This is a genomic window from Nocardioides pinisoli (assembly GCF_024199985.1).
GTDB lineage: Bacteria > Actinomycetota > Actinomycetes > Propionibacteriales > Nocardioidaceae > Nocardioides > Nocardioides pinisoli.
Genome location: NZ_JANARS010000001.1, coordinates 283,441 through 393,601, shown reverse-complemented (window position 1 = coordinate 393,601; position 110,161 = coordinate 283,441). Strand labels below are relative to the sequence as shown.

Below are 110,161 nucleotides of genomic sequence, written 5' to 3'. Positions count from 1 at the left end.
CAGGACGTGGTCGACGGCCGAGAAGACGGGCGGCAGCACCCACGGCAGGTTGCGCGCCTCGTTGCGGACCCGGAAGACGCACGTCAGGCCGGGGACCAGCGCCTCGCCGGACGTCCAGGGCCACGTGACGTCGTAGGCCGGGTCCCCCTCGAGGGAGGCGATGTCGGGCATCAGGCCCGATCCTGCTGGGGCTGATCCTGCTGGGGCGAGCGCTCCCGGCCGATCGCCTTGCGCAGCTTCCGGCGGGCGCCGGGCGGCACCATCGCCCGTACGGCGTGGGGCACGCGGTCGGCGCCGCTGCGGGCGGGCTGCCCGGCCTCGCGACGCGCCTCCGCGGCCGCGGCGCGCCGCTGGGCGACGACGGTCGAGTGGGCGAACGCCTCCGCCTCGGCGTACTGCTCGGCGTAGGCGGCGCGGAGCTGGTCGCAGCGCTCCTGCTGGGCGGGCGAGTCGTCGCGGGCGATCGCGTCGAGCGCCTGCCACGTCTCGTCGGCGAGCTCGCGCAGTCGGTCGGGCACGCCGATGTCGTCCCAGGTCATCGTGACCCGCCGCAGCGACGGGTCGATGAAGCGGTGCACCTCGGCGATGTCGACGGCCATCGCGGTCTTGACCGCCGCGAGGTCGAAGGCCTCCCCGAGCGCGAAGACCGGCCGCGTCCAGTCGTCGAGCAGGTCGCCGTAGTGCACGAACGCCCGCTGCTGGCCGCGCGTGGCCCGCTCGGTGTGGAGCATCATGTTGACCCACGCGGCGGTGCGGGTCACCGCGCCCTGGTCGGAGCCGGCGCCCATCCGGCCGTAGTAGGTCTGCTTGGAGCCGACCACCTCGGTGACCGGCCGCAGCATCGTGACGTACGACGGCGTGGCGCCGCAGCGGTCGGCCGCGGCCCGCCACAGCCCGAGGAACCAGGCCGCGCGGGGGTCCTTGACGACGAGCTCGTCGCCGACGGCGAGCTGCTCCTCGAGCCAGTCGGTCACCCGGGCGCGGGTGGCGTGGTCACCGCTGGTGGTGCCGGTGTCGAGCCACGCACGCGGGCGGGCGTCGGAGACCTGCACGTTGCTGCGGGCGAGGAGCTCGGTGTGGAGGTCGACGACCCAGCGCGGCTCGCCGAACCCCTTGGGGTTGCTGGCGTCGGCGACCACCTCTGGCTGGGGGACGTGCAGGCCGAGCGTGCGCAGGGTGCCGGCCATCGTGCTCGTGCCGCTGCGGCCCGAGCCGACGACGAACACGACGCGGCGGCTGGTGGGCTCGGTCATGCTCGGAGCCTATCGGGGCCGCCCGGCCGCTCCGCCCGCCACCTGACGCGGAACCAGCCGGCGATCAGCACGAGGAGGGCGACCATCCCGAGGGCCCACCCGAGCGTCGATCCCCACGCCCGCTCCGACGTCGTACGCCACTCGCCGCCCTGCTCGTAGACGGTGATCTCGTCGCCCTTCTCGACGTCGCCGAGGGAGCGCAGCTCGTAGAGGGCGGAGGCCTGCTCGCCGTCGGGCAGCTCGAAGACGACCGACGTGAACTCCGTCGACCTCTGGCCGGCCCGGCTGGTGCCGAGCTCCTCGAAGCCGACGACCGTCGCCTGCTGCGTCTCGACGCCCGACGGTGGCTGGCGGCTGTCCCAGGAGTCGAAGAGCCGCCATCCGACCACCACGACCATCACGAGCAGCAGCACGAGCGAGATCCACGTCATCCCGTGGCTGCTCGACGAGCCGCCCGAGAAGCCCCCACCCGCGCCGGATGACCCGGGACGGTCCGGGACCGGCCGGTCGGGGACGGGTCGGTCGTCAGCCATGCGGGCAGTCAACCACCCACCCGGTGCTGCCGGGCTACAGGTGCTGGGGCTGGGCCTTGATCAGGTCGGCGTACCAGTGGAACGACTTCTTGCGGGTCCGCTGGAGCGTCTCGTAGTCGACGTGCACGAGCCCGAAGCGCTGGGTGTAGCCCTCGGCCCACTCGAAGTTGTCCATCAGCGACCAGCAGTAGTAGCCGCGGACGTCGACGCCGCGCTGGACGGCCTCGGAGACGGCGTTGACGTGGGCGCGGAGGTAGTCGATGCGGGCCTGGTCGTCCACGACGCCGTTCTCGTCCGGGCCGACGTTGTAGCTGCAGCCGGACTCGGTGATGACGATCGGCGGGAGGGCGGCGCGGAAGCGGGCGCGGAACATGACGAGCCACTCGCGCAGTGCGTCGGGCACGATCGGCCAGCCGAAGTCGGTGGTCGGGTAGCCGACGACCTCGCGCAGGTCGAAGGGGATGGCGGAGTCCTCGTCGGCGGCGGCGACCTTCATCGGCTGGTAGTAGTTCACGCCGTAGAAGTCGAGCGGCTGCCGGATGGTGGCCAGGTCGCCCTCGGCCATCACGCCCTCGAAGAGCGGCATGAGGTCGACGGGGTAGCGGCCGAGGAGCATCGGCTCGAGGAACGAGCCGTTCCACAGCGCGTCGAAGATCTTGCTCATCCCGACGTCGGCGTCGTCGTCGCTCGCCGGCCAGATGGGCGCGTGGTTGTTGGCGCAGCCGATCGACGTCGCCCCGGCCCGGCGCAGCTCGATGGCCGCGCGGCCGTGGGCCAGGAGCAGGTGGTGGGCGGCAGGCAGGCAGTCGAAGAGCAGCGCCTTGCCCGGTGCGTGCGTGCCGAGCCCGTAGCCCAGGATCGAGGCGACGTTGGGCTCGTTGACCGGGATCCAGTGCGCCACGCGGTCGGCGAACCGCTCCCCCACGATCGCGGCGTAGTCGGCGAACCGCTCGACCGTGTCGCGGTTGAGCCAGCCACCGTCGTCCTCCAGGGCCTCAGGGAGGTCCCAGTGGTAGAGCGTGACCATCGGCTCCTGGCCGTTGGCGAGCAGCGTGTCGATGAGCCGGTCGTAGAACGCCAGGCCCTTCTCGTTGGCCGGTCCGCGACCGGTCGGCTGGATGCGGGGCCACGCGATCGAGAAGCGGTAGCCCCCCGTGCCGAGCTCCTTCATCAGCGCGACGTCCTCGTCGACCCGGTGGTAGTGGTCGCAGGCGACCTCGCCGCTGCTGGCGTCGGCGATGTGCCCGGGCTCGGCGGTGAAGGTGTCCCAGATGCTCGGGCCGCGGCCGTCCTCGGCCACCGCCCCCTCGATCTGGTAGCTCGCCGTGCTGGTGCCGAAGCGGAAGCCGGGAGGGAGCAGGGGGAAGTCGTGCGGGGCAGCTGCATGCGGGGGTGGCACATCCGCGAAGATATCGGGATGGGCATGGCCGTGTACGCCGGTTCAGACAGGTCGTCGGAGACTGTCAAGGGGCGCTTGACCAGGCATTCCTTCTCCTTCGGGCCCCACTACGACCCCGCCAACCTCGGTTTCGGACCGCTCGTGTGCCACAACGACGACCTGCTCGAGCCGCCGGCCGGGGAGGTCGCCGGCTACCCGGAGCACCCGCACACCGAGCTCGAGATCGTCACGTGGGTGCTCGAGGGCGCGCTCGTGCACACCGACGCCGCCGGCGGCCGCCACGTCGTGGAGGCCGGCCGCGCCCAGGTCCTCTCCGCCGGCACGGGTGTGCGGCACAGCGAGGTCGCCGACGCGTCGTCGGGGCGCTGCCGCTTCATCCAGGCCTGGCTCACCCCGTCCGTGGCGGGCACCGCCCCGTCGTACGTCCTGGGCGAGGCGCCGCCGACGTCGTCCGGGCTGGTGGACGTGGCCGGCGGCGACGGCCTGCCCATCGGCACGAGCGGGGCGCGGCTCCTGGTGGCCCGGCTCTCCCCCGGCGAGTCGGTGGTCCTGCCCGACGGCCCGCGCCAGCACGTCTTCGCCGCCACCGGGGCCGTCTCGCTCGAGGGTCTCGACCTGCGCGCCGGGGACGCCGTGCGCCTCACCGACGAGCCCGGGCGCCGGGTCACGGCCACCGGACCGACCGAGCTCCTGGTCTGGTCCTTCGCCTGACCGGGCCCCGACCAGCCGTCAGGGGATGAGCACGCCGGGGTTGAGGATCCCCGCCGGGTCGAGCTCGGCCTTGACCGCGCGGAGCACCCGCACCCCGACGTCGCCGATCTCCTGGGCCAGCCACGGCGCGTGGTCGGTGCCGATCGCGTGGTGGTGGGTGATCGTCGCGCCCGCGGCGACGATGGCGTCGCTGGCCGCGGCCTTGGCCGCCTGCCACTGGGCGATGGCGTCGTCGGCCTGCCGGGCGGCGACGGTGAAGTAGAGCGAGCACCCGGTCTCGTAGACGTGCGACACGTGGCAGAGCACCAGCGATCCCTCGCCGAGCGTCGAGGTGAGCGCGGCCTTCACGTCGGCGTACAACCGCTCCCGGTCGGACCAGAACGTCGCCGTCTCGAGCGTCTCGACGAGCACGCCGTGGTCGAGGAGCGCGTCGCGCAGGTGGGGGCCGTCGAAGCGCCCGTGCGCCCACCTCTCGCCGGGCTCGGTGCCGAGGGGCGTGCCGCCGAGGTCGGCCAGGACGGCACCCACGGCGGCGCGCCGGGCGTCGACGAAGGACGCGGTGCCCTCGTAGCCGGTGATCATCAGGCAGCCGGGGTCGTCGGCGCCGCCGATCGACGAGGGGTCGGCGAGGTTGATCGCCGTCTCGGACTCGTCCGACAGCCGCAGCACGGTCGGCAGCAGCCCGGCCTGCGCCAGGGTGCGCATCGCGTCGGTACCGGCGCCGAAGGACGGCCACCGCCAGCCCTCGTACGACGTCACGTCGGGGGCGCGACGGACCCGCACCGTGACGGAGGTGATCACGCCGAAGGCGCCCTCGGAGCCGAGCAGCAGCTGGCGCAGGTCGGGCCCGGCGGCGCTGGCCGGTGCGGAGCCGAGGCGCAGCGTGCCGGTCGGCGTGGCCGCGGTGAGGCCGACCACCATCGCGTCGAAGCGGCCGTAGCCGGCGCTGGACTGCCCGCTCGAGCGCGTGGCCGCGAAGCCACCGATCGACGCGTGCCGGAAGGACTGCGGGTAGTGGCCGAGCGTCAGTCCGTGCTCGGCGAGCAGCGCCTCGGCCTCGGGCCCGCGCAGGCCCGGTTCGAGGGTCGCGGTCATCGAGACCGCGTCGACGGCGAGCAGCCGTCGCATCCGCACCAGGTCGAGGCTGACGAGGCCGGCGAAGCCGTCGCGGCGCGCGGCCAGCCCGCCGGTGACCGACGTGCCGCCGCCGAACGGCACGACCGCCACCCGGTGCTCCACCGCCCACGCCAGCACCGCCGCGACCTCCTCGTGCCCGTCGGGCCGGACGACGGCGTCCGGGGCGTCGTCGAGGTCGCCGGCGCGGGCGCGCAGCAGGTCGGGCGTGGACTTGCCCCGGGTGCGCAGGGTCCGCGTCGCGTCGTCGGTGAGGACGTGGTCGGCGCCGACGACCGCGCGGAGACCGTCGAGCAGGACGTCGTCCAGCCGCGAGGGCGGCGGCGTCGCACCCTCGACCGGCGGGCGGTCCTGCAGGCCGAAGACGATCTCGACGAGGCCGAGCGCCGAGTCGGGCAGGGCCGGACGAGGGGCCTCGGACGGGGTCCCCCAGCGCTGCGGGTGCATCTCGACGGGGGTCGGCTCGATCGGCATGCGTTACAGTGTGACACATGTCGTCACTTCGTCACACCGAGCCGTCGACGGGCGACCCGCGGCTGGACGGCTACCTCGACGCCGCCCGCGACTGCATCCTCGACGTCGGCTGGCGGCGTACGACGCTCACCGAGGTCGCGAGGCGGGCCGGCGTCTCCCGGATGACGATCTACCGCGCCTGGCCCGACATGGGCTCCCTGCTGGGCGACCTGATGACCCGCGAGTGGGTCGGCATCGCATCCGCGACCCAGGTGGCTGCGGCCGACACGACGACGCCCGACGGCATCGCCGCCGCCGCGCTGGCGACGGTCCGCGCGCTGCGCGACAACGAGCTCTTCGTCCGCATCGTCGAGCTCGACCCCGACCTCATGCTGCCCTACCTCCTGCACCGCCGCGGGCGCTCGCAGGAGGCGCTGGTCGAGATCCTCGCCGCCGAGATCGAGTCGGGCCAGGCCGCCGGCACGATCCGGCCCGGCGACGCGGTCCTGATCGCGCGGTCGCTGACGCTGGCCGGTCACGGCTTCGTCTTCTCGGCCCTGACGATGACCGACGCGAAGGTCGACCTGGCCGACCTCGACGGGGAGTACGCCCGCCTGATCACCCGGACCCTGGAGCCCTGATGGGCCCCGGGCGCCGCATCACGCCCGGCCTGGGCGGGGTCCCCGACGAGGTCGACGTCGTGGTCGTCGGCCTCGGCATCACCGGCGCCGGTGTCGCGCTCGATGCCGCCACCCGGGGCCTGTCCGTCCTCGCCGTCGACGCCCACGACCTCGCCTTCGGCACGTCGCGCTGGTCGTCCAAGCTCGTGCACGGCGGCCTGCGCTACCTCGCGCAGGGCCGGCTCGCCATCGCCCACGAGAGCGCGATCGAGCGCGGCATCCTGATGGGCGTCACCGCACCGCACCTCGTCCACCCCCTGCCGATGCTGACGCCGGTCGACGACGCGATGTCGCCTGGCCGGACCGCCCTCACGTGGGGCGGGCTCCAGGCCGGCGACGTGCTCCGTCGCAGCGCGCACACCAGAGCGCGGACGCTCCCGCGCCCCCGCCGGCTCAACGCCACCGAGACCCTCGCCCTCGCCCCCGCGCTGCGCGCCGACACCCTTCGCGGTGGGCTGCTCGCCTGGGACGGGCAGCTCGAGGACGACGCCCGCCTCGTGGTCACCGTGGCGCGCACCGCGGCGTCCCACGGCGCCCACGTGCGCACGCGGGCCCGCGTCACCTCGGCTACCGGCACGTCCGTCACGCTGCGCGACGAGCTCACCGGGGCGTCGTACGACGTCCGCGCGCGGGCGGTCGTCAACGCCACCGGCGTCTGGGCCGGCGACCTCGACGCCCAGGTGCGCCTGCGGCCGAGCCGCGGCACCCACCTCGTCCTGCGCGGGTCGGCGCTGCCGCACACGCGGGTGGCGGTGATGGTGCCGATCCCGGGCACGAGCGCACGCTTCGCGATGGTCCTCCCCCAGCCCGACGGGGCGATCTACGTCGGCCTCACCGACGAGCCGGTGACCGGCCCGGTGCCCGACGTGCCGCAGCCGAGCGACGACGAGATCGACTTCCTGCTCGGGGTCGTGGCCTCGGCCTTCGCGGCGGCACCGACGAGGGCCGACGTCGTGGGCGCCTTCGCCGGCCTGCGGCCGCTGCTCGAGGTGGCGGGCACCGACGCCACCGCCGACCTGTCGCGCCGGCACGCCGTCCTCACCTCGCCGACCGGCATGACGACCGTCGTCGGCGGCAAGCTCACCACCTACCGCCGGATGGCGCAGGACACCCTCGACAGCATCGTCGGCGACGGGCGGCTCGAGGCCGGTCCGTGCCGCACCGCGTCGCTCCCCCTGCTCGGCGCGGCCCCACCCGACGTGCTGCGCCGCTGGAGCGCGCCCGCCCGGCTCGTACGACGCTTCGGCACCGACGCCGACCTCGTGCTCGCCACCGCCCGCGAGGTCACCGGCCTCGCCGACGACGAGCTGCTCGCCCCGGTGTCCGACGACGTCCCCGTGACGCTGGCCGAGCTGGTCTTCGCGGTCACCCACGAGGGCGCGCACGACGTCGACGACCTGCTCGACCGGCGTACCCGGGTGGGCCTCGTCGCCGCGGACCGCGCAGCCGCCGAACCCCTCGCCCGGCGGGCGCTGGCCCTCGCCTCGCAACCATCCGCGCGGCGGTAGCGTCTCCCTGTCGTGCGCAACGGTGCGCCGACCTGATCGGGGGATCCCATGCTTCGTCGTCTCGGGGGCTGTGCCGTCGCGCTCGCCCTGGTCCTGCCTGCCCAGGCACTCACAGCGCAGGCCGCGCCCGCTGCGGACCAGCGCGCGGCCGCCACCACCAAGACGCGGGTGGTGAAGCTGGGCCACGAGCCCGTCCGCGCCACGACCGCGCACAAGGTGCGGCTGACCTTCACCGGCCGCAAGGGCCAGCTGGTCAACCTCGCCCGCGTCGACGCGACCGAGCAGTGCGGCGGCCGCGTCCTGCGCAGCGGCGGGAAGACCGTGAAGCCATGGGCGCAGGGCTACTGGCGGCTGCCCCGCACCGGCGCGTACACCGCGATCAACAAGCCCTGCCGCACGCAGGAGAAGACCAAGGTCCGGCTCCAGGTGCGCAAGGTCGTGCGGCAGGACCGGGCCTTGCCCGGCGAGCGGTCACGCGCGGGACGGAGCACGAAGGTCACCCACCTGGTCCCGTTCCGCGTCCTGGCCCACCAGGTCGCCCACGTCACCGCAGGGACCTTCGACCTCATCCGGCCCGACCGGAGCATCGCTCGCGGCCTCGGTGGTGAGGACACGTCCTACCTCGTGAGCGACCAGCCCGGTCCGATGCGGTACGACCGACCGAGCCCCGTCGGGCGCTACTTCGCCGAGGTCGCGCCGGGAACAGAAGCACGTCTCTCCATCACCCAGCTGCAGCCCGTCGCCGTCGACGGGCCTGCCGTCACCGTCACCCGGGGCGCGGCGGACAACGTGTCGGCCACGCTCGTCTTCACGGGCGAGGCCGGCCAGTGGATCTACCCCGAGCTGACCAGCGGCACCAGCGATCCCACCGAGACGCGGTGGTGGACCGCGCAGACGCTCGACGTCCTCGGCGAGTTCCCGGCCAGGGTCGGTGGCGTGTGCCCCGGCGGCGACCAGACCTCGTTCTGCCCGATCATCCAGCTCCCCGCGAGCGGGACCTACGTCATGAACGTGCTCAACGCTCCGGGCTACGGCACCGCGGTCCAGGTGCGCGTCCGGAGCGCCGCCCTCGCCGCTCCCGCCGCCGTCGACGGCGGGACCGTCACCTACACCGTGCCCACGCCCGGCCAGTGGGTCGTCGGCGAGCTCCCCGAGCTCCCGCGCCAGGAGTCGGGTGGCTCGGGCGCCACCGTCACCCTGAGCAACGCCACTGGCCCGCTCGGCGACTGGCGGGTCAGGACGGTGAGCGGCTACGGCCCGTGCAACCCCTCGGTCGACATGGTCAGGTGCTTCGGCATCCACGAGCCGCCCAACGCCTTCACGATGAGCCCGTCGGCGCTCACGTCACCGGCGCCCTGGGACGCCTTCGCGAACCCGGCTGTCGCCGTCCTGGCGGTCCCGCCCGGCGCCACCGGCAGCCTCGACCTGACGGTCACGTCGGCGGCCGAGCAGCTCTGAGCCACCGCACGTGATGCAGCCGACAGCAAAAACAGTCGGCACTTCCCTCGATCCACGGACAGGACGTGGACCGGGTGCGAAGGTTCTCCACGGCGCGCCCCTTGCCGACCCCATGCGGCAAGGGGCGGCCTCCCATTTCAGGCCGTCCTGAAGGCTTTCGCCGTCACTCGACGGTGACCGACTTGGCCAGGTTGCGCGGCTTGTCGATGTCGTGGCCGAGGTGCTGGGCGGCGTGGTAGGCCAGCAGCTGGAGCGGGACGTTGAGCAGGATCGGGTCGAGCTCCGGCTCGTTGCGCGGTACGACGATGCGGCGGGCGCTGACCTCGCCGAGGTCGACGTCCTCGTGGGTGATGACCACGAGCGGGCCCTTGCGTGCCTCGATCTCGTGGAGCGCACCGACGTTGCGCTCGGCCAGCTCGTCGTGCGGCACGAGCGCGACGGTCGGAACCTCGGGGTCGATGAGCGCCAGCGGGCCGTGCTTGAGCTCGGAGGTCTGGTAGGCCTCGGCGTGCCGGTAGCTGATCTCCTTGAACTTCTGCGCGCCCTCGCGGGCCACCGGGAAGCCCCGCACGCGACCGATGAAGAACAGGCTGCGCGCCTCGGCCAGGTCCTTGGCCACCTCGACCAGGTCGGCCTCACCGGCGAGGACCTCCTCGATCTGCCCGGGCAGCCGCTCCAGCCCGGCGACGAGGCGCTTGCCGTCGGCGATGGACAGGTCGCGCACGCGGCCGAGCTGCAGGGCGAGCAGCGCGAAGGCGAGGAACATGTTGGTCAGCGCCTTGGTGCTGGCCACGGCGACCTCAGGCCCGGCGTGCAGGTAGATCCCGCCGTCGCACTCGCGGGCGATCGCCGACCCGACGACGTTGACCAGGCCGACGCAGCGCCCGCCCTTGCGGCGTACCTCCTGGACAGCCAGCAGGGTGTCGATGGTCTCGCCGGACTGGCTCACCGCGACGTAGAGGGTGTCGGGCTCGATCACCGGGTTGCGGTAGCGGAACTCGCTCGCCGCCTCGGCGTCGGCCGGGATCCGCGCCAGCTCCTCGATCAGCGCGGCGCCCATCTGCCCGACGTAGTAGGCCGAGCCGCAGCCCAGGATCTTCACCCGCCGCACCGCGCGCAGGTCGCGGGCGTCCATGTCGAGGCCGCCGAGGTGGGCGGTGCCGAAGCGCTCGTCGAGCCGGCCCCGCAGCACGGCCTGCGCGGTGGTCGGCTGCTCGAGGATCTCCTTGCGCATGAACGACTCGTGCTCGCCGGCCTCGTAGGAGGCAGCGTCGACGTCGAGCTGCGCGGCGGTCTTGCCGGTGGCGACGAGGTCGCGGTGGCGCATCGTGCTGAACCCGGCGGCGGTGACGGTGGCCATCTCGCCGTCGTCGAGGACCGCGACGGTCGTGGTGTGGCGGACGATCGCGGCCAGGTCGGAGGCGACGTACATCTCCTTGTCCCCCACGCCCACGACGAGCGGGCTGCCGTTGCGGGCGACGACGATGCGGTCGGGGAAGTCGGCGTGGAGCACGGCGAGGCCGTAGGTCCCGACGACCGCGCCGAGGGCGTCGCGGACCTTGCCCTCGAGCGTGTCGGCGTCGCTGCGCGCGACGAGGTGGGCGAGCACCTCGGTGTCGGTGTCGCTGGCGAGCGTGACGCCCGCGTCGGCCAGCTCGGCGCGCAGGGCGGCGGAGTTGTCGATGATCCCGTTGTGGACGACGGCGACGCGGCCCGCCTCGTCGGTGTGGGGGTGGGCATTGGCGTCGGTCGCGGGGCCGTGGGTGGCCCAGCGGGTGTGCCCGATGCCCGTGGCGCCCGCGAAGCGCTTGGGCAGCACGCCGGCGAGGTCGCGCACCCGGCCGGCCTGCTTCACCACCCGGACCCCCCGGTTGCCGAGGACGGCGACCCCCGCCGAGTCGTAGCCGCGGTGCTCGAGGCGGGTCAGCCCCTCGAGGACGACCGGGGCCGCCTCCTGACGACCGATGTAGCCGACGATTCCACACATGTTGGTTGGTTCCTTTCGATGACTTCTGAGACGGGGGGTCTCGGCACGGCGCGGTCCCGACCACAGTCGTGGGGTCCGCTACGCGCCCCTCACCCGTAGACGATGCGTCGCAGCTGCCGTTCCGAGAGCTCGGGGGCGGCCACGACGCGCTGGGCGAGCTCCTCGGCGATGCGCGCGAAGATCTCGGGGTTCTTGGCGCCGTACGTCTTGAGGCTCGCGTGGCGGGCCCGGACGTAGTCCTCCACCGGCTGGGCGTGGAAGGCGATCACGTCGTCGATCACCCGGGCAGCCTCCCCCGGCGACAACGACGTGGTCGCGACGACGTGGGCGACGAGGGCGGGGTCTGGCACCGGATGATGATGGGCCTCCCGCTCGCCTTCGGGCAACTTCCTGCCCGAAATCGGGCAAGAACGTCACAGTTCGTTTGCGATGGAGGTCTCGTGGCCCGCCACATGCATCCCAAGTGGGGCATCGACCCGGCAATAAGCCGTTCGAGCCGGGGTCCAGTGGGGGAAGTCCGCCGATCTTCAGCGATCCGATGGTGCGCGGGTGGGGACGTGCTACGCTAGGTGAACACAAGGTGAACGGGAGGTGTCACATGAGCAAGCAGTCGATGACCGGTGCGCCGGTCTGCACCTGGGTCGCCGTCACGGACGCGTCGGGTCGCACCCGCATGGAGGCACGCTGGACGACCGTCGAGGCGGTCGCCACCCAGGCCGCCTGACCCCAGGTCACCCACACGAGCCGCGCCCCCTCGGGGCGTGGCTCGTCGCCATTTCGCGCGCGAGCGACAACTCGTGGCCGCGGTCGGGAATGAACGCTGGGGGCGGTCCGTTAGGGTGGTTGAAAGTTCTACCAAAGCCACCAGCACCCCAGGAGATCCCCATGAGCAGCACGTTCGACACCCCCACCACCGCGATCGACGACACCACCGGCGACTACACCCTCGACGTCAGCCACAGCCGCCTGGGCTTCGTGGCCCGCCACGCGATGGTCACCAAGGTCCGCGGCCAGTTCGGCGCCTTCGAGGGCACCGCCCACATCGACGAGAAGGACCCCTCCGCGTCCAAGGTCGACCTCTCCATCCAGGTCGCCTCCGTCGACACCGGCAGCGCGGACCGCGACGGCCACCTCAAGTCCGGCGACTTCTTCGACGTCGAGACCTACCCGACCATGACCTTCAGCTCCACCGACGTGAAGCGCGACGGCAGCGACTGGACCATCACCGGCGACCTGACCATCAAGGACGTCACCAAGCCGGTCACCATCGAGTTCGAGCAGACCGGCTCGGCCCGTGACCCCTTCGGCAACCTGCGCGTCGGCTTCGAGGGCGAGACCACCATCAACCGCAAGGACTGGGGCCTCACCTGGAACGCCGCGCTCGAGACCGGCGGCGTCCTCGTCTCGGACAAGATCAAGCTCGAGTTCGACGTCTCGGCGATCCGCAACGCCTGACCCACGTCGAGCCGGCGCGTCCTGACGCGCCACCGCGATCGAGTCGGCGCATCCTCACGCAGCACGCGTGCAGGATGCGCCGACTCGTCGCATGTGCGGGGCGACCGGGCACTTCCTCGCGCTGGAATGCGCCGACCGGGCATCTCCTCGCGCTACAGCGCGAGGAGATGCCCGGTCAGTCGTGTCCAGCGCGAGGAAGTGCCCGGTCAGCGGGGGTTCTTGCCCTTGTAGCCGCCGCCGCTGCTGCGGTGGCCGCCACCGGGACGGCCGCGGAACGGACCGTTGTCGGGCTTGATCTCGATGAGCTTGCCGGAGATCCGGGTGCCCGATAGCCGGTCGAGGGTGCCGGGCGGCAGGTCCGCGGGCAGCTCGACGACCGAGAAGTCCGGCTTGATGGAGATGTAGCCGAAGTCGCCGCGCGACAGGCCGCCCTCGTTGGCCAGGGCGCCGACGATCTGGCGCGGCTCGACCTTGTGCCGCTTGCCGACCTCGATGCGGTACGCCGCCATCGGCGCGCCGCTGCGCGACTCCCGCGGTGCCCGGTCGGCCTTGCCGCCGTGGCTGGCGCGCTCCTCGAAGGAGCGCTGGCGCTGCTCGGGCTCCGGCTCGAGCAGCAGCGGCTGCTCACCGTGCATCACCGCGGCGAGGGCCGCGGCGACGTCGACCTCGGACACGTCGTGCTCGCTGACGTAGTGCGAGACGACGTCGCGGAAGAAGTCGATGCGCTCGGGCTGGGTGAGGGCCTGGGTGATCTGGTCGTCGAAGCGCGAGAGGCGCGTGGCGTTGACGTCGTCGACGGTCGGCAGCTGCATCTGGGTGAGCGGCTGGCGCGTCGCCTTCTCGATCGCGCGGAGCAGGTGGCGCTCGCGCGGGGTCACAAAGGCGATCGAGTCGCCGCTGCGGCCCGCGCGACCGGTGCGGCCGATGCGGTGGACGTAGGACTCGGTGTCGGTGGGGATGTCGTAATTGACGACGTGGCTGATCCGCTCGACGTCGAGGCCGCGCGCCGCGACGTCGGTGGCGACGAGGATGTCGAGCTTGCCCGCCTTGAGCTGGTTGACGGTCCGCTCGCGCTGCACCTGCGCGACGTCACCGTTGATCGCCATCGCCGAGTAGCCGCGAGCACGCAGCTTCTCGGCCAGCGTCTCGGTCTCGTTCTTGGTGCGGACGAAGACGATCATGCCCTCGAAGTTCTCCACCTCGAGGATGCGCGTGAGCGCGTCGACCTTCTGCGGGTAGGACACGATCAGGTAGCGCTGGGTGATCGTGGAGGAGGTCGTCGTCTTGTTCTTGACGGTGATCTCGACCGGGTCCGCGAGGTACTTCTTCGAGATGCGGCGGATCTGTGCGGGCATCGTCGCGGAGAACAGCGCGACGTGCTTGTCGTCGGGGGTGTCGGCCAGGATCGTCTCGACGTCCTCGGCGAAGCCCATCTTGAGCATCTCGTCGGCCTCGTCGAGGACCAGGAAGCGCAGCTCGGAGAGGTCGAGCGTGCCCTTGTCGAGGTGGTCCATTATCCGGCCCGGCGTGCCGACGACGACGTGCACGCCGCGGCGCAGCGCGGAGAGCTGGACGCCGTAGCCCTGGCCGCCGTAGATCGGCAGGACGCGGACGCCCTTCATGTGCGCGGCGTACTTCTCGAAGGCCTCCGAGACCTGCAGCGCGAGCTCGCGGGTCGGGGCCAGCACGAGGGCCTGCGGGGTCTTCTGGCTCATGTCGAGCTGGGAGAGGATCGGCAGCGCGAAGGCGGCGGTCTTGCCGGTGCCGGTCTGCGCGAGGCCGACCACGTGGCGGCCCTCGAGCAGCGGGGGGATGGTCAGCGCCTGGATCTGCGAGGGGGTCTCGTAGCCCACGTCGGCCAGCGCCTTGAGGACCTCGGGCGCGAGGCCGAGGTCGGAGAAGGTCTGGTCCGGTGCTACAAGTCGGTCATCACTCACACCCTCAAAGGTAGGGCCTCACGGGGGAATCGGGGATTCCGCGAGGGTCGAAAACCCCGCGACAGGCCCGGACGTGAGGCAGCACACTCCCGTCATGCGAGATGTGACGCCGGCGCTCCCCGAGGGCCTCACCACCCGCCCCCTGGCGAGGAGCGACTCCCGCGCGGTCTCCGACGTGATCGCGGCCCAGGAGCTCGAGGACATCGGGCAGGTCGCGATCGAGGAGGCCGACATCGTCAGCGACTGGGCCAAGCCCAGCCACGACGTCACCTCGCGCTCGGTCGGTGTCTTCGACGGCGACGCCCTGGTCGCGTACGCCGAGCTGATGGGCGTCGACCGCGCCGACACCGCCGTGCTGCCCTCCCACCGCGGTCGCGGCATCGGCACGTGGCTGGCCCACTGGCTCCTCGACCTCGGCCGCAGCATCGGCTCGCCCGTCGTCGGGATGCCCGTCCCGCAGGGCTCGCCCGGCGACCGGCTGCTGGAGCAGCTCGGCTTCCGCGTCCGGTGGACGAGCTGGGTGCTCCGGCTGCCCGAGGGCGCCGCCATCCCGGAGCGCGCGCTGCCGGAGGGCTACGTCGTACGCACTGCCGGGCCCGAGGACCTGCGGCCCGCCCACGACGTCCTCGAGGACGCCTTCCTGGAGTGGTCGGTGCGCGACCGCGAGCCGTTCGAGGACTTCCTGGCCGCGACGAGCGGGCGACCCGGCTTCGAGCCGTGGAACCTGCGCGTGGCCGTCGACCCCGACGGCGCGGTGGTCGGCGTCTCGCTGGTGCTGGTCTCCGACGACGGCGCCACCGGCTTCGTCCAGCGGCTCGCGGTGCGGCGCGACCAGCGCAACCGCGGGATTGCCCAGGCGCTGCTGGTCGACTCGTTCGCCCGGGCCCGCGAGCACGGCACGCGCACGTCCGAGCTGAGCACCGACTCGCGCACGGGGGCCCTGCCGATGTACGAGCGGGTCGGGATGGTCGTCGACCACGTCTGGGTCAATCGCGCGATGGACCTGACCTGACCCGCGGAAAGCGTGAGAGGCGTCCGTCGGGCACCGCAGATTCCGTCAAAACGCCGCGGTCTAGACAGCCCGTTCATCCCTCAGACCTCTCCTAGTTCTGTGCCGTTGATGGCATTAGCATCGAGCGACACCGTTCGGGCGGTGACACGGCGAGGGCGTGGGGCCCTTGTCTCGCATCTGTGGGGGTTTGACGTGCAAGAACTACGTGCATTGGTCGTCGAGGACGATCCGGACATCTCGTCAGCGCTGGTGGAGACACTGGAGGGGGCCGGCTTCCGGGTCACGACGGCACTCGACGGACGGCAGGCCGTGAGCGCTGCGGCCGCCGACCCGCCCGACCTGGTCACGCTCGACCTGACGCTGCCGCACATGGACGGCATCGAGGTGTGCCGCCGCATCCGTGAGACCAGCGACTGCTACATCGTCATCGTGTCGGCGCGGTCCGACGAGGTCGACAAGCTCATCGGCCTCGAGGTCGGGGCGGACGACTTCGTCCTCAAGCCGTTCTCGCCGCGCGAGCTGCGCGCCCGCGTGGCCGCGCTGTTCAGGCGGCCGCGGACCGCGACGGGGGCCGAGGAGTCGCCCAGCGGCCGCGGCCCGCAGGTCCCGAGCCCGGCCCAGCCGGTCGACGAGCCGACCACCATCTCCGCGGGGGCGGGGCTGGTGATCAACTCCGCGCGGCGCGAGGTGCAGGTCGACGGCACGATCGTGGAGCTGACGCGCATCGAGTACGACGTCCTGGAGTACCTCGCGACCCACCTGTCGCGGGTCTGCACCCGCGAGGAGATGGTGCTCGCGATCTGGAGCAGCGCGCTCACCCACGACCACCACCTGGTGGACGTGCACGTGGCCAACCTGCGCGGCAAGCTGCGCCGGCACTCCGACGCCACCTGGATCCACACGATCCGCGGCATCGGCTACCGGATGGACCGCGAGGGCGAGGACCAGCAGGACCGTCGTGCCGGCGGAGGGCCCTACCTCGTCGCCCGGATCGACTCGGAGGACTGGGCGCGAGGCCTGGACTTCTGACCGGCTCCTGAGCGCTCCGACCGGCTCCTGTCCCCCTCATCGGGGGGTGCTTCGGCCGGAACGACCGCCATCCCCACCTGCGGCCGCCTAGCATCGGCGGCAGGTGGGGAGATCGACCGTGCCAGCCCGGTTTCAGGCCGGACCCGGCAGGGTAGGCGAACGGTCAACTGGGGAGCAGACGGATGATGAACGCACGGACAGCCGTGGTCGTCGAGGACGACCACGACGTCGGCGACGCCATCTCCAAGCTGCTCGACCAGGCCGGCTTCGACGTGACCGTGGCGCGGACCGGGACCGAGGCGCTCACGGTCGTCGCCGACGTACGACCCGACCTGGTCACGCTCGACCTCACCCTGCCCGACATCGACGGCGTGGAGGTCTGCCGGCAGATCCGCACGGTCAGCGACTGCTACGTGATGGTCGTCAGCGGTCGCACCGGTGAGGTCGACCGGCTCATCGGGCTCGAGGTCGGCGCCGACGACTACCTCGTCAAGCCGTTCTCGATGCGCGAGCTGCAGGCGCGGGTGGCCGCCCTGTTCCGGCGCCCGCGCAGCAGCGAGCCCGCTCCCTCGGCGGCCGCCGCGCTCGCGGCCGACCCCGTCCCCGTCCCCGCCGCGGACCCGACCAGCTCGGAGGGCTGCAGCGACCTGACCCTCAACCGCGGGTCGCGCGAGGTGCTGGTGTCGGGCCGGGAGATCGACCTGACGCGCACCGAGTTCGACCTGCTGGCCCACCTGGTCGGCCGCCCCGGCGTCGTCGTCCCGCGCCACGAGCTGATGCGGGCGGTGTGGGCGAGCGACTTCGTCCCCGACAGCACCCACGTCGTCGACGTCCACCTGGCCAACCTGCGCCGCAAGCTGCGCGCCGCCGCCGACGGCAACCAGTGGATCCGCACCATCCGGGGCGTCGGCTTCCGGTTCGACCCCTGCTGCCCCTGACCCGCGCGCGTTCGGGGCCGCGATCTCTCCTGAGAGTTGACCCTGACTCTGGTGAACCGAGGCCTCAACTTCGGCAAACCGCAGTACCTTGAGCGCATGGTCATTCGAGTCGCGCTGGTCAACGACGACGAGGTCGTCGTCCGCGGCCTCGACGCGATGATGCGCAGCTACGGCCACCGCGTCGAGGTGGTCGAGCTGGTCGCGGGCAAGCCGGTCGCCCAACCGGTCGACGTCGCCCTCTACGACACCTTCGGGATGGGTCAGGGCAACGGGCCCGCCGTGCGCCACCTCGTCGAGAGCCCGCAGGTGCGCTCCGTCGCCGTCTACACGTGGAACTTCCAGCCGTGGCTGACCCGCGACACCCTCAGCCAGGGCGTCCGCGGCTATCTCTCCAAGAGCCTGCCGGCCTCGCGCCTCGTCGACGCCGTCACCGCGATCTCGTCGGGCCAGCTCGTGGTCTCGCCGTCGCGAGGACGCTCGCCGCTCGTCGGTGGCGACTGGCCCGGGCGCGAGGAGGGCCTGACCGCGCGCGAGGCAGAGGTGCTGTCGCTGATCACGATGGGCCTGAGCAACCAGGAGATCGCCGAGCGCACCCTGCTGTCGCTCAACTCGATCAAGTCCTACATCCGCTCCGCCTACCGCAAGATCGGCGTCGACTCCCGCTCGCGCGCGGTGCTGTGGGGTGTGGAGCACGGCATGCGCGCCGACCGGGTGCGCATCAACGGCTCGCCCGCGCGCGACGCCTGAGCCGTACGCCGTCCTCCCCGGGCCGGCTGCGCGCTTTGGGGACCGGGCGCCCGAGCGCCGTACCCTCCTCCCCGTGACACAGCAGCAACGCCCCGTCGTCGACGGCATCGACCCCGACGACCTCGCCACGACCGTGCGGGTGCTGCAGCAGCTCCACCACCTGCCCGGCGACCACCCCGACCACGTGCGGGTGAAGCGCGCCGCGTCGCACATGTACAAGTCGATCAAGGCCGAGCGCAAGCTGCAGAAGCGGGCCGCGGAGCTGGCGCACGACCGTGCCGTCACCGAGCTCACCGCCACCGGCTCGCCGGCGCGCATCGACGACGAGACGTCCGGCATCCCCCTCGTCTCGAGCGCGCCCGGGGCCTTCGCGGGCGAGCTGATCAACGCGCGCGGCTGCTACATCTGCAAGCAGGACTTCACGCTCGTCGACGCGTTCTACCACTGGCTCTGCCCGTCGTGCGCGGCGATGAGCCACGCCAAGCGCGACCAGCGCACCGACCTCACCGGCAAGCGGGCGCTGCTGACCGGCGGGCGCGCGAAGATCGGGATGTACATCGCGCTGCGCCTGCTCCGCGACGGCGCGCACACCACGATCACCACGCGCTTCCCCAAGGACGCGGTGCGCCGCTTCAGCTCGTTGCCCGACAGCGACCAGTGGATCGACCGGCTTAAGGTCGTCGGCATCGACCTGCGCGACCCCACGCAGGTCATCTCGCTCGCCGACGACGTCGCGGCGGCCGGCCCGCTCGACATCCTCATCAACAACGCGTGCCAGACCGTGCGTCGTACGCCCGGGGCCTACGCGCCGCTCGTGGAGGCCGAGTCGCTCCCCCTCCCGGCCGACTCGGTGCCCGAGCTGGTGACCTTCGACCGGATCTCCGAGGCCCACCCGGCCGCGATCGCCGGCGCCCTGGCCCCGACTCCCGTCGCCCACCACGAGGGTGAGTCGATCGAGCACGCGATGGCGGTGCACAACGCCGCCACCCTCACCGCGCTCGCCCTCAAGGCCGGGCACGCCTCCCTCGACGCCCACCTCGCCGGCACCGCCGTCGACGCCGGCGGCCTGCTGCCCGACGTCCAGGCGACCAACTCGTGGACCCAGACCGTCGGCGAGGTCGACCCGCTGGAGCTGCTCGAGGTGCAGCTGTGCAACTCGATCGCGCCGTTCCTGCTGGTCTCGCGGCTGCGCCCGGCCCTCGCGGCCGCGGCGTCGGCAGCGACCTCGGGGCGGGCGTACGTCGTCAACGTCTCGGCGATGGAGGGCCAGTTCTCCCGTCGCTACAAGGGCCCCGGCCACCCGCACACCAACATGGCCAAGGCCGCGCTCAACATGATGACGCGCACCTCGTCGGGCGAGATGTTCGAGACCGACGGCATCCTGATGACCGCCGTCGACACCGGCTGGATCACCGACGAGCGCCCCCACCACGAGAAGCTGCGGATCGCCGCAGAGGGCTGGCACGCCCCGCTCGACCTCGTGGACGGGGCCGCCCGCGTCTACGACCCCATCGTGCTCGGCGAGGGCGGCACCGACCTCTTCGGCTGCTTCGTGAAGGACTACCAGCCCTCTCCCTGGTGATGCGCGGCGGTCAGCCTGACGTGAGGCGCACCCGCGGGCCGATGAGCTGCATGCCGCTCTGCAGCCCGCGCGCGTAGGTCAGCTCGACGCCCTTGGTGGCGGCCACGCCCGGCTCGTCCATCCGCACCAGCATCACCAGCTGCTGGGCCGGGGTCCCGCCGGTGCGGAGCCGCGTCCCCTCCCGGACTGGCTCGGCGTCCGGGCAAGACTGCTCGAAGCTGCGCTGCCCGGAGAGCATCCCCAGCTGCGGCTCCGGCTGTCCCGGTCGCTGGGTGCAGACGAAGAACTCATAGCTCGCCCCCGCGGTGTCGTTGCGCACCCTGGGCGCGACCGACTCGATGACGACGGACTCTCCAGCGCCCGTCCCGCTGTACGTGATGCCGATCGCCATGAAGTCCCTCCCCTCGCGCAGCGGACCGGACCACGCGTTGCCGGCATCGGGGAAGACGCTGGGGTGCGTGTGCCAGTGCCAGGCGTAGGCCCCGCCGCCCACCAGCAGCGCGGCGGCTGCCAGCGCGCCGGCCACTCGTGCCGCGTCATGCCTGCCGCGCCGCCGTGCCCCCATGTCGTACCCCCGTGTCCCGAGCCGGTGTCGAGGCCATCGTGGCACCAGCGCCGCACGCGCGGCGCCGATCGGGCGTGGACGCGCGGACAGAAGTGCCGTCCGGTCGGCCCGGCCACGCTCAGCCCGACCGCGCCGGGCGAGTTGTGTCCGCGCGCCTGCGGTCCCCTAATGGTTGACTCGGCGCCATGAGCCAGCTCGAGACCGCCGAAGAGTTCCACGCCCGGGTCGCGGCCGCGACCGACGCCGAGGGCCGGCTGCCCGTGTCCATCGAGGCGATGCCGGGGTGGGACATCTTCCCGTTCGAGCTCGACGGCCTGCGGATCAAGCAGCTCGAGCCGCTGCAGGACGCCGAGCCGCCCCGCGCGGGCGAGGACCCCGCGGACTGCTTCTGCCGGCAGCCGATGCCGCCCGAGCAGGCCGCCCGGGTCGCATGGCGCAACGACCGCTGGCTGCTCGCTGCGCTCGACATGAAGCTGCCCGTGTCCCTGATCCTGCGGCCGGTCGAGCACTTCGACATCGCCGACCTGCCCGACGACATGGCCGCCGAGATGGGTGTGCTGATGGTGCGGGTCGCCGCCGCGGTCGAGGAGCTGCCGAGCGTCGGTCGCTGCCACATCGGTCGCTACGGCGACGGCGGCGCCCACGCCCACCCGTTCTTCTTCGGCCGCCCCGCCCGGATGGGGCAGCTCCGCGGGTCCTGCCTGCTCGACTGGGAGGAGAACCTCCCCGCTGTGCCCGACGACGTACGCCTCGCCAACGCCGGCCACGTCGGGCGCCGCCTCGTCGAGCGGGCGGGCGGGCACGGACCGGCCTGGGAGGCGTGATCCCGCGTCCGCCGCACGGATCCGGCGCCAGCTCGGGCAGGCGTCAGGACGCCGCGTCGCCGGCGATGTTGACCATCCAGCTGATGCCGTAGCGGTCCTTGAAGGACCCGAAGACGTCGCCCCACGGCTGCTTGTCGAGCGGGGTCGTGACGGCCTGGGCGCCCTCGCTGAGCGCATCGAACCACCGCCTCATCTTCTCCTCGTCGTCGCCGGCGATGCTGACCGAGACGTTGTCGCCGAAGGTGACCTGGACGAACTCGGGTGGCGCGTCGGCGCCCATCAGCGTGAAGCCGTCGGGCGTCTCGAGCTGGCCGTGCATGACCTGGTCGCCGAGGGGTCCCTCGGTGCCCATGTCGCCGAAGGTCATGAAGGTGGGCTCGCCGCCGAGCACCGAGGCGTAGAACTCCAGCGCCTCACGGGCCTGGCCGTCGGCGAAGTTGAGGTAGGGGTTGAGCAGGACGGACATCGCGGGCTCCTCCCGGCGAAGCGTGGTCGATGGACCATCCAACCTAGTGACGAGTCGAGGTCCCGGGAAGGGACGAGCAGACACACGACGCCCCGGACGAGCGTGTCGTCCGGGGCGCCGGTGCGGGGGTGCGCGGGGTCAGCAGGGTCAGCGGCTGGAGTAGGGCGTGTAGTAGTCCGTGTGACGACCGCGGGAGTCGTCGTTCCAGTCGTCCTTGTCGTAGTCCGGGGCGGACTTGATCTCGTCCTTGCTGAGGTTGACCATCACCGTCCTGCCGTCGTGGTCGATCCCGGTGACGGTGCCGGCGGGGATCAGGCGCTTCTTGCCGAAGATCCAGAAGCCGGTGTCCACGACGAGCCACTGGCCCGTGGCCTCGCTGCTGGCCTCGTCGATCTTCCCGATCGATCCGTCGCTCGCCTCGACGTCGTAGCCGACGAGGTCACTGTCCTGGCTCCACGTGGTGTCGCGGTAGCTCCACACGGTGTCACTCATGGTTCCTCCCAGGGTTCGGTGAGTACCTGGTGATCGACGTAACCACCGCGCCGACGGACCGGGCACACCCATGGGGCGGTGTGACACGCGGTTACCGCCTCTCGGGTGCGTCCGCAGGGGTACGCCGACCGCGTCCGTCAGTCCTGCACCGGCCGCTCCCAGTGGCGCAGGGCCGCGCACTGCGCGAGGAAGCCGGCCACGGTGCCCGCAGTGAGCTCGGGGCACCCGTCATCCGGCGTGACCCCGGCCGCGTCGAGCAGCGGCTGGGCGTCGGCCGACCAGGCGAGGAACTTCTGGTGGGCGAAGGCGTCGTCGACGAAGTCGCGGGCCGTCTTGCGCCCGGCGAGCTCCTGCGCCCCCTCGGCGGACGGCACGACCGCCACGGCGTCGAACAGCACCGAGGGCGCGCCGACGACCGCGTGGTCGGGCACCAGCTTGCGCCCGCCCTTGAGCTTGAGCGGCCCGGCGGCAGGGGCGACGTACTCGACGAGGGCGCCGGCACCGGTGAACGCGTCCTCGATCGCCTTGACGAGCGCACCGTCGGACCCGGCGGTGACCAGCACGCCGAGCTTGCGGCCGGCGAAGGAGTCCGGGCCGTTGCGCAGGATGCTGAGGGCGGCCGACTCGGGCAGGTCGGTGCGCGGCTCGATCGCGGCGGGGTTGGCCTCCGGCAGCGGCATGCCGAGCTCGTCGGCGACGCCCTGCGCGAGGTCCTCGTGGACGTTTCGGAGGTTGCCGAGCATCCGGGTGCGGATGGCCGGATCCTCGCACTTGCCGAGCTCGAAGCCGTACGCCGCCACGATGTGCTGCTGCTCGACGTCGGTCTGGCTGATCCAGAACTGGCGGGCTTGGCTGTAGTGGTCGGCGAAGGTCTCCGAGCGGACGCGGCGCACCTGCCCGGCCTCCTCGCGCGGCACGCTCGTGTAGCCGTTGTCGACGTCGGCGCGCGGGCCGCGCTCGTCGCCGCCGAGGGAGTTGGGCTCGTAGTTGGCGCGTCCCTCCTGCCGCGACATCTGCATGTGGCCGTCGCGCTGGAAGTGCGCGACCGGGCAGCGCGGCGCGTTGATCGGGATCTGCGTGAAGTTGGTGCTGCCGAGCCGCTTGAGCTGGGTGTCGAGGTAGGAGAAGTTGCGCCCCTGCAGCAGCGGGTCGTCGCTGAAGTCGATGCCGGGCACGACGTTCTGCGTCATGAAGGCGACCTGCTCGGTCTCGGCGAAGACGTTGCTCGCCACCCGGTCCAGGGTCAGCCGGGCGATGACCCGCACCGGCACCTGCTCCTCGGGGATGAGCTTGGTCGCGTCGAGCACGTCGAACTCGAACTCCTCGGCGAACGCCTCGTCGAAGACCTGCACGCCGAGGTCCCACTGCGGGAAGTCGCCGGCCTCGATGGCGGCGTAGAGGTCGCGGCGGTGGAAGTCGGGGTCGGCGCCGTTGATCTTCACCGCCTCGTTCCACACCACCGACTGCATGCCCTGGCGCGGCTTCCAGTGGAACTTCACGAAGGTCGACTCGCCGTCGGCGTTGACGAAGCGGAACGTGTGGACACCGAAGCCCTCCATGAAGCGGAACGAGCGCGGAATGGTGCGGTCCGACATCTGCCACAGGGTCATGTGGGTCGACTCGGGCATCAGCGAGATGAAGTCCCAGAAGGTGTCGTGGGCGCTCTGCGCCTGCGGCCAGCCGCGGTCCTGCTCCTCCTTGACCGCGTGGACGAGGTCGGGGAACTTCATCGCGTCCTGGATGAAGAAGACCGGGATGTTGTTGCCGACGAGGTCCCAGTTGCCCTCCTCGGTGTAGAGCTTCACCGCGAAGCCGCGCACGTCGCGGGCGAGGTCGGGGGAGCCGAGGTTGCCGGCGACGGTCGAGAACCGGACGAAGGCCTCCGTGCGCTTGCCCTTGCGCGCGAACGGCGCCGCGCGGGTGAGGTCGGTGACCGGGTCGACGCACTCGAGGTAGCCGTGGGCGCCGTAGCCACGGGCGTGGACCACGCGCTCGGGGATCCGCTCGTGGTCGAAGTGGAAGATCTTCTCCCGCATCGCGAAGTCCTCGAGCAGGGTCGGGCCCCGCTCGCCGGCCCGCAGCGAGTTCTGGTCGTCGCTCATCGGCACGCCCTGGGCGGTGGTCATCACCTCACCCTTGGCGGGCGCCTGGTGGAGCTCGCCACCCTCGCCGATCCGGTCGTTCGAGGTGGTCGTCCTGCGCGCCATGGGCACGTCCTTCCGAGGGGTCGTCGCGGTCCCCTCGACGCTAGGCGCGACGACCGCCGACCGGCTCACCCCGCAGGACCCCCGACCTCCGTAGGCGCCCGGACGGGTGGTCCCGGCAGGGCGTCAGTCCGTGCCGCTGTGCCCGCGCAGCAGGTCGCCGAAGGGCGTCACGTCGGCCTCGACCTGGGTCCCGGACGTACGACGCGGGCGCGCGGCGAGGTCGGGCGCGAACCCGCCGACGCCGTAGCCGCCCTGGCTCAGGACCAGCGCGGCGAGCTCAGCCGCGGCGCGGGTGATCCGGTCCGACAGCCCGTGGCTGCCGAAGTCCTCGGTCGCGGCGAAGATCGAGGTCGGTACGACGACCGCGCGGAGGTAGGCGAAGAGCGGCCGCAGCGCGTGGTCGAGCACGAGCGAGTGCCGGGCGCTGCCGGCGGCCGCGGCGATCAGAACGGGCGTACCGGCCAGCGCGTCCTTGTCGAGGGCGTCGAAGAACATCTTGAACAGCCCGCTGTAGCTGCCGTTGAAGACCGGGGTCACCACGATGAGACCGTCGGCCGCCGCGACCTGCTCGCGCAGCTCGGTCAGCCGCGGGGTCGGGATGCCGCCGGTGACCATGAAGGTCGCCAGCTCGCCGGCGACCTCGCGCAGCTCGATGAAGTCGATCTCCGCGGCCTCGCCGCGGGCGGTGACCTGCGCGGTGGTCGCCTCGGCGAGCTGGTCGGCCAGCAGCCGGGTGGACGACGGGACGGTCAGTCCCGCCGTCACCACGACGATGCGACGACTCATGCGCGTACTCGCTTCGCTCCGTGCGCGCATGAGGCACAGGGGACGCTGTGTCTGATGATTCGCTCGCTCCGCTCGCTCATGCGCCCACCTGCGCGGCCTGCTCGGCCTGGAGCTCCTCGACGCGCGCCCGGGCGGGCTCGACGAGGTGGTGCGGGGCGTCGGGACCGGCCGCCACGAGGGAGGCGTGGGTGGGCGGGTCGCTCGGCACGTGGGCCGGCCGACGGCGCTCGAACTCCGTGCGCAGCACCGGCACGACCTCGGTGCCGAGCATCTCGATCTGCTCGAGCACCAGCGACGTCGGCAGGCCGGCGTGGTCCATCAGGAACATCTGGCGCTGGTAGTCACCGACGTAGTCGGCGAAGCCGAGGGTGCGCTCGATGACCTGCTCGGGGGTGCCGACGGTCAGCGGCGTCATCTGCGAGAAGTCCTCCAGCGACGGGCCGTGGCCGTAGACCGGGGCGTTGTCGAAGTAGGGCCGGAAGACGCGCTTGGCCTCGGCCTCCGTGGAGGCCATGAAGGCCTGCCCGCCCAGGCCGACGTAGGCCTGGTCGGCCGCGCCGTGGCCGTAGAACTCGAAGCGCTGGCGGTAGAGGCGCACCATCTGCTCGGTGTGCTCCTTGTTCCAGAAGATGTGGTTGTGGAAGAAGCCGTCACCGTAGTAGGCCGCCTGCTCGGCGATCTCGGTGCTGCGGATCGACCCGTGCCAGACGAAGGGCGGCGTGCCGTCGAGCGGCGCCGGCGTCGAGGTGTAGCCCTGCAGCGGCGTGCGGAACTGGCCCTGCCAGTTGACGACCGGCTCGCGCCAGAGCTTGCGCAGCAGGTGGTAGTTCTCGACCGCGAGCTTGATGCCGTCGCGGATGTCCTTGCCGAACCAGGGGTAGACCGGACCGGTGTTGCCGCGGCCCATCATCAGGTCGACGCGACCGCCGGAGAGGTGCTGCAGGAACGCGTAGTCCTCGGCGATCTTGACCGGGTCGTTGGTGGTGATCAGCGTGGTGCTGGTCGACAGCAGCAGCTTCTCGGTCTGCGCGGCGATGAAGCCGAGGTGGGTCGTCGGCGAGGACACGACGAACGGCGGGTTGTGGTGCTCGCCGGTCGCGAAGACGTCGAGACCGACCTCCTCGGCCTTGAGGGCGTACTGCGTCATCGCCGAGATGCGCTCGGCCTCGGACGGGGTGCGTCCGGTGGTCGGGTCCGTCGTGACGTCTCCGACGCTGAAGATGCCGAACTGCATGAGCTCCTCCTGGACTAGGTCCAACCGGGTGGTTGAAGTTTGTATCATCTCCAACGGGGCTGCCGGGCCCAGTATTCCGCGCATCCGCCGGACACCGAGCACCGTCCCGCCCTAGTCTCCGCTGCCATGCGTGCCGCGACCCTCGGATCCCTGACCGCCGCCACCAGCCTGGCGCTCCTCGCCCCGTTCGCCCCCGCCACCGCGGGTGCCGCCGCACCGGCCGACTTCCGGGCCGACGCCTGCCGGGACGCGGACCACGCCGGCCTCGCGTCCGACTCCGCCACCCGGACGACCGTGCTGAGCGAGCGGGTCGAGGGACTCCGGACGATCACCGTCACCGCCGAGCGGCTCAGCTATGCCAACGGGGCCCGCTGCGACCTGGTCTGGGTGGACGGCCGCCTGGCGTTCGGGCAGGACCTGAAGGGCTACCAGGCGAGCGTGGGCGACATGGGCGACCTGGTCGTCGCGGGCACCGCGCAGGGCGAGGTCGAGCACCGCGGGATCTCGACCGCGGTCGGCGGGACCCCGCCGTCGCACGAGCTGGACCGGGAGGTCCTGGGCGCGATCGTCTACACCCCCACCGACTCCGGCACCCTGCCCGAGCTCCCCGGGCTGCCGGCCGAGTGGCAGGGCCAGCCCTACACGTTCACCCACACCCGCACCACCGCCGAGGCGACCTTCCGGGCGCGGGTGGGCCGGCGGGAGTCGTTCACGGTCACGCCGGCCACCCGGGCCGCCGCGGCACGGCGGCTCGAGCGCGACCTGCGGATCGCCACGTCCGCGGCCGACCGTCGTGACGCGCGCCGGACCCACCGGCTCGCGCTGCGCGGCGTACGCCTGGTGATGAAGCCGTTCACCGCACGCTGGAGCGGCGAGCTCCCGGGCTGAGGGACGCCGGGTCGCGACGCGCCCGGCGGAATGCCTGCCGCGATCGGCGTGTTGGGAGGGGCACCATCGAAGGCACCGGGCCTCCGTCAGTCGCGAGAGGAGCGACGATGACCGACTTCACCCCCTTCGAGGACCTGCTCCGCGGACACGCGGGCCTGCTCGAGGACACCACCCACGACCGCTGGCTGCGCGCGCAGGCGCTCTTCGAGGAGCGCGCCTACCGCGAGGCCGCCGTCCTGCTGACCGAGCTGCTCGACGACCCGGGGGACGTCGGCCACGAGCTGACCGACGTACGGCTGCTGCTCGCCCGCTCGCTCTTCCACTCGGCCCAGCTCGACGGCACGATCCGGGTCGCCACCGAGCTCCTCGAGCACGACCCCAACGAGCCCTACGCCCACCTGCTGCTCGGCCGCGCCCTGCAGCGCAAGGGCCGCCGCGACGAGGCCCAGCCGCACCTGCGGCTGGCCGAGCTCCTCGGCGGCTACCGCAGCTGAGCCGGGCGGCTGGCGCCTCGGCCGGCCGGCCCTTGCCGCCCCGCCCGCTGGACGCGTACCCGCCGGGCGCGCGCCTGGGGGATGTCGTACGACGTCCTCCGGGCGCGGGCGCGAAGGCTCGGTGAACACTCGGTCCCGCGACGCTCCTGGGGGCGACAGGGCCGGTACGACGGCCCACCCTGAGGTCGTGACCAGCTATGGCGACCACCCCGGCCCCCTGGCCATCGCGCACCGCGGCGGCATGGCGCTGGCCCCCGAGAACACGCTGGCCGCCTTCGGGCGGGCCACCTCCCTCGGACTGACCCACCTCGAGACCGACGTCCGCACCACCCGTGACGGTCACGTCGTGTGCTTCCACGACCCGACGCTGCGGCGCGTCACCGGCCACCCCGGCCGGGTCGCCGACCTCGACCTCGCGGAGCTGCGCCGGCTGCGCGTCGGCGGGACCGACCGGGTCCCGACGCTGACCGAGGCGATGGCGACGTTCCCCGAGGCCAGGTTCGCCATCGACCTCAAGGACGAGGCCGCGATCGGCGCGACGGCGCGGCTGCTGCGGGCCAACCCCGGGTGGGCGCGACGGGTCCTGGTGGCGGGTGCGTGGTCCCGCTGGCTGGACCGGCTCCGGGCCGAGGCGCCCGGGGTGACGACGGCGCTCGGCTGGCGCTCGCTGACGACGCTCGTCGCGTGCTCACGCGGCGGCGTACGTCCTCCCGGGCTGCGGGTCGACCCCGTCGCCGGCGGCGGCTTCGCGCACGTGCCGATGCGGCTCGGCCGCCTGCCCGTGCACTCGGAGCGGGTGATCCGGCGCGCCCACGAGCTCGGGATCCGGGTGGTCGTGTGGACGGTCGACGACCCGACCACCATGCGCGCACTGCTCGACATGGGCGTCGACGGCATCATCACCGACCGTCCCGACGTGCTGCGCGAGGTGCTGATCAGCCGCGGCCAGTGGGTGCGCCCGAGCGGCGTACGACCGGTGGTCCCGCCGGCCGCGCCGGTGGGTGCCGGCTAGGACCGGCTCACCCGGACGTCAGACGCGCTCGAGGACCTCGCCGGCCAGGCCGTGCGAGACGGCCCAGAGCACTGCCTGGCTGCGGCTCTGCACGCCGGTCTTGCGGTAGGCGCTGCGGATGTAGGACTTCACCGAGTTGAGCGAGATCTGCATCTGCCGGGCGATGTCGTCGTTGCTCTTGCCGGTCGCGATGTGGGCCAGCGTCTCGCGCTCGCGGGCGGTGAGGAAGTCCACCTGGGTGGTCGAGCGGAGGTCCTTGGTCGGGAGCACCGGCAGCAGCGGCGCGACGACCGTCTCGCCGTGGTGGATGGCACGCAGGGCGCGACCGAGCTGCTGGGCGTTGAGGCTCTTGGCGAGGTAGCCGGTGACGCCGTCGCCCAGGGGCTCGTGGGCGAGCCCCGGCTGGTGGTTCCAGGTGTAGACGGCCACCCGGCGGATGTAGGGGTCGCTCACCGCGCGCTGCAGCGTGGTGTCGCCGCGGGCGGTGCCGAAGGTCTCGACCAGCGCGATGTCGACGGGCAGGCGGGAGCGGTCCTTGATGGTGCCGAGCTCGAAGCCGCCGAGCGTCCTGAGCATGCTGTCGAGGCCTCGCCTCACGAGCTCGTCGCCGCCGAGCAGCGCGACACGGATGTCCGTGCTGGTCATCTGGGGGTCCTCAGGGTCGTCCGGGAGCGATGGAACCTCCTCCGCTCGACGACCCCCCGACCGTCAACCGGGACAGTAACCCGGGGCGGTGCCGGGCAGTCGCATCGGTGCGGGCGGCACGACATTTTCCACCCCCTCGGGTGGGCCTGGTCTTGTCACTGATACCCCCTAGGGGTATCTTGGAAGCATGAGCGAGCAGCACGGACACCTCGAGGGCAACGACGAAGCGGTCCAGGCCCACCTCAAGCGCCTGCGCCGGATCGAGGGGCAGGTCCGCGGCATCCAACGGATGGTCGAGGAGGAGAAGTACTGCATCGACATCCTGACCCAGGTGTCGGCCGCCACCAAGGCGCTGCAGGCCCTCGCGCTCTCGCTGCTCGACGACCACATGGCGCACTGCCTCGTCGACGCCGCCCGCCAGGGCGGCGAGGAGCAGGAGCTCAAGCTCAAGGAGGCGTCCGAGGCGATCGCCCGCCTCGTCCGATCCTGATCTCGATCCGCCGCCCCGCATCACCCACCAGACCCATGAGGAGCACCCCATGAGCGAGACCACCACCTACACCGTCACCGGGATGACCTGCGGCCACTGCGCCGCCTCGGTCACCGAGGAGATCTCCGAGATCACCGGCGTCGAGGGCGTCGACGTCGTCGTCGAGACCGGAGCCGTCACCGTCACCAGCGCCACGCCCCTCGACGAGTCGACCGTCCGCGCGGCGGTCGAGGAGGCCGGCTACGCGCTCGCGTAGCCCCGCCCCGGTCCACCGCTGACCCCGCCCACCCCTGTCCTTCCAGCCACCCCTGACCCCGAGGACCCGTCCATGAGCACGCCGTTGCGCGTCGTCGCCTTCGTCGCCGCCCTCGCCACCGCGTTCGCGCTGGCGTGGGGCGGGGGCCGGCTCGTCGGTCCCCTCGACACCGAGCCGGTCGCCGCCCACGACGGGGCGGAGGCCCACGACGGGGCGGCCGGCGACGCGCACTCCGCCGAGGACGGCGACGACGCCGGCGCCCACGGCTCCGCTGTCGCCGAGGCGACCGGCCTCACGGCCCGGGCCGACGGCTTCACGCTCGCCCTCACCGACCGCACGCCGGCCGCGGGTCGCACCACGCTGTCCTTCCAGGTCCTGTCGTCCAGCGGCCGCCCCCTGCTCGACTACACGCGCGAGCACGAGAAGGACCTGCACCTCATCGTCGTACGACGCGACCTGACCGGCTTCCAGCACGTGCACCCGCGACTCGACGTCGAGACCGGCACGTGGTCGGTGCCCGTGCGGCTCACCCCGGGCGTGTGGCGCGTCGTCGCCGACTTCACCCCCGAGGGCTGGGAGGGCATCACGCTCGCGGACGACGTGTCCGTGGCCGGCGACTTCACCCCCGCGGCCCTCCCCGCCGACGACCGGACCGCGCGTGTCGAGACCGACGCCGGCACCTACACCGTCTCCCTGGAGGGCGACACCGCACCGGGGGCGTCGACCGTGCTGACCACGCGCATCGAGCTCGACGGCGAGCCGGTCACCGACCTCGAGCCCTACCTCGGCGCCTACGGCCACCTGGTCGCGATGCGCGCCGGCGACCTCGGCTACCTGCACGTCCACCCCGAGGAGGGCCCGGCCGGTCCGGGCATCGACTTCGCGACGGCCTTCCCCGAGCCGGCGACGTACCGCCTGTTCCTCGACTTCAAGCACCGCGGCGCGGTGCACACGGCGGCCTTCACCGTCGACGCGAGCGGAGCCCCCGCGGCCGACGGCGCCGACGACGCCCAGGAAGACGACCACTCAGAGGAGGGCGAGGAGCATGGCCACTGAGTCCCTCACCAGCGACGTCGAGCTCGCGATCACCGGCATGACCTGCGCCTCGTGCGCCAACCGCATCGAGCGCAAGCTCAACAAGCTCGACGGCGTCACCGCCACGGTCAACTACGCGACCGAGAAGGCGAAGGTCTCCTACCCCGGCACCGTCTCCACCGACGACCTGCTCCGCACGGTCGAGGCAGCGGGCTACGCCGCCGCGCTCCCGACGCCGCCGTCCGCGGACGACGGTCCCGGCGATCCCGTCGAGCACGACCCGCTGCTGCAGCGGCTGCTGGTGAGCGCCGTGCTCAGCGTCCCGGTCGTCGCGATGGCGATGGTCCCGGCCTGGCAGTTCACGTACTGGCAGTGGGCCTCGCTCGCGCTGGCCGCCCCCGTCGTCGTGTGGGGCGCGCTGCCCTTCCACCGCGCCGCCTGGACCAACCTGCGGCACGGCGCGACGACGATGGACACCCTGGTCTCGGTGGGCGTGCTGGCCGCGTTCGGCTGGTCGCTGTGGGCGCTGTTCCTCGGCACCGCCGGCGAGCCCGGGATGACGCACCCGTTCCGCATCGCGATCGACCGCACCGACGGCGCGGGCAACATCTACCTCGAGGCCGCGGCAGGCGTGACGACGTTCATCCTCGCCGGCCGCTGGCTCGAGCACCGGTCCAAGCGGCGCGCGGGCGCGGCGCTGCGGGCGCTGCTGGAGCTCGGCGCGCGCGACGTGGCCGTGCTGCGCGACGGGGCCGAGGTCCGGATCCCGGTCGACCAGCTCGCGGTGGGCGACGAGTTCGTCGTACGTCCCGGGGAGAAGGTCGCCACCGACGGCGAGGTCGTCGAGGGCAGCTCGGCGGTCGACGCCTCGATGCTCACCGGCGAGTCGGTGCCGGTGGAGGTGCGCCCCGGCGACGCCGTCGTGGGCGCCACCGTCAACGCCGGCGGACGGCTCGTCGTGCGCGCCACCCGCGTCGGTGCCGACACCCAGCTCGCGCAGATGGCGCGGCTGGTCGAGGACGCCCAGAACGGCAAGGCCGAGGTGCAGCGCCTCGCCGACCGCGTGTCCGGGATCTTCGTGCCGATCGTCATCGGCCTGTCCGTCGCGACCCTGGGCTTCTGGCTCGGCGCCGGGGAGGGGGCCACCGCGGCCTTCACCGCCGCCGTCGCCGTCCTCATCATCGCCTGCCCGTGCGCGCTCGGACTGGCCACGCCGACCGCGCTGATGGTCGGCACCGGACGCGGCGCCCAGCTCGGCATCCTGATCAAGGGCCCCGAGGTCCTCGAGTCCACCCGCCACGTCGACACCATCGTGCTCGACAAGACCGGCACCGTGACCACCGGCGAGATGACCGTCCACGACGTCGTGGCCGCCGAGGGCGAGTCCGCCGACGACGTACGACGCGTCGCCGCCGCCCTCGAGTCGGCCTCGGAGCACCCGATCGGCCGGGCCATCGCCGCCGTCGAGGGTCCGCTGCCCGCGGTCGAGGACTTCGCCAACCGCGAGGGCCTCGGCGTGCAGGGAGTCGTCGAGGGACGCGCCGTCGTCGTCGGCCGCCCCAGCCTGCTCGCCGACTGGGCCCAGCACCTGCCCCCGTCCCTCGTCGCCGCCGTCGAGCGCGCCCAGGGTGAGGGCCGCACCGCCGTGGCCGTCGGCTGGGACGGCCGGGCGCGCGGCGTCATCGTGGTCGGCGACACCGTCAAGCCCACCTCCGCCCAGGCGGTCGCCGCGCTGCGCGAGCTCGGCCTCACCCCGGTGCTGCTCACCGGCGACAACGAGGCCGCGGCCCGCCACGTCGCCGCCCAGGTCGGCATCGACACCGTCGTGGCCGACGTGCTGCCCGCCGACAAGGTCGCCGAGGTGCAGCGCCTCCAGGCCGCCGGCAAGGTCGTGGCGATGGTGGGCGACGGCGTCAACGACGCAGCAGCGCTCGCCCAGGCCGACCTCGGCCTCTCGATGGGCACGGGCACCGACGTCGCCATCGAGGCCGGCGACCTGACCCTCGTGCGCGGCGACCTGCTCGTCGCGGTCGACGCGATCCGGCTCTCCCGCCGCACCCTCGGCACGATCAAGGGCAACCTGTTCTGGGCCTTCGCCTACAACGTCGCGGCGCTCCCCCTCGCCGCCGCCGGCCTCCTCAACCCGATGCTCGCCGGTGCCGCGATGGCCTTCTCCAGCGTCTTCGTGGTGACCAACAGCCTCCGGCTCCGCGGGTTCCGCTCGTCGATCGCCTGAGCTCTGCTCCCCCCTTGCTGGCCGGGGAGCGGTGTGTGAGCCGCGTTCTCGGCGCTCAGAACGCGCCTCACGCACCGCCCACCCGCGCGCCGTACGACGACACGCCCGGGAGCGGTGAGTGAGGCGGCTTTTGGCCGCCCGGAACCCGCCTGACGCACCGCCCACCCGCGCGCCGAGGAGCGGTGTGTGAGCCGCCTTTTCGGCGCTCAGAACGCGCCTCATGCACCGCCCACCCGCGCGCCGTACGACGACACCCCCAGCAGCGGTGAGTGAGGCGGCTTTTGGCCGCCCGGAACCCGCCTGACGCACCGCCCACCCGCGCGCCGAGGAGCGGTGTGTGAGCCGCCTCTGCGTCGCTCAGAACGCGCCTCACGCACCGCCCACCCGCGCGCCGTACGACGACACCCCCAGCAGCGGTGAGTGAGGCGGCTTTTGGCCGCCCGGAACCCGCCTGACGCACCGCCCACCCGCGCGCCGAGGAGCGGTGTGTGAGCCGCCTTTTCGACGCTCAGAACGCGTCTCACGCACCGCCCACCCGCGCGCCGTACGACGACACGCCCGGGGGCGGTGCCCCAGCCGCATTCGCGCGGCCAGGAATGCGGCTCAGCCACCGCCCGAGGCCGCGCCCGAGGCCGCTCCAGGCCGCCCCGCAGCGGCCGACGCCGTGAACACAACCCGTGAACACAAGGTGCACAACGGTGACCCGAGGCCGTCGCGTGGGGAGTGTGACCGGCGACACACCCCCCGATGAAGGAGCTGCCATGCACCGGCGCATCCCCCTGGCCACCCTTGCCTGCCTGTCGATGTTGACGCTCGCCGCGTGCGGCGGCGGCGACGCGGACCCGGCCGCCTACCCCGAGGACGACATCACCCTGGTGGTGCCGTTCGCCGCGGGCGGACCGACCGACACCGTCACCCGTCTGATCGCCGAGCCGATGGCCGAGGAGCTCGGCGCCGAGATCATCGTGCAGAACGTGGAGGGCGCCGGCGGCACCGTCGCGGCCGGCCAGGTCGCCGAGGCCGACGGCAACGGCTACGAGGTCCTGATCCACCACATCGGCATGTCCACGGCCCCCGGCCTCTACCCGGACCTGGCCTACGACCCGCTCGAGGACTTCAAGACCGTCGGCCTCGTCACCGACGTGCCGATGACGATCGTCGCCCGCAAGGACTTCGAGCCCGAGAACCTCGAGGAGCTCGCGACCTACGTCGAGGAGAACGCCGACACGGTCACCCTCGCCAACGCCGGCGTCGGCGCGGCCTCGCAGCTGTGCGGCCTCCTCATCGAGCAGCAGCTCGGGGTGGACCTCACCGAGGTGCCCTACGACGGCACCGGCCCGGCGCTGACCGACCTCGTCGGCGGCCAGGTCGACTTCATGTGCGACCAGACCACCAACACCGCCGCCCAGATCCAGTCCGGCGACATCAAGGCGTACGCCGTCACCACGCCCGAGCCGATCGAGGCGCTGCCCGACCTGCCGACGACGGCCGACGAGGGCTGGACCGACGTCGAGGTCGGCGTGTGGCACGGGCTCTACGTCCCGGCCGAGACGCCCGACGAGATCGTCGAGAAGCTGACCGGCGCGCTCGAGGTGGCGCTCCAGGACCAGAACGTCATCGACAGCATGGCCGACCTCGGCACCACGCCGGCCCCGGCCGAGGACGTCACCCCCGACGCCCACACGGCCAAGCTGCAGGAGCAGATCGACCTCTGGACCCCGATCATCGAGGAGTCCGGAGTCACCGGCGGATGAGCACCGAGAGTGGCGTCGCGCACGGCGCCGGGCACCGCCCGGCGCCGTTCCGGCCCGACCTCTACGCGGGGGCGGCGTTCATCGTCCTCGGCCTCGCGTTCGCGATCGCCGGCTCGCGGTACGACGTCGGCTCGGCGCTGCGGATGGGCTCGGGCTACGTCCCGCTGGCACTCGGCGCCCTGCTGGCCGTCCTCGGGCTGCTCGTCGTCGCCATGGCGTTCCGCGGGGGCGACCCCGCGATCCGCGACGTGCAGCGGGAGCCCGTCCCGTGGCGTCGTGGCGGCCTGCTGGTGGGGGCGGTCATGTTCTTCGGGTTCTTCGTCTCCGGCCTCGGCCTCGCCCCGACCCTGTTCGTGACGACCTTCATCGCCGCGCTGGCCGGGCACGGCACCAGTCCGCTCAAGGCGGCGCTGACCTCCGCCGGGATCACCGCCCTGTGCCTGGTCGTCTTCGTGGCCCTGCTCCGGCTGCGGCTGCCGCTGCTCGGCGAGTGGTTGGGAGGCTGACGTGGACGGCATCCTCCTCGGCCTCGAGACCGCGCTCCAGCCGAGCAACATCCTGATCTGCCTGCTGGGCGTCACCCTCGGCACCGCGGTCGGCGTGCTGCCCGGCATCGGGCCGACCGCGACGGTCGCCCTGCTGCTGCCGATCACGTTCGAGTTCGACGCGGTCGCGTCGCTGATCATGCTCGCCGGCATCTACTACGGCGCGCAGTACGGCGGCTCGACGACGGCCATCCTGCTCAACCTGCCGGGCGAGTCGTCATCGGTGGTGACGGCCCTCGACGGCCACCAGATGGCCAGGCAGGGGCGGGCCGGACCGGCCCTGGCGACGGCGGCCCTCGGGTCGTTCTTCGCCGGCACGGTGGGCACGATCGTGCTCGCCGCGTTCGCGCCACCACTGGCGCAGCTGGCGCTGAAGTTCGGCCCGGCGGACTACTTCGCCGTGGTCGTCCTCGGCCTGATCGCCAGCATCGCGCTCGCCAGCGGGTCGACGGTCAAGGCGCTCGCCATGATCGTGCTCGGCCTGCTGCTGGGCACGATCGGGCAGGACCAGTTCACCGGCGTCCCGCGCTTCACCTTCGGGGTGCGCGAGCTCTACGAGGGCCTGGACTTCGTCTCGCTCGCGGTCGGCCTCTTCGGCCTCGCGGAGATCATCCGCAACCTCGAGTCGCGCCATTCCGCCTCCATCGTGACCCGCAAGGTCGAGGGCCTGTGGCTGAAGAAAGACGACTTCCGCCGCATCACCAAGCCGGTCCTGCGCGGCACCGCCCTCGGGTCGGTGCTCGGCGTGCTGCCGGGCGGCGGGCACGTCCTGGCCAGCTTCACGTCGTACTCGGTCGAGAAGAACCTGTCGAAGGACCCGAAGAAGTTCGGCACCGGCGTCATCGAGGGCGTCGCGGCGCCGGAGTCGGCCAACAACGCGGCGGCGCAGACGTCGTTCATCCCGCTGCTGTCGCTCGGCCTGCCGGCGCACCCGGTGATGGCGCTGCTCGTCGGCGCCTTCATCATCCAGGGCATCACCCCCGGCCCCAACGTCATCAACGACGAGCCCGAGCTGGTCTGGGGCCTGATCGCGTCGATGTGGGTGGGCAACCTGCTGCTGGTGATGCTCAACCTGCCGCTCATCGGCATCTGGGTGAAGATGCTGGCGGTGCCCTACGAGGTGATGTTCCCCGCGATCATCGCCTTCGCCTCGATCGGCTGCTACTCCCTCAATCTCAACGCCTGGGACGTCTTCGCGATCGCGGGGGCCGGGGTGGTCGGCTACTTCCTGATCCGGTGGGGCTGCGAGGCCGCACCGCTGCTGCTCGGCTTCGTGCTCGGGCCGCTGCTGGAGGAGAACCTGCGCCGGGCGATGATCATCAGCCGCGGCGACCCGACGGTCTTCGCGACCCGGCCGATCTCGGCGTCGCTGCTGGCGCTGGCGGCGGTGATCATCGTCATCGCGGTGCTCCCGTCCGTACGCCGCAAGCGCGAGGTCGTCTTCCAGGGCGAGGACGACTGAGCCGATCCACCCCGCCCCACCGAGCGGTGCGTGAGGGGGGTTCCCGCTGGACGGAATCCCCCTCCCGCACCGCTCGCGTGCGTGTCGGCGTACGCGGCGCCGGCGGGCGGTGCGCGAGGAGGGTTCCCGCCGGAGGGAGTGCCCCTCACTCACCGCTCGAGGGCGTACGCCGTCGGCAGCAGGTCAGCGGGTGTGCTGCCAGCGGTACTCCACCTCGGGCCGGCCGCTGCCCCCGTAGCGCAGCGACCGCGCGACGACGCCGACGTCGGCGAGGTGCTCGAGGTAGCGGCGCGCGGTGACCCGCGAGCTGGCCAGCTTCTCCGCGAGCTCGCGCGCCGACAGCACGCCGGGCGGCGTGCGCAGGTGGTCCATCGCCTCGTGCAGCCGCTCCGCGGTGAGCCCCTTGGGCAGGGCACCGTCGGAGGTGGCGACGCGCAGCGAGCCGAGCATCCGGTCCACCTCGTCCTGCATCACCTCGTCGGGCGCGTCGCCGAGCTGCCGGCGGTAGTCGGCGTACTGCTCGAGCTTGGAGCGGAACATCGGGAACGTGAACGGCTTGATCAGGTAGAGCACGACTCCGTGTGCGACCGCCCGGCGCACCATCTCGGCGTCGCGCGCGGAGGTCACTGCGATCACGTCGCACATGGTGCCGCCGGCGCGCAGGTTGCGGAGGAGGCCGAGGCCGTGGCCGTCGGGGAGGTACATGTCGAGCAGCACCAGGTCGACCTCGCGGTCGCCGAGTGCGCGGGCGGCCTCGCCGGCGGAGTTGACGACGCCGACGACGTCGAAGCCGGCGACGCGGCGGGTGTACTCCGCGTGGGCCTCGGCGACGAGCGGCTCGTCCTCGACGACCAGCACCCGGACGCTCATGCCGAGACCTCCACTCCGGCGGGCTCGGGCACACGACCGAGCACGACGACCATCTCGGCGCCGCCGAGCTCGGACCGGCCGATCGTGACGCCGCCGCCGAGGCGCCGGGCGACCTGGGAGACCAGCGCCAGCCCGACTCCGTGCGCGTCGCCCGCGTCGACCTTCGTCGTCCAGCCCCGCTCGAGCGCGTGGGCGGCCTCCTCGGGGGTGAGCCCGGGACCGCTGTCGCCGACGACCAGCCGGGCGTGCTCGGGCGACCCCTCGAGGTGCACCACGATCCGGCGGTCGTCGCTGCCGGCGACGGCCTCGATCGCGTTGTCGACGAGGTTGCCGAGGACGGTGACGAGGTCGCGCGGGGAGCCGACGGCGAACGACGCCGGGAGCTCGCCGGTGACGGTGAGCGAGATGCCGCGCTCCGCGGCCTCCGAGGACTTGCCGAGCAGCAGCGCCGCGACCACCGGGTCACCCACCGCGCCCACCACACGGTCGGTGAGCATCTGCGCGACCTTCAGCTCGTCGGTGACGAAGTCGATCGCCTCCTCGCTGCGCCCGATCTCGATGAGGGAGACCACGGTGTGCAGCCGGTTGGCCGCCTCGTGGGTCTGGGCCCGCAGCGACTCGGTGAGGCCCCGGACGATGTCGAGCTCACCGGTCACCGCCTGCAGCTCGGTGTGGTCGCGCAGGGTGACCACGGCGCCGACCTCCCTGCCGTCCCAGAAGGCCGCGCTGGAGCTGGCGACCAGGACGTGGTCGCCGGTCACGTAGACCTCGTCGGCGCCGCGCTCGCCGGACGCCGCCTCGACGAGCGCCGGGGGCAGGCCGAGGTCGTCGAGGGAGCGACCGACGACGTCGTCGGGCAGGTGGAGCAGCCGGCGGGCCTCGTCGTTGACCAGCTGCACCCGCCCCTCGAGGTCGATGAGCAGCAGCCCCTCGCGCACGGCGTGCAGGACGGCGCTGTAGTACTCGTACATCCGGGTGATCTCGCGCTCGCCCATGCCGTGGGTCTGGCGTCGCAGCCGCCGCGCGATCAGCCAGGCACCGGCGATGCCGACGACGAGCACGGCCAGCGCCGCGACGACGATGTCGGCGAACTCGTCGACGAGCAGGTCGTCGAGCTGGGTGAGGGTGATCCCGACGGCCACCAGCGCCACCACGGGTGAGCCGGCGTTGGCGGTGGAGACCGAGCTCTGCCCGAAGACCGGCACGATGGCGCGGATCGACGGCCCCAGCGTGCCGACGTACTCCTCGGTGTAGACCTCGCCGTCGGGTGCCCCGCCGAGGTTGCCGATGAAGGCCTTGCCGAGCTGCTCCTGGCTCGGGTGCGACCAGCGGGTGCGGTCGCGGTCCATCACGACGACGAAGTCGACGCCCGTGTCGACGCGGACCGCCTCGGCGTAGGGCTGCAGCAGCGCGGTCGGGTCGCTGGTCGCCATCGCCTCGCGGACCACCGGCGAGCGCGCCACCGCCCTCGCGACCGACACCGCCTCGTCGCGGGCGCTGGCCCGGATGTCGTTGCGCGCGTCGTAGGTCGCGAGGGCGAGCGCCGTGACGACCAGGACCAGCACTGCGATGAGCTGCAGGACCAGCACCTGGCGCGCCACGGACTGCTCGTGGCGAGGACGCGTCAGCACCGGCACATCGTAGGTGCGTCCGTGACGGCCCTCACAGGGTCAGCCACCGCTCACGGCTCGATCCCGATGCCGGGCTGGTGCGACCAGGCCCGCTCCTGCGCGGCGCTCATGGTCGGCCACCGGTGCCCGCCGGGGCGCGCCTCGACGCGGTCGTCGTACGGCGCCGGCTCGTAGGCCGGGTCCACGAAGCAGCCCGTGCCGTAGGTCGTGTCGAAGCCGGTGCAGGAAGACGCGACGCCGGCCGGCGTGGGCTTCACGCCGGTGTCGACCCACGTGTCGAGCGCGTCGAGCACCGCGGCGTAGCCGCTGTCGCTCAGCGAGCTGTGCTCGGCCTCGCGGCTGAAGACCTGCACCAGCAGGTCGTCGGTGCCGGCACCGGCACGGGTCGCCCGGTAGGCGGACTCGTGCTCGACGAAGGCGGTCGGGTCGTCGATGGCGTGCAGGGTCACGGTGGGGACGTCCACGGCCCCGGTGAGGTCGCTGTCCCAGGTCAGGTCGCGCCTGGCGGACGGGTCGGCGGCGAACCGCTCGACACCCTGGTTGAGCGCCTTGTCGTCGTGGCTGCCGGAGTAGCGCACCCCGACGTTGCTGAACGGGTTCCGCCCCTCCAGCCGGTTGTGCACGATGTCGCGGAAGGTGAAGGTGGCGAAGCGCAGGTGCGACTCGAGGGTCCGCTCGGGCACCTTCGTGACGGCGAGGATGTCGTCGAGGTTGCGCTGCTGCAGGGCGGTGCGGTCGGCCGGTGCGGACTGGTGGCCGGTGCACTCCTGGAGCCGCGAGCGCAGGCCGGCGGACGTCATCGTCGAGTCCTCCCGCAGCCCCATCCAGAGGGGGTACTGCGGCTCGGTCGGCCGCGGGTGGTTGCCGCAGTAGTACTGGTAGACCACGCGCAGGTCCACCCGGTAGTCGTAGCCGCGCGAGGCGCCGGCCAGCACGCCGTTGGTCAGCAGCACGCCGTCGTACGACGTCGGGTGCACCTCGACGAGCTTGGCGGCGACGTCGCCGCCCCACGACTGCCCGTGGGCGAGCGTCGTGCCGGGGACGCCGAAGGCCTCCTCGAACACCTGCCGGGCGCTCTCGCTGTCGGCGACGGCCATCCGGGTGCCGTAGCCGCCGCGGCGGTAGGCCGAGCCGACCCAGGCGTAGCCCTCGCGCGCCATCACCGCCCAGCGGTCGAGGTCCTCGACGCTGCGGGTCGGGTCGGACGCGTCGCCGAGGTCGGGGCCGCCGTGGGCGTGGACGACGAGGTCGCCGTTCCAGTCGTGCGGGACGGCGATGGCGTAGTAGGCGCCGTTGTCGTCCTGGCCGGTCCAGCAGTCGGCGACGTCGGCGACCCCGGCCGGGCACGCCGACGACGTCGGGCCGGTGGCGGACGAGGCGGGGACGGGGGCGAGCAGGGCTCCGGCGAGCAGGGCCGAGCCGGCCGCGGTGGCGGCGCGGGCGAGGACGGTGCGATGGGGCATGACGAGCCTCCGGGGTGGGGGGACGGACGACCGAGTGCGTCCGGGCCTGACGCTAGGAGCGTGTGACGTCGGTCTCACCGTTGTGTTCGTAGTGTTTGCCGCATGGCACTCAAGGACCTCCTCATCCCCGGTCGAGCCGAGGCACGCACCACGAAGTCGGCGCTCGACGCGGTCGACGACCCGCAGCCCGACCCGGGGGCGGTGGACCGGCTGGTCACGATGCTGCTCGACGTCGGCCTCGACGGGCGCGGCCCGCTCGACCCGGTGCGCGAGGTGGCCGACGAGGCGCTGCGCAAGGCCGGCGGCGACCGCGAGAAGGCAATTGCCGCGCTGGCCCGCCGCAGCACGTTCACCGGCGGCGTCGGTGGCTTCGTCACCGGCCTGGGCGGCTTCATCACGATGCCGGTCGCGCTGCCGGTCAACGTCGCGGAGTTCTACCTCCAGGCGGTCCGCATGGTCGGCGCCGTCGCGATGCTGCGCGGCTACGACATCGACGACCCGCAGGTGCGCAGCGCGATCCTGCTGACGCTGGCCGGCTCGGAGTCCGACGAGGTCCTCAAGAAGGCCGGCATGTCGACCGCCGGCGGCCGTGCGACGGCGTACGCCCTCAAGGGCCTGCCGCCCGCGGCGCTGATGATGGTCAACAAGGCCGTCGGCTTCCGGCTCATGCGCGGCGTCACGGAGAAGGCGCTCGCCCAGTTCGGCCGCGGCGTCCCCCTCGCCGGCGGGCTCGTCGGCGGCGGGATCGACGGCTTCATGATGAAGAAGATCGCCGACCACGCGATGAAGGAGTTCCCGGTCGTGGCGGCGGCGTCAGCCTGAGAGAGGGCGGTCACCGGATATCCGGTGACCGCCCCACTTACAGGTACAGATCCCGGGTGCAAAGCACGAGACTCGGGTGCAAAGCAGCCCGTACGCCACCACGCCGGGGTGCTCAGCCGCCGATGGTGGTCCGGATGAGGGGGCTCCTTCACGGAGGGTGAGGTGATCGGCGAGGTGACGGGACCTGACGCGGTGCCAGCGGTTGGCCTGGAGGTCGGGGGTCAGCAGCGCCAGCCCGGTGGCGTACTTGGAGATCCGGACCGGGCGGTGGCCGAGCTCCCACAGGCGCCGGTCGAGCGGGCCGGGGTGGGGCGTGCCCGACTTGGTCTCCACGACGAGGACGTCGCCGACCCCGACGGCGCCGTGGCCCGACACCCAGCGCAGGTCGCGGTCGACGGTGGCGCGCCCGGCGTCGCCGGGGAGGAGCAGCGTCGTACGCCGATAGCTGGTGTGCAGCGTCGCGACGAGGCCCGACGGGTCGACGTCGTGGACCCCCGCGGCGCCGAGCCGGTCGCGCACCCAGGCGGCCGCGGGCCCGGCCACCTCGCGACCGTCGTGGGGCAACCGCTCCTTCACGGTCGTGCCGCGCGGGCCGCGCGTCTTGACCTCGAGCCAGCGCTCGCCGGTGTCGGCGTAGTGCCGGGTGCGGACCTTCCAGCGGCGGCGTCGGCGGTGGGCCGCGCCGGCCCAGCTGTCGAGCCCGGCCGTGTCGAGGTAGGTCGACTCATAGCGTGAGCCGCGGCGGCCGTCGATCTCGAGCACCCGCAGGCCGGCCGTGCCGGCGGGATGGAGGCCGGTGACCAGGGCGTCGAGCTCGGCGGCGGCGATCACGTACTTCCGGTCGGTCCTGGTCAGCAGCTCCGCGCGGTCGTTGAGCTCCGCGAGCGAGATCGCGGGCAGGCGGTCGAGCGCGCTCACCGCGTGACAGCCGGTACGTCGTGGCGCTCGGCCCGCGACACGGCCGGGCGCGGCGCCGGGGCGTAGTGCACCTCGACCGTCGTGGTGTCGTCGACGAGGTCGACGCGGATCGGGGTGACCCGGTCGACCCTGGCGTCGAGGAGCAGCTCGAGGCGCGTGACCAGCTCGCGCTCGTCGGTCACGGCCCGGTCCAGCACCACGACCTGCCGCAGGCCGGTGGCGTGCAGCAGCCTGCTGTCGGCGAGGGCCAGCACGACGACCAGGCCGACCATCAGCGCGATCGACAGCGTCACGTCGCCGGTGCCGAGACCGCCGAGCAGGCCGATGGCCAGCGCGGCGAAGTAGTAGGCGATCTCGTGCTGGCCGAGCTCGTCGGAGCGGAGCCGGATGATCGACAGGACGCCGAAGAGCCCCAGGCCGAGCCCGACCGTAGCGGCGCTGCCGGCCAGCACGATGGTCACGGCGAGCACGCCGACGTTGACCGCGACGAACGCGGTGACGAGGTCGGCGCGGCGGTGGCGCGGGTAGTAGACGGCCAGGGCGAGCACCAGCACGGCGACGACGTCGACGGCGGCGAGCAGGTAGGTGGGGTTCATCGGGCTCCTTCGTCCAGGGGGCAGGAGCCCCGAGGTTGTCGGGGCCACCTGTCGGCCGGCTTCCGCGATCCTGTGGCCGGCCTGTGAGGTCGCCCCTGCGACAATCGACCCTCGTGGACGGACCCCTGCCCCTCGCGCTGCTCGTCGCCTCGCTGCTCTTCGCGGCGGTGGTGCTCGTCTACGTCGTGCTCGACCGCACGCCCGACTGGGGACTGCTCGGCTTCGCCGCCGTCATCGAGGCCGCGACGCTCGTCCTGCTCGTCGTCGCCGCGGTCCAGGTCGGTGACGTCGACCTGTCCGGCGGCGCGCTGGTCACGCTCTTCGGCTACCTGGTCGCCGGCCTCGTGCTGCTGCCGATCGGCTTCGTCTGGTCGCTGGCCGAGCGCAGCCGCGGCGCCACGGCCGTGCTGATGGTCGCGGGCCTGGCGCAGGCCTTCGTCGTCGTACGCGTCATGCAGGTGTGGCCGTCGTGACCCGCACCGCCACCTCGACCTCCTCGGGCCTCGGCCGCGCCCTCGTCGCGGTCTACGGCGTCTTCGCCCTCGCGGCGACCGCCCGCTCCCTCGTGCAGCTGGCCACGAAGGCCGGCGAGGCACCCCTGGCGTACGTCCTCTCCGCCGTCGCCGCGCTCGTGTACGTCGCCGCCACCCTCGGCCTCGCCGAGGTCGGGCCGTCGCCGCGCCGGCTGGCGTGGGCCGCGGTCGGCTTCGAGCTCGTCGGCGTGCTGACGGTCGGCACGCTCACCGTGCTCGACCCCGAGCTGTTCCCGGACGCCACCGTGTGGTCGGACTACGGCGCCGGCTACGGGTGGCTGCCGCTGGTGCTCCCGTTCGTCGGCATCGCCTGGCTCTGGCGCACGCGGGCGCGGGACTGACACGCGAGCCCGGGCCACCCGCACGTCGGCCTCGTCGTGCCGGTGGGTGCCACCCCCGTGGGCACCCACCGGTCTCGGTGAAGGCATGACGCCGCGGCTCAGGGGGCGTCGGGCTGGGTGATGGCGCTGCGACCGAACGCCAGCCACACCCCGGCGATCGCCATCCCGAGGGCCGCGACGACCGGGAGCCCCGGCACGCCGGTGATGCCGACCGCGAGCATCGTCCCGCCCGAGAGCAGCACGCACAGGGCACCGAGCACCTTGGACACCAGGCCCTCGCGGAACGCCATCCAGGCCAGCCCACCGCTGGCGATGAGCACGCCGAGCCAGCTGAGGTAGGGACTGAAGTCGTTCATCACGTAGTAGGTGTAGAGCCCAGCGTCGTCGTAGGTGCCGGCCTCGGGACGACCGTGGCCGTAGTTGCCCAGGGCACCCTTCCAGCCGTAGGCCAGCGTGAGCGCCGCGGCGGACACGCCGACGCCGAAGGTGACCACGCTGGCGCCGACGGACCAGCTGAACCGCTGCTCGACCCGGTGCCGCCAGAGGGCAAGGAAGACCACCAGGCAGATCACCGTGAGGTAGCCGGTGAAGCCCCCGACCCGGAACAGGTCGTAGTCCATGGTCGCCAGGTCCTCGGCCGCGACCGGGAAGTCGAAGTCCTCGTCCGCATCGACCCGGGTGTCGGTGACGACGGTGGAGACCATGCCGAGGACGCCCGCCGCCGCGGCCCAGAGCGGCCAGAGGGCGAACCGGCCCCCTCCGGCGGCCGTGCCGCTCTCCTCGGTCCGGGCTGGTGTCGGGGTGGTGTGCATGCTGGTGCCTCTCGGGTCGTCGGACATCGACCGACAGCCTGGAAGGCCCGACGGCCTGGATCCCAGAGGTGGATGTCCCTACGTCCTGGGCACCGCGTCCGGGTCGCCGAGGCCCGCTTCGCGCGCGAGCACGATGAGCTGGCTGCGGTCCGCCACGCCGAGCTTGGTCAGGATCCCGTAGAGGTAGTTGCGCACGGTCTTGTCGCTGAGCACGAGCCGTCGGGCGATGGTCGCGTTGTCGTGGCCTCGGGCCACCAGGTCGAGGACCTCGCGCTCGCGGCCCGTGAGCTCGGGGAACACCGATGCGCCCGAGGTGCGCGCTCCGCTGAGGTAGGTCGCCGCGCGTTGCGCGACCGCGGTCCCCAGGAGCATCTCACCGTCGGCCACGGCGCGGACCGCGCGCTCCACCTGCTCGGGGGACGCGCCCTTCAGCAGGTAGCCCCGTGCTCCTGCCCGCACGGAGGCGAACAGGGAGTCGTCGTCACCCAGCATGGTCATCACCAGCACCCCGACCGAGGGCTGCGCGCGGACGATGGCGCGGGTCGCCTCGATCCCGGACCCGGCGCCCAGGTCGAGGTCCATCACCACGACGTCCGGGCGTGCGCGGGCCACCACGGCCACGGCCTCGTCCTGGGACGCCGCCTGGCCCACGACCTCGACGGCGTCCAGGGCCTCGAGCAGCGCCACCATGCCGATCCGGAAGACCGGGTGGTCGTCGACCACCACGACCCGGACCGTCCCGGGCGACGTGCCCTCGACGGCGCTCACGGCAGGCTCACCCGGACCAGGGTGCCGCGCCCGGTCTCCCCGGTGTCCAGGCGGAGCGAGCCACCGGCCTCGTCGGCCCGCTCCCGCATCGAGCTGAGCCCGATCCCGGGCGTCGCCTCGTCGGCCAGGCCGGTGCCGTCGTCGTGGACCGCGATCTGGACGGCGTCGTCGTCGTCGACCTCCACCCGCACCGTGCAGGTCGTCGCGGCTGCGTGCCGGAAGGCGTTGAGGACGGCCTCGCCGACGACGTGGTAGACCGCGACCTGTCGCCGGGAGTCGATCCGGTCGGCACCGGGCGCGTCGACCACGACCTCGAAGTCCGCATCGCTGAAGCGAGCGGCGAGCGCCGCGAGTGCGTCGCTCAGGCGGCCCTCGTCGAGCGCGGGGGGCAGCAGGGCGTGCGCCATCGTGCGTACGTCGTCGGCGCGGCGGTTCACCTCCCCGCGGAGCTGCCGCAGCAGGTCGAGGTCCCGCTCGGGCAGCGCCTGCCCGTGCTTCTCGATCGCCGCGAGACCCAGCCCGATGCCGGCCAGCGCCGGGCCCAGGCTGTCGTGCAGCTCGCGGCGGAGCAGCCGCCGCTCCTCGTGGCGCACCTCGACGACCCGGTCGCGCTCGACGGACAGGAGCTGGTTGGCCTGGGCCAGGTCCAGCGCGAAGGCGACCATGCCGCTCACCCGCTCGAGCACGGTGCGGGTCCTCGGGTCGAGGCTCTCGCCCGCCCGGGCCCCGACCACCAGCTCACCGACCGCACGACCGTGGCTGCGCAGCGGCAGGCGCACCGTCGGCCGCCCCCCTGCGGTCCCCGCGGTCGCCCCGACCGGAGGCAGGTCCGCACCGGAGCGCACCTCGACGTAGCCGAGACGCAGGTCGTCGCGGAGCTCGCGGACCAGGCCCGCGAGTCCTTCGGTGCGGGAGGAGTCGCCGAACCTCGCGAGCAGCGTGCCGGCGTCGGTCCCGTAGACGAGGTGGTCCACCCGCACCTGCATCCAGCTGCGCAGCGGCTGCACGGCCAGGGCCAGGACCGCGGCGGCGACGAGCCCGGACGTGCGCTCGCCCCACGGCAGCAGCTGGCCGAACGCCCAGACGAGCGCCAGGTAGGCACCCACCAGCAGCGCGGTCAGCAGACCCCACAGGGTGGCGCGCGAGACCGCGACGTCAAGCCCCCACAGCCGCTGCCTGGTGATCAGCACGAGGAGCGCCGCCGGCAGCATCCCCAGACCGGCGAAGAGGGCCGCCGCGGCCAGGGGCAGCACCGGGTCACCGATGCGCAGGCCGAGGTCGAAGGCGGCGTAGGACGCGGTGACCAGCACCAGGCTGCCGATGACCCAGCCGAGGCAGCGGCGCTCCTCCGGACGTGCCGACACACTGCGACGCAGCAGGTAGCCGGCGCCCACCAGCGCGTAGGCGACACCCAGCGGCAGCACCGCGACGTCGAGCGCCCGCTCGAGCGCGGGGAGCCGGTCGGGCGACGGTGCCAGCGGGTTCTCCGGCGCTCCGGGTATCTGCAGGAAGGCCAGGGGGAGACACACCGTGAGCGTCACCGCCGCCCCTGCCCATGCGGCCCGGCGACGCCAGCCCGTCGGCGAGTCCACCGACAACAGCCACGGCATCACCAGCACCATCGCGAACGCGCCGACCGACCAGGCCCAGGTGACGAGGTTGACCACGGTCCCGAGCATCGGCAGGTCGGGGTGGTCCGCGGCGAGCAGCGCGTACGACAGCCCGAACGCGGTGACCCCGAACCCGATGGCGGTCGCGGCGAGCAGCCAGCCCAGCGGATGGCGCGACCTGGTCAGCACCAGGGCGGCGACCGGTGCGTAGACCACTGCCACGACGACGTCGGGGAGGAAGAACTCACGGTGGATGTCGTAGGGGATCGCGTTGTCGAAGGGTCTCCACACCACGGCGATGACGAGGCCGGCGCCCGCGAAGGCCCACGCCAGCGCCCACACGCCCGCGCCCACAAGCCACCGGCGCCCGACGAGGGCCGGTGGGGCCGCGGCGACGGACACTGACACGGCGGCTGATGCTACTCGTCGCGGCGCCCGGGCACCGGGGATGCGGAACCCTCCTCCGACGTCGCCGCCGGCCGCGTGCGGGACGACCTACGGCTCCAGCCCGGTGATCGCGTCCAGCTCGTCGCGCAGACCGGCGAGGAGCCCGTCGAGGTCGGGGAAGCGGTCGGGGTCGACGATGGCGGTGACGGTCACCGTCCCGGCGTAGGAGAGCACCTCGAAGTAAGCCGTGATGTTGCCGCTCTCGGACAGGGCGACCGGGACCGCGGCACGGACCCGGCGTCCGGCGAGGTGGACCGCCTCCTCCGGACCGCGCACGTGGCTCACCAGGGTGTGCAGCCGCTGCTGGTGACGCATGTACCAGCGGAAGCCGCCCAGCGCGGCGAGCGGCCGGAACAGCCCGCCGAGCAGGGCGATCGGAGGTGGACCGCTCGCGTCGGAGCGGTGCCGTCGCACCTCTCTGGAGACCGCGAGCAGGCGGCTGCGGGCGTCGCCGGCGGTCGGGACCCTGACCAGCATCGGGCTGACCATGTTGCCGAGCGACGCACCGTCGTCGCTGCCGCGGCCGGAGACCGGGACCGCCATCACCAGCGCGTCGACCGCCTCGCCCCTCGCCCGCAGGACCCCTTGCAGCGCACCCGCCACGGCGGCGAGCACGGCGTCGTTGCCGGTGGCTCCGAACTGGTGGGCGGCGACCCGCAGGGCGTCGCCGTCGACCGCCACCACCCCGATCGCGCGCCGCGGTCCGGTCGGCCGGAGCAGCGAGCACGGTGCTGCGCGCGGAGGGACCACGCCGCCGGCAGCGGCGAAGGATCGCCGTACCTGACCGACCCACTCCGACCATCGGCCCAGGGACCGCAGGCGCGTGCGCCAGGCGTCGAGGGCGAGCTCGCGGGCCCTCGGCCGGGCCCGCGGGAACGGCTGCGCGGGGGCGTGCCCGCCGGGGTCGACGAGGGCCGCGAGCACGGCCAGGCCGCCGACCCCGTCGGCGAGGACGTGGTGGAGCACGACCACCAGGCTCGTCGCCCCGTCGGCACGGCCCGTGACGACCGCGGCCGACCACAGCGGCGCGTCCACCGGCAGGGGCGCGGCGACCAGGGACACGACGGTGTCGAGGAAGGCCTGCTCGTCCCCCGACACCGGGCACGTCACGTGACGCACGTGCCGGGCGACGTCGAATTGCGCGTCGTCCACCCAGATCGGACCGCCGCAGCCCCACGGCGTGGACACCAGGCGCTGCCTCAGCCGCGGGACCGCCGGCAGCCTCTCGGCGACGAGGCGCGTCACGGTCGCGACGTCGGGACCGTCCGGACCCGGATCGAGCACGAGCGCCACGCCGATCTGCTCCGCGCGGCCACCGCCCTGCATGGCGAGGAAGGCCCGGTCCGCGGTGCTGGCGCGCTCGACGTCGTACGCGACGTGCCGAGGGGCCGGGTGGTGCGGTCCCTCGCGGACGTGGAGCCGGATGCTCACTCGATCAGGTTGCCCGGGGCGGCGCGCCTCGGCGTAGAGGAGAAGGGCCGAGCCGGCGGGGACCTTGTTCCCGGGGGCCGCTCGAGTGAACCGCCTCACGACCGCGCCGATCCGTGTCCCGGGCGGCTACCGTTTCCGTCAGACCCCGGTCGCTCGTCCCCCGTAGCGGCCGGGGTCGCTGCGGTCGGCGAGGCCTGGCAGGAGGCTGTTGCCGACCCCGGCGCGGCCGGGCACGATGGTCGGCATGAGCCGGCAGAGGAGCGGCGGTGCGTTCCACGCGTCGCACGCTGCGTTGGTCGGGAGGTACGAGTACCGACCCGTCACCGACGAGTGGTGGTGGTCGGACGCCATGTTCCGCATCCACGGCTTCGAGCCCGGCGAGGTGGTCCCCACCACGGAGCTGGCCCTGCGACACACCCACCCGGACGACGTGGAGGCGGCGTGGGACTACCGCGACGCGGTCGTGGACCGGGGTGAGCCGTTCTCCTTCATGCACCGCATCGTGACCGCGACCAAGCAGGTGCGGGTCGTCATCGCCGCGGGCCACCTGGAGGACCGCGACGGGACCCCGGTGGTGAGCGGGCACCTCATCGACATCACCGACCTGCGTCGGGAGGCGGTGGACACCGAGCTCGACACGGCCGTGGTGGACTTCGTGGACCACCGGGCCGTCATCGAGCAGGCGAAGGGCGTCCTGGTACAGCTCTACAGCGTGGACGCGGACACCGCCTGGGCGCTGCTCCGGGCGTTCTCGGTCGACACCAACCGCAAGGTGCGCGACATCGCGAAGACGCTGGTGGCGGCCGCGGCCGCTGACCGCACGCCCGGGAAGCCCCGCCCTCCCTCGGCCCACACCGTGCTGGAGCACCTCGACCAGGACCGTCCCGAGGACTCCGGGGTCGACGCGTCCAACGGCTGAACGCGCTCGGGTGAGGTGCCGGCCCCCGCGCTACCGCCCGGTGATCTCCGCCGCCGCGGCACGGGCGGAGGGGCCGACGCCGGCCAGGGTCGCGGACGCCGGGCCGGTCCAGTCCCCGTAGCCGACGAGGTGCAGCCGCGGCTCCTCGAGCGCCTGGGTGCCGGAGGCACCGCCGACGGGGATGTGGCCGCCCCGGGTCCGCAGCCCCAACGGACGCAGGTGGCGCAGCGCGGGACGGAAGCCGGTGCACCAGATGACCGCGTCGCACTCGAGCTCGGTCCCGTCGGCCCAGGCAACCCCGTCGGTGGTGAGCCTGCTGAACATTGGCTGCGCGTGCAGGACGCCGCGCTCGCGGGCGTCCTTGACGCTGGCGACCATCACGATGTCACCCAGGCCGGCCACGCCGGCGTGCTCCCGCCCCTGCTCGAGCGCCTGGATGCGGGCCCGGGCGGTGGCGAACAGGACCCGGCCGTCCACGTCGTCGGGCAGGAAGCGGGGCGGTCGGGGCGTGACCCACGTCGTCTCCGCGACCGTGGAGACCTCCGCCAGGATCTGCGCCGCGGAGTTCCCACCACCCACGACGACGACCCGCTGTCCGGCGAGCTCACCCGGCACCCGGTAGTCGGAGGCGTGGAGCTGTCGCCCCTGGAACGTGCGCATGCCGGGGTAGGTCGGCCAGAACGGCCTGTCCCAGGTGCCCGTCGCGGACACGACCGCACGAGCCGCCAGCGCGAGCCCCTCGGCGGTGACGAGCAGTCGGCCACCGGGGTCGCCGTCGGCGCGACGTACGGAGTCGACTCGATGCGGCCGCAGCACCTTCAGGTCATAGCGGTCCTCGTAGCGCGTCAGGTAGTCCACGACGTGGTCCCGCGGCGGGAAGCCTCGGGTCGCGTCGTCCCACGGCGGCATCACCCAGCCCGGGAGCGAGGAGTAGCCGGCAGGCGAGAACAGCCGCAGCCCGTCCCACGTCCGCGGCCATGCGCCGCCCGGCCGGTCTGCTGCGTCGACGATCACCAGGTCGCGGCCAGGCACGAGTCCGGCGCGCCGCAGGTAGAACGCGGTCGCAAGACCTGACTGGCCGCCGCCGACGACCACGACGTCGACCTCGTCCGCCTGGATGGCTGACTGCCCTCCGTTGCCCGCCACACCGCCAGTATCGGTCAGGGCCTGCCACGCCACCGTCGGCGGCGCCCCCCGGCTCCTCACCCCGAAGGGTGGTTCGGAGCGCTACGCTCAGGCGATCCCGGCGCGGCTGGGGGTGGGTGCGGAGAGAGGTGCTCATGTCCGGTTGACGGGTGCGTTCGCTCGTGGTCGGGGTCCTGGCCGTCGTCGTCGGTGGGTCGCTGCTGTTCCGGCCGTTCGCGTCCCTGACGCTGCTGCTGGTCCTCGTCGTGGTCGGCCTGGTGGTCATGGCCGCGGGCCGGTTCGCGGAGGTCGAGCGGCCTCGCGAGCCCCTCGACCTGCTGCCGGCCGCCGCCTACGCGCTCGCCGCGCTCGCCGTCGTCCTCTGGCCGGGCAGCGCCGTCGTCGTGGTCGTCTGGGTCGTCGCCGCGTCGCTGGTCGTCGACGGAGGCGTCGCGCTGGTCCACGCCGTGCGCGAGCGCGGTCCCGGCCGCATCACCGCCGCCGTCCGGGGCGCCGCGTGCATCATCCTCGGCGTCCTCGCCGTCACCTGGCCCGACATCGCCTCCATCGTCGTCGCCGTCGTCTTCGGCATCCGGCTCCTCTGGCTCGGGCTCGAGCTCGTCTGGGCAGGCGTCCGCGGGCGGGTGGGCGCCTCCACCCCGGACGGTCCCCGGCCGTGGTGGCGGCGCAGCATCTCCCTCGTCGTGGCTGTCGCCACCCTCGCGCTCGCCCTCGGGCTGGCAGGCGTGGGCTCGCTGGTCGCCAACAGCACCCCCGTGCCGGACGCGTTCTACACCCCGCCCGCCGACGTACCGTCCGATCCCGGCCAGCTCCTGCGCGAAGCTGACTTCGACCGCGCCATCCCCGACGACGCCACCGCCCACCGCATCCTCTACACGACCACAGGCCTCGGGGACGAGCCCGCCGTCGCCAGCGCCCTCGTCGTCGTCCCGAGGGATGCGGGCGACCAGCCGCCCCCGCTCGTCGCGTGGTCGCACGGCACCACCGGCGTCGCCGAAGGCTGCGCCCCGTCGCTGCTGGACGACCCGTTCGAGGCCGGAGCGATGTTCACCCTCGAGGACGCCATCGACAACGGCTGGGCCGTCGTCGCGACCGACTACATCGGTCTCGGCACCGAGGGCCCGCACGGCTACCTCGTCGGCGAGCCCGCCGGGCACGCCGTCCTCGACTCCATCCGCGCAGCGCGCCAGGTCGACGGGCTCGCCCTGTCCGACCAGGCCGTCGTGTGGGGCCACTCCCAGGGCGGCCACGCAGCACTGTGGGCCGGCACGCTCGCCGACGACTACTCCCCCGACGCGGGCGTGGTCGGCGTCGCCGCGATGGCTCCGGCGAGCAAACTCACCGGGCTCATCGCGAACCTCGACGAGGTCACGGCCGGGAGCATCTTCGCCGCCTACGTCCTCGAGGGCTACACCCGCACGTACGACGACGTCGACCTCGGCGACTACGTCCGCGGCGCCGCGGAGGTCCAGGTCGAGGAGATGTCCGAGCGCTGCCTGTCGGGCCCGGGTGCCCTGCTCAACATCGGCGAGTACCTCACCCAGGACAGGTCCGTCTTCGACACCGACCCCACGACGGGCGCCCTCGGCGCACGCCTGGCGGAGAACATCCCCTCCGACCCCATCGAGGCACCGCTGCTCCTCGCCCAGGGCGAGACCGACCCGCTCGTCATCCCCAGCGCCCAGCAGGAGTACGCCGACCAGCGCTGCCAGGCCGGCGGGGGTCCCGTCGACTACCGGACCTACCCCGACCGTGACCACGTCGGGGTCGTCGCGGCCGACTCACCCCTCGTCCCCGAGCTGCTCGACTGGACCGCCGCCCGGTTCGCCGGCGAGGACGCGTCCGACACCTGCCCCTGACGACAGCACGGCGGATGACCTTCGCCTCTTGTCCGCACGACCGAGCGGCCCGGATGGTTGAAGGCCGGGGCGGGTCGAGGGAGGTCGCCATGAAGAGCCGAACGCCGGCCGAGGAAGTGCGGTCCGGGATCTGGTACCTCGTCGCGGCCGTCGTCGTCGCCGCAGCCATGCTCGCGCTGTGGTGGGCCATCGTCACGACGAACTCAGAGGGCGACCCCGGCGATCCGGAGCTGCTCCCGGTCTTCGCGACGATCCCACTCGGGATCGGCGTCTACCGCATTGTCCACGGCCGGTCGCGGATGCACGACGACTCGTGAGCATCGCGGAACCGCGTCTCGGACGGTCGCCCGAGGAGTGGGGAGGATCGTGCGCGATATTTCACGACGAGCTTCCCCGCTACCCGCCGCCGTCTCCCCCGCCGTCATCGGCGTGCCTGCCGGTCCGGGTCGCCTCCAGGGGGCCACGAAGAGCGTTCTCACGTCTGCTGGGACGCCGCGGCGCACAAGGCCCCCGACCGCGGGAGCGGTCGGGGGCCTTGCGTGGGAAGCGGGAGGAACGCGCGGTCAGGCCGCCGGGAAGACTCCGAAGGTGGCCAGCCAGTCCTGGACGACCTCGATGTCGACCCGCTGGTAGCCGCCGAGGTAGCGGCAGTTGCCGGTGTACGCATAGCTGGTGACCGTGACGACGTACCCGTCGAGGAACGTCGGACCACCCGAGTCACCGAAGCACGTGCCGCCGGTGCCTCGCGTGTCGTTGATGTTGCCGTTGAGCTGGAGCACCTGGTCGGTGAGCTTCTGGCCCGGCTGGACGGCGTAGCGCCGGATCAGCGGGAAGGTCTCCGGAGTCGGCTTCTGCGGTCCGGACTCGGGCTTGCGCACCTCCGTGCCGTAGCCGACCGAGGTGAAGAGGGTCTTGTTGAGCCTCGGCTGGGCGTAGGCGTCCAGGTAGTCCTGGGGCGCCACCTCGGCCGGCGTGATCGTCGTCACGGGTCGGTCGAGGACGATGACGCCGACGTCGTTCCAGTTGTCCAGGTCGGTGAAGTTGGAGTACGCCGGGTGCGCGTAGGCCGTGCCTGACAGGAACCCGGCCGCCTCGATCTCGGCCTGCGTGTAGCCCGTGGTGAGGTTGCCGGCGAGGGGGTAGCCGGTGGGCGCCTTCTCAGCCACGACGGACCGGAAGTCCACCAGCGTCTTGCCGACCGTGTCGGCCGTGCAGTGCGCTGCCGTCAGGAGCACCGTCGGGGTGGCCAGGGTCGCGGAGCAACGGAAGCGCCCGTCCGGGCTGTAGAAGAGGATCAACCCCACGTTGGGATGCCGGTTGCCGTCGGGCTCTCCTCCCGTGACGGCCGCGGCTGGAGCGGCGGTCATGGCTCCGACGGTCAGGGTGACGAGCAGCGCGACGAGCGCCGTCTTGAGTCGAGATCGCATGCGGCATCCTCCAGGTCGGTGGTCTACGGGCCCTGGGAGGTTAGTCCCGTGACTTCGCGCGGCGGAAGGATGCAAACCCCGCAGAGTTCTCGAAGCCGGTGCGCAGCACGCGCCGATCCCAGCAGACATCGGCGTCCGCACCGCTAACCTTCGCGGGTGGAGCGCGCGGCGGAACGGGCGCCGAGGGCGGGGCGCCTCGACTGGAGTCGAGCGCTCGTGCTGTCACTTCTCGTCGTCGTGCTGGGAGCCTGCTCGGGCCCGGACGCGCCGAGCACCGACGAGGCGGCCACGCCGGCCGCCGGCGCCTCGGTGGGTGCTGACCTCGCGGAGACCGAGCCGCTGGTCCTGCCGCGGATCGCTGGACGTCCGGTTCGTCAGGCTCGGCATACGCTCGACGAGACGGGTCTCAGGACCGAGCTGGTGGACGTGCGCGGCAGCGCATGCGTCCCCGATGGCAAGGTGCTGAAGCAGCGTCCGGCGTGGGGACGTGAGGTGGCCCCCGGTTCCACGGTCACCCTCGTGGTGAACCGGGCACCCAGGGCGGCGTGCGGCCTGGGGTCGTGGGAACCCTCCGAGCTCCTGCGCCGAGTGGGCGGCAGGTTCGCCGCCTTCGCGCGGGGCGAGGCAGCCACACCACCGGCCGACACCCCGGTCACCCTGTTCCTCGGAGGAGTACGCCGCGGCGTCGCCGTGGAGCCCACGGAACGGTCGTCATGGCGCCTGTGTCCACCGGCAGGCTCCTACGCCGGCCGGGTGTGTCCGTTCTCCGCGGTGGAGGTGATCTCGGACTGGCCGGGTCCACTCGCGATCACCGGCGATCCTCCCGACCACGTGTGCGCACACCCCGCCCCGTTCGACGCCCGACGCCACGGCGGCTCGGCGGCCGTGACCCTCACCCCCGACGAGGAGCTCGACTGCTCGTCGTACTGGGCCGTGCAGCTCGCGGTCAACGACGTCGGCCAGGTCGTGGCGTCCAACCTGGTGCTCGCCGAACCGTGACGTAGATCCGGGCGACTACGAGCGCGAGCGGTGGAGGGTGGCGCCGACCTGCGTCGCCAGGGCGCCCTCTGCCTCGCGTCGTCGTGGACCCTCGTGCCGTGCCTAGTCTGGGAGCGTGCCCGAGCCCACCGAGATCGATGACCGGATCGACCGCGCGAGCGCGCGACCGTTCGGGCGGCGGTTCCACCTGCGCGGGCGCGAGCGGGCCATGGCCGAGCTGCGCGGTCCGCGGACGATGCGGGCGCACGCGGCGGAGATCATCGCGGAGCGGTTGGCGCCGGCCGAGCCGCGCAACGACGGCCGGCAGACCCCCTACCGCAACCACCCGGTCTTCGTGGCCCAGCACGCCACCGCGACCTGCTGCCGGAGCTGCCTGGAGACGTGGCACGGCATCACGAAGGGGCATCGGCTCGACCGTGAGGAGCGGGCCTACGTGGTCGAGGTGATCGGACGCTGGATCGACCTCGAGCTGGCGACGTTCGGCCGGGGTCGCGACTCCGATGGGTGAGCGCGCGAGCGACGCAGCAGGGCGCCGCACGCGGGCGGCAGCGGGCGTGCTCGTCCGCCGTCGTCGACCGGGACAGCGGAGGACGTTGGACCCTGTCGTCGGCCTGATCGAGCCGACGACACTGGGCGCGAGGAAGGTCGGCCATGCAGCACTTCCACCACCGGCGCCGGATCGTGGCGGGCTCCGTCGCGAGCCTCTTGGCAGCCAGCCTGGTCACATCGCCCGCCGCGGTCGCGGAGACCGTCTCGTTCAGTGACCCTGCCCATGACATCCAGGCAGGCGCGGACGTCCTCAGCGTGGAGGTCACCAACGAACGGCGCATCACGGTCGTGGTCCGACACCGGGACCTGCGGCGCTCGGCGACCCCGGCCGTGTCGGTGATGGTCGACACCTATCCGAACCGCCCGGGGCCCGACCTCAGCGTCGACCTCAACATCAACGAGCTGTACGTCTGGCGGATCAGACGCTGGCAGGTGTCCGGCGACGTACCGTCGGGGTGTCCGGTGACCGGTGGGTTCGACTACCGCGCTGACCTGACGCGGATCGTGCTGTCGCGCAGGAGCGACTGCCTGCGGCCTCGGGGGCCGGTCCGCTTGTCGGTAGCCGCTTTCGGGCGATCGGGCACGGACTGGGCGCCGGGCCGCCACCGGTTCCTTCCCTGGGTGCGCCGCTACTGAGCACCCGGCTCCATGAGGCGCCGGGGGGTACACGCGTCGGACCCCGGGACCGTTGAGGGCCCCGGGGTCCGACGTGGTGCGAGCCTGCAGGTCAGCCGTTGTAGGACGGCTGGGACTGCGGGTTGAAGACGTCCATCGGGTTCTTCGACGCGCGGTTGATGACCTTGTCATCGACCTTGATCACGTCGAAGCCCTTCTGGATGTCGTTGGAGTAGATGTAGCCGTTGTAGTAGTACGCCGACCACGAGCCGCCGATCTGCCCGGCGGGGAGCGGACCCCGGTCGAACCAGGCGATCTCCCGCGGCTTGGTGGAGTTGGTGAAGTCGAACACCGAGATGCCGCCCTGGTACCAGGCCTGCACCATGATGTCCTTGCCGTTCACCGGGATCAGCGAACCGTTGTGGGCCACGCAGTTCTCGGTGGACTGCTGGGTGCGCGAGATCTTGTAGTAGCTCTTGAACGCCAGCTGGCCGTCCTCGATGTCGTAGATCCCGTCCGCGCCGCGGGTGGGGCCGACCTCGGGGTTGCACGTCGCCGCACCGCCACCGCCGAGCTCGTCGGTGAACAGCACCTTGGTGCCGTCGTTGTTGAACGTGGCGGAGTGCCAGAAGGCGAAGTTGGTGGTGTCGCGCACCTGCTCGGTCACCACCGGGTTCTCCCGGTCGGCGATGTCGAGCAGGATGCCGTCACCCATGCAGGCGCCCGCCGCGATGTCCTTCGACGGGTACGCCGTGATGTCGTGGCAGCCGCTGGTCGTGCTGGACCCGTTGCCACCCGGGTTGCCGCCGTCCGCGAAGAGGACCGGCTCCGAGACCACCGCGGCGGTCTGCGGTGCGTCCACCGGGATCTTCACGACCGAGATGGAGTCGTGCGGCGGCTGGCAGTCGGGGAACGCCGCGTTGGGGCTGTAGGACGAGACGTACGCGTAGAGGTTCGCGCCGTCCTTGCTCGGGGCGAGCGTGTGCGTGTGCGAACCGCAGTCGGTCTCGACCGCGGCGACGTACTGCGGGTTGGCGGGGTCGCTGATGTCGAAGACCCGGATGCCCTCCCACGACTCCTTGATCGTCGCGGACTGCGCGACGTTGTCGCAGGTGTTGTTGCTGCGGCTGGAGTCGACGCTCAGCACGAGCAGGTTGCCGGAGACCGAGATGTCGTTCTGCGAGCCAGGGCAGACGACCTGGCTGACGACCTTCGGCGCCTCAGGCGTCGAGATGTCGTAGACCATGAAGCCTTCGTAGTTGCCGGCGTAGGCGTAGGTGCCCTGGAACGCCAGGTCGCTGTTGAGCGCGCTGGTCGAGGCGAACCGGTCCTGCTTGGGCAGGTTGGCCACCAGCCTGGTGTTGGGGCTCGAGGCGATCTCGCCCTCGGCGAGGTCGGACTCGAAGCTCTCCGTCTGCGCGAGGTCCTGGCCGGGGAGGCAGGCCTTCGCGAAGTTGTCGCCCGCCTTGTCGAGGCGGTCCTCACGGGCGTCGGTGCAGGGATCCTTGGGGCCGGCCTTCTCCTGGGTGCCGGTCGATCTGTTGTCGTGAGTGCCGTGCGCGAGCACCGGCGCTGCGGACAGGGTGAGTCCGAGAGCGATGGCGCCGGCGGCGGCGACACGTGCCCGTCGGGGCATGGACGTGCGTCTCCGAGATGAGTGCATGAAGCCCGAGACCTTTCATGTCGACGAACGCTCCGGGGTTTCCGAAACGCTCGACACCGTCGTACCGTGCCCGGGTCGCAGAAGTAAAGACTTTTGCATCAGAATCGACGCAAGTGGGTCCCTGGAGACGCATCGAGGGGCCCGCTGAAGGAGAACCGTGCTCGGACGACTCTCCCGCCCTCTGGCCGCTGTGGCCGCCGGGCTGGCCCTCACCCTGTCCATGTCCGCCTGTACGTCGGAGGAGCCCGACGCCGGAGCCGCCGCGACCGCGGGCGACGACGGGTCGCCCGACGTGCTCCAGCCGGGCGGTCCCGGCGAGGCGAACGCGACGATCTCGCCCGAGGACGCCGAGGCGGCCGGGGAGCCCGAGTTCAACGAGGCCGACGTGGCCTTCATGCAGATGATGGTGCCGCACCACGCGCAGGCGATCGTGATGGCCGAGCTGGCCGAGGAGCACGCCCGCAGCGACCGGGTCCGCGAGCTCGCCGCGCGCATCCGGGCGGCGCAGGGGCCGGAGATCCTGATGATGGCCGCCTGGCTCGAGGAGCGCGACATGGCGGTGCCGACGGCCGCCGAGGACCCGAGCGAGTGGGACCACAGCCAGCACGATCACAACGGGATGGTCGGCATGCTCACCGAAGCGCAGATGGAGAAGCTCGAGCGGGCTCGCGGCGCAGCGTTCGACCGGCTCTTCCTCCAGGCCATGATCCAGCACCACCACGGCGCCATCGACATGACGGACGACGTCGCCGTCGACGGCATCGACATCATGGTCAGCGAGGTCGCGGCCGACGTCGCACTCACCCAGACGGCCGAGATCGACCGCATGCAGGAGATGCTCGACCGCGCCTGACCTGCGGTCGGTCGGTGGAGCGGTCACTCCACTCGGTCGTCGGCGAGCAGGGCAGCGTCGCCGACGCGATTCTCCGAACGGCACTGAAACGTCTCCGGCCGAGGATTCGACCCCCGCGCAGGTGGGTAGACGGTCCGCAACCGACCTCGGGAAGGGGCACATCGTGGACCAGGTGCAGGTGATGCACGCGGCCTTCGCGAAGGCGAAGGACGACGTGCACGACGCGGCCGAGCGGTTGCGCAGCGACCGCAACCAGATCGACGGACGCGTCCGCGGGTTCCTGAACGCCGGATGGTCGGGCGAGGCCGCTGACGCGTTCTCCGACGCCTGGGAGGAGTGGAAGGAGTCCGCGGGCGAGGTCCTCACCGGGCTGACCGCGATGCGCGAGCTGCTGGACGAGACCCACCGCGACTTCATCGCCTCCGACGACTCCTCCCAGCAGCGCCTCGACGCGCTGTCATCGCGCATCATCGACAGGCTGGGATGACCATGGCCGGACGCATCTTCACCATCGACACCGACGACCTCGACGCCGTCATCTCCGACGTCCAGGCGACCGAGAACGCCCTCGAGGCGCTGACCAACGACATCGAGAAGCAGATCGCCGCCCTCCAGTCCGTGTGGGAGGGCCTCGCCGCCGAGGCACAGGCCGAGGCCCACAAGACGTGGGAGGAGGGCATGCGCGGCATGCGTGCCGCCCTCGCAGACCTGCGGGCCTCGGCCAGGAACGCCCACACCAACTACACCGGCGCCGCGGACGCCAACGTGAAGATGTGGGAGTCGCTCTCATGAGGATCGAGGTCGACTCGGGCGGCTACACCAGCGCAGCGTCCGCGCTCGCGAGCGCCAACGGGCTCGCCGCGGACGCCTACGAGACGCTGACCGGCAAGCTCGGCGGGTTCGGCGGCATGGGCGGCGACGACAAGTCCTCGGAGGAGTTCGTCCCCAACTACGACTCCGGCGCGGCCGCCGCCGTCACGGCGATGGCGGACCTCGTCACGGCGCTCGGGACGCTGGCCACGATTGCCGAGGCGTCCGGTGCCAACCACGCCGACGCCGACGCCGGGTCGGTGCACGGGAAGAGGGGCGGCGGGTCGGGAGCCCCGGAGGAGGTCGACCCGGTCGAGGTGTCGCCGTACACCCCACCGACGGCGTCGGGGGCCAACGCCGAGGACACCCCGCAGTTCTGGGACGTCATCCTCGACTACCTCGAGGGCTACGCGTGGCCCGGCGCCGACACCGGCCGGCTCGGTGAAGCCGCATCGGCGTGGGACGCCGCCGCGTCGAGCCTCGACGGGCTCAGCTCCTACTGCGAGGTCGCGAGGACCCAGCTCGGCAACCAGCGGTCCCCCGAGATTCCGGCCGCAAAGGCGGCGATCGGCGAGGTGAAGCAGGCCGCCGCCGACATCGCCGGCGCGTGCCGCGAGCTCGCCACCGCGTGTCGCGACTACGCCAACCAGGTCGAGGAGACGAAGAGCACCGTCAAGGGCCTGATGAAGGACCTGGCCATCGAGGTCGGCGCGACCGCAGTGGTGGCGGGCATCGGTTCGTTCTTCACCGCCGGCCTCGCCGCCGGTGGCGGTGCGGCGCTCGTCGCGGCTCGGGCCGCGAACTACGCCCGCCGGGTCATCACCGCACTGGCGGCCATCCGTGGCGTCCGCGCCGTCTTCACCATCGTCCGCACGGTCGAGAAGCTCACCGACGTCACCCGCGTCCTGCGCAAGTTCCGTTCCGCCAGGGCGATGCGGCGCCGCCCCACCGGGAAGCTGCCGGACAAGGGGAAGCCGAACTCCTACGGGTACGACAAGAACGGTGACCGGCTGCCGTATGCGAACTCCCGTCCGTCCTACGGCAAGGGCCAGGTCGATGAGGTCTGGGAGAACGCGAAGGACGCCAACGGCGACGTGTGGGTCCTCGACAAGGAGGGCAACAGGGTCAAGATCGAGTGGGAGCCCGGTCAGCCCCGCCGAGACGTGTGGGACATGGGCCACGTGCCCGAGCAGGAGTACCGGAAGCTTCGCGACGACTACCTGTCGGGCAAGATCTCCAAGGAAGAATTCCTGCGCGCGTATCGCAACCCGGACAACTACGAGGTCGCGCATCCGGGGCGGAACCGCTCACACGTGGACGAAGCGCCGTAGCCAGCACGACCGACACGCCAGATCTGAAAGGTAGGCCGAGCCAGCAATGGGTCTGTTCAACCGGAGCAAGCCTCGCGACACCAGCGCGCTCCACGCCGCCCTCACGCACGGCACCCTCGCCGAGCTCGAGAAGGTCTACGAGCCGGCCTGGGTCAACTACGAGTACGAGTCCGGCACGCCGCTCACGTTGGCGCTGACGAACTCCGACACGACCCAGCGGGTCGCGATGGCCAACCGGCTGCTCGACGACGGCGCAGACGTCCGCAAGGGACGACCGCTGCACGTCCTGCTCGGCCGCAACCAGCACGACTTCACCGCAGAGGCACCGCTGCTCGAACGCATGCTGGACGCCGGCGCGGACGTCAACGAGGTGATCGCCAAGTTCGGCACCCCGCTGGAGACCATCGCCGCGAAGTTCAAGTTCAGCGACGCCGAGCTCACCCCGTTCTACGACGTCCTGCTCGCCCGCCCCGACCTCGATCTCCTGAAGGAGAGCATGCACGGGCGCACCGTTCTGGCGAACCTGCGGAAGTGGGCAGGCGGACGCGGCGAGCTCGTCATCCGTGCCGAGCAGACCCTCACCGACCGCGGCATCCCCGTCCCACCGCCCGAGCAGTAGCCCAGACACGACCACCGACTCGAAGGAACCCGCATGTCGATCGAGTTCATCCCGGGAGCCGGCGCCTGCCTGGTGTCCAAGAACGTGCTCTCCGGCGCCGGGCGCATCAAGTGGATGGTCCGCGAGGAGTCACGCGCCGCCGCCGACAACGGCTGGCGCATCTTCTCCCACATCGACACCACGGAATACCTCCACGACGCGAACAACCTCGTCATCACCGACTTCAACTCCGTGTGCGAGCTCGAGCCGGCGCTCATCGGCATCTGGGACCTCCCCGTCGGCTCCGACCTGCAGATCGTCGACGAGGGCGACGGCATCCAGATCGTCGACACCGCCACCGGACGGCCGATACCCACCGACCAGCTCTACGTCCCCCGCGACTGACATGACGTCGCACCCACACGACGCTGGACAGGACCCGGCAGGCGACCCCGATCAGTTCCTGGCGTTCACTCACGACCAGGCATCGGCAGCACGCCTGCGCGCCAACCTGGTCAGCATCGCTGAGCGGCACCCCGACACCGGTGTGGCGTCCATCGTCGGCGAGGTCCTGGCCGGCCGCCGTCCCATCCGAGACCTCGCTGACGACCCGGAGTTCTCCGCCGTCATCGCGGTCGGCATGGACGACTACCGCAGCTACCTCGCGTCCCTGACGCCAGACGAGCGAGCCGAGATGGTCGCGAGTGCCAAGGACAGCGCCAGCGGAGCGGAGCGAGGACCCACGGCTGAGAAGATGGACTAGGGCTGCTCCCCCGCACCAAGTTCTCTTCACCGAAGGCCGCATCGCGCCAGATCCGGGGTGGCGCTCGTGGACGGGGGGATGAACAGTGGCCGAAGCACCTGACTGGTTGTCGCTGTTGGGGATCCACACCGAGCGGTTCGGTGACGTCGTCCGGCATGCCGACCTCGACGCACGGGTCCCCTCCTGCCCGGGTTGGTCGTTGCGTGACCTCGTGGTGCACCTGGGCGGTGTCCATCAGTGGGCGGCTCATGCCGTTCTCCAAGGCAACCCCGACCTCCGTCCGGAGCCGCCCGCCGAGACCGGTCGTCAAGGGTTGACCACCTGGTACCGCCAACACGCCTCGCACCTGGTCGAGGTGTTGACCTCGGCAGCGGCGGACGCACCCGCGTGGACCCTCGACGACCGGGACCCCACCGCGGCGTTCTGGAGGCGGCGTCAGGTCCACGAGACCGTGATGCACGTGTGGGACGCCGACAATGCTCTACGCCAGCCTCGATCGATCGATCCCTTGCTCGCGTGGGATGGGGTCCTCGAAGTGCGGGACGTCATCTACCCGCGACAGGTGCGGCTCGGGCGCGTGCAGCCCCTGTCGCGTTCCGTCTACATGGTCGCGACGGACGTGGGCGGAGACGCCGTCTTCGGCGACGGTGAGTCGATCGTGCTGCACGGCGAAGCGGAGGTGCTCCTGAGATTGCTGTGGCATCGAGCGGATCTCGACGCGCACGTGCCCGACCCGCAGACGCGCACGCTCTTGTCAGGTGCCATCACCCCATAGCCCTCGCGGAAGAGCGGACGCAGCGCGGATGTCATGGCGCATGGTCGCGGTCGCGACCGTCGGCCATGACGTCGAGGCAGTACGTCATGGGTGCTGGTCGTCCTGCCTGCCTCGCGCCATGACGTTGTGGGTCGCGGACAACGTCGGAGCTAGCGTGACGTCATGCGCGTCGTGTTCTTGGGGGACAGCCACCTCGCGAGGGTTCGGCGCGACCTCCCCGTGGTGGGGCCCGACGTCTGCAACGCGGCAGAGGGCGGCGCGTCCGCGCTGGACGTGCTGGCCCAGGCGACGAGGGTGGCCGTCCAGGACAGCGACCTGGCCGTCCTGTCGGTCGGCACCAACGACGCCGCACCGTGGAAGCAGGTCCCGATGACGGTCTTCGGGCGGGCCGTCGCCCAGTGCCTGGAGTCCGTGCCCGCCCGTCGATGGATCTACGTCGCTCCGCCCGGGGTCGACGAGGCCCGCCTGACCGGCTCGGGCGATCGCACGAACGCGATCCTCGACGCGTACCGCGACGCCGCCCTCTCCGTCTGCGGTGACGCCGGCGCAGGCGTGGTGCGCACGGAGCGCGTCATCGCCCCACTCGGCGCTGCTGCCTTCGTCGACGACGGCCTCCACCTGAGCGGACCGGCCTACAAGCTCGTCCTTCGAGCAATCGCCGACGCAGTCCACGCAAAGTGGTGAGTCGCTCAGGGTCGCGCTGGTCCCGACCGCACGCACATCCGGACATTCGATTCAGTGAGCGGACGACAGCCCGAACCAACGCCGGCAGGGGTCGACGCCACTCACCGTGACCCGCCCTCCCGCTCCGGATGCTCGCCACTCCTCGGCCGTCAGACGCATGTGCGCGAGCTCCACCAGGCCACGGCCCGACTGGTTCAGGCTGACACCGTTGTCGCGGTATCCCACGTGCCGCGAGACCCCGAGTGACGCAGCATTGTCGGACCGCGCCGAGGTCACCGCTGCGAGGGCACCGAGGTGGTCGAAGGCAAGGGCCAGGACCGCTGTGCGCATCGCGATGCCGATGCCACGGCCCCGTGCCGATTCGACCAGCCAGGATCCGGAGTCGACCGTGCGGAGGTCGAGGAAGTCGGCAGCTTCGAGCGACTGGACGCCGACGATCGTGCCGTCGTGCTCGACAGCGAAGTCGAGGCACCACGAGGCAGGCGACCACGTACCCAGGGAGCGCCAATAGCCCTGGTACACGAGCCGACGCCGATGTTCGGCCAGCTCCTCGCCGGGAACCGCTGGAGCCGAGGGGTCGTGCTCGTAGTCGTGCGGCTGCAGCTCCGTCAGGAGCGGGAGGTCGTGCTCTCGCACTGGGCGAAGGTGGACGTCATCGCAGTGGAGCCGGAGCCCGAACAGCGGCCAGTGTGCGACGGGGACGTCGCTGAGCGGGTCGGGCACCGATGCAGTGTCACACGCGTCCTGCGTCCCGCGCTCGTGGGTTCAGACACCGACGCGCAGGAGGCTCCGTCGCGGGTCGCGACGGAGCCACCCTCACCGTCGACACCCGTCACGTGGCCGGCGGCGCGACGCTCGCGTCGTACGTCGTCGCGCGGGCCGTCGCCGACCCCGCTGCGCGCCGCATCCTCGGGACCCCCGAGAGCCTCCCCCCGGCCTGACACCGGATCGGGGTCCGACGAGCACGCCGGGGAGCCGATCGGGATCAGTCCCCTGCGACCGCTCCCGCGACGGTCGGCACGTCACCGGAGCTGCTCGGGATGGCGAACATCCACCAGCCTTGGCCGGTTGCGTCGACGGCGTGCCTGGCGCCGTGGAACTCAACGGTCACCGTGGATCGCGGGCTTGCGAGTCCCCACGCCAGTGCCATGGACCCCGTCGCGAACGCCCCGGAGTCGTCGCAGTTGCCACTGGCGACGCCCTCCCAGCGCCCGTCCGCTGCCTGCTCGTACTGGTCGAGGTTGATCTCCGCGCCGTCGCCGTTCGTGTCGACGAGAGCCGCAGCGACTCCGTCGCGAGCCGCCGTCGCCAGCACCACCGCGTAACGCGGATCCCAGCCGCCCAGGCGCAGCGCCGCTTGGTCGTCGAAGTCCATGTCGCGGAGTGACGACGTCACCAGGTGCGCACCCACACGCAGTGCTCCGAGCTCCGCAGCTCCTCGACGGCCTCGGCGGAGAGCGGCTCCGACGCGTCGGTGACGACGTACCCGAGGTGGTCGCGGGTCGAGAGGTGCTGACCGATCACGTTGTCGCCGGCCTCGGCGAAGACGGCGTTGAGCTTGGCGAGCACGCCGGGGACGTTGTGGTGGAGGAAGCCGAGCCGGTGCTCACCGTCGAGCGCGGGCGTGAGGACCTGCGGCAGGTTGACCGACAGCGCCGTGCTGCCCTGGAGGGCGAAGCCGGCGAGCTTCTCCGCCACGAACCACCCGATCTCCTGCTGGGCCTCCTGGGTCGAGCCGCCGACGTGGGGCGTCAGGATGACGTTGTCGAGGCCCCGCAGCACGGACTCGAACGCGTCGCCCTGGGCCTTGGGCTCGACCGGGAAGACGTCGACCGCCGCGCCCGCGATGTGCCCGGACAGCACGTGGCTGCGCAGCGAGTCGTAGTCGACCACCATGCCGCGCGAGGCGTTGATGAAGAGGGCTCGTGGCTTCATGGCGGCGAACTCGTTGGCGCCGAAGAGGCCTGCGTTGCCGGGCCGGCCGTCGACGTGGAGGCTGACCACGTCCGCGGTCTCGAGCAGCTCGCCGAGCGACGCCATGCGGCGGGCGTTGCCGTGGGCCGGACGGTCCGCCTTGTCGTAGAAGACCACCCGCATCCCGAGCGCCTCGGCGACGTTGGACAGCTGGGTGCCGATGTTGCCGTAGCCGACGATCCCGAGCGTCCGGCCGCGCACCTCGTGGCTCCCCCGCGCCGACTTGTCCCACACGCCGTCGTGCATCCGCTGGGTCTTCTCCGGCAGCCGGCGGGCCAGCGCGATGATCTCGCCGATCACCAGCTCGACCACGCTCCGCGTGTTGGAGTACGGCGCGTTGAACACACCGACGCCCCGCTCAGCGGCGGCGCCCAGGTCGACCTGGTTGGTGCCGATGCAGAAGCAGCCGATGGCCTCCAGGCCGGGAGCCGACTCCAGGACCCGCTTGGTCACCGTCGTGTTGGACCGGATGCCCAGCAGCTGTACGTCGTCGAGCGCCTCGATCAGCTCGTCCTCGCGCAGCGCTCCCGACCGCAGCTCCACCTCGTAGCCGCGTGACCTCAGGACGTCGACGGCCGTCGGGTGGATGTTCTCGAGAACCAGAGCCTTCATGCCGCCACGTTAGGGCAGAGCGGGCAGGCCACCCGGAGCCGGCTTGCGCGATGGACGCCCACCTCGGCCCGGCCGGCGCGCGACGGCTCCGGACAGCTGCTCTAGCCCTCCATTGTTGGCGGGCTGCACGAGTCCTGCATTGCTGAGATGGCGGACATCATCCTGGGCGTCCTCGCGATCGTCGCCGGGGGCGCCATGCTCGTCGCCGGCCAGGCCGTGCTGCGACTCATGATCCCCATCTGGGGCTTCTTCGCCGGTTTCGCCGCCGGTGCCGGCCTCGTCGCCGGCTTCGCCGACGAGCGCTTCCTCGGCACCGTGCTCGGCTGGGTGCTCGGCTTCGTCCTTGCGCTCGTCTTCGCGATCCTGGCCTACCTCTACTACTACGTCGCCGTCGTCCTCGCGATGGGCGCGGCCGGCTTCGCGATCGGCTCGGGCCTCATCGTCGCCCTCGGGATCTCCTGGAGCTGGGTCGCCGTCCTGATGGGCCTGGCCGTCGGCCTCGTCCTCGGCCTGCTGGCGGTGTTCATCGACGTACCGATGATGGTGCTCGTCGTCGTCGGCTCCCTCGCCGGCGCTGTCGGCGTGACCGGTGGCCTGATGCTGCTGGTGGGCTCACTGGACTCCGCCGACTTCAGCAGGGGCGACTTCGTCGACCGCGTCTCGGACAGCTTCGGCTGGTCCCTGCTCCTGCTGGTGCTCGCCCTCGGCGGCATCGCCGTCCAGGCCATGCAGCGGGCTCTCATGCGCCAGAGCATCCAGGAGACCTGGTACGCCGACGTCCACTGACCAGCGAGATCTCGTACGTTGTCCATCGCCATGACCTCGTACGCCGACCTGACCGAGCAGCAGGCCGCGGCCGCCCTCCAGGAGTTCCTGGAGGCGCGGCCCGCCGCCCTGCGGGTTCTCGAGGTCGCCGTGGGCGAGGCCGTCGAGCTGGACCGGTCGGTCGAGAGCCTCGGACCGCTCTGGGTGTGGGTGAAGGAGCGGCTCCGGCTCGGGCCGTCCGGACAGCAGCCGTCCTGGTCGCGGCTGGGGCCCGGGGAGCACGAGCGGCTCGACGAGGCCTCGCTCCGGCTCCTCGACGGCCTGATCTCCTACGTGATCGACGTCGTCACGACCGCCGTCCCGGCAGCGAGGTGGGAGGTCGCGACCGACCCGGACCCACGGTTCCTCCACCAGAACCAGCCGATGCTGAGGGCCGGGGACTGGGAGCAGGTGCCGGCCCTGACGATCGGCAACCTGGGGCGCCAGGTGTTCAGCGACTGGCCCCCGGCCGACGACCGGCTCGAGTCGGTCGTGGGGTTCTGGCTCGCCGAGGTCGCCGAGACGCGATGAGGATCGGAGGTCGCGCCGGTGGCGTCGACCGCCCTGCCTGTCAGCCCAGCGTCGCCGGATCCGTGTTGGCGCCGCACACGACGACCGCGACGCGCTCGGCGTCCTCCGGCACGTAGCGGCCCGAGAGAAGCGCGGCGTACGCGGCGGCGGCCCCCGTCTCCGACGGCACCCGGAACTCGCTCCAGAGGCTCGACCGGGCGTCCATGATTTCGTCGTCCGTCACGAGCACCGAGGTCGGTGGCTCCTTCTCCAGTGCGCTGAAGGCGAGGTCGCCCAGGCGCCGGGCGCCGAGCGAGTCGGCGGCCACGCCCGCCACCGCGACGTCGACCGGCCGTCCGGCCTCCAGCGCGCTGTGGAGCGTGGGGCAGAGCTCCGGCTCGACCGCCACCACGCGCGCGCGACCCAGGGCGGAGGCGGCGACGCCCGCGTAGAGACCGCCGCCGCCCACCGCGACGACGATCGTGTCGATGGACGGCTCGTCCTCGAGGATCTCCTCCGCGAGCGTGCCCGCTCCTGCTGCGACCTCGAGCTGGTCGTACGCGTGGGCCAGGGCTGCCCCGGTCCGCTCGCCGAACGCCACGGCCGCGTCGTACGCCTCGGCGTACTCGCTGCCGACGCGCACCACGTCCGCGCCGTAGGCCTCGATGCGTCGGACCTTGACGTCGGGCGCCGACTGCGGCACGAAGACGGTGGCGCGGATGCCCAGGTCGCGGGCGGCGAAGGCCTGCGCGAGCCCCGCGTTGCCGCCCGAGGCGACGACGACGCCGGCGTCCCCGATCTCTCCGGTCTCCAGCCCGGCGAGCTGGCGGTTGAAGGCACCGCGGGTCTTGAACACGCCGCAGTGCTGGAGGAACTCGCACTTGAGCCACACGGCGTCGCGGTCGGAGGGCGGCATCAGGGGCGTACGCCGCACGCGCCCGGCGATCCGTGCCGCTGCTGCCTGTACGTCGGTCCGGTCGAGCATCACCGGTCCATTGTCGCGGCGACGGCTGACGCCCGGCACGGGCCCGCCTCAGCGGGCGGTTCGCTGGTCGACGACCTCGCCGTTGCGGGGCACGCGGCCGCCGAAGGTGATCGGCACGGCGGTGGCGCGCCGGACGTCCGGGCGGTCGATGGCCTGCAGGTGGACGTGAGGCTCGGTGCTGTTGCCCGAGTTGCCGCACCGCCCGAGCACCTCGCCCACCCGCACCCGCTGGCCCACCTGCACCCGGACGCTGTGGCGTTGCAGGTGGCACACCTCGACCACCGGCCCGTCACGCAGCTCGATGAAGACGTGGTTGCCCGCCAGTGCCTGCCAACCCGCTGCGGCCCGGCGACGCTGGGTGAGGGCGTAGCCCACGGACGGCAGCCCACGGAACGCCGGGTGGTCGACCTCCGTGTCGTGCACGCCGACCACCACACCCTCGGCGGGAGCGAGGATCGGGCGCCCGAAGCCGGGGAACTGCTCGGCCGGCTCGGGGCGGAGGAGCGACGCAAACGTGAACGGTGCCGTCCGCCCGCGGTCATCGACGGGGACGAAGTCGATGGCGTACGACGACGCGAACAGGGCGGTGCCGTGGCTGGGCACCCGGTCAGCGGGACTGTTCTGCGTCAGCCAGCGCCCCTCGAACGGGTACTCCAGGTCGACTGCCGTCTGCATGCGTCCTTCCTAGCCCACCTGTGCCCGGGCGGGGTCGGCCCGACGTCTCGAGGGAAGACTCCTGAGGGCAGCGGCGTCTGTCGCCCCGGCCGGACCTCCGCGTGCCACTCCACGACCGACCTGACGTCGATCACGTGGGCACCGGGGTCACGCACTCTTCGGAGCCACGCGACATCCGTTCAGCGCAGGAGGTCGACGGCGACGCTGGCGCTCCAGTACGTGTCCGTCCGAGCCGCGGGCGTCACTCGAGTCAGCGTCCGAGTGCGGCCGTCATCGACGTTCCAGGTGATCAGGCCGCGGGTCGACTCGAAGAACCAGAGGGTGTCGTCGTCCCACCACCCCCGCGGCCACCCTGCAGCCTCGCCCCGGCCGAGTCGCAGTCGAGCGACGGGCGTCCAGGACCCCGTCTCCACGGCGACGAGCTCGCGGTTGTAGCCGAAGACGGCGTGGTCTCGCCCCACTGCTGCTCCGCGCTTGGCGAGGCGGTTAGGCAGTGCCACTACCGTCTCCACCTCCCGTTGATCGCGATGGACGGAGCGGACGGTCCGGTCTCCGCGGCGCGTGAAGGTCACGACGGACCCGTTCGCTGCGAAGCCGTCGATAGGCAGGATGTAGCCGGCGCGCCGGACCTTCGCCGTCTGCGGGTCGAGTGCCCACGTCCTCTGCGTCGATGCGCCGTGCAGCCGCATCACGTTGATGCTGTGGCCGTCAGGGCGCCACCGGAGGTAGCCCGTGTGGTCGCCCGGCAGTGCCACCTCGCGTGAGCGGCCCGTCGAGAGATCGAGCAGCACGATGCCGGCAGTCGTCGGGGCGGCCCATGCCGTGCCGTCGGGTGACAGCTCGCCGGCGCCATAGGTGTCCACGCCGGGATGCGTCGAGGCAGGCAGTCCCAGGCGTTGCATGTCGAGTGAGCGCCATCGGCCGTCGAGCCCGAGGAAGAACACCGTCTCGGTCTCCCACGCACCGCGGTCGTCGAACGACTCGCGCGGGTGGTACGCCATCAATGCTCTGCCGGGCGGCTCGGCGAGCAGGTCGGGCAGGACACTGCCGTCAGGTGGGAACGCGTCCGGCAGCTTCGAGTCCATCCTCGGAGGCCCGCTGCTGATCCGGTCGATCCAAGCAGCGTCGATCGGCCAGGGGGTGGAGCCGGGGCCGGGGCCGGGGGCAGGGCTGTCCGATGACTCGGCGAGCGCCTCGGGAGACGGGGACGCAGGGCTGTCGGGCGCTCCGGCGTCAGAGCAGCCCACAGTGGCGAGCAGGATGGCGATGACGCCCACCCGAGCCCGCCGCCCCCGCTGCATGTGCCAACAACACCACAACGGTGAACCGGTCGTCGCAGGCTCGACGGCCGTAGGTGACATCTTGGCCGCGCCTGTGGGCGCGGAGATGGGTCACTGTGATCAGCCAGACGACTTGCGACCCGCGAGAACGAGTACGGCGATGCCGACGAACAGCACCACGACGTCCAGAGCGATCGTGCCGATGCTGCCCTGGTCAGGAGACACAATCGAGAGCACCACCCCGCAGACGCCGAGCGCCAGGAGCCCTGCCCCGAAGTACTGCAGATAGGCCATGCCGCACTCTGGCACGAGCCAGGCCCCAATTGTTTTGGGACACCGCTCGTCGGCATGCGCGGATGATCGAGCCGGCGCCGTCGGGGGGCGGAGTGGCGGCTCAGCCGGTGGGGTCAGGGTGCTCCAGGAGCAGGGCCGTTGCGGTGCCTGACCCGCGCGCCGCCGAGCGACTCGAACAACGGCAACCACTGGTGATCCGGGTAGAGACGGGCGACCGCCTGAGCGAGCCAGCCTCGCGCGGCGTCGTCCAGGACCGGCCAGGTCGTGCGGAGGTCGCGCTCGTCCTTCGGTCGCGCCTTCAGCGCCTTGTGCAGGAGGACGATCTCCGGACGCTGGTAGCGGATGCCGTCCGAGTGGGTCCAGACGACGTCGTCGACCGGGGCCGTGTGCTCGGGGTCGCGCTTGCTCACCCACAGGCCGCCCCGGTCGGGGATCAGGATGACGTCGAGGACCCACGCGGACGTTGCGTCTCGACGGACCCAGATCTGGCTCTCCCGGTCGAGCGGCTCTGTGCGTTCGTCGGAGTACGGCGTCAGCGTGCCTCCGACCTGGTTCCACAGGTGCCACTCGGACTTGAGGTGCTCGTAGAACGCTGGCACGTCAGACGCGAGCATCGACACGTCGAGGTCCTCGTGCTCGCGAGGGACGCCGGTGGCGGCATCGATCGCCCAGCCCCCGACGATCCACCAGGGCCGGTCGTGGCCGCGCAGCATGGCCGCGGCCTCCGGCGGGGTGAGCACCTCCCATGCGCCGTACAGGCGGATGAAGGCCTCGTCCTCGGCCTGCTCCTCTGGAGTCCTGGCGAGCGGCTCCACGTCCGACATCCGACCAGCGTAACGAGGCAGCGCGGCATCGGGGATGGCCCGGCGCTCGCGGAGGAATGACGCGCCAGCGCGGTGAAGAGATGGCTCAGGTCCGCTCGAGCCGCCGCGCGAGGTAGGGCGCGGTCGCGCTGCCCTCGGCCTTCGCGACGTCGGCCGGCGTCCCGGTCGCGACGACGCGGCCGCCGGCGTCTCCGCCGCCCGGGCCGAGGTCGATGACCCAGTCGGCGGTGGCGACTGCGTCGAGGTCGTGCTCGACGAGGACCACCGTGTTGCCGGCATCGACGAGGCGGTGCAGCTGGCGCAGCAGGAGGGCCGTGTCCGCGGGGTGCAGTCCCGAGGTCGGCTCGTCGAGCAGGTAGAGCGCGTGGCCGCGGCGCGCCCGCTGGAGCTCGGTGGCGAGCTTGATGCGTTGCGCCTCACCGCCGCTGAGCTCGGTCGCCGGCTGTCCCAGGCGCAGGTAGCCCAGGCCCACCTCGCGCAGCGTCTGGAGGCTGCGCGAGGCGGCCGGCACGTCCACGAGGAACGTCGCGGCGTCGTCGACGGGCATGGCGAGGACCTCCGCGATGTTCTTGCCGCGGTAGGTGATCTCGAGCGTCTCGGCGTTGTAGCGATCGCCGTGGCACGTCGGGCAGGGCGCGTAGGTGCCGGGCAGGAAGAGCAGCTCGACGGAGACGAACCCCTCGCCCTGACAGGTATCGCAGCGGCCCTCGGGGACGTTGAAGGAGAAGCGGCCCGCGCCGTATCCGCGTGCCCGGGCCGCGTCCGTGTCGGCGTACAGCTTCCGCACGGCGTCGAACATTCCCGTGTACGTCGCGAGGTTGGACCGCGGCGTCCGGCCGATCGGCCGCTGGTCGACGAGCACCAGCCGGTCGAACGACTCGAGGGCAGCCGGGTCCTCCGCGAGCACCTGGCTGACCAGGGTCGACTTGCCGGACCCGGACACCCCGGTGACGGCGGTCAGCACGCAGAGCGGGATGTCGACGGACAGGTCGCGCAGGTTGTGGCGGGTCACGCCGGCCAGCCGGAGCCAGCCCTGCGGGGCACGTACGTCGTGCACCAGCCGCTCGGCGCGACCGAACAGGTGGGCGCTGGTGGCCGACTCGGTGACGCCCTCCAGGTCCGCCACCGGGCCGCTGTGGAGCACGCGGCCCCCGGCCTCGCCGGCACCGGGACCGATGTCGACGACCCAGTCCGCACGGCGTACGACGTCGAGGTCGTGCTCCACGACAAACAGCGAGTTGCCGGCCGCCTTCAGGCGGTCCAGGACGTCCAGCAGCGGCGCCGCGTCGGCCGGGTGCAGGCCGGCGGAGGGCTCGTCCAGGACGTAGACGACGCCGAACAGCCCCGAGCGCAGCTGGGTGGCGATCCGCAGGCGCTGCGCCTCGCCGGGCGACAGGGTCGTCGAGCTCCGTCCCAGGCTCAGGTAGCCCAGGCCCAGGTCGAGCAGCACCTCGATGCGGGCGACCAGGTCGGCGCAGATCCGCACCGCGACCTCGTTCGCCTCCTCGGGCAGCTCGGTGGCCGGCCGCAGCAGCGCGACCAGCTGCGTGAACGGCAGGGCGTTGACCTCGGCGATCGAGTGCCCGAGGAAGGTCACCGTGAGGGCCTCCGGCCGCAGGCCGCTCCCGTGGCAGTCCGGGCAGGGCGCGTCCTCCACGAACCGCAGGGCGCGCTCGCGCATCCGCTCGCTCTTGGAGTCGGCCAGCACGTGCATGACGTGCTTGCGCGCGCTCCAGAACTTGCCGTAGTAGCCATGGTCGATGCGATCCCGCTCGGGCTTGATGAGCACCGACGGCTGCTCGTCGGTGAAGAGCAGCCAGTCCCGGTCCTTCTTCTTGAGCTTGCGCCACGGCTTGTCGACGTCGATGCCGAGACCGGTGACGATGCTGCGCAGGTTGGCACCCTGCCACGCACCGGGCCAAGCGGCGATCGCACCATCCCGGATGCTCAGTGACGGGTCGGGGACGAGCAGCTCCTCGGTGACGTCGTGGACGACGCCCAGGCCGTGGCAGCGCGGACATGCGCCGGCCGCGGTGTTGGGAGAGAACGCCTCGGCCGCAAGGTGCTCGGCACCCTCGGGGTAGTCGCCCGCTCGCGAGTAGAGGATCCGCAGCAGGTTGGACAGCGTCGTGAGCGTGCCGACCGACGAGCGGGACGTGGCCGCGCCGCGACGCTGCTGCAGCGCCACCGCCGGCGGCAGCCCGGTGATCTCCTGAACGTGCGGAGCACCGACCTGCTGCAGCAGCCGGCGCGCGTAGGGCGCCACCGACTCGAAGTAGCGGCGCTGGGCCTCCGCGTAGAGCGTGCCGAAGGCCAGCGACGACTTCCCCGAGCCGGAGATCCCGGTGAACGCCACCATGGCGTTGCGCGGGATGTCGACGTCGACGTTGCGCAGGTTGTGCTCGTTGGCGCCGCGGACGCGCACGAAGCCGTCGATCGCGTCGTCGGTCACGCGGGCCTGTGCCCGGCCCGAGCGCGACGCCCGTGGTCGGTCTCGTCCGAAGCACCTTGTGCCACCACGACTCGGAGTACTGCCCCAACGAGTGCGAACGGGGCGACGACCATCCCCTCAGGCTAGCCCCCGCCGGTTCCCGCCCGTCTGGCCCTTCACATCCCCGCACCGTTCACAGTGCAAGCACGAAACCAAGCTGGCCGGCTCACCGCCCCAACGCTGCCCGACACCCACGACTCGCAGGTGAAGGACATTCCCACACGTGCAGATCGGCGGAATCGCCTCCGCCCGGCGCAAACGCCTGCGCAGCATTCCAAAACGATGCCAGAACAGATGCCCGGCGCACCAGTCCGCCGGTCCAGCTTCACAGAACCGCCCTCGGCTTCACCCTCGTTCCAGCCCCATCGTGTCCGCCCATCGCCAGATTGCGGAGAGCCTGGATCCGAACAGGGACGTCAGGTAGGTCTCGTCCCGACGAAGCGGCCCTGACATCCGTCCCTGCACGCGTCCTTGGCTGGCCGTCCCGGCAGCGCTTCTGTGGGCAGGCGTGCTGGTTGGGCGAACCTCCTATCGCGTGGACCGAGTTGCTGCGCCTCACGGGTTCGACCTGCTGCGATCGATCATCTGGACCGGCTTCGTGGTCATCGGGCCGATGCACTTGCGAACGTTCACATGGGCGAAGGACCAGGACCGCCGTAGCCCGCGCCCTTGGCCCGCCCGCCTATCCGGATACGCGCCGCCAGGCGGCGTAAGGGGCGTGTGTCGACGGACGCCGAACTGGCCTTCGGCCCCCACATGGGGTCGTTCGAACTGGGCCCTAGAGAGCAGTCGCGGTCTTAGCTTCAGTCGTCACGGGCAAGATGGCGTACCCGTCCACCACCCGGTTGGAGGTGTTGCCGGTCGTTTCTTGTCCGCGCGAGACGGGATTCGATAACGTCGGCAGCCGCCGTTACTGCAGTCCACGGTGGCGGTGATCTGACGTTGATCACGGGGGAATCATGGCCGAAGAGGCTTGGCACGAAGCACGACTCATTCCGACTTCAGGCATCAATGGCGCGGAGGAGCAGGAGCGACGCGCTACCTCCGCCCTTCTGGCCGTGCTGTCAGCGGTCCGGGAGTTCGGACGCGGCTTCGTGAAGCCGTTCGGCGCTCCAAGTGGCGCGATCGAGTGCTTCATCGAAGTGCCATTCGTGCTTGGCGAGCGTCGTCTCTACCCAGACGGGCTTATTCGAGTCTCTCGTGGCGCCAAGACCTGGACCGCTCTGGTCGAGGTCAAGACCGGCCCGAACCAGCTCGCCACTGAGCAGCTCGAGAACTACCTCGACATCGCGCGTGAGCACGACTACGACGCCGTCATCACGATCTCGAACGAGATCCCTGCCGTCGCCGGACAGCACCCGACCAAGGTCGACAAGCGCAAGCTCAGAAAGGTGGCGCTGCACCACGTCTCCTGGTCCCAGGTGCTCGCCGAAGCCGTCATGCAGAAAGAGTTCCGTGGAGTTGCGGATCCGGACCAGGCGTGGATCCTTGGCGAGCTCATTCGTTACCTCGAGCACCGCAAGTCTGGCGCCCTCGAGTTCGACGACATGGGAGAGGCCTGGGTCGGGGTTCGAGACCAGGTCTCCGCCGGCACTCTGCGGGCGTCGGACAAGGGCATCGCCGAGGTGGCGGCACGCTTCGACGCACTCCTGCGGTTCGCCAGCCTTCAGCTCGGCCGCCAGCTCGGCACCGAGGTCGTACCGGTTTTGAGCCGCAAGGAGGCGGCCGATCCGGTCGTGCGCGCCCAGGCGCTTGCCCAGACCCTTTGCGCGACCGGCGAGCTCTCAGGCGCCATCCGCATCCCCGGCACGGTCGGTCATCTCGTCGTCAACGCAGACCTGCGTTCCGGCAGGGTCACCTGCTACGTCGACGTCGACGCCCCGCGGGAGGGACGAGCCACGACGCGGGTGAACTGGCTGCTTCGGCAGCTCAAGAACGCTCCGGACTCGACACGAGTGGAGGTGTTCGTCGCCCATGCCCGCGGGTCGCAGGCCGCCGAGCTGCTGAGCACGGTGCGCGAGGATCCCTCCGTACTTGTCCACGACCCGACAAAGGAGATCCGGGCGTTCCGATTGGCGGTCAGCACCACGCTCGGCACGAAACGCGGACGTGGGCGCGGGTCCTTCATCGACTCGGTCCTGACCGCGGTGGACGGCTTCTACGGCGAAGTTCTCGGCTCGCTACGAGCCTGGGCGGCGGCACCCCCGAAGCTGCGGCCCGTCCATGCCGAACCGCCCGAGGTCGATGACTCGGTTCCGGCTGCGCTCGCCTCGACCGATTACTCGTCACAGGACGGCGCCGAGGAGGACGGTCGCGCGCGTGCCCGGGAGGCGGATCACCCGCTCGCCGCAGTAGCGGCGGTGGATCCCCACCATCCGAGCGTCGTCGCCGCCTGGGACCAGCAGGCCGACGATGACTGACTTCGACGGCGCGACGCTGACGACCGAACTCGAGCCAGAGAGCGCCGCCAGCGAGATCGCCCGCGCAGTGAGCGGGCGCCACAAGATCGCGCGCAAGTACGTGATGCGCTTGCGCAAGCGGAACCCGGAGGCCAGCCCGGCGGAAATCGTTGCGATGCTCGAGCGGCACTACGTCACCGCGATCACCGTCGCGGGCGGTGTCGTCACGGCGGGGACCGTGGCGGCGAACATCGGACTGGCACTCATCCCAGGTGTGGCGGCTGGCAAGGAGGCCGGCAAGGGCGCGGCCAAGGTCGCCGCCAAGGGCGCAGCGAAGAAGGTCGCCGCCAAGGCGGCAGCCAAGACTGCAGCGATGAGCGCAGCGAAGACCGGCGCGGAACGGGCGGTCCACCTGTTGCCCGCCGGCGACGAGCAGCTCCAGTTCGAGATCACGGCCGTGTTCGCGCTCGCGCTCGCCGAGATCCATGACATGTCGCTCGACCAAGAGCAGGCGCATGCGCTCGTCTACGGCCTTTCGAACGGCCGGGTCAGCCAACAACAGATCGCGGCGATGGCGACGGACCTTTCTAAGGATGCTGGGGAACCAACGTCTGGGCTGGGTCACACGATCGCTTCGGGTCGAGATGACTGGTCCCACTGGGCGAACACGCTCGCCGACACTCTCCCCGGAGGGGCCGCCCAGAGCCTGGTCCGGACAGTGCAGACGGGTCAGCTCGAGACAGTCCGTTCCGGGCTCAACGGGAAGCAGCAGAGCGTCATCGAGTACGGAGTCGGCGCGCTTGCCGGCGGGGCCACACGGTTCCTCTTCGGCGGCGAGGTCGTCGAGGCGTCGCGCGTCGCCTTCGCCGAGGCACCGGAACAGTTCCCGTCCCACTTGTCCGACGCCTTGCTCGTCAAGGCGGAGGAAGAGCAGGAGCCGAACCGAGCATTGGTCGCCTTCGAAGACGCTGCGAAGGCCACCGGCAGCTGGGTGAGCACCGCGGCGGACAGGTCGACGAGAGTCTTCCGTAGCGTCGATCTCGACGGCGACGGCGTTCCCGATGAGCCGCAAGCCCTTTCAGCCGTCCGCGGGCTCGGAGGTGCAGTAGGGGGAGCTGTGTCCTCCGGGACTCGTTCCTTCCGCCGGGTCGATCTCGATGGAGACGGCGTTCCGGATGAGCCCCAGGCGCTGTCCGCGGTGAAGGGGGCGCGGGAAGGTGTCGCATCCAGGCTCAGGCGCAAGCAGCGGGCTGAGCGCGGTGAGTTGGAGGGCGAAGCCAGCGAAGGGGAGGCGGCTGACTGACCGGCCGAGCCGTGGCCTCAGGGACCACTCGTCCGCGAACCGAGGGTCAGAGACTCTCCGGCGGCAGGTGCTTCTTCATCAGCCTGCGCACCCGCTTCTGCTTCCGGTCCGGGATCATCGAGCGCATCTCCTCGAGCTTGCCGAAGCAGAGGAGGCGGTCCTCGCCCTCGAGCACGGTCTTGTTGCGGGGGTTGGGGATGACGTGGGGGCCGCGGTGGAGGGTGAGGACGGTGATGTCACGGTCGTCGAGGCCGGAGTCGCCGAGCTTCTTGCCGACCATGTCGGAGCCGGCGTGGACGACGATCTCGGCCACGCCGTAGCCGGTCGAGACGGTCAGCCGCTGGCGTACGTCGATGTCGGGGAAGGCGACCTGGTTGGCCATGTAGTCGACGATCGCGCCGGCGACGTCGAGCTTGGTCGCGGACTCGATGCCCTCGAGGCCGGGTGAGGAGTTCACCTCCATCACCTGCGGGCCCTTGCGGCCCTCGAGCATGTCGACGCCGGCCACGCGCAGGCCCATGATCTGCGCGGACCGTACCGCGACCCGCTCGAACTCCTCGTCGAGCTCGACCGGCTCGACGCTGCCGCCGCGGTGCACGTTGGAGCGGAACTCGTCACCCTGCGCGACGCGGCGCATCGCCGCGACCACGCGGTCACCGACGACGAGGGCGCGGATGTCGCGGCCCTTGCTCTCCTTGACGAAGCTCTGGATCAGCACGTTCTGCCGGGTGCTCTGCAGCGTCTCGATGATCGCTTCGGCGACCTTGATGGTCGGGGCCAGGATCACGCCGATGCCCTGCGTGCCCTCGAGCAGCTTGATCACGACCGGCGCGCCGCCGACGCGTTCGATCGCCGGGATCACGTCGGCGCGGTCGCGGACGAACGTCGTGGCCGGCATCGGGATCTTGTGGCGCGACAGGATCTGCGTCGCGCGCAGCTTGTCGCGGCTGTTGGCGATGCCATAGCTGGTGTTGGGCGTGTAGACGTCCATCTGCTCGAACTGCCGCACGACGGCGGTGCCGAAGTAGGTGATCGAGTTGCCGATGCGCGGCAGCACGGCGTCGTACGTCGACAGCTGCTTGCCGCGGAAGAGCAGGTCGGGCTCGTCTCCCGAGAGGTCGATGCCGAAGCGCAGGGTGTTGAGCACCTTCACGTCGTGACCGCGGTCCACGGCGGCGGTGCGGAGCCGCTGCGTGCTGTAGGACCGCGGGGCCCGGGACAGGATGGCGAGCTTCATGGTCAGTCATCCAACCACCTGCCCCACACGCCCCACCTGCCAAGATGGCCCGGTGGACACCACCCCCCAGGCGCCCCCTGCCGACGACGCCAAGGTCGTCGTCGGCTGGCGCGAGTGGGTGGCGCTGCCGCAGGCCCACGTGTCGTGGGTGAAGGCCAAGATCGACACCGGCGCACGGTCGTCGTCGATCCACGCCTTCGACCTCGAGGTCGTCGAGCAGGACGGCCAGGAGTGGGTCACCTTCTCCATCCACCCGTGGCAGCGCTCCGACGAGGACCACGTCGAGCTCAGGCTGCCCGTGCTCGACATGCGCGAGGTGCGCTCGAGCAACGGCCAGGTCGAGAAGCGGTACGCCGTCGCCCTCGACGTCACGCTCGCCGGGCGCACCATCACCACCGTGATGACGCTGAGCAACCGCGACGAGATGGGCTTCCGGATGCTGATCGGGCGCGAGGCGCTCGAGCGCGGCTTCCTCGTCGACTCCTCGCTGTCGTACGCCGGCGGACGACCGCGGCGCGCCGTGCGCCGCAAGAATTGGGGCAAGTAGCCCCGGTTCAGCGCAGCCGGACCTCGCAGGAGCGGAGCTTCTCGCCGCTGCAGGTGTCGCGGTTGGCGTTGCCGTTGATGGTGTCGCGTCCCGGCCCGCCGACGAGGAGGTCCCGGCCGCGGCTGCCGCGGAGCGTGTCGCGTCCGGCGTCGCCGTAGATCCGGATACGCGACGTCCGCGCGTCGCAGCCGAGGAGGTCGGCGTCGTCCGCGGTGCGGGCCGAGGCGATGTCGTCCTTGCCGGCGCGGCCGCGGACCGTGGCCCGGCACGCGTAGAAGCGGAGCTCGTCGGCGCCCTTCGTACCTCGAACACGGAGGTCCTTCGCGCCCAGCAGCGACGTCTCGAAGCCGGTGAACCGGCTCCTCGCGATCGTCCCGTCCTGGCGCATCGTCATCGTCCCGGAGGCCAGGTCGAGGTCGAGCCGGCGACCGGCCCAGAGGTCGACGCGGTCGTCGCCGTCGCCGCCGACGTACCTGCTCCTGGACCCACCCGCTCCGTCGGGCGAGAGGAGCGTGTCGTCACCGCCGCCGAGGTAGAACCGCTGCCGGTCGTGGACCCGGGTCGGGAAGGAGACGTAGACGGTCTCGTCCCGGTCGCTCCCGTCGAAGCGGAACGCGCTCGGCGCCCGGGTCCCGGAGAAGGCGAAGCCGTCGAAGCCCGTCCACCGCAGCGTGACGAAGCCGTCCCGCTCCAGGGTGCCCGCCGTCGCGTCCACGACCGCGTGGCCGGTGCCGAGGTCGGGCACCAGCGTGCTGCCGGGGCCGGCCGTCGCGTCGAGGCGGGCTCCCTCGGTCATCGGACCGGACCAGTAGACGGTGCCGCCCGCCTCGACCACGACCACGTCGCCGTTGGGCACGCCCGGCGAGCCCGACACGACGGAGTCCACGAGCGTGCCGGCGCCGGTGTGGATCGTGTCCGGCTCGGTGTCCCTCCCCTCGCCGCCGGCGACGACCCAGTCGCCGCCGCCCGCCGAGCCCGTGTAGTGGTCGCTGCCCGCACCGAGCTCGACGCCCACCGACCCGCGGGAGCCCGAGGCGTCCACGACGTCGTCACCCGCGCCGGTGGCCAGGCTGAGATCGGGATAGCGGCCCTCCGACTCGGTCACGCACACGAGGTCGTCGCCGCCCCGGGTGTCGACCTCGATGGCGCCGTTGGTCACCACAACGTCGGCGCCCTCCGTGCCGACCACCTCCCGCTGGAGGTAGGAGCCGACGATCGTCGCCGGGCGGCCCTGGCACGTCTCGGCCGCGGCCTGGGCCGGCGCGTTGCTCAGGAGCGTGGCGGCGATCAGGCCGGTGGCGAGCCCGATGGGCAGGTGCGGTCGCATAGGGGGTCCTTCGGTCGAGGTGGGTCCGTTGGGAGACGTCGACGCTGCCGCAGAGGTTGCCTCCCGGGCGGGTGTTCCTGGTGACAAGGGCTCGCGGCCCGCCGGTCAGCGCCGCAGCTTGATCTCGCAGCTCCGCAGCCGCTCGCCGCTGCACCGGTCACGACCGCCGTTGCCGTTGATCGTGTCGCGGCCGGGACCGCCGATCAGGACGTCGTCGTCCGTGCTGCCCTGCATCGTGTCGTTGCCGCCGCCACCGAGGAGGCGGAACCTCCGGGGGTTGCAGCGCAGACCGGCCTCGAAGTAGTCGTCACCGCGGCTCTGGCGGATGTCGTCGGCGCCGCCGCGACCCTTCACCGTCGCCTTGCAGGCGTAGAACCGCAGATCGTCGGCCTTCTTCGTGCCCTCGAGGACGAGCTTCTTCGCGCCGACGAGCTGGGTCTCGAAGCCGGTCAGGCGGTTGCGGACGGCGCGGCCGGACTTCTTCGTCACCATGCGACCCGAGCGCAGGTCGAGGTCGAGGCTCCGACCCGTCCACGCGTTGACGTGGTCGGTGCCAGGGCCGCCGGCGTACGAGCTGCCCTTGCGCCCGACGTTGTCGTCGTAGCCGAGGGAAAGGACGTCGTCGCCGCCGCCCATGATGATGTTGTGGCGGCTCTTGTCCGCGTTGGGGAAGCGGAAGTCGAGCTCCTCGTCGCGGTCCGTGCCGAGGAAGGTGAACGACCGCGGCGTGCGTGACGCGCTGCCACCGGTGGTGTAGCGGTCGAAGCCCGTCCAATACAGCTGGCGGGTGCCGTCCTGGCTCAGGGTCCCGCTGCTGGCGTCGACGAGGACGTCGCCCGAACCCACGCCGAACCCGAGGCCGGCACCGCCCCCGCCGTCGAGGCGGAAGCCCGCGCCCGCGGGCCCGGTCCACGCCACGGTGTTGCCGAAGCCGACACCGTCGTCCGCACCGAGCACGACCACGTCGGCGTTGATCACGGTCCGGTCGGAACCGGAGACCACGCGGTCGTCGCCCCCGGGCCCGGTGGTGATGGTGTCCCGCTCGATGTCGGCCCGCGGGCCGCCGTCGTAGCCGTTGCTGCCGCCGTGAACCGTCTCGTCGTACGCCGACCCGGTGTAGGTGTCGCTCCCGGCGCCCAGCTCGACGTCGACGCCACCGACGACGGCCGAGGCGTCTACAACGTCGTCGCCCGCTCCCGCGTCGACGCTCACGTCGCCGAACACCTGGCCGCCGGTGACGCACACGAAGTCGTTGCCGCCGAGGGCCTGCACACCGGTCGACCCATTGGTCACGATGACGTCGTTGCCCTCGGTGCCGGTCAGGCCGTACTGGCCCACCCCGACGACCGTCGCCGTACGCCCCTGGCAGGTGTCGGCGGCTGCCTGCGCGCCGGGCGTGGTGAGCAGCGTGGCGGCGAGCAGCCCGGTGGCGAGTCCGGCGGGCAGGAGGGGTCGCATGCGGTTCCTTCGGTCGAGGTCGGTCCGTGGGGAGACGTCGACGCTCGCGGAGAAGTTGCCTCCGACCGCTCACAGGAGGTGCACAAGGTCAGCCCACGGCGTGGACAGGTGCGGTGACCAGCATCGGGGGCGTCCGCACCACCGACCGAAAGGCCGCACTCCATGCGACTCCTCCCCCTCCGCCAGGCCGTGGCCGGGACCCTGGCCGCCGTCCTCCTCGCGGGGTGCAGCGCGTCCGTGGCCGGCGACACCGGCTCCGGCACGTCGAGCGGCTCGAGCAGCACCAGCAGCTCGGGCGCGCTCTTCTCCGGCACCTCCGTCGAGGACGTGCTCGACGACGACGTGGAGGTGGAGGCCGGCGACACCGCCTACGACGAGGCCGACGCGACCGCGATCGAGGTCTCCGGCACGACGGCGTCCTCCGACAGCGACGCCGTGACGGTCGAGGACGGCACGGTCACCATCACCGCCGCCGGCACCTACGTGCTGAGCGGCGACCTCACCGGCCAGGTCGTCGTCGACAGTCCCGGCGACGGCGTCGTACGCCTCGTGCTCGACGACGCCACCATCACCTCCCCGACCAGCGCGGCGATCGACGTGGTCGACGCCGAGTCGGTCGTCGTCGTGCTCGCCGACGGCAGCGACAACGCGCTCGAGGACGCGGCGACGTACGACGACAGCGGCGAGGACGCGCCCACCGGCACGCTCCACTCCACGGCCGACCTCACCATCGGCGGCACGGGCTCGCTGACGGTCACCGGCAACAGCAACAACGGCATCGTCGGCAAGGACGGGCTCGTCATCACCGGCGGCACGATCGACGTGACGTCGGTCGACGACGGCATCATCGGCAAGGACTACCTCGTGCTGGCCGACGGCACCGTCACCGTCGACGCGGTCGGCGACGCCCTCAAGTCCGACAACACCGAGGACGCAGGCACCGGCTTCGTGCTGATCGAGGGCGGCGAGCTCACCGTCACCTCGCAGGACGACGGCATCAAGGGCGTGCAGGTGCTGGTCACCGGCGGCACCGTCGACGTGGCGGGGTCGACCGAGGCGCTCGAGGGCTCGCTCGTCGTCATCGACGGCGGCGACCTCGAGCTGCACGCGGCCGACGACGGGGTCAACGCCGCGTCGTCCGACGACAGCACCGCCGCGGACGGCCGGCCCGGCGGCGAGATGGCGGCCGACGACTCGGTCCACCTCGTCGTCAACGGCGGCACCCTCGAGGTGTGGGCCAGCGGTGACGGCCTCGACTCCAACGGCGACGCCACCGTCACCGGCGGCGAGATCACCGTCCACGGCCCCACCACCGACGGCAATGGCGCGCTCGACGTCAACGGCACCTTCGACGTCAGCGGCGGCACCCTGCTGGCCACCGGCAGCGCCGGGATGATGGTCGCCCCCTCGACCGACTCCGCCCAGGGCTGGCTCGCCACCGCGCTCGGCTCGACGGCTGCGGCCGGGGCGGAGGTCGTGGTCAGCGACGCCGACGGCACCGAGGTCGCGACCTGGACCCTCGCGAAGGACGCCGCCTCCGTCGTCTACTCCTCCGCCGACGTCGAGCAGGGCGCGACCTACACCGTCGCCGTCGACGGCACCTCCACCACCGTGACCGCCGGGGAGGCGCCCGCCGGCGGTCACGGCGGCCCCATGGGCTGACCCCGGCCCACCCACCTCCCCACCCCTCACGAAGGAATCGACATGACCCACCACCCCCTCCCCACCCCGCCCGCCACCGGCGACGCGACCCCGCCGGCGTACGACGCCTCCCTCCCCGCCGCGCCCGCCCGCCGCACCTGGCGCGACCGCCTCCCCTCCGGCCGGAAGGCCGTGGCCGCGGGCGCCGTCGTGGCCGGCCTCGCGATCGGCGGTGCGGGCTTCGGGGCCGGCTACGCCGTCGGCGACGGCGGCGCGACCGACACCGCCACGCAGACCGGCACCGGCTGGGACGACCACGGCTACCCGGGTGGTCCCGGCGGTCCCAGTGGCCAGATGGGGGGACAACTGGGTGCTCCTCCCGGCGACCTGGACCAGGACGACCTGCCCGGTGGCGGCACGACCGACGAGGCGCCCGACTTCGACGGCGACGGCCAGCCCGACTCCGACAGCGGCACCGAGCGCGGCACCGACACGGACCCAGCAACCCAGAACAGCTGACGCGCCCTCCACGATCCGCCCGCCCCTGCCCCTCCGACCCCCAGGAGGCGGCCGGGGCGGGCCCTCGCGCGTCGCTAGGCTGGCGGCATGAGTGCCCACGACGCCCCCGGACAGCACGCGTAGTGGCACGCGAGTCCTTCGCCATCGGCGGCGTGCGGATCCGCGCCGGGACGGTGCGCGCGCTCGAGCTGCCGATCACCCGGCTCGTCACCGGCGCCGACGTCACGCTGCCGGTGCGCGTGGTCCACGGCCGCGAGGACGGCCCGCGCGTCTGGATCGACGCCGCGATCCACGGCGACGAGGTGGCCGGTGTCGAGGTGGTCCGCCAGGTAATGGCCGGGCTCGACCCCAAGACCTTCCGCGGCACGCTGGTGGCGGTGCCGATCGTCAACGTCCTCGGCTTCATGACCGGCGACCGCTACCTGCCCGACCGGCGCGACCTCAACCGCTCCTTCCCCGGCTCCGCGCGCGGCTCGCTCGCGGGTCGCATCGCCCACCTCTTCATGCGCGAGATCGTCGCCGGGTGCGACGTGGGCATCGACCTGCACACCGGCTCCGACCGTCGCAGCAACCTCCCGCAGGTGCGCGCCGACCTCGACGACCCGCGTACGCGCGAGCTGGCCGCCGCCTTCGGCGCACCGGTGATGCTGCACGCCCGCATCCGCGACGGCTCGCTGCGCCACGCCGCCGGCGAGCACGGGGCCAAGGTGCTGCTCTACGAGGGCGGCGAGAACCTCCGCTTCGACGACTACGCCGTCGAGGCCGGCGTGGTCGGCGTACGCCGGGTGCTGGCCGCGCTCGGCATGACCGAGCCGGTCGCGGAGGCCCCCGTCGAGCCGAGCCTGGAGTGCCGCTCCAGCGGCTGGGTGCGCGCCCGCCGGACCGGCATCCTGCACCTCGACGCGCACCTCGGCCAGAAGGTCAGCGACGGCGAACGCCTCGGCACCCTCTTCGACTCCTTCGGCAAGACGCTGCGCGCCGTCTACTCCAACCGCGACGGCATCGTGATCGGCCGCACCGAGGCCCCCCTGGTCAACTCCGGGGACGCCGTGGTGCACATCGCGTCCTGACCGTCTGGTTGAGTGCGGCAGGTGTCCACCTTCGACGTCGCCGCCTTCCGTGCCGGGTTCCCCTCCCTCGAGTCGGGCATCGCCCACTTCGACAACCCGGGAGGCACCCAGACGCCACTGGTCGTCGGCGAGGCGATCGCGCGCACGCTGACCGGCCCGCTGTCGCAGCGCGGCTCGGCCCTGGTGAGCCAGCGCAACGCCGAGGAGGCGGTCGCCGGCTACCGCTCCGCCGTCGCCGACCTCGTCGGTGGTGACCCCGGCGGGGTGGTCCACGGCCGCAGCGCCACCGCACTGACGTACGACGTCTCCCGTACGCTGGCGCGCACCTGGTCGCCCGGCGACGAGATCGTCCTCTGCGAGCTCGACCACGACTCCAACGTGCGGCCGTGGATCCAGGCCGCCGAGCGGGCCGGTGTGACCGTGCGGTGGCTGCGCCTCGACCCCGCGACCGGCGAGCTCGACCTCTCCTCGCTCGACGAGATCACCTCACGGACCCGCCTGGTGGCGCTCACCGCCGCCTCCAACCTGCTCGGCACCCGGCCGCCGGTCGCCACGGTCGCGGCGCGGGCGCACGAGGTCGGCGCGCTCGTCCACGTCGACGCCGTGCACCACACCGCGCACGCGGCACCCGACATCGTCGCGATGGGCGCGGACTTCCTGGTGTGCTCGGCCTACAAGTTCTTCGGGCCGCACTGCGGGTCGCTGGTCGCCGACCCGGCCCTGCTCGAGACGCTGCGGCCCGACAAGCTGCTCCCGTCGACCGACGTGGTGCCCGAGCGCTTCGAGCTCGGCACCCTGCCCTACGAGCTGATGGCCGGCGTCACCGCAGCCGTCGACGTGATCGCCTCCGTTGGGTCGGGAGGCACCCGCCGCGAGCGCCTGGTCTCGGCCGCCGCGCTCATCGCCGCCCACGAGCTGCGGCTGCGGGAGCGGATCGAGTCGGGGCTCGCGTCCTTCGGCGACGCCCTGACCCTCCACTCGCGCGCCGCCGACCGGACCTCGACGCTCTTCCTCACCCTCCGCGACCGCTCGCCGCTCGACGTCTTCGAGCACCTCGCGAAGCGGGACGTGATGGTGCCGGCCGGCACGTTCTACGCCCACGAGACCTTCCGCGCCCTCGGGCTCGCCGTCGACTCCGGCCTCCGGATCGGGCTCGCGGCCTACAACGACGACTCCGACGTCGACCGGCTGCTCGAGGGGCTGGCCGAGGCGCTCGGCGTCTAGGTCAGTCGGCGTGGTGGCCGCCGTCGACCTGCTCGGCGACCTCCTCCGAGGTGGGCCCCTGCTCGTGGGCGCTCGAGTCGAGCTCGTCGGTGTCGACCATGTCGCCGACGGTGGCGTTGCCCTCGGGCTCGGCGTCGAGCGCGCGCTGCCGGTCGGCGTCGCTGACCCGCTCCCCCGCAGCGGGGAAGACGGACTCCTCGGGGTGCTCCGCGTAGGGGTCGGGGCCGGTCTGCTCGTCGCTCGTCATGCTCTCGACCGTACGCCGACGGCGTACGGCGGCGACCCTCCGCAGGGGTGGCCGGGAGCGCGCGCGGGCCCCGGCCGCGGAACGGCCTGCTGGCCGGCGATCACCGAACTTGTCGGCCCTTGCATGGGCCGACATGTTCAGGAATCCCCGGCCGGCCGGGGATCGCTGAAGTTGTCGGCCTCTTCCGAGAGCGGACCGCAGCCGCTGTCGGAGCGCCGGGCCAGAATGGGCGGATGCCGCAGCACTGGGTGCTCCACGTCGACATGGACCAGTTCCTCGTCGCCGTCGAGCTGCTGCGCCGGCCCGAGCTGGTGGGGCTGCCGGTGGTGGTCGGCGGCCGGGGCGACCCGACCGAGCGGGCGGTGGTCTCGACGGCGTCCTACGAGGCCCGCGCGCACGGCGTCCGGAGCGGGCTCGCGCTCAAGCTCGCCAAGCGGCGCTCGCCCGACGCGGTGTTCCTGCCGGTCGACTTCCCGGTCTACGAGGAGGCCTCCGCGCGGGTGATGGAGACGCTGCGCGCGACGCCGGGCGCGGTGGTGGAGGTGCTCGGCTGGGACGAGGCGTTCGTCGGCGTCGAGACCGACGACCCCGTCGCCACCGCCCGGCAGGTGCAGGCGGCGGTGCTCGAGGCGACCGCGCTGCACTGCTCGGTGGGCATCGGCGACACCCTGGTGCGGGCCAAGATCGCCACCGACTTCGGCAAGCCCCAGGGCGTCTTCCAGCTCACCCGCGACACGTGGATGGAGGTCATGGGCGAGCGGCCGACGACCGCGCTGTGGGGCGTGGGCACGAGGATCTCCCAGAGGCTGGAGGCGATCGGCATCCGCACCGTCGCGGATCTCGCCGGCGCCGACGTGGCCGCGCTGGTCGCCGCGTTCGGGCCCGCCAACGGTCCCCACCTCGGCCGGCTCGGCCGCGGCGGCGGCCGCGCCCGCCCCGACGACACCCCGTGGGTGGCCCGCGCCCACGGCCGGGAGACGACCTTCCAGGCCGACCTCACCACGCCCGACGACGTACGCTCCGCCCTCCGCGAGCTCGCCGCGCGGGTCGTCGACGACGTCCGCAAGGAGGGGCGGGCGGTGCAGCGGGTGCACCTCAAGATCCGGTTCGCGCCGTTCTTCACCTTCACGAAGGTCCGCAAGCTCCCCGAGCCGACCTACGACGTCGACGTGATCGCGCAGACGGCCTTCGAGCTCTACCTCGCCCTCGGCGACGACCGGCCGGTGCGACTGCTCGGCGTGCGCGGCGAGATGGTCCCGCCCGAGGGCGGCTACTGAGCCGGAGGCGTCAGCCGGTCAGCAGCGACAGCCCCGCGGCCAGCGCGAAGCCGGCGACGGTGGCCAGGCCCGCCCAGTCCTTCGCCTTGTCCTTGGCCTCGGGCACCATCGAGTCGACCAGCATCGTGAGCAGCGCCCCGGCGGCGAAGCCGTCGACGAACGCCTGCGCGTCGCTCGACACCGCGCCGGCGAGGGCCGTGCCGCCGAGCGTCGCGAGCGCGCAGCACGCCGCGACCACCGTCCAGAGACCGACCACCGAGCGGGACGACCGGCCGGCGGAGCGCATGTCGGCGGCCGAGCCGATCGCCTCGGGCAGGTTGGAGGCGAAGATCGCGACCACCAGAGCGGCGCTGACGCCGTCGCCCGACGCGATGCCGATCCCCAGCACCGCCTGCTCCGGGATGCCGTCGAGGAACGCGCCGACGGCCAGCGGCACCCCGGCCGCCGAGCCGCCGGAGCGACCGCCCCACCGCTCGACCAGCCGGTCGGCGGTGACGAAGGTGACGCCGCCGAGCGCCAGGCCGAAGGCGACGCCCAGCGCGCTACCGATGCGGAAGCCCTCCTCGGCCAGCTCGAAGGACACGCTCGCGATCAGCGCGCCGGCACCGAAGCCGAGCACCAGCCCGAGGGCGCGCCGCGACCACGGGCGTACGAGCGCGAGGACCGCCCCGACCACCAGCGAGCTGGCGGCCAGCACACCCCACCCGAGCGCCGCGATCACCTCAGCAGCATGCCAGTGCTCAGTCGACGCCCGCCATCAGCCGGTGGATCGGCTTCGACGCGAGCATCACCGAGACGCCGGTGACGACCGAGGCGAGGCCGACGAGGACGAAGAACGGCGTCTCCGCGGCCTCGTCGTAGTAGCCCGCGAGCGTGCCGGCGAGTGCAGTGCCGAGCGCGATGGAGAGGAAGTAGAGCGCGACCATCTGGGTCGTGTACTTCTTCGGCGCGAGCTTGGTCGTGGCGCTCAGTCCGACCGGGGAGATGAGCAGCTCGGCCAGGGTGAAGACGAGCAGGATGCCGGCGAGGCCGAGCAGCGGCGCGGTGTTCTCACCGGCGGGCATCGGCAGGAAGCAGAAGAACGCAACGCCCATCAGCGCCGTGCCGGCGCCGAACTTGAACGGCGTCACCGGCTGGCGGTCGCCGAGCCGCGTCCACAGCGCCGCGAAGACGCCGGCGAGCACGATGATGAAGACCGGGTTGATCGACTGGACCCACGACACCGGCATCTCCCAGCCGAAGAGGTCGCGGTCGAGCCGCTTGTCGGCGTAGAGCGTCACGACGGTGAACTGCTGCTGGTAGAGCGACCAGAACACGACGTTGCAGACGAACAGCGGCATGAAGGCGAAGATCCGGCTGCGCTCGGCGCCCTGCACGTCCTTGTCGGCGAGGATGAGCGCGAAGTAGCCGATCGCGGCGACCAGGCTGATCCCGATGACGATGTTGGCCAGCCGGTCGAGGGTGATCACGCCGACCCAGGCGAGGACCGCGACCAGCAGCAGGGCCGCCACGGCGACGGCGACGTAGGCCACGCGCTTGTCCACCGGGAGCGGGTTGGCGACGTGGTGGGTCTCGTCGGGCAGGTTCTTGCGGAAGAGGGCGTACTGCACCAGGCCGAGGGCCATGCCGACCGCCGCGGCGCCGAAGCCCCAGTGGAAGCCGACCTCGCTCTGCAGCAGGCCGGTCAGCAGCGGGCCGAGGAGGGCGCCGATGTTGATGCCCATGTAGAACAGCGAGAAGCCCGCGTCGCGGCGCGGGTCGTGCGCGTCGTAGAGCGAGCCGACGAGCGACGTGGCGTTGGCCTTCACGCCGCCCGAGCCGAGGGCGATCAGCACCAGGCCGATGCCGACGCCGCCGAGCCCGGGCACGAGGGCCAGGGCGACGTGGCCGAGCATCACGCAGATCGCGGAGTAGAACAGCGTCCGCTCGGGGCCGATCAGCCGGTCGGCGAGCCATGCGCCGAGGATCGTGGAGAGGTAGACCGCGCCGCCGTAGGCGCCGACGATGCCGGTGGCGACGCCCTCGTCGATGCCGAGGCCGCCGTCGGCGGTGGAGTAGTAGAGGTAGATCAGCAGGATGCCCTGCATGCCGTAGAAGCTGAACCGCTCCCACAGCTCCACCCCGAAGAGGTTGGCCAGCACACCGGGCTGTCCGAGGAAGCGGGTGTCGGACCGGCTGTCGCGGCGGGTCCCGGACGTGTCGTGTCGGAGGTCGCTCACCTCACCACGGTGCCACCGGGCCCCGGGAGTGTCGGCACCCGGGGTCCGGTGGCGTGAGCCGGCTCACGCCCGGCGGGCTACTCCGTCGCGATGGCGTCAAGCACCTTCATCCGCGAGGCGCGGACGGCCGGGACGATCGCGGCGAGCACCCCGAAGACGACGGCGATGACCAGGAAGACCACGAGCGAGCTGAGCGGCAGGGCGAGCTCGGTGAGGTCGTCCGACAGCGACTGGCGCAGGGCGACGCCGATCAGCAGCCCGACCACCAGGCCGAGGACGGCGCCGAGGACCGCGATGGTGATCGACTCGAGCGTGATCATCAGCCGCAGCCGCCGCCGCGACAGGCCGACCGCGCGGAGCAGGCCCACCTCGCGGGTGCGCTCGATGACGCTCAGCCCGAGGGTGTTGACGATGCCGATCACGGCGATGATCACCGCGAGCGCGAGCAGGCCGTAGATCATGAACAGCAGCTGGTTGACCTGCCCCTTGATGAGCTCGGAGAAGCCCTCCTTGTCCTGCACCGTCACGACCGGGATGTCCTCGACGACCTTGTCGAGCGCAGCCTGCACCTCACCGACGTCGGCCCCCTCGGCGACGTTGATGCTGAGCGTCGAGTCGTTGCGGCGCAGGCCCGCGTCCTCGAGGACGCTGATCGGCATCGTGACGCCACCGGTGATGGGCGTGTCCTCGAAGATGCCGACGACCTCGAGGTCGACGGTCTGACCGCCCGGGAACGCGACCGGGACCTGGGTGCCGACGTCGGCGTCGAGGTCGCCGGCCTTCGACTCGCTGAGGATCGCCTGGTCGCCGCTGATGTCCTGGGTGCCGCGGACCATGTCGAGCTCGTAGATCCGGGCGAAGGCCCGGTCCACGCCCATCACGAAGTCCTGGTCCTCCTTCACCAGCGCGACGGAGCCCTGCATGCGGGAGATGGTGCCGACGCCGTCGACCTGCTCCATCTCGTCGCCGATCTTGGTCGGGAAACCCTGGAAGCTCGGCGACTGGACGAGGAAGTCGCTGCGGAACTCGCGGTCGACGAGGGCGTCGTTGGTGGCGCTCAGCGACGCGGCGAGCACGCCGACGGCCGACACCACGGCGAGCCCGATCATCAGCGCCGACGCGGTCGCGCCCGTACGCCGTGGGTTGCGCAGGGCGTTCTCGCCGGCGAGCTTGCCGGTCGTGCCGAAGACCTTGTCGAAGGCAGCGCGGCAGGCGACGAGCACCGGGTGGCCGAGCACCGGCGCCATCACCGCCACGGTGATCACCCAGATCACCGCGCCCGCGCCGATCCACGCGGCGTCGGCCCCCGGGGCGCCGATCAGGCCGGCGCCCATGAGCGCGGCGCCGACGAGCAGGGCGATGGTGCCCAGGAGGATGCGGCGCCGGCCGAGGGCCTTCTCCTGCACGGTCAGGTCGTCGCGCAGCGCCGCCACCGGCGCCACCTTGGCCGCGCGGCGTGCGGGGACGAAGGCGGCGATCATGGTGATGCCGATGCCGACCACGTAGGCCGCGATCACCGTCGTCGGTGTCAGCACCAGCACCTCGCCGGCGATGTCGAGGCCCTGGGCCCGGAAGACCGCGGCGAGCCCGCGGGAGAGGCCGAGGCCGAGCAGCAGGCCGAGCGTCGAGCCGAGCAGCGCCATGAAGAACGCCTCGACCAGCACCGACCAGGTGACCTGGCGGCGGCTGGCGCCGAGGGCGCGCAGCAGCGCCGACTCGCGGACCCGCTGGGAGACCAGGATCGAGAAGGTGTTGAAGATGATGAAGGCGCCGACGACGATCGCGATCACCGCGAAGGCGATCAGGAAGTAGCCGATGACGTCGAGGAACTGGCCGATCTGCTCGTCGGACTCGTCGATCACCTTCTGCCCCGTGACGGCGGTGAAGCCGTCGGGCAGCACGGTCTTGGCCGCGTCGGCGAGCTCGGTCTGGCTGACGCCGTCGGCCGCGGTCAGGGCCACGGTCGTGTAGGCGTCCTGGCCGCCGAGGAAGACGGCCTGCGCCTCGCTGGTCTCGAGGAGCGCGAGCGTGGCGCCGGCGGTGCCGCCGCCGTTGAAGTTGGACGTGCCGACGAGCTCGAACGTCTTGCGCAGCTCGCCGACCGGGAGGAGGAGGGTGACCTCGTCGCCGATCTCGTAGCCGCCGCGCTCGGCGGAGGACTCGTCGAGGTTGATCTCGCCGGGCTGGTCGGGCCACTGGCCCGACTCGAGGATCAGGATCGGGTCGCCGGCGACGTTGACGCTGTCGTAGTAGTTGAACACCAGCGTCGGGGCGCCGGTGCCGCCGACCAGCTTGCCGTCCTCGCCGAGCAGGTAGGCGCCGACGCCGTCGACCGAGCCGTCGGCGGCCTCCACCTCGGGCAGCTCGCGCAGCCGCTCGATGACCTGCGGCTCGACGAGCTTGGTGGTGCCGGCGCCGGAGGCCTGGAAGGAGACCTCGCCCTCGGTGCGGACGAGGGCGTCGGAGGTGGAGCCCTCGATGATGTTGTCGAAGGTCGCGCCGAGCCCGTGGCTGAAGGTGAGGACGCCGGCGAGGAAGCCGATGCCGAGCACGATCGCCAGGGTGCTCATCACCAGGCGGACCTTGCGCGCCACCAGGTTGCGCAGGGTCAGTCGGAGCACCGCTCAGCCCGCCTTGCTCGTGGCGGCGTCGGACAGGGCGCCCATCCGCTCGAGGATCGCGTCGCGGTGGGGCTCGCGCAGCTCGTCGACGACCTTGCCGTCGGCGAGGAAGAGGACCCGGTCGCTGTAGGACGCCGCGACGGGGTCGTGCGTCACCATGACGACGGTCTGGCCGAAGTCGTCGACGCTGCGGCGCAGGAAGCCGAGCACCTCGGCCGAGCTGGTGGAGTCGAGGTTGCCTGTGGGCTCGTCGGCGAAGACGATCGAGGGCCGGCTCACGAGTGCGCGGGCGCAGGCCACGCGCTGCTGCTGGCCGCCCGACATCTCGCTGGGCCGGTGGCCCAGGCGGGGACGCAGGCCGATGGCGTCGATGACCGCGTCGAACCACGCCGGGTCGGGCTTCTTCCCCGCCAGGTCGAGCGGCAGCAGGATGTTCTCCTTCGCCGTGAGGGTCGGGACCAGGTTGAAGGCCTGGAAGACGAAGCCGATGCGGTCGCGGCGCAGGTTGGTCAGCGCCTTGTCCTTCAGCCGGCCGAGCGAGGTGCCGTCGACGACCGCCTCCCCCGACGTGGGCGTGTCCAGCGCCGCCAGGCAGTGCATCAGCGTGGACTTGCCGGACCCCGACGGGCCCATGATGGCGGTGAACTCGCCCTTCATCAGGTCGACGGTCACCCCGTCCAGGGCCCGGACCTCGGCCTCCTCGGTCCCGTAGACCTTCACCAGGTCGTGTGCACTCGCCGCGACGCCGTCCGGCGCCCCTCCCGTGGGCTGCTCAGTCATGGCGCAAGTCTGGCAGGGGCCCACGACACCCGGCCATGGGATAAGACCCGAGCCCGACCCTGACATCCGTCAGGGGTCGCTCGGGGTCGTCCGACCCTTGCCACCCCGGATCGCCCCCTAGATTGACCCGGGTGGGAGACCTCGTCGCCGGCCTGCTGACCGGGCTGTCCCTCATCGTCGCCATCGGCGCCCAGAACGCCTTCGTGCTCCGGCACGGCCTGCGCCGCAGCCACGTCGGGCTGGTGGTCGCGATCTGCGCGCTGTCCGACGTCGTGCTGATCCTGGCGGGCGTCGCCGGCATCGGCGTCCTCGTCGACCGGGCACCGTGGGCGGTCGAGGTGGTCCGCTGGCTCGGCGTGGCGTTCCTGACCGTCTACGGCCTGATGTCGCTGCGACGCGCCCGGCACCCGCAGGCGCTGGACGCCGGGGACGGAGCGGTCGAGGCGCGCGGCGGCGTGGTCGCGCGGGCCGTCGCCCTGACCTGGCTCAACCCGCACGTCTACCTCGACACCGTCCTCCTGCTCGGATCGGTCGCGGGCACCCACGGCACCCCGGGCCGCTGGTGGTTCGCGCTCGGTGCGTGCGTCGCGAGCATCGCGTGGTTCGCCGGTCTGGGGTACGGCGCCCGGCTGGCCGCGCCGCGCCTGGCGAGCCCCCGCGCGTGGCAGGTGCTCGACGTGGCCGTCGGGCTGGTGATGCTGGCGATCGCGCTCCGGCTCGCCCTCGGCGCGTGAGCGGCGTACGCCTGGGCCCGCCGCCCCCGGGGGGGTAGTCCACCGGGAAACGGTCGTCGCGGGGGCCTACGAGCAACCGTTTCCCGGTGGACTACCCCGCGCGGCGGCCGGGGTGGGCGGGTCCGGCGTCAGGAGTCCTGGGGCGCGCGGGTCATCTCCGCCGCCTCGCGAGCGACGGCCTCGTCGTGCCGGGCGTGCAGCCGCTCGCGGACCTCGGCCGGCTCGTAGTGGCGGCGCACCCGCTCGTCGCGGGCCACGGCAGCCCCGGTGGCGACGCCGGCCAGGATCCCGGCCAGGCCGATCCACTTCCACACGCGCATGCCGACGAGCCTAGCCGGGCGCGTGGGCGGATCGTGCAGACTGCGCGCATGACCTCGGCCCTCACCCTCGACCAGGCGGTGGACCTGACGCGCAGCGGCGACATCTGGCTGTTCCGCGGACGCCGGGCGCCGGACCGTGCGATCCGCGCCGTCACCAACTCGCCGGTCAACCACGTCGGGATGGCGGTGGTCGTCGACGACCTGCCCCCGCTGATCTTCCACGCCGAGCTCGGCAAGAAGCAGCTCGACGTGTGGACCGGCGCCCACCACCGCGGTGTCCAGCTCCACGACCTGCGCGAGGCCGTCGCCCGCTGGCAGACGGAGTACGACCAGGACGCCTGGGTGCGCCAGCTCAGCCCGGAGATCGGTCGCGACGAGGAGGACGGCATGCTGCGCTCGATCGCGCGCCTCGACGGGGTCTCCTTCCCCAGCCTCACCCGGCTCGGTGCGCGCTGGCTGCGGGGGCGCGACGCGTACGTCCCCCGGCGCAAGCGCGGCCAGCGGGTCACGCCGGAGGCGGCGTTCTGCGCCGAGATCGTGGCCACCTGCTACATCGAGATGGGCATCCTCCGCGACGACCGGCGCGCCACCTGGTACGACCCGGGCAAGTTCTGGAGCGGCGACTACCTGCCGATCTCGACCGGCTGGTCCCTCGGCACGGAGGTCGCGATCAGCCGCTGACCGGGGTCGAGTGCGCACGCGGTAGCAGTCGCCACGGGGCCGCGCACTCGACTCATCCGATCGCGCGCGCGAGCCGCTCGGCCACCACCGCGACCGCGGCCCGGAGCTCGGGACCGCCCACCACCGTGAACGGGAGCGGGACGTGGGCGAGCCACTCACCGGCGTACGCCTCGGGGTTGCTGGTGCTGCCCACCAGCTCGCACCGGCCGTCGGGCAGCTCGCGCAGGTCGCCCAGCGTCGGGCGGACCCACGGCCGCACCTCGGCGACGGGGGCGTCGAAGACGACGTGGGTGTCGTGCTCCCAGCCCTTGCCGAGGTTGGCCTCGAGCTCGGCGGCGGGGTCGAGGTCGGCCGGCACCTCGAAGGTCCCCTCGAGCCGCTCGACCTCGGTGATCCGGTCGATGCGGAAGGTGCGCAGGGCGTCGGCGTGGTGGGAGTGGCACAGCAGGTACCACCGGCCGTAGCGCACCACCACCGACCACGGGTCGACCTCGAAGGTGCGGGCGTTGCCGGCCGCGGTGCGGTAGCCGATGCGCACCTGCTGCTGCGCCGCCACCGCCGCGACGAGCCCGCTCGCGACCTCCGGGTCGGGTCGCACCGACGAGCGCTCCGGCACGGTGCGCGCGGTCTCGCGGACCAGCGCCGCCTGCCGCGCGACGTTGGTCGGCAGCACCCGCAGGATCTTGCCGAGCGCCGAGCCCACCGGGTCGTCGGGGTCGGCGACCGCGTGGTGGGAGTCGAGGGCGGCCATCACCAGGCCCAGCGCCTCGGTCGCGGAGAACACCAGCGGCGGCAGCCGGAGGCCGCGCCCCAGGGTGTAGCCGCCGTAGGGGCCGCGCGTGGACTCCACCGGGATGTCGGCCTCGCGCAGGATCGCCACGTAGCGCCGGGCAGCGCGCTCGGTCACGCCGAGCCGCTCGGCCAGCTCGGCGGCGGTGACCCCGGGCCGGGCCTGCAGGACGTCCAGCGCCCGCAGCGCCCGCGCGGTCGGACTGATCTCGCTCATGGAGAGCATCGTGGCACCAGAACCGGTCGTGGAGCGTCCGGAATCGTCCCTACCGTGGGCGCCGAGGGTCGACGAACCGACACAAGGAGAGATCAATGGACATCGTGCTCATCGCCGGACTCTGGCTCGACGGCTCGGCCTGGGACGACGTGCAGCCGGAGCTCGAGCGGCTCGGCCACCGCGGCATCCCGGTGACGCTGCCCGGGCAGGGCGACGGCGCCACCTCGGCGACGTACGACGATCAGGCCGGCGCGGTCCTCGCCGCCGTCGATGCTGCCGAGGGCTCGCCGCTCGTCGTCGGGCACTCCGCCGCGTCGACGCTGGCGTGGGTGGCGGCCGACCGGCGCCCCGACGCGGTGACCGGCGTCGTCCTGATCGGCGGGTTCCCCACCACCGGCGGCAACGCCTACGCCGACTTCTTCGACACCGACGGCGACGCCGTGCCGTTCCCCGGCTGGGAGCCCTTCGCCGGCCCGGACTCCGACGACATGTCGCCCGAGCTGAAGGCGGAGGTGGCCGCGGCGACGCACCCGGTGCCCGTGGGCGTCACGAAGGGGACCGTCCAGTGGACCGACGAGCGCCGGCACGGGGTGCCGCTGACGCTCGTGTGCCCGGAGTTCACGCCCGAGCAGGCGAAGGAGTGGATCGCGTCCGGCGACGTGCCCGAGCTGGCGGACGCGACGGCGCTCGAGCTCGTCGACCTCGAGTCCGGGCACTGGCCGATGTTCACCCAGCCGGCCGCGCTCGCCGGGCTGATCGACGCGGCGACCCGGCGCTGAGGGCAGGTCGCCGGCGCGTCAGTCCAGGAGCTCCTCGGGCCCGGCCGCCATCGTCGGGATGTCGACGGGTGCGCGGTCGGCGGGCTGGACGGTCTCGAGCGGCGTCGACGGGGTCAGCGGCGTGACCGGGAGGACGACGTAGCCGCTGGGCACGCCGGCGGCGAGGTCGACGTCGACGTCGGCGAGCTCGGGGGCCACGCCCAGCAGCACCGCGACGGTGACCGCGTTGTCGGGTCGCGCCTCGGGGTCCTTCTCCAGCAGCGACGCCACGACGTCGCGCAGGTCCTCCGGTACGTCGTCGCCCAGCGGGGGCGGGGGCTCGTTGACGTGGCACATCGCGGTCGCGATCGGGGTGCCGCGGTCGAAGGGCCGCTGGCCGGTGAGCATCTCGTGGGCCACCACGCCGAGGGCGTAGAGGTCGCTGGCGCCGGTGGCCTGCTGGCCGATCGCCTGCTCGGGGCTGATGTAGTTGGGCGTGCCGAGCATCTCGCCGACGCGCGTGTGGCCGATGGCGTCGATCGCGCGGGCGATGCCGAAGTCGGTGAGCTTCACCAGCCCGTCCTCGCGGACGAGGATGTTGGCCGGCTTCACGTCGCGGTGGACGACGCCGGCCTCGTGGGCGGTGCCGAGCGCGAGCGCGGCCTGGCCGAGGATCGACCGCACCACCTCGGGCTGCATCGCGCCCTGCTCGCGGATGATCGCCGACAGCGGCAGGCCCTGGACGAGCTCCATCACGAGGTAGGTGAGGTGGTCGTCCTCGCCGTAGTCGAAGACGGTCGTGATGTTGGCGTGCAGCAGGGCCGCGGAGTGGAGGGCCTCGTCGCGGAAGCGCTCGGCGAAGATCTCCTCGTTGTCCGGGTCGGGCCGCATGACCTTGACCGCGACGTCGCGCTTGAGCACGTCGTCCACGCCGCGCCACACGTCCGCCATGCCGCCGGAGGCGATGCGCTCCTGCAGGACGTAGCGGTCCCCGAGACGGAGTCCTTCCACGAGCCTCTGCACCGGGCGTTGCCCCACTTCTCTCGGATCAGGTACGCGACAGCGCACCAGCCGCCGAGATTACTCCGACTTTCACTCATTTCCGCCTTCCACCCGCTCGACGCACACCCACCCGGGTGAAACCCTTGACAACGTACAACCGGTTGGTTGTACGTTATTCCCATGACCGACGACGAGGACCGGGCGGACGCCTGGTTCCACGCGCTCTCCGACCGGACCCGCCGCGACATCCTGCGGCGCGTGCTGGCTGGCGAGCACTCCGTCTCGGCGCTGGCGCGCAGCTATGACATGAGCTTCGCCGCCGTCCAGAAGCACGTCGCCGTGCTGGAGCGCGCGGGCCTGCTGACCAAGCGGCGGCAGGGCCGCGAGGCCCTGGCCAGCGGCGACGTGGAGGCCGTGCGGTCGGTCGGCGCGATGCTCACCGAGCTCGAGGCCCTCTGGCGCGGGCGCATCTCCCGGATGGACGAGCTGTTCGCCGAGCAGGCCCGCGAGCAGGCGCTGCCCCCGCAGAAGACCCAGCAGACGACCCAGCAGAAGACCCAGGTCGACCCACCCCGCACCCACGGATAGAACGGACCGAACCCATGCCTGTCACCGACGTCGAGCACGACATCGACGCCCGCACCCTGACCATCACCGCCGACTTCGCGGCACCCGTCGAGCGGGTGTGGGGGGTCTACGCCGACCCGCGCCAGCTCGAGCGGGTCTGGGGACCTCCCGGCTACCCCGCCAAGTTCGTCGACCACGACCTCGTCCCCGGCGGGCGGATGACCTATTACATGACCAGCCCCGAGGGCGAGAAGTACTACTCCTACTGGACGGTCCTCGAGGTCCGGGAGCCCAGCGGCTTCGACTTCAAGGACGGCTTCGCCCTCGACGAGACCTTCGCCCCCAACCCCGAGATGCCCGAGGCGCTCAACAGCTACACCTTCGCGCCGACCGACGGCGGCACCCGGGCGACCTTCGTGGGCACCTACGCCACCGCCGAGGACCTGCAGAAGGTGCTCGACATGGGTGTCGTCGAGGGCTCGGCGCAGGCCATCAACCAGATCGACGACCTGCTCGCCTCCTGAGCAGCAGTCCCCACGGAAGGAAGACCAGACATGCGCCCCATCGTCGTCACCGAGTTCATCACCGCCGACGGCATCATCGACTCCCCCGGCGGCGGCGACCACCCGCACGCCGGCTGGACCTTCAAGGAGGTCGACTTCGTCGAGGAGGCCTACGACATCAAGGGCCGCGAGATGGCCGACGCCACCGCGCTGCTGCTCGGCCGCCAGTCGTACGACGAGTTCGCGCCGGTGTGGCCGTCGATGGAGGAGTTCGCCACCTACAACGCGATGCCCAAGTACGTCGTCTCGACCACGCTGGCCGGCGACACCGCCCCCTGGGGCGAGGGCACGGTCGACGTCCTGCGGTCGCTCGACGACGTGGCTGCCCTGAAGGAGACCGAGGGCGGCGAGATCCACGTCCACGGCAGCGCGCGCCTCGCGCAGGGCCTGGCGGGCGCCGGCCTCGTCGACCGCTACCACCTGCTGGTCTACCCGCTCCTCCTCGGCACCGGCAAGCGCCTCTTCGGCGAGGGCGACAAGACCAAGCTCGAGCTGATCGAGCACGCCGCCTACTCCAACGGAATCACCCTCCAGCGCTACGACGTCGTGCACTGATCCGCGGGTGATCCGCGGGTGACGGGCCGTCACCAGCGCTCCCGCCCCCACCGGTGGGGCGGGAGCGCACTTTTCGACCCGTTGCCCGGGCGCGCGGTCTGCCAGAATCACCCGGTGGACCTCGCCCTGCTGCTCGTCTCGATGGCGGCCGTCGTCCTCGCCGCCACCGCTGTCAGCGAACGCCTGCACGTCCCGGCGCCGCTCCTGCTGGTCGTCGTCGGCGCCGCAGCGGCGTACGTCCCCGGGGTGCCGACGATCCACCTCGAGTCCGAGGTGGTGCTGCTGGGGCTCCTGCCGCCGCTCCTCTACGCAGCTGCGATCCAGACCTCGCTCGTCGACTTCAACGCCAACCGCGGCACCATCCTCCGGCTCTCGGTGCTGCTCGTCGTCGTCACCGCCTTCGCGGTGGCGGTGGTCGTGGAGTGGCTGGTGCCGGACCTCGGCTGGGCGGGGGCCATCGCGATCGGCGCGGTCGTCGCCCCGCCCGACGCCGTCGCCGCCACGGCCGTCGCCCGGCGCATCGGGCTGCCGCGGCGGGTGGTGACGATCCTCGAGGGCGAGTCGCTGCTCAACGACGCGACCGCGCTCGTCACCCTCCGCACCGCGATCGCCGCACTGTCGGGCGGCGTGACGCTGCTCGCGGTGGGCGGCGACTTCGTCCTCGCGGCCGGCGGCGGCATCCTGATCGGCGTCCTGGTCTTCCTCCTCGTGGCCCGGCTGCGCAAGCGGATCACCGACCCCCTGCTGGACACCGCGATCTCGTTCCTCACGCCGTTCGCGGCGTTCGTGGCGGCGGAGGAGATCCACGCGTCGGGCGTCATCTCGGTCGTCGTGGCGGGCCTGCTCCTGGGCCACAAGGCGCCGATCATCCAGACCGCGCAGTCGCGCATCACCGAGCGGATCACCTGGCGCACCGTCGCGTTCGTGCTGGAGAACACCGTCTTCCTCCTCATCGGCCTCCAGCTCGACTGGATCCTCGAGGACGTCAGCGAGTCGAGCCTGCCCAGCACCCGCATCGCGCTCGTCTGCCTGGCGACCCTGCTGACCGTCGTGGTCGTCCGGCTCGTCTACATGCTGGCGACCGGATTCCTCCGGCGCCGCGACCCGATCCCGGCCAGCTGGAGCTTCCTCATCGGCTGGGCCGGCATGCGCGGCGTGGTCACCCTGGCCGCCGCCTTCGTCATCCCGGAGGACGCGCCGCACCGCGAGGTGCTGCTCCTCGTCGCGTTCACCGTCGTGGCGGGCACGCTGCTGGTGCAGGGGCTCACGCTGCCGATGCTGACCCGCGTGCTGGGCGTACCCGCGCCCGACCCGGCCGAGGACGCCCTCGCCCGCGCCGGTCTGCTCCAGCAGGCGGCCGACGCCGGCTTCGCCCGGCTCGACGAGCTCGACTACGACGACCACCACGGCGTCGCCGACCAGGTCCGCGCCCGGGTAGACCAGCGCACCTTCGCCGCGTGGGAGCAGCTCGCCACCACGGAGGGCGAGGAGACCCCGTCGGAGCTCTACGCCCGGATCCGCGGCGAGATGATCGAGGCCGAACGGGCCAAGGTGCTGCTCGTCCGCGGCAAGGGCAAGGTGCCGTCCGAGGTGGTGAGCCAGGTCCTCGGCATGCTCGACATCGAGGAGTCGATGCTCGACGCGGGCTCCGAGGCGCGCGCCGGCGTCCGCAGCGGGAGCCTCTCGTTCACCGGCGGCCGCACCTGCGACGACCTCGACGAGCACCCCGCGGTCGACACGGTCGCCGACCCGGCCTGCGCCAGGTGCCTGGCCGACGGCACCCGGTGGGTGTCGCTGCGGCAGTGCCTGACCTGCGGCAACGTGGCCTGCTGCGACTCGTCCGTCGGCAAGCACGCCACCGCCCACTTCCACGACTCCCTGCACCCCGTCGTGGAGTCCGCCGAGCCGGACGAGTCCTGGCGCTGGTGCTACGTGCACAACCTCACCGGCTGACCGATATCTGAGGACGTCCTGGACGTGCTCAGGCCCGATCTCCGTCCACGACGTCCTCAGATATCGGTGACTAGGCTGGGGCCATGGGAGCGCCCGCGATCGTCATCGCCTCCACTCACCACGCGGCCGAGCTGGGCGAGGCGTTCGCCCGCTACGAGCGCGAGTACGACGTCCGCATGGCCACCGACGTGGCCACCGCCAAGACGACGGCCAAGGAGCTGGTGACGTCCGGCCACCCGGTCGCGCTCTTCGTCGTCGACACCGACCACGACCGCGACAAGCTCTACGCCCTGATCTCCGGCACCCGGCAGGCCGTGCCCACCGCCCGGCGGCTGATCGTCACCCACGTCAGCCGGTTCCGCGAGGACAACCAGACCTTCCGCCACGCCGTCGCCGCCGGCAAGGTCGACGCGCTGCTGCTGATGCCGCAGGGACCGCGCGACGAGGAGTTCCACCTCGCCGTCGGCGAGCTGCTCAACGAGTGGAACGCCACCGTCGCGACACCGGTGGTCGAGAACGTCCGCATCATCACCCCGGAGAAGGACGCGCTCACCCGCGACCTGCTCGACTACCTCGCCCGCGTGGGCCTGCCCGCCGGCGTGCACCACCCCGACAGCGAGGTCGGGCGCGAGGTGATGGCGACGTGCCCGGAGGACGAGGGCCGCTGGCCGGTCGTGTCCTCGCTCGCCGGGTGGTGCGGCCACTGTCCCGACGTGCGGTCGCTGGCCAACCAGCTCTACGGCCGCCCCGACCAGATCGACGTCGACGAGGTGGTCGACCTCGTCGTGGTCGGCGCCGGCCCGGCCGGTCTCGCCGCCAGCGTCTACGCCTCGAGCGAGGGGCTGTCGACGGTCTGCCTCGAGGCCGAGGCGATCGGCGGGCAGGCCGGCACGAGCTCGATGATCCGCAACTACCTCGGCTTCCCGCGCGGCATCTCCGGGATGCGGCTCGCCCAGCGCGCACGCGGGCAGGCCCTGCGCTTCGGCACCCGCTTCTTCACCGGCTGGCCGGCGACCGGCATCTCGCGGTGCGCCGACGGCGACCACCACGTCGTGCACACCGACGGCGGCGACGTGCACACGCGCACGGTGCTCGTCGCGACCGGCGTCGACTACCGCCGGCTCGGGGTCGAGTCGCTCGAGGAGCTGGTCGGCCGCGGTGTCTACTACGGCGCCGCGATGGCCGCCGCGCGCGAGCTGGCCGGCGACCACGTCGTGGTGGTCGGCGGCGGCAACTCCGCCGGGCAGGCCGCGATCCACGCCGCCCGCTTCGCCTCCTCCGTCACGGTCGTGGTGCGCCGGCCCGACCTCACCGCCACCATGTCGTCGTACCTCATCGACGAGATCGAGTGGAACCCGCGCATCACCGTGCGCGGCTGCACCCGCGTCGTGGACGGCGGGCCGGACGACGTGGGGCACCTGGGCTGGCTCGACGTCGAGGACGTCGACACCGGCGCGCGCGAGCGGGTCGAGGCGCGCGGGCTGTTCCTGCTGCTCGGCGCCGAGCCGGAGTGCGGCTGGCTGCCGGACGACGTGCTGCGCGACGAGCGGGGGTTCGTCCTCACCGGGCGCGACGTCCCCACCGAGCACTGGGTCGACGGCGTGCCGCCGGAGGACCTGGCCACGACGGTGCCCGGCATCTTCGCCGGCGGCGACATCCGCGCCGGCTCGATGAAGCGGGTCGCCTCGGCGACGGGCGAGGGCGCGTCGGTCGTGTCCTCGGTCCACACCTGGCTGGGGCAGTAGCCGGGCTAGCCGTCGGCGGTCTGGACCAGTCCGGCTCGCGTCATCCGCGGCGACGTGCCGCGCGACGATAGGGCATGGGACGGATCGTCGAGGTCGCTGCTCCCGACGTGGCTGGGCCTCCACCCGGGACGGCGGTGGTCGTGGGACACGAGGGTTTCGCCGAGTTCTACCGCGCGGAGCTGCCGGGCCTCGTTGCGCTCGCCCGTGCGCTGTGCGGATCCCTCGTGGCTGACGACATCGCCCAGGAGGCGATGCTCGCGGCTTACCGGCGCTGGGCCGAGGTCGAAGGTCTCGACCAGCCTCGTGCGTGGGTCCGGCGAACCTGCGCCAACATGGCGATCTCGTCGTTCCGGCGCCGCATGGCGGAGGTCCGGGCCCTCACCCGCTTGTCGGCCCGACCCGCGCCGGCGACCCTCGACGAGGACGCCGAGGAGTTCTGGGCCGCCGTGCGCACCCTCCCGCGACGCCAGGCGCAGTGCGCAGCACTGCGCTACGTGTACGGCTTGGGCGGCGGCGAGATCGCCCGGACCCTGTCGATCAGCGAGGGGGCGGTGAAGGTGCACCTGGCGCGGGCAAGGGCGGCCCTCGCATCGCGCCTCGGGGTGGAGGTGGAGCGATGACCGAGGTAGACATCAGGGGTGAGCTGGCCGGCGCCGCCCTCCTGCGTGCCTCGCAGGTCGACCTGGACGCTGGGCTGGCGCACCTCCACCGGACCCGGCGCAACCGCGGGCGCCGGCGTGCCGGCGCCGTGGTCGCCGGCGTCGCCCTCCTCGCCGCCACGACGTGGGCCTACCGGTCCCACGACCAGGAAGCGCGCACCGACCGGGGCGACGAGCGCGTGGCGACCGCCCCGCGCGTCGCCCCCGGGGAGACGGAGATCGACTCCGACCGGTCGGCGTCCGGCACGACCGACGCCGTCGCGGTGCTCCGCCCGGGCCAGCCGGCCGTCGTCCGCGTCGGTGCCGTCGGATCCACCGACCAGCACGTCGTCTGGAGCGCGCCGACGGCCCACGAGCTCGGCGACCGCAACCTGCCGTGGCCGGCTGCCGTGGCGTGGGCGCCGGACGGCGACGAGCTGGCCATCGTCGTCGCCCAGGAGCGTGGCCGCGTCAGCGCCACGGACGACCTCGTGGAGCTCACGCTCGTCACCGTCGGGGCGGACGGCTCCGGCCGTCGGATCGACGGCGTCATCGGCACCTGTCGGTGCGGGGGCGAACCACCGGTGCTGTCGTGGTCCCGCGACGGGCTGGAGGTGCTGGTCCCGGACGGTCCGGACCAGGGCGTGCGGAGGATCCCACGATGAGCCGCCACCTGCCCCCGCGCACCCGCCGCACGCGGGCGCTCGCGGGCGCGTGGTTGGCGGTCGCTGCCGTGCTCGCCTCGTGCGGCGAGCCGGCCGACCCCGCCGCCGAGCCGACGCCGCTCCCCAGCCGGTCCACCCCGAGCACGTCGGAGTCGAGCGCGTCGGACGCGCCGCCGACCTCGGCCCCGGCGACGTCCGACATGTACGACGTCGGCGGCCACGACCTCTACATGACGTGCTCGGGCGAGGGTCCGGTGACGGTCGTCTTCATCCACGGCTGGGTCAACGACCCGGGCTTCGTGCCCCACGCCTACACAGAAGGGGTGGCCAGCTTCCTGGTCGACGACTACCGCGTCTGCGCCTACGACCGCCGCAACGTCGGATCCAGCGAGACCGTCGACGCCGTGCAGACACGGGCCGACATGGTCCGGGACATGGAGCGGGTTCTGGCCGCGGGCCGCGTGCGACCGCCGTACATCCTCTGGGCCGGGTCGTTCGGCGGCCTCGTGGCGGCTGCCTACCTGGAGGACCATCCCGACGACGTCGTCGGGATGGTCCTGGTCGACAGCATGTTCCCCGACGAGCTGCGGCTCGACCCGCTGCTGCCGAAGCGCTTCCGGTTCCTCCACTTCACCGAGGAGGACACCTGCTGCACCGTGGAGCGGATCTCGCAGTACGACCTGATCCGGTCGCTTCAGGACGGCATCGGCGAAGAGCCGGACATCCCGGTCGTCTACCTCGCGTCCGAGCAGGAGCCGCGCGACCAGAACGACTTCGAGTCACCGCGCTACGACGCCCGGATCCTCGACGCCCAGGCGGCCTACGTCGACCGCTTCTCGCCGGGCATCCTGCGGTGGGTCGATGCCCCGCACTGGATGGAGCCGGTCGTGCCTGAGGTCATCGCGGACGCGGTGCGCGAGGTGGACGCGCTGCGCGGACGGTGATCAGACCGACAGCAGCAGGAAGAGCACGGCCAGGGCCGGGAGCGTGCCCTGGGTGAGCGCGGCGCGCGCCATCGACCGGTCGTGGGTGACGAGGACGACCGCAGCGGCGAGCATCGACCCCGTGCCGGCGAGCGCCAGCGCCGAGCCGACCCAGTGCTCGGACCTCAGCAGCGCGAGGCCGACGAGGGTGATGATCGCGAGGAACAGGTTGTAGAAGCCCTGGTTGTAGGCGAGCGCCCGGGTGGCCTCCGCCTCCGACTCCGAGGTGCCGAACGTCCTCCGCGTCGCGGGGTGGGTCCAGCGGAAGGACTCCAGCACCCAGATGTAAACGTGGAGCAGCGCCGCCAGGAGCGAGAATCCCACCGTGAAGAACGTCATGTCCGCACCCTAGGGCCGCCTACCCCTGCGAGGGTGGCACGCCATCGGCGGTCGGAGCACACTCCATGGGGCACGGCGCCCCTGCCGTGCGGATCGAGGGAGGTCCCGTGGGACGACTGATCGGCATCCTGCTCGTCGTCTGGCTCGTCATCGGCGGGTTCGCCGCCTTCCAGCGCGGCTACTTCGACGACACGAAGACGAACTGCTCCGAGGCCAGCGACATCGCGCTCAACATCGTCGCCGGCCCGCTCAACTACACCGGCGTCAACCCGAAGGTCGACTGCGCCGACATCGACGTCGACACCCCGGAGCCCAGCGAGTAGTCAGCGGCCCACCCGGTCGCAGGCGTCAGGCGAGCCAGACGGGCCGCCAGTCCTCCGGAGGGTCCTCGCCCACGCGGCCGTCGACGGCCTCGCGCAGCAGGTCGGCGTGACCGGTGTGCCGGGCGTACTCCTCGAGCAGGTCGAGCAGCAGCCGGCGCAGGCGCGGGTGGTTGCCGTTGCCGTCGTCGACGTGGGCGACCACCTCGAGGCCGCCCTCGGCCAGCACCGCCTCGAGCCTGGCGGTGTTGCGCACCACGGCCTCGTCGAAGACGGCGTACGTCTCGGCGGCGCTGAGCTGGTCGGTGGTGAACTCCCACTCGTCGGTGCCGTCGTGGCCGAGCGAGCGCCACGGCTCCACGAGCTCCTCGCCGCGCAGCTTCGTCGTCAGGTAGTAGTCCTCGGCCATCGCCAGGTGCAGCAGGAGCCCGCCCAGGGACAGGGCGGACGACGGCAGGCGGTGGCGCAGGCCCGCCTCGTCGAGTCCGTCGGCCTTCCAGCGGAGCGTGGCGCGCTGCCGGGTCAGGGCACCGAGCAGGTGCTCGGCCTCGGTGCCGTCGATGGGGGGCTCCCACGGCGGCGGGATCCAAGTGTCGTCGGGAGTGCTCATGCGAGCGACCGTAGACGCGGTTCCGGACGACCGGCTGCCGCAACACCACCAGCCGGTCGGGAAGAGGGTCTGGACAGCGGCCGGGTCGCACGCCATCGTGGCTGGATGCGACGACTCGGCGTCTCCCTCACCCCTGCCCTCCTCACCGTCCTGGTCCCCGGACTGGCCCTGGCCCTCGCGGTCCCCACCAGCACCGCGGCCCGGCCCGACGCGAAGCCCGGCGGGCCCGACCCCTTCCGCGACTGGTGGGAGGCCGTCGTGGACGCCGACCAGAACTTCCGCGGCCTGGCCGCGGTGAGCGGCAAGGAGGCGTGGGTGACGGGCGAGAGCCTCACCGACGGCGGTTCCGCCCGCGTCTACCGGACCACCGACCGCGGTGACACCTGGGTGGACGTGAGTCCCGATGGCACCGAGGACCTGTCGTTCCGCGACGTCGAGGTCAACGGGCGCGTCGCCCACGTCCTGGCGATCGGTCCCGGCGAGGCCTCACGCATCTACCGCTCCAACGACGGCGGCGCCAGCTGGACCGAGGCGTTCCGCAACACCGACGAGGACGCGTTCTACGACTGCATGGCGTTCTACGGCGGTGGCGCGCGCGGGCTGGCCGTCAGCGACCCGGTCGACGGCAAGCTGCGCATCCTGTCCACCGAGGACCGCGGCCGCACCTGGTCCGTGCTGCCGAGCAAGGGCATGCCGCCGTCGGCCGGCGAGTTCGGGTTCGCCGCGAGCGGCGACTGCCTGGTCACCGCGGGCCGGTCGGCGTTCCTCATCACGGGGGGCAAGCGCTCGCGCGTGCTGCGCTCCGACGACCGCGGGCTCACCTGGACCGCCACCGCCTCGGGCATCCCGGCCGGCGAGGCTGCGGGCGGGTTCGCCGGGGCCTTCGCGTCGCCGCGTCGCGGCATCGCCGTCGGAGGTGACTTCGGCGACGCGAACGACACCGAGGACACCACGGCCTACACCCGCGACGGCCGCACCTGGACCGGCGGCGCCGACCTCGAGCACGTCGGCGAGGACGTGACGTTCCTGCGCGGCACGCGCTACGCCGTCGCGACCGGCGACTACGACGGATCGGCCGGCTCGAGCATCACCACCGACGGCGGCGCGACGTGGCGGCTGGTCAGCGAGCTCGGCTACCACGTCATCGACTGCGCCGGGAAGGTGTGCTGGGCAGCGGGCTCGAAGGGCCGCGTCGGGCGCGGCTGAGCCGTTCTGGCACCACCGGCCGCTCGCTAGGGTCGGAGGGTGCCTGACCTGACCTCGGTCCCCACCGCTCCCCTGCTCGCCGGCGGCCTCGTCGGCGGCTTCGCCTTCGCCCAGAAGACGGGCATCCGTCCCCTCGGCGGTGCCGCGATGCTCGGCGCCAACGTCGTCGCCGCGCGGCAGTGGTACGCCGTCGGCGGTGCCACGCTGGCCGCCGGGCTGACGGCGGCCTACTGGACCGCGATGGGCGTCTCGCACCCGCTCGCGAAGAAGGTCGGCACCTGGCCGTCGGTCCTCGGCGTCACCGCTGCCGCCTCCGGCGCCGCGTGGCTGCTGGCGGACCGCCGCTCCCGCTGACGGCGCGTCACCGGCGTACGGCCTGCTGCCTCAGTCCTCGGGCAGCGCGGCGAACGCGGCCTGCATGTCGCGATACCAGCCGAGCGACCTCTTCGGGTGGCGCCAGCGCCCCTTCATCTCCTTGCGGGCGGGCAGGTGCGCGGCGTCGCCGTCCTTCTCCGCCTGCTTGAGGTGCTGGTCCTGCGCGTTGATGACGTCGTCGTGGGTCTCACCGCGGTGGGCGAGGTCGCACGGGCCGCCGAGCTGTCGGCAGGTCATGGTCTTCATCGGGCTTCTCCTTGCTGGGATGACTGACGGTCTCTCATGGGGTCGACGATCGGGCCGCCGGGGATGTGACCGCTCTCGCGCCCGCCGGAGGGTGGCGGCACATCGCACGTCCCGCGCGGCACCTTCTGCGATGTGCC

General features: G+C 72.3%; 114 protein-coding genes (1 of these 114 cut by a window edge). 64 read left to right on the top strand and 50 right to left on the bottom strand.

The features are described 5' to 3' along the window. The 4 genes in view from NCI01_RS01920 to NCI01_RS01905 are tightly spaced (at most 34 nt apart) and all read right to left on the bottom strand, a layout consistent with a single transcriptional unit that may run on beyond the window. Nucleotides 1-171: the start of a glycosyltransferase family protein gene (locus tag NCI01_RS01920; protein ID WP_254179775.1), read on the bottom strand. The gene continues 783 nt to the left of window position 1, outside the view; the window shows 171 of its 954 coding nt (coding positions 1-171); its start codon is at nt 169-171; its stop codon lies beyond the left edge, outside the window. Continuing rightward, on the bottom strand, nt 171-1,253 hold the full coding sequence (locus tag NCI01_RS01915) for a sulfotransferase family protein (protein WP_254179774.1): 1,083 nt from the start codon (nt 1,251-1,253) through the stop codon (nt 171-173). The genes NCI01_RS01920 and NCI01_RS01915 overlap by 1 nt, the downstream gene beginning before the upstream one ends. Beyond that, complete coding sequence (locus NCI01_RS01910; RefSeq protein ID WP_254179773.1) at nt 1,250-1,786, bottom strand: hypothetical protein; 537 nt, start codon at nt 1,784-1,786, stop codon at nt 1,250-1,252. The genes NCI01_RS01915 and NCI01_RS01910 overlap by 4 nt, the downstream gene beginning before the upstream one ends. A gap of 34 nt (nt 1,787-1,820) precedes the next feature. Further along, a complete protein-coding gene (locus NCI01_RS01905; RefSeq protein WP_254179772.1) occupies nt 1,821-3,185 on the bottom strand; it encodes a GH1 family beta-glucosidase in 1,365 nt (454 codons plus the stop codon). A gap of 75 nt (nt 3,186-3,260) precedes the next feature. Between NCI01_RS01905 and NCI01_RS01900 the strand changes: the two genes are divergently transcribed. Beyond that, the gene (locus NCI01_RS01900; protein WP_254179771.1) at nt 3,261-3,896 is read left to right on the top strand and encodes a pirin family protein; all 636 of its coding nucleotides are present in this window, start codon (nt 3,261-3,263) and stop codon (nt 3,894-3,896) included. An 18-nt stretch (nt 3,897-3,914) separates the two neighbouring features. On the opposite strand, the gene NCI01_RS01895 is transcribed toward NCI01_RS01900, so the two are convergent. After that, nucleotides 3,915-5,504 carry an FAD-binding oxidoreductase gene (locus NCI01_RS01895; RefSeq protein ID WP_254179770.1) on the bottom strand — a complete coding sequence of 530 codons (1,590 nt, stop codon included), beginning with the start codon at nt 5,502-5,504 and terminating at the stop codon, nt 3,915-3,917. A gap of 17 nt (nt 5,505-5,521) precedes the next feature. Between NCI01_RS01895 and NCI01_RS01890 the strand changes: the two genes are divergently transcribed. Genes NCI01_RS01890 through NCI01_RS01880 form a run of 3 tightly spaced genes read left to right on the top strand, consistent with a single transcriptional unit; the run spans nt 5,522 to nt 9,129 of the window. Further along, the gene (locus tag NCI01_RS01890; protein ID WP_254179769.1) at nt 5,522-6,124 is read left to right on the top strand and encodes a TetR/AcrR family transcriptional regulator; all 603 of its coding nucleotides are present in this window, start codon (nt 5,522-5,524) and stop codon (nt 6,122-6,124) included. Continuing rightward, nucleotides 6,124-7,671, top strand: coding sequence for a glycerol-3-phosphate dehydrogenase/oxidase (locus NCI01_RS01885; RefSeq protein ID WP_254179768.1), 1,548 nt, complete (start codon nt 6,124-6,126; stop codon nt 7,669-7,671). The genes NCI01_RS01890 and NCI01_RS01885 overlap by 1 nt, the downstream gene beginning before the upstream one ends. Before the next feature lie 48 nt (nt 7,672-7,719). After that, complete coding sequence (locus NCI01_RS01880; protein WP_254179767.1) at nt 7,720-9,129, top strand: hypothetical protein; 1,410 nt, start codon at nt 7,720-7,722, stop codon at nt 9,127-9,129. A 163-nt stretch (nt 9,130-9,292) separates the two neighbouring features. Here NCI01_RS01880 and glmS read toward each other — a convergent pair whose 3' ends face one another. Both glmS and NCI01_RS01870 read right to left on the bottom strand, forming a co-directional pair. Beyond that, nucleotides 9,293-11,116 carry a glutamine--fructose-6-phosphate transaminase (isomerizing) gene (gene glmS, locus NCI01_RS01875; RefSeq protein WP_254179766.1) on the bottom strand — a complete coding sequence of 608 codons (1,824 nt, stop codon included), beginning with the start codon at nt 11,114-11,116 and terminating at the stop codon, nt 9,293-9,295. An 89-nt stretch (nt 11,117-11,205) separates the two neighbouring features. Further along, nucleotides 11,206-11,466, bottom strand: a complete 261-nt coding sequence (locus NCI01_RS01870; RefSeq protein WP_254179765.1) for a hypothetical protein — start codon at nt 11,464-11,466, stop codon at nt 11,206-11,208. A 248-nt stretch (nt 11,467-11,714) separates the two neighbouring features. On the opposite strand from NCI01_RS01870, the gene NCI01_RS21940 reads away from it, so the two are divergent. Continuing rightward, nucleotides 11,715-11,840, top strand: a complete 126-nt coding sequence (locus NCI01_RS21940; RefSeq protein WP_302181428.1) for a hypothetical protein — start codon at nt 11,715-11,717, stop codon at nt 11,838-11,840. A 161-nt stretch (nt 11,841-12,001) separates the two neighbouring features. After that, nucleotides 12,002-12,571 (top strand): YceI family protein, encoded by a 570-nt coding sequence (locus NCI01_RS01865; RefSeq protein ID WP_254179764.1) that lies wholly within the window; start codon nt 12,002-12,004, stop codon nt 12,569-12,571. Between the two features lie 206 nt (nt 12,572-12,777). Here NCI01_RS01865 and NCI01_RS01860 read toward each other — a convergent pair whose 3' ends face one another. Further along, on the bottom strand, nt 12,778-14,508 hold the full coding sequence (locus tag NCI01_RS01860; protein ID WP_254179763.1) for a DEAD/DEAH box helicase: 1,731 nt from the start codon (nt 14,506-14,508) through the stop codon (nt 12,778-12,780). A gap of 94 nt (nt 14,509-14,602) precedes the next feature. Between NCI01_RS01860 and NCI01_RS01855 the strand changes: the two genes are divergently transcribed. From NCI01_RS01855 to NCI01_RS01835, 5 genes are all read left to right on the top strand, one after another. Then, nucleotides 14,603-15,520, top strand: coding sequence for a GNAT family N-acetyltransferase (locus NCI01_RS01855; protein ID WP_254179762.1), 918 nt, complete (start codon nt 14,603-14,605; stop codon nt 15,518-15,520). Nucleotides 15,521-15,712: 192 nt separating this feature from the next. Next, the gene (locus tag NCI01_RS01850; protein WP_372495059.1) at nt 15,713-16,549 is read left to right on the top strand and encodes a response regulator transcription factor; all 837 of its coding nucleotides are present in this window, start codon (nt 15,713-15,715) and stop codon (nt 16,547-16,549) included. Nucleotides 16,550-16,734: 185 nt separating this feature from the next. Continuing rightward, nucleotides 16,735-17,487, top strand: a complete 753-nt coding sequence (locus NCI01_RS01845; protein WP_254179760.1) for a response regulator transcription factor — start codon at nt 16,735-16,737, stop codon at nt 17,485-17,487. 96 nt (nt 17,488-17,583) lie between these two features. Then, nucleotides 17,584-18,234 (top strand): response regulator transcription factor, encoded by a 651-nt coding sequence (locus tag NCI01_RS01840; protein ID WP_254179759.1) that lies wholly within the window; start codon nt 17,584-17,586, stop codon nt 18,232-18,234. A 73-nt stretch (nt 18,235-18,307) separates the two neighbouring features. Next, a complete protein-coding gene (locus NCI01_RS01835) occupies nt 18,308-19,816 on the top strand; it encodes an SDR family NAD(P)-dependent oxidoreductase (protein ID WP_254179758.1) in 1,509 nt (502 codons plus the stop codon). Between the two features lie 10 nt (nt 19,817-19,826). Here NCI01_RS01835 and NCI01_RS01830 read toward each other — a convergent pair whose 3' ends face one another. After that, nucleotides 19,827-20,342, bottom strand: a complete 516-nt coding sequence (locus NCI01_RS01830) for a hypothetical protein (RefSeq protein ID WP_254179757.1) — start codon at nt 20,340-20,342, stop codon at nt 19,827-19,829. 224 nt (nt 20,343-20,566) lie between these two features. Here NCI01_RS01830 and NCI01_RS01825 point away from each other — a divergent pair, with 224 nt between their 5' ends. Then, on the top strand, nt 20,567-21,205 hold the full coding sequence (locus NCI01_RS01825; RefSeq protein WP_254179756.1) for an HIT family protein: 639 nt from the start codon (nt 20,567-20,569) through the stop codon (nt 21,203-21,205). 43 nt (nt 21,206-21,248) lie between these two features. Here the strand turns inward: NCI01_RS01825 and NCI01_RS01820 are convergent, their stop codons facing one another. From NCI01_RS01820 to NCI01_RS01800, 5 genes are all read right to left on the bottom strand, one after another. Further along, entirely contained in the window at nt 21,249-21,671 is a 423-nt protein-coding gene (locus NCI01_RS01820) for a VOC family protein (protein WP_254179755.1), read from the bottom strand. 147 nt (nt 21,672-21,818) lie between these two features. Continuing rightward, entirely contained in the window at nt 21,819-22,163 is a 345-nt protein-coding gene (locus tag NCI01_RS01815; RefSeq protein WP_254179754.1) for a PRC-barrel domain-containing protein, read from the bottom strand. A 137-nt stretch (nt 22,164-22,300) separates the two neighbouring features. After that, nucleotides 22,301-24,370: a catalase gene (locus NCI01_RS01810; RefSeq protein WP_302181427.1), complete on the bottom strand. Its 2,070-nt coding sequence runs from the start codon at nt 24,368-24,370 to the stop codon at nt 22,301-22,303. Nucleotides 24,371-24,493: 123 nt separating this feature from the next. Next, on the bottom strand, nt 24,494-25,156 hold the full coding sequence (locus tag NCI01_RS01805; RefSeq protein WP_254179753.1) for an FMN reductase: 663 nt from the start codon (nt 25,154-25,156) through the stop codon (nt 24,494-24,496). A gap of 76 nt (nt 25,157-25,232) precedes the next feature. Continuing rightward, the gene (locus NCI01_RS01800) at nt 25,233-26,390 is read right to left on the bottom strand and encodes an LLM class flavin-dependent oxidoreductase (RefSeq protein ID WP_254179752.1); all 1,158 of its coding nucleotides are present in this window, start codon (nt 26,388-26,390) and stop codon (nt 25,233-25,235) included. A gap of 126 nt (nt 26,391-26,516) precedes the next feature. Between NCI01_RS01800 and NCI01_RS01795 the strand changes: the two genes are divergently transcribed. From NCI01_RS01795 to NCI01_RS01785, 3 genes are all read left to right on the top strand, one after another. Next, entirely contained in the window at nt 26,517-27,278 is a 762-nt protein-coding gene (locus NCI01_RS01795; protein ID WP_254179751.1) for a hypothetical protein, read from the top strand. Nucleotides 27,279-27,385: 107 nt separating this feature from the next. After that, a complete protein-coding gene (locus NCI01_RS01790; protein WP_254179750.1) occupies nt 27,386-27,772 on the top strand; it encodes a tetratricopeptide repeat protein in 387 nt (128 codons plus the stop codon). Nucleotides 27,773-27,959: 187 nt separating this feature from the next. Further along, complete coding sequence (locus NCI01_RS01785; RefSeq protein ID WP_254179749.1) at nt 27,960-28,784, top strand: glycerophosphodiester phosphodiesterase family protein; 825 nt, start codon at nt 27,960-27,962, stop codon at nt 28,782-28,784. Nucleotides 28,785-28,802: 18 nt separating this feature from the next. On the opposite strand, the gene NCI01_RS01780 is transcribed toward NCI01_RS01785, so the two are convergent. Continuing rightward, nucleotides 28,803-29,429, bottom strand: a complete 627-nt coding sequence (locus NCI01_RS01780; RefSeq protein ID WP_254179748.1) for a helix-turn-helix transcriptional regulator — start codon at nt 29,427-29,429, stop codon at nt 28,803-28,805. Nucleotides 29,430-29,616: 187 nt separating this feature from the next. Between NCI01_RS01780 and NCI01_RS01775 the strand changes: the two genes are divergently transcribed. The 7 genes from NCI01_RS01775 to NCI01_RS01745 all read left to right on the top strand — a co-directional run bounded on the left by NCI01_RS01775 (nt 29,617) and on the right by NCI01_RS01745 (nt 37,207). Next, on the top strand, nt 29,617-29,919 hold the full coding sequence (locus tag NCI01_RS01775) for a metal-sensitive transcriptional regulator (protein ID WP_056603504.1): 303 nt from the start codon (nt 29,617-29,619) through the stop codon (nt 29,917-29,919). A 49-nt stretch (nt 29,920-29,968) separates the two neighbouring features. After that, nucleotides 29,969-30,175 (top strand): cation transporter, encoded by a 207-nt coding sequence (locus tag NCI01_RS01770; protein WP_254179747.1) that lies wholly within the window; start codon nt 29,969-29,971, stop codon nt 30,173-30,175. Between the two features lie 72 nt (nt 30,176-30,247). Further along, nucleotides 30,248-31,231 carry a DUF8832 domain-containing protein gene (locus NCI01_RS01765; RefSeq protein ID WP_254179746.1) on the top strand — a complete coding sequence of 328 codons (984 nt, stop codon included), beginning with the start codon at nt 30,248-30,250 and terminating at the stop codon, nt 31,229-31,231. Next, entirely contained in the window at nt 31,221-33,446 is a 2,226-nt protein-coding gene (locus tag NCI01_RS01760) for a heavy metal translocating P-type ATPase (RefSeq protein ID WP_254179745.1), read from the top strand. The genes NCI01_RS01765 and NCI01_RS01760 overlap by 11 nt, the downstream gene beginning before the upstream one ends. Nucleotides 33,447-34,207: 761 nt before the next feature. Beyond that, nucleotides 34,208-35,200, top strand: coding sequence for a tripartite tricarboxylate transporter substrate-binding protein (locus NCI01_RS01755; protein WP_254179744.1), 993 nt, complete (start codon nt 34,208-34,210; stop codon nt 35,198-35,200). Beyond that, complete coding sequence (locus tag NCI01_RS01750; RefSeq protein ID WP_254179743.1) at nt 35,197-35,706, top strand: tripartite tricarboxylate transporter TctB family protein; 510 nt, start codon at nt 35,197-35,199, stop codon at nt 35,704-35,706. The genes NCI01_RS01755 and NCI01_RS01750 overlap by 4 nt, the downstream gene beginning before the upstream one ends. 1 nt (nt 35,707) lies before the next feature. Next, a complete protein-coding gene (locus NCI01_RS01745) occupies nt 35,708-37,207 on the top strand; it encodes a tripartite tricarboxylate transporter permease (protein WP_254179742.1) in 1,500 nt (499 codons plus the stop codon). A 183-nt stretch (nt 37,208-37,390) separates the two neighbouring features. Here NCI01_RS01745 and NCI01_RS01740 read toward each other — a convergent pair whose 3' ends face one another. From NCI01_RS01740 to NCI01_RS01730, 3 genes are read right to left on the bottom strand one after another with little or no spacing between them, the layout of a single operon-like run. After that, the gene (locus NCI01_RS01740; protein WP_254179741.1) at nt 37,391-38,077 is read right to left on the bottom strand and encodes a response regulator; all 687 of its coding nucleotides are present in this window, start codon (nt 38,075-38,077) and stop codon (nt 37,391-37,393) included. Further along, nucleotides 38,074-39,708 carry a sensor histidine kinase gene (locus tag NCI01_RS01735; RefSeq protein WP_254179740.1) on the bottom strand — a complete coding sequence of 545 codons (1,635 nt, stop codon included), beginning with the start codon at nt 39,706-39,708 and terminating at the stop codon, nt 38,074-38,076. Before NCI01_RS01735 ends, NCI01_RS01740 begins: the two co-directional genes overlap by 4 nt. A 50-nt stretch (nt 39,709-39,758) precedes the next feature. Beyond that, a complete protein-coding gene (locus NCI01_RS01730) occupies nt 39,759-41,171 on the bottom strand; it encodes an alpha/beta hydrolase (protein ID WP_254179739.1) in 1,413 nt (470 codons plus the stop codon). Nucleotides 41,172-41,273: 102 nt separating this feature from the next. Here NCI01_RS01730 and NCI01_RS01725 point away from each other — a divergent pair, with 102 nt between their 5' ends. After that, the gene (locus NCI01_RS01725) at nt 41,274-41,993 is read left to right on the top strand and encodes an EcsC family protein (RefSeq protein ID WP_254179738.1); all 720 of its coding nucleotides are present in this window, start codon (nt 41,274-41,276) and stop codon (nt 41,991-41,993) included. Here the strand turns inward: NCI01_RS01725 and NCI01_RS01720 are convergent. Next, a complete protein-coding gene (locus NCI01_RS01720) occupies nt 41,985-42,911 on the bottom strand; it encodes a polyphosphate polymerase domain-containing protein (RefSeq protein WP_254179737.1) in 927 nt (308 codons plus the stop codon). The genes NCI01_RS01725 and NCI01_RS01720 overlap by 9 nt on opposite strands. Then, nucleotides 42,908-43,507: a DUF4956 domain-containing protein gene (locus NCI01_RS01715; RefSeq protein WP_254179736.1), complete on the bottom strand. Its 600-nt coding sequence runs from the start codon at nt 43,505-43,507 to the stop codon at nt 42,908-42,910. The genes NCI01_RS01720 and NCI01_RS01715 overlap by 4 nt, the downstream gene beginning before the upstream one ends. Nucleotides 43,508-43,620: 113 nt before the next feature. On the opposite strand from NCI01_RS01715, the gene NCI01_RS01710 reads away from it, so the two are divergent. Continuing rightward, on the top strand, nt 43,621-43,980 hold the full coding sequence (locus tag NCI01_RS01710; RefSeq protein WP_254179735.1) for a hypothetical protein: 360 nt from the start codon (nt 43,621-43,623) through the stop codon (nt 43,978-43,980). After that, the gene (locus NCI01_RS01705) at nt 43,977-44,381 is read left to right on the top strand and encodes a hypothetical protein (RefSeq protein WP_254179734.1); all 405 of its coding nucleotides are present in this window, start codon (nt 43,977-43,979) and stop codon (nt 44,379-44,381) included. The genes NCI01_RS01710 and NCI01_RS01705 overlap by 4 nt, the downstream gene beginning before the upstream one ends. Before the next feature lie 98 nt (nt 44,382-44,479). Here the strand turns inward: NCI01_RS01705 and NCI01_RS01700 are convergent, their stop codons facing one another. The 4 genes from NCI01_RS01700 to NCI01_RS22515 form a co-directional block, all read right to left on the bottom strand. Further along, nucleotides 44,480-45,193: a hypothetical protein gene (locus NCI01_RS01700; protein WP_254179733.1), complete on the bottom strand. Its 714-nt coding sequence runs from the start codon at nt 45,191-45,193 to the stop codon at nt 44,480-44,482. 78 nt (nt 45,194-45,271) lie between these two features. Further along, nucleotides 45,272-45,961, bottom strand: coding sequence for a response regulator (locus NCI01_RS01695; protein WP_254179732.1), 690 nt, complete (start codon nt 45,959-45,961; stop codon nt 45,272-45,274). After that, nucleotides 45,958-47,979, bottom strand: coding sequence for a sensor histidine kinase (locus NCI01_RS22520; protein WP_254179731.1), 2,022 nt, complete (start codon nt 47,977-47,979; stop codon nt 45,958-45,960). The genes NCI01_RS01695 and NCI01_RS22520 overlap by 4 nt, the downstream gene beginning before the upstream one ends. A gap of 87 nt (nt 47,980-48,066) precedes the next feature. Then, a complete protein-coding gene (locus tag NCI01_RS22515) occupies nt 48,067-49,449 on the bottom strand; it encodes a wax ester/triacylglycerol synthase domain-containing protein (protein ID WP_254179730.1) in 1,383 nt (460 codons plus the stop codon). Between the two features lie 244 nt (nt 49,450-49,693). Between NCI01_RS22515 and NCI01_RS01680 the strand changes: the two genes are divergently transcribed. Further along, a complete protein-coding gene (locus NCI01_RS01680; RefSeq protein WP_254179729.1) occupies nt 49,694-50,368 on the top strand; it encodes a PAS and ANTAR domain-containing protein in 675 nt (224 codons plus the stop codon). A gap of 30 nt (nt 50,369-50,398) precedes the next feature. Here the strand turns inward: NCI01_RS01680 and NCI01_RS01675 are convergent, their stop codons facing one another. After that, nucleotides 50,399-51,514: an ArsO family NAD(P)H-dependent flavin-containing monooxygenase gene (locus tag NCI01_RS01675; protein ID WP_254179728.1), complete on the bottom strand. Its 1,116-nt coding sequence runs from the start codon at nt 51,512-51,514 to the stop codon at nt 50,399-50,401. 149 nt (nt 51,515-51,663) lie between these two features. On the opposite strand from NCI01_RS01675, the gene NCI01_RS01670 reads away from it, so the two are divergent. Together NCI01_RS01670 and NCI01_RS01665 are read left to right on the top strand one after the other, a co-directional pair. After that, complete coding sequence (locus NCI01_RS01670) at nt 51,664-53,373, top strand: lipase family protein (protein WP_254179727.1); 1,710 nt, start codon at nt 51,664-51,666, stop codon at nt 53,371-53,373. A gap of 89 nt (nt 53,374-53,462) precedes the next feature. Further along, nucleotides 53,463-53,690, top strand: a complete 228-nt coding sequence (locus NCI01_RS01665) for a hypothetical protein (RefSeq protein ID WP_254179726.1) — start codon at nt 53,463-53,465, stop codon at nt 53,688-53,690. Between the two features lie 246 nt (nt 53,691-53,936). On the opposite strand, the gene NCI01_RS01660 is transcribed toward NCI01_RS01665, so the two are convergent. Next, nucleotides 53,937-54,800 (bottom strand): trypsin-like serine protease, encoded by an 864-nt coding sequence (locus NCI01_RS01660; protein WP_254179725.1) that lies wholly within the window; start codon nt 54,798-54,800, stop codon nt 53,937-53,939. A gap of 156 nt (nt 54,801-54,956) precedes the next feature. Between NCI01_RS01660 and NCI01_RS01655 the strand changes: the two genes are divergently transcribed. From NCI01_RS01655 to NCI01_RS01645, 3 genes are all read left to right on the top strand, one after another. After that, the gene (locus NCI01_RS01655) at nt 54,957-55,799 is read left to right on the top strand and encodes a PASTA domain-containing protein (protein WP_254179724.1); all 843 of its coding nucleotides are present in this window, start codon (nt 54,957-54,959) and stop codon (nt 55,797-55,799) included. 115 nt (nt 55,800-55,914) lie between these two features. Further along, nucleotides 55,915-56,307, top strand: a complete 393-nt coding sequence (locus NCI01_RS01650; RefSeq protein ID WP_254179723.1) for a DUF4186 domain-containing protein — start codon at nt 55,915-55,917, stop codon at nt 56,305-56,307. Between the two features lie 173 nt (nt 56,308-56,480). Then, the gene (locus NCI01_RS01645) at nt 56,481-56,984 is read left to right on the top strand and encodes a hypothetical protein (protein WP_254179722.1); all 504 of its coding nucleotides are present in this window, start codon (nt 56,481-56,483) and stop codon (nt 56,982-56,984) included. 91 nt (nt 56,985-57,075) lie between these two features. On the opposite strand, the gene NCI01_RS01640 is transcribed toward NCI01_RS01645, so the two are convergent. After that, nucleotides 57,076-58,599, bottom strand: a complete 1,524-nt coding sequence (locus NCI01_RS01640; protein WP_254179721.1) for an LVIVD repeat-containing protein — start codon at nt 58,597-58,599, stop codon at nt 57,076-57,078. A 184-nt stretch (nt 58,600-58,783) separates the two neighbouring features. On the opposite strand from NCI01_RS01640, the gene NCI01_RS01635 reads away from it, so the two are divergent. The 9 genes from NCI01_RS01635 to NCI01_RS01595 all read left to right on the top strand — a co-directional run bounded on the left by NCI01_RS01635 (nt 58,784) and on the right by NCI01_RS01595 (nt 64,440). After that, nucleotides 58,784-59,479, top strand: a complete 696-nt coding sequence (locus NCI01_RS01635; protein WP_254179720.1) for a DUF305 domain-containing protein — start codon at nt 58,784-58,786, stop codon at nt 59,477-59,479. Between the two features lie 163 nt (nt 59,480-59,642). Next, complete coding sequence (locus tag NCI01_RS01630) at nt 59,643-59,966, top strand: WXG100 family type VII secretion target (RefSeq protein ID WP_254179719.1); 324 nt, start codon at nt 59,643-59,645, stop codon at nt 59,964-59,966. 2 nt (nt 59,967-59,968) lie between these two features. After that, the gene (locus tag NCI01_RS01625) at nt 59,969-60,271 is read left to right on the top strand and encodes a WXG100 family type VII secretion target (RefSeq protein ID WP_254179718.1); all 303 of its coding nucleotides are present in this window, start codon (nt 59,969-59,971) and stop codon (nt 60,269-60,271) included. Then, complete coding sequence (locus NCI01_RS01620; protein ID WP_254179717.1) at nt 60,268-61,620, top strand: HNH/ENDO VII family nuclease; 1,353 nt, start codon at nt 60,268-60,270, stop codon at nt 61,618-61,620. Before NCI01_RS01625 ends, NCI01_RS01620 begins: the two co-directional genes overlap by 4 nt. Before the next feature lie 46 nt (nt 61,621-61,666). Beyond that, entirely contained in the window at nt 61,667-62,239 is a 573-nt protein-coding gene (locus NCI01_RS01615) for an ankyrin repeat domain-containing protein (protein WP_254179716.1), read from the top strand. A 33-nt stretch (nt 62,240-62,272) separates the two neighbouring features. Beyond that, nucleotides 62,273-62,623 carry a DUF2185 domain-containing protein gene (locus tag NCI01_RS01610; RefSeq protein ID WP_254179715.1) on the top strand — a complete coding sequence of 117 codons (351 nt, stop codon included), beginning with the start codon at nt 62,273-62,275 and terminating at the stop codon, nt 62,621-62,623. Nucleotide 62,624: 1 nt separating this feature from the next. Then, entirely contained in the window at nt 62,625-62,981 is a 357-nt protein-coding gene (locus NCI01_RS01605; protein ID WP_254179714.1) for a hypothetical protein, read from the top strand. Nucleotides 62,982-63,066: 85 nt separating this feature from the next. Beyond that, the gene (locus NCI01_RS01600) at nt 63,067-63,756 is read left to right on the top strand and encodes a maleylpyruvate isomerase family mycothiol-dependent enzyme (RefSeq protein WP_254179713.1); all 690 of its coding nucleotides are present in this window, start codon (nt 63,067-63,069) and stop codon (nt 63,754-63,756) included. Between the two features lie 162 nt (nt 63,757-63,918). Then, complete coding sequence (locus tag NCI01_RS01595) at nt 63,919-64,440, top strand: SGNH/GDSL hydrolase family protein (RefSeq protein ID WP_254179712.1); 522 nt, start codon at nt 63,919-63,921, stop codon at nt 64,438-64,440. Between the two features lie 51 nt (nt 64,441-64,491). Here the strand turns inward: NCI01_RS01595 and NCI01_RS01590 are convergent, their stop codons facing one another. The 3 genes from NCI01_RS01590 to serA all read right to left on the bottom strand — a co-directional run bounded on the left by NCI01_RS01590 (nt 64,492) and on the right by serA (nt 67,026). Continuing rightward, a complete protein-coding gene (locus NCI01_RS01590) occupies nt 64,492-65,163 on the bottom strand; it encodes a GNAT family N-acetyltransferase (RefSeq protein ID WP_254179711.1) in 672 nt (223 codons plus the stop codon). A gap of 262 nt (nt 65,164-65,425) precedes the next feature. After that, nucleotides 65,426-65,836: a hypothetical protein gene (locus NCI01_RS01585; protein ID WP_254179710.1), complete on the bottom strand. Its 411-nt coding sequence runs from the start codon at nt 65,834-65,836 to the stop codon at nt 65,426-65,428. Then, the gene (gene serA, locus NCI01_RS01580) at nt 65,833-67,026 is read right to left on the bottom strand and encodes a phosphoglycerate dehydrogenase (protein ID WP_254179709.1); all 1,194 of its coding nucleotides are present in this window, start codon (nt 67,024-67,026) and stop codon (nt 65,833-65,835) included. Before serA ends, NCI01_RS01585 begins: the two co-directional genes overlap by 4 nt. A gap of 147 nt (nt 67,027-67,173) precedes the next feature. On the opposite strand from serA, the gene NCI01_RS01575 reads away from it, so the two are divergent. Beyond that, a complete protein-coding gene (locus tag NCI01_RS01575) occupies nt 67,174-67,812 on the top strand; it encodes a hypothetical protein (protein WP_254179708.1) in 639 nt (212 codons plus the stop codon). Between the two features lie 30 nt (nt 67,813-67,842). After that, nucleotides 67,843-68,361 (top strand): hypothetical protein, encoded by a 519-nt coding sequence (locus NCI01_RS01570; protein WP_254179707.1) that lies wholly within the window; start codon nt 67,843-67,845, stop codon nt 68,359-68,361. A gap of 40 nt (nt 68,362-68,401) precedes the next feature. Here the strand turns inward: NCI01_RS01570 and NCI01_RS01565 are convergent, their stop codons facing one another. The 6 genes from NCI01_RS01565 to uvrA form a co-directional block, all read right to left on the bottom strand. Next, entirely contained in the window at nt 68,402-69,325 is a 924-nt protein-coding gene (locus tag NCI01_RS01565) for a threonine/serine dehydratase (RefSeq protein ID WP_254180183.1), read from the bottom strand. A 48-nt stretch (nt 69,326-69,373) separates the two neighbouring features. Then, nucleotides 69,374-70,000, bottom strand: a complete 627-nt coding sequence (locus tag NCI01_RS01560) for a M23 family metallopeptidase (protein ID WP_254179706.1) — start codon at nt 69,998-70,000, stop codon at nt 69,374-69,376. Nucleotides 70,001-70,179: 179 nt separating this feature from the next. Continuing rightward, nucleotides 70,180-71,085 (bottom strand): TolB-like translocation protein, encoded by a 906-nt coding sequence (locus NCI01_RS01555; protein WP_254179705.1) that lies wholly within the window; start codon nt 71,083-71,085, stop codon nt 70,180-70,182. A gap of 315 nt (nt 71,086-71,400) precedes the next feature. Next, complete coding sequence (locus NCI01_RS01550; protein ID WP_254179704.1) at nt 71,401-71,574, bottom strand: hypothetical protein; 174 nt, start codon at nt 71,572-71,574, stop codon at nt 71,401-71,403. Between the two features lie 113 nt (nt 71,575-71,687). Continuing rightward, nucleotides 71,688-72,398, bottom strand: a complete 711-nt coding sequence (locus NCI01_RS01545; protein WP_254179703.1) for a nucleotidyltransferase domain-containing protein — start codon at nt 72,396-72,398, stop codon at nt 71,688-71,690. Nucleotides 72,399-72,483: 85 nt separating this feature from the next. After that, nucleotides 72,484-74,850 carry an excinuclease ABC subunit UvrA gene (gene uvrA / locus NCI01_RS01540; RefSeq protein ID WP_254179702.1) on the bottom strand — a complete coding sequence of 789 codons (2,367 nt, stop codon included), beginning with the start codon at nt 74,848-74,850 and terminating at the stop codon, nt 72,484-72,486. Between the two features lie 998 nt (nt 74,851-75,848). Here uvrA and NCI01_RS01535 point away from each other — a divergent pair. Continuing rightward, complete coding sequence (locus NCI01_RS01535; RefSeq protein WP_254179701.1) at nt 75,849-77,309, top strand: hypothetical protein; 1,461 nt, start codon at nt 75,849-75,851, stop codon at nt 77,307-77,309. Next, nucleotides 77,302-78,591 (top strand): hypothetical protein, encoded by a 1,290-nt coding sequence (locus NCI01_RS01530; protein WP_254179700.1) that lies wholly within the window; start codon nt 77,302-77,304, stop codon nt 78,589-78,591. Before NCI01_RS01535 ends, NCI01_RS01530 begins: the two co-directional genes overlap by 8 nt. Nucleotides 78,592-78,637: 46 nt before the next feature. On the opposite strand, the gene NCI01_RS01525 is transcribed toward NCI01_RS01530, so the two are convergent. Continuing rightward, on the bottom strand, nt 78,638-79,828 hold the full coding sequence (locus tag NCI01_RS01525; protein WP_254179699.1) for a RimK family alpha-L-glutamate ligase: 1,191 nt from the start codon (nt 79,826-79,828) through the stop codon (nt 78,638-78,640). 52 nt (nt 79,829-79,880) lie between these two features. Here NCI01_RS01525 and NCI01_RS01520 point away from each other — a divergent pair, with 52 nt between their 5' ends. After that, on the top strand, nt 79,881-80,375 hold the full coding sequence (locus NCI01_RS01520) for an ATP-dependent zinc protease family protein (protein ID WP_254179698.1): 495 nt from the start codon (nt 79,881-79,883) through the stop codon (nt 80,373-80,375). Nucleotides 80,376-80,382: 7 nt separating this feature from the next. Here NCI01_RS01520 and NCI01_RS01515 read toward each other — a convergent pair whose 3' ends face one another. Together NCI01_RS01515 and NCI01_RS01510 are read right to left on the bottom strand one after the other, a co-directional pair. After that, nucleotides 80,383-81,702, bottom strand: a complete 1,320-nt coding sequence (locus NCI01_RS01515) for a hypothetical protein (protein ID WP_254179697.1) — start codon at nt 81,700-81,702, stop codon at nt 80,383-80,385. A gap of 105 nt (nt 81,703-81,807) precedes the next feature. Further along, nucleotides 81,808-83,160, bottom strand: a complete 1,353-nt coding sequence (locus NCI01_RS01510; RefSeq protein WP_254179696.1) for a hypothetical protein — start codon at nt 83,158-83,160, stop codon at nt 81,808-81,810. A 162-nt stretch (nt 83,161-83,322) separates the two neighbouring features. Between NCI01_RS01510 and NCI01_RS01505 the strand changes: the two genes are divergently transcribed. The 4 genes from NCI01_RS01505 to NCI01_RS01490 all read left to right on the top strand — a co-directional run bounded on the left by NCI01_RS01505 (nt 83,323) and on the right by NCI01_RS01490 (nt 87,614). Next, on the top strand, nt 83,323-84,822 hold the full coding sequence (locus NCI01_RS01505) for a carbohydrate-binding domain-containing protein (protein WP_254179695.1): 1,500 nt from the start codon (nt 83,323-83,325) through the stop codon (nt 84,820-84,822). 42 nt (nt 84,823-84,864) lie between these two features. Further along, nucleotides 84,865-85,320 carry a hypothetical protein gene (locus tag NCI01_RS01500; protein WP_254179694.1) on the top strand — a complete coding sequence of 152 codons (456 nt, stop codon included), beginning with the start codon at nt 84,865-84,867 and terminating at the stop codon, nt 85,318-85,320. Nucleotides 85,321-85,442: 122 nt separating this feature from the next. After that, nucleotides 85,443-86,390, top strand: coding sequence for a succinylglutamate desuccinylase/aspartoacylase family protein (locus tag NCI01_RS01495; RefSeq protein WP_254179693.1), 948 nt, complete (start codon nt 85,443-85,445; stop codon nt 86,388-86,390). A 21-nt stretch (nt 86,391-86,411) separates the two neighbouring features. Then, a complete protein-coding gene (locus tag NCI01_RS01490; RefSeq protein WP_254179692.1) occupies nt 86,412-87,614 on the top strand; it encodes a cysteine desulfurase-like protein in 1,203 nt (400 codons plus the stop codon). A 1-nt stretch (nt 87,615) separates the two neighbouring features. On the opposite strand, the gene NCI01_RS01485 is transcribed toward NCI01_RS01490, so the two are convergent. Continuing rightward, nucleotides 87,616-87,861, bottom strand: coding sequence for a hypothetical protein (locus NCI01_RS01485; RefSeq protein WP_254179691.1), 246 nt, complete (start codon nt 87,859-87,861; stop codon nt 87,616-87,618). Between the two features lie 233 nt (nt 87,862-88,094). Between NCI01_RS01485 and NCI01_RS01480 the strand changes: the two genes are divergently transcribed. Then, nucleotides 88,095-89,138 (top strand): DNA polymerase IV, encoded by a 1,044-nt coding sequence (locus NCI01_RS01480; protein WP_254179690.1) that lies wholly within the window; start codon nt 88,095-88,097, stop codon nt 89,136-89,138. A gap of 10 nt (nt 89,139-89,148) precedes the next feature. Here NCI01_RS01480 and NCI01_RS01475 read toward each other — a convergent pair whose 3' ends face one another. From NCI01_RS01475 to NCI01_RS01460, 4 genes are all read right to left on the bottom strand, one after another. Continuing rightward, a complete protein-coding gene (locus NCI01_RS01475; protein WP_254179689.1) occupies nt 89,149-89,859 on the bottom strand; it encodes a ZIP family metal transporter in 711 nt (236 codons plus the stop codon). A gap of 19 nt (nt 89,860-89,878) precedes the next feature. Beyond that, nucleotides 89,879-91,357 carry a peptide MFS transporter gene (locus NCI01_RS01470; protein WP_254179688.1) on the bottom strand — a complete coding sequence of 493 codons (1,479 nt, stop codon included), beginning with the start codon at nt 91,355-91,357 and terminating at the stop codon, nt 89,879-89,881. Nucleotides 91,358-91,434: 77 nt separating this feature from the next. Then, complete coding sequence (locus NCI01_RS01465; RefSeq protein ID WP_254179687.1) at nt 91,435-93,978, bottom strand: ABC transporter permease; 2,544 nt, start codon at nt 93,976-93,978, stop codon at nt 91,435-91,437. 3 nt (nt 93,979-93,981) lie between these two features. Continuing rightward, nucleotides 93,982-94,758, bottom strand: coding sequence for an ABC transporter ATP-binding protein (locus tag NCI01_RS01460; RefSeq protein WP_254179686.1), 777 nt, complete (start codon nt 94,756-94,758; stop codon nt 93,982-93,984). A 131-nt stretch (nt 94,759-94,889) separates the two neighbouring features. On the opposite strand from NCI01_RS01460, the gene NCI01_RS01455 reads away from it, so the two are divergent. Further along, nucleotides 94,890-95,492, top strand: a complete 603-nt coding sequence (locus NCI01_RS01455) for a LysE/ArgO family amino acid transporter (RefSeq protein ID WP_254179685.1) — start codon at nt 94,890-94,892, stop codon at nt 95,490-95,492. Between the two features lie 128 nt (nt 95,493-95,620). Here NCI01_RS01455 and NCI01_RS01450 read toward each other — a convergent pair whose 3' ends face one another. Continuing rightward, nucleotides 95,621-95,812, bottom strand: coding sequence for a hypothetical protein (locus NCI01_RS01450; RefSeq protein ID WP_254179684.1), 192 nt, complete (start codon nt 95,810-95,812; stop codon nt 95,621-95,623). Between the two features lie 48 nt (nt 95,813-95,860). On the opposite strand from NCI01_RS01450, the gene NCI01_RS01445 reads away from it, so the two are divergent. Beyond that, entirely contained in the window at nt 95,861-96,493 is a 633-nt protein-coding gene (locus NCI01_RS01445) for a hypothetical protein (RefSeq protein WP_254179683.1), read from the top strand. Nucleotides 96,494-96,545: 52 nt separating this feature from the next. On the opposite strand, the gene NCI01_RS01440 is transcribed toward NCI01_RS01445, so the two are convergent. Then, nucleotides 96,546-97,499 carry a helix-turn-helix transcriptional regulator gene (locus NCI01_RS01440; protein ID WP_254179682.1) on the bottom strand — a complete coding sequence of 318 codons (954 nt, stop codon included), beginning with the start codon at nt 97,497-97,499 and terminating at the stop codon, nt 96,546-96,548. 95 nt (nt 97,500-97,594) lie between these two features. Between NCI01_RS01440 and NCI01_RS01435 the strand changes: the two genes are divergently transcribed. Beyond that, nucleotides 97,595-98,278, top strand: coding sequence for an alpha/beta fold hydrolase (locus NCI01_RS01435; RefSeq protein ID WP_254179681.1), 684 nt, complete (start codon nt 97,595-97,597; stop codon nt 98,276-98,278). Between the two features lie 18 nt (nt 98,279-98,296). Here the strand turns inward: NCI01_RS01435 and NCI01_RS01430 are convergent, their stop codons facing one another. Beyond that, nucleotides 98,297-99,268: a serine/threonine-protein kinase gene (locus tag NCI01_RS01430; RefSeq protein WP_254179680.1), complete on the bottom strand. Its 972-nt coding sequence runs from the start codon at nt 99,266-99,268 to the stop codon at nt 98,297-98,299. 171 nt (nt 99,269-99,439) lie between these two features. Between NCI01_RS01430 and NCI01_RS01425 the strand changes: the two genes are divergently transcribed. The 8 genes from NCI01_RS01425 to NCI01_RS01390 all read left to right on the top strand — a co-directional run bounded on the left by NCI01_RS01425 (nt 99,440) and on the right by NCI01_RS01390 (nt 106,889). Beyond that, entirely contained in the window at nt 99,440-99,847 is a 408-nt protein-coding gene (locus NCI01_RS01425; RefSeq protein ID WP_254179679.1) for an ArsR/SmtB family transcription factor, read from the top strand. Nucleotides 99,848-99,861: 14 nt separating this feature from the next. Beyond that, nucleotides 99,862-100,350, top strand: a complete 489-nt coding sequence (locus NCI01_RS01420) for an SRPBCC family protein (RefSeq protein ID WP_254179678.1) — start codon at nt 99,862-99,864, stop codon at nt 100,348-100,350. Nucleotides 100,351-100,380: 30 nt separating this feature from the next. Next, complete coding sequence (locus NCI01_RS01415; protein ID WP_254179677.1) at nt 100,381-100,944, top strand: dihydrofolate reductase family protein; 564 nt, start codon at nt 100,381-100,383, stop codon at nt 100,942-100,944. 114 nt (nt 100,945-101,058) lie between these two features. Beyond that, on the top strand, nt 101,059-102,897 hold the full coding sequence (locus NCI01_RS01410; RefSeq protein WP_254179676.1) for a Na+/H+ antiporter: 1,839 nt from the start codon (nt 101,059-101,061) through the stop codon (nt 102,895-102,897). 83 nt (nt 102,898-102,980) lie between these two features. Further along, the gene (locus tag NCI01_RS01405) at nt 102,981-104,642 is read left to right on the top strand and encodes an NAD(P)/FAD-dependent oxidoreductase (protein ID WP_254179675.1); all 1,662 of its coding nucleotides are present in this window, start codon (nt 102,981-102,983) and stop codon (nt 104,640-104,642) included. Between the two features lie 74 nt (nt 104,643-104,716). Beyond that, nucleotides 104,717-105,262, top strand: coding sequence for an RNA polymerase sigma factor (locus tag NCI01_RS01400; RefSeq protein ID WP_254179674.1), 546 nt, complete (start codon nt 104,717-104,719; stop codon nt 105,260-105,262). Continuing rightward, a complete protein-coding gene (locus tag NCI01_RS01395) occupies nt 105,259-105,945 on the top strand; it encodes a hypothetical protein (protein WP_254179673.1) in 687 nt (228 codons plus the stop codon). The genes NCI01_RS01400 and NCI01_RS01395 overlap by 4 nt, the downstream gene beginning before the upstream one ends. Further along, complete coding sequence (locus NCI01_RS01390; protein ID WP_254179672.1) at nt 105,942-106,889, top strand: alpha/beta fold hydrolase; 948 nt, start codon at nt 105,942-105,944, stop codon at nt 106,887-106,889. The genes NCI01_RS01395 and NCI01_RS01390 overlap by 4 nt, the downstream gene beginning before the upstream one ends. Here NCI01_RS01390 and NCI01_RS01385 read toward each other — a convergent pair whose 3' ends face one another. Continuing rightward, on the bottom strand, nt 106,890-107,267 hold the full coding sequence (locus NCI01_RS01385; RefSeq protein WP_254179671.1) for a DUF1304 domain-containing protein: 378 nt from the start codon (nt 107,265-107,267) through the stop codon (nt 106,890-106,892). It lies immediately after the preceding gene. A gap of 107 nt (nt 107,268-107,374) precedes the next feature. Here NCI01_RS01385 and NCI01_RS01380 point away from each other — a divergent pair, with 107 nt between their 5' ends. After that, entirely contained in the window at nt 107,375-107,590 is a 216-nt protein-coding gene (locus NCI01_RS01380; RefSeq protein WP_254179670.1) for a hypothetical protein, read from the top strand. A gap of 25 nt (nt 107,591-107,615) precedes the next feature. Here NCI01_RS01380 and NCI01_RS01375 read toward each other — a convergent pair whose 3' ends face one another. Further along, the gene (locus tag NCI01_RS01375; protein ID WP_254179669.1) at nt 107,616-108,197 is read right to left on the bottom strand and encodes a mycothiol transferase; all 582 of its coding nucleotides are present in this window, start codon (nt 108,195-108,197) and stop codon (nt 107,616-107,618) included. A 105-nt stretch (nt 108,198-108,302) separates the two neighbouring features. Between NCI01_RS01375 and NCI01_RS01370 the strand changes: the two genes are divergently transcribed. Further along, nucleotides 108,303-109,403: a sialidase family protein gene (locus NCI01_RS01370; protein ID WP_254179668.1), complete on the top strand. Its 1,101-nt coding sequence runs from the start codon at nt 108,303-108,305 to the stop codon at nt 109,401-109,403. Nucleotides 109,404-109,442: 39 nt separating this feature from the next. Beyond that, complete coding sequence (locus tag NCI01_RS01365) at nt 109,443-109,757, top strand: hypothetical protein (RefSeq protein WP_254179667.1); 315 nt, start codon at nt 109,443-109,445, stop codon at nt 109,755-109,757. A gap of 30 nt (nt 109,758-109,787) precedes the next feature. Here the strand turns inward: NCI01_RS01365 and NCI01_RS01360 are convergent, their stop codons facing one another. Beyond that, a complete protein-coding gene (locus tag NCI01_RS01360; RefSeq protein WP_254179666.1) occupies nt 109,788-110,024 on the bottom strand; it encodes a DUF1059 domain-containing protein in 237 nt (78 codons plus the stop codon). Nucleotides 110,025-110,161 lie beyond the last annotated feature (137 nt).

Excerpts from the sequence above, each read along its gene's own strand:
- NCI01_RS01825 (WP_254179756.1), top strand. The coding sequence starts at position 20,567 with ATGAGCCAGCTCGAGACCGCCGAAGAGTTCCACGCCCGGGTCGCGGCC.
- NCI01_RS01445 (WP_254179683.1), top strand. The coding sequence starts at position 95,861 with ATGACCTCGGCCCTCACCCTCGACCAGGCGGTGGACCTGACGCGCAGC.
- NCI01_RS01575 (WP_254179708.1), top strand. The coding sequence starts at position 67,174 with ATGGCGGACATCATCCTGGGCGTCCTCGCGATCGTCGCCGGGGGCGCC.
- NCI01_RS01680 (WP_254179729.1), top strand. The coding sequence starts at position 49,694 with ATGAGCCGGCAGAGGAGCGGCGGTGCGTTCCACGCGTCGCACGCTGCG.
- NCI01_RS01725 (WP_254179738.1), top strand. The coding sequence starts at position 41,274 with ATGGCACTCAAGGACCTCCTCATCCCCGGTCGAGCCGAGGCACGCACC.
- NCI01_RS01805 (WP_254179753.1), bottom strand. The coding sequence starts at position 25,156 with ATGAGTCGTCGCATCGTCGTGGTGACGGCGGGACTGACCGTCCCGTCG.
- NCI01_RS01400 (WP_254179674.1), top strand. The coding sequence starts at position 104,717 with ATGGGACGGATCGTCGAGGTCGCTGCTCCCGACGTGGCTGGGCCTCCA.
- NCI01_RS01760 (WP_254179745.1), top strand. The coding sequence starts at position 31,221 with ATGGCCACTGAGTCCCTCACCAGCGACGTCGAGCTCGCGATCACCGGC.
- NCI01_RS01740 (WP_254179741.1), bottom strand. The coding sequence starts at position 38,077 with ATGAGCGTCCGGGTGCTGGTCGTCGAGGACGAGCCGCTCGTCGCCGAG.
- NCI01_RS01605 (WP_254179714.1), top strand. The coding sequence starts at position 62,625 with ATGACGTCGCACCCACACGACGCTGGACAGGACCCGGCAGGCGACCCC.
- NCI01_RS01615 (WP_254179716.1), top strand. The coding sequence starts at position 61,667 with ATGGGTCTGTTCAACCGGAGCAAGCCTCGCGACACCAGCGCGCTCCAC.
- glmS (WP_254179766.1), bottom strand. The coding sequence starts at position 11,116 with ATGTGTGGAATCGTCGGCTACATCGGTCGTCAGGAGGCGGCCCCGGTC.
- NCI01_RS21940 (WP_302181428.1), top strand. The coding sequence starts at position 11,715 with ATGAGCAAGCAGTCGATGACCGGTGCGCCGGTCTGCACCTGGGTCGCC.
- NCI01_RS01700 (WP_254179733.1), bottom strand. The coding sequence starts at position 45,193 with ATGCACACCACCCCGACACCAGCCCGGACCGAGGAGAGCGGCACGGCC.
- NCI01_RS01810 (WP_302181427.1), bottom strand. The coding sequence starts at position 24,370 with ATGGCGCGCAGGACGACCACCTCGAACGACCGGATCGGCGAGGGTGGC.
- NCI01_RS01795 (WP_254179751.1), top strand. The coding sequence starts at position 26,517 with ATGCGTGCCGCGACCCTCGGATCCCTGACCGCCGCCACCAGCCTGGCG.
- NCI01_RS01525 (WP_254179699.1), bottom strand. The coding sequence starts at position 79,828 with ATGAAGCTCGCCATCCTGTCCCGGGCCCCGCGGTCCTACAGCACGCAG.
- NCI01_RS01780 (WP_254179748.1), bottom strand. The coding sequence starts at position 29,429 with ATGACCAGCACGGACATCCGTGTCGCGCTGCTCGGCGGCGACGAGCTC.
- NCI01_RS01880 (WP_254179767.1), top strand. The coding sequence starts at position 7,720 with ATGCTTCGTCGTCTCGGGGGCTGTGCCGTCGCGCTCGCCCTGGTCCTG.
- NCI01_RS01460 (WP_254179686.1), bottom strand. The coding sequence starts at position 94,758 with ATGACTGAGCAGCCCACGGGAGGGGCGCCGGACGGCGTCGCGGCGAGT.
- NCI01_RS01620 (WP_254179717.1), top strand. The coding sequence starts at position 60,268 with ATGAGGATCGAGGTCGACTCGGGCGGCTACACCAGCGCAGCGTCCGCG.
- NCI01_RS01750 (WP_254179743.1), top strand. The coding sequence starts at position 35,197 with ATGAGCACCGAGAGTGGCGTCGCGCACGGCGCCGGGCACCGCCCGGCG.
- NCI01_RS01405 (WP_254179675.1), top strand. The coding sequence starts at position 102,981 with ATGGGAGCGCCCGCGATCGTCATCGCCTCCACTCACCACGCGGCCGAG.
- NCI01_RS01450 (WP_254179684.1), bottom strand. The coding sequence starts at position 95,812 with ATGCGCGTGTGGAAGTGGATCGGCCTGGCCGGGATCCTGGCCGGCGTC.
- NCI01_RS01770 (WP_254179747.1), top strand. The coding sequence starts at position 29,969 with ATGAGCGAGACCACCACCTACACCGTCACCGGGATGACCTGCGGCCAC.
- NCI01_RS01730 (WP_254179739.1), bottom strand. The coding sequence starts at position 41,171 with ATGCCCCATCGCACCGTCCTCGCCCGCGCCGCCACCGCGGCCGGCTCG.
- NCI01_RS01790 (WP_254179750.1), top strand. The coding sequence starts at position 27,386 with ATGACCGACTTCACCCCCTTCGAGGACCTGCTCCGCGGACACGCGGGC.
- NCI01_RS01915 (WP_254179774.1), bottom strand. The coding sequence starts at position 1,253 with ATGACCGAGCCCACCAGCCGCCGCGTCGTGTTCGTCGTCGGCTCGGGC.
- NCI01_RS01845 (WP_254179760.1), top strand. The coding sequence starts at position 16,735 with ATGAACGCACGGACAGCCGTGGTCGTCGAGGACGACCACGACGTCGGC.
- NCI01_RS01565 (WP_254180183.1), bottom strand. The coding sequence starts at position 69,325 with ATGCTCGACCGGACCGACGTACAGGCAGCAGCGGCACGGATCGCCGGG.
- NCI01_RS01865 (WP_254179764.1), top strand. The coding sequence starts at position 12,002 with ATGAGCAGCACGTTCGACACCCCCACCACCGCGATCGACGACACCACC.
- NCI01_RS01545 (WP_254179703.1), bottom strand. The coding sequence starts at position 72,398 with ATGTCGGACGTGGAGCCGCTCGCCAGGACTCCAGAGGAGCAGGCCGAG.
- NCI01_RS01440 (WP_254179682.1), bottom strand. The coding sequence starts at position 97,499 with ATGAGCGAGATCAGTCCGACCGCGCGGGCGCTGCGGGCGCTGGACGTC.
- NCI01_RS01480 (WP_254179690.1), top strand. The coding sequence starts at position 88,095 with ATGCCGCAGCACTGGGTGCTCCACGTCGACATGGACCAGTTCCTCGTC.
- NCI01_RS01530 (WP_254179700.1), top strand. The coding sequence starts at position 77,302 with ATGACTGACTTCGACGGCGCGACGCTGACGACCGAACTCGAGCCAGAG.
- NCI01_RS01855 (WP_254179762.1), top strand. The coding sequence starts at position 14,603 with ATGCGAGATGTGACGCCGGCGCTCCCCGAGGGCCTCACCACCCGCCCC.
- NCI01_RS01625 (WP_254179718.1), top strand. The coding sequence starts at position 59,969 with ATGGCCGGACGCATCTTCACCATCGACACCGACGACCTCGACGCCGTC.
- NCI01_RS01610 (WP_254179715.1), top strand. The coding sequence starts at position 62,273 with ATGTCGATCGAGTTCATCCCGGGAGCCGGCGCCTGCCTGGTGTCCAAG.
- NCI01_RS01535 (WP_254179701.1), top strand. The coding sequence starts at position 75,849 with ATGGCCGAAGAGGCTTGGCACGAAGCACGACTCATTCCGACTTCAGGC.
- NCI01_RS01550 (WP_254179704.1), bottom strand. The coding sequence starts at position 71,574 with ATGGCCTATCTGCAGTACTTCGGGGCAGGGCTCCTGGCGCTCGGCGTC.
- NCI01_RS01570 (WP_254179707.1), top strand. The coding sequence starts at position 67,843 with ATGACCTCGTACGCCGACCTGACCGAGCAGCAGGCCGCGGCCGCCCTC.
- NCI01_RS01840 (WP_254179759.1), top strand. The coding sequence starts at position 17,584 with ATGGTCATTCGAGTCGCGCTGGTCAACGACGACGAGGTCGTCGTCCGC.
- NCI01_RS01895 (WP_254179770.1), bottom strand. The coding sequence starts at position 5,504 with ATGCCGATCGAGCCGACCCCCGTCGAGATGCACCCGCAGCGCTGGGGG.
- NCI01_RS01820 (WP_254179755.1), bottom strand. The coding sequence starts at position 21,671 with ATGTCCGTCCTGCTCAACCCCTACCTCAACTTCGCCGACGGCCAGGCC.
- NCI01_RS01815 (WP_254179754.1), bottom strand. The coding sequence starts at position 22,163 with ATGAGTGACACCGTGTGGAGCTACCGCGACACCACGTGGAGCCAGGAC.
- NCI01_RS01555 (WP_254179705.1), bottom strand. The coding sequence starts at position 71,085 with ATGGACTCGAAGCTGCCGGACGCGTTCCCACCTGACGGCAGTGTCCTG.
- NCI01_RS01360 (WP_254179666.1), bottom strand. The coding sequence starts at position 110,024 with ATGAAGACCATGACCTGCCGACAGCTCGGCGGCCCGTGCGACCTCGCC.
- NCI01_RS01500 (WP_254179694.1), top strand. The coding sequence starts at position 84,865 with ATGACCCACCACCCCCTCCCCACCCCGCCCGCCACCGGCGACGCGACC.
- NCI01_RS01485 (WP_254179691.1), bottom strand. The coding sequence starts at position 87,861 with ATGACGAGCGACGAGCAGACCGGCCCCGACCCCTACGCGGAGCACCCC.
- NCI01_RS01595 (WP_254179712.1), top strand. The coding sequence starts at position 63,919 with ATGCGCGTCGTGTTCTTGGGGGACAGCCACCTCGCGAGGGTTCGGCGC.
- NCI01_RS01395 (WP_254179673.1), top strand. The coding sequence starts at position 105,259 with ATGACCGAGGTAGACATCAGGGGTGAGCTGGCCGGCGCCGCCCTCCTG.
- NCI01_RS01885 (WP_254179768.1), top strand. The coding sequence starts at position 6,124 with ATGGGCCCCGGGCGCCGCATCACGCCCGGCCTGGGCGGGGTCCCCGAC.
- NCI01_RS01775 (WP_056603504.1), top strand. The coding sequence starts at position 29,617 with ATGAGCGAGCAGCACGGACACCTCGAGGGCAACGACGAAGCGGTCCAG.
- NCI01_RS01755 (WP_254179744.1), top strand. The coding sequence starts at position 34,208 with ATGCACCGGCGCATCCCCCTGGCCACCCTTGCCTGCCTGTCGATGTTG.
- NCI01_RS01765 (WP_254179746.1), top strand. The coding sequence starts at position 30,248 with ATGAGCACGCCGTTGCGCGTCGTCGCCTTCGTCGCCGCCCTCGCCACC.
- NCI01_RS01665 (WP_254179726.1), top strand. The coding sequence starts at position 53,463 with ATGAAGAGCCGAACGCCGGCCGAGGAAGTGCGGTCCGGGATCTGGTAC.
- serA (WP_254179709.1), bottom strand. The coding sequence starts at position 67,026 with ATGAAGGCTCTGGTTCTCGAGAACATCCACCCGACGGCCGTCGACGTC.
- NCI01_RS01420 (WP_254179678.1), top strand. The coding sequence starts at position 99,862 with ATGCCTGTCACCGACGTCGAGCACGACATCGACGCCCGCACCCTGACC.
- NCI01_RS01890 (WP_254179769.1), top strand. The coding sequence starts at position 5,522 with ATGTCGTCACTTCGTCACACCGAGCCGTCGACGGGCGACCCGCGGCTG.
- NCI01_RS01515 (WP_254179697.1), bottom strand. The coding sequence starts at position 81,702 with ATGCGACCGCACCTGCCCATCGGGCTCGCCACCGGCCTGATCGCCGCC.
- NCI01_RS01560 (WP_254179706.1), bottom strand. The coding sequence starts at position 70,000 with ATGCAGACGGCAGTCGACCTGGAGTACCCGTTCGAGGGGCGCTGGCTG.
- NCI01_RS01425 (WP_254179679.1), top strand. The coding sequence starts at position 99,440 with ATGACCGACGACGAGGACCGGGCGGACGCCTGGTTCCACGCGCTCTCC.
- NCI01_RS01640 (WP_254179721.1), bottom strand. The coding sequence starts at position 58,599 with ATGCCCCGACGGGCACGTGTCGCCGCCGCCGGCGCCATCGCTCTCGGA.
- NCI01_RS01415 (WP_254179677.1), top strand. The coding sequence starts at position 100,381 with ATGCGCCCCATCGTCGTCACCGAGTTCATCACCGCCGACGGCATCATC.
- NCI01_RS01910 (WP_254179773.1), bottom strand. The coding sequence starts at position 1,786 with ATGGCTGACGACCGACCCGTCCCCGACCGGCCGGTCCCGGACCGTCCC.
- NCI01_RS01390 (WP_254179672.1), top strand. The coding sequence starts at position 105,942 with ATGAGCCGCCACCTGCCCCCGCGCACCCGCCGCACGCGGGCGCTCGCG.
- NCI01_RS01435 (WP_254179681.1), top strand. The coding sequence starts at position 97,595 with ATGGACATCGTGCTCATCGCCGGACTCTGGCTCGACGGCTCGGCCTGG.
- NCI01_RS01370 (WP_254179668.1), top strand. The coding sequence starts at position 108,303 with ATGCGACGACTCGGCGTCTCCCTCACCCCTGCCCTCCTCACCGTCCTG.
- NCI01_RS01715 (WP_254179736.1), bottom strand. The coding sequence starts at position 43,507 with ATGAACCCCACCTACCTGCTCGCCGCCGTCGACGTCGTCGCCGTGCTG.
- NCI01_RS01660 (WP_254179725.1), bottom strand. The coding sequence starts at position 54,800 with ATGCGATCTCGACTCAAGACGGCGCTCGTCGCGCTGCTCGTCACCCTG.
- NCI01_RS01375 (WP_254179669.1), bottom strand. The coding sequence starts at position 108,197 with ATGAGCACTCCCGACGACACTTGGATCCCGCCGCCGTGGGAGCCCCCC.
- NCI01_RS01385 (WP_254179671.1), bottom strand. The coding sequence starts at position 107,267 with ATGACGTTCTTCACGGTGGGATTCTCGCTCCTGGCGGCGCTGCTCCAC.
- NCI01_RS01800 (WP_254179752.1), bottom strand. The coding sequence starts at position 26,390 with ATGCAGTTCGGCATCTTCAGCGTCGGAGACGTCACGACGGACCCGACC.
- NCI01_RS01510 (WP_254179696.1), bottom strand. The coding sequence starts at position 83,160 with ATGCGACCCCTCCTGCCCGCCGGACTCGCCACCGGGCTGCTCGCCGCC.
- NCI01_RS01505 (WP_254179695.1), top strand. The coding sequence starts at position 83,323 with ATGCGACTCCTCCCCCTCCGCCAGGCCGTGGCCGGGACCCTGGCCGCC.